The 114,346-nt window shown below is 59.7% G+C and carries 88 protein-coding genes and 44 pseudogenes (2 of these 132 only partly in view); 79 read left to right on the forward strand and 53 right to left on the reverse strand.

From position 1 onward, the window contains the following. Positions 1–1,127 (reverse strand): annotated as a pseudogene (locus OVA00_RS39970) (DUF2339 domain-containing protein) (it extends 1,382 nt beyond the left edge of the window). Between the two features lie 1,161 nt (positions 1,128–2,288). Beyond that, positions 2,289–3,560, reverse strand: a complete 1,272-nt coding sequence (locus tag OVA00_RS08270; protein WP_268088860.1) for an IS256 family transposase — start codon at positions 3,558–3,560, stop codon at positions 2,289–2,291. Positions 3,561–4,580: 1,020 nt separating this feature from the next. Between OVA00_RS08270 and OVA00_RS39975 the strand changes: the two are divergent. The 5 genes and pseudogenes from OVA00_RS39975 to OVA00_RS08295 all read left to right on the forward strand — a co-directional run bounded on the left by OVA00_RS39975 (position 4,581) and on the right by OVA00_RS08295 (position 8,934). Then, positions 4,581–5,011, forward strand: a pseudogene (locus tag OVA00_RS39975) (ParB N-terminal domain-containing protein). Next, a pseudogene (locus OVA00_RS08275) lies at positions 5,008–6,379 on the forward strand (Y4yA family PLP-dependent enzyme). The pseudogenes OVA00_RS39975 and OVA00_RS08275 overlap by 4 nt, the downstream one beginning before the upstream one ends. Next, positions 6,380–7,391: pseudogene (locus tag OVA00_RS08280) on the forward strand (PLP-dependent cysteine synthase family protein). After that, positions 7,388–8,512 (forward strand): annotated as a pseudogene (locus OVA00_RS08290) (NAD/NADP octopine/nopaline dehydrogenase family protein). Before OVA00_RS08280 ends, OVA00_RS08290 begins: the two co-directional pseudogenes overlap by 4 nt. 11 nt (positions 8,513–8,523) lie before the next feature. Beyond that, the gene (locus OVA00_RS08295; protein WP_268088589.1) at positions 8,524–8,934 is read left to right on the forward strand and encodes a hypothetical protein; all 411 of its coding nucleotides are present in this window, start codon (positions 8,524–8,526) and stop codon (positions 8,932–8,934) included. Positions 8,935–8,951: 17 nt separating this feature from the next. Here the strand turns inward: OVA00_RS08295 and OVA00_RS08300 are convergent. After that, positions 8,952–10,090 (reverse strand): IS3 family transposase gene (locus tag OVA00_RS08300; RefSeq protein ID WP_192445889.1). Its coding sequence is split into 2 segments (ribosomal slippage): positions 8,952–9,832 and positions 9,832–10,090, totalling 1,140 coding nucleotides; the frame shifts between segments, so codons are not numbered across the junction. 86 nt (positions 10,091–10,176) lie between these two features. On the opposite strand from OVA00_RS08300, the pseudogene OVA00_RS08305 reads away from it, so the two are divergent. Beyond that, positions 10,177–11,715 (forward strand): annotated as a pseudogene (locus OVA00_RS08305) (IucA/IucC family protein); the annotation flags it as partial. Here OVA00_RS08305 and OVA00_RS08310 read toward each other — a convergent pair. Then, a pseudogene (locus tag OVA00_RS08310) lies at positions 11,634–12,904 on the reverse strand (IS256 family transposase). The pseudogenes OVA00_RS08305 and OVA00_RS08310 overlap by 82 nt on opposite strands. Before the next feature lie 123 nt (positions 12,905–13,027). Here OVA00_RS08310 and OVA00_RS08315 point away from each other — a divergent pair. The 8 genes and pseudogenes from OVA00_RS08315 (at position 13,028) to OVA00_RS08350 (ending at position 20,791) form a co-directional block, all read left to right on the forward strand. Further along, positions 13,028–14,035, forward strand: a complete 1,008-nt coding sequence (locus OVA00_RS08315) for a hypothetical protein (protein ID WP_268088590.1) — start codon at positions 13,028–13,030, stop codon at positions 14,033–14,035. Between the two features lie 144 nt (positions 14,036–14,179). After that, on the forward strand, positions 14,180–15,907 hold the full coding sequence (locus OVA00_RS08320) for a hypothetical protein (RefSeq protein ID WP_268088591.1): 1,728 nt from the start codon (positions 14,180–14,182) through the stop codon (positions 15,905–15,907). 22 nt (positions 15,908–15,929) lie between these two features. Further along, complete coding sequence (locus OVA00_RS08325) at positions 15,930–16,160, forward strand: hypothetical protein (RefSeq protein WP_268088592.1); 231 nt, start codon at positions 15,930–15,932, stop codon at positions 16,158–16,160. Between the two features lie 62 nt (positions 16,161–16,222). Next, entirely contained in the window at positions 16,223–17,494 is a 1,272-nt protein-coding gene (locus OVA00_RS08330; protein WP_268088861.1) for an IS256 family transposase, read from the forward strand. A gap of 40 nt (positions 17,495–17,534) precedes the next feature. Further along, positions 17,535–17,774 (forward strand): annotated as a pseudogene (locus OVA00_RS08335) (integrase core domain-containing protein); the annotation flags it as partial. Positions 17,775–17,840: 66 nt separating this feature from the next. Then, positions 17,841–18,332, forward strand: a complete 492-nt coding sequence (locus tag OVA00_RS08340) for a hypothetical protein (RefSeq protein ID WP_268088593.1) — start codon at positions 17,841–17,843, stop codon at positions 18,330–18,332. Positions 18,333–18,553: 221 nt separating this feature from the next. Beyond that, entirely contained in the window at positions 18,554–19,675 is a 1,122-nt protein-coding gene (locus OVA00_RS08345; protein WP_268088862.1) for an IS3 family transposase, read from the forward strand. A gap of 360 nt (positions 19,676–20,035) precedes the next feature. Further along, on the forward strand, positions 20,036–20,791 hold the full coding sequence (locus OVA00_RS08350) for a hypothetical protein (protein WP_268088594.1): 756 nt from the start codon (positions 20,036–20,038) through the stop codon (positions 20,789–20,791). Between the two features lie 9 nt (positions 20,792–20,800). Here the strand turns inward: OVA00_RS08350 and OVA00_RS08355 are convergent, their stop codons facing one another. Continuing rightward, positions 20,801–22,072: an IS256 family transposase gene (locus tag OVA00_RS08355; protein WP_268088851.1), complete on the reverse strand. Its 1,272-nt coding sequence runs from the start codon at positions 22,070–22,072 to the stop codon at positions 20,801–20,803. 381 nt (positions 22,073–22,453) lie between these two features. Between OVA00_RS08355 and OVA00_RS08360 the strand changes: the two genes are divergently transcribed. From OVA00_RS08360 to mobC, 5 genes are all read left to right on the forward strand, one after another. Continuing rightward, positions 22,454–22,738 carry a type II toxin-antitoxin system prevent-host-death family antitoxin gene (locus OVA00_RS08360; RefSeq protein WP_268088595.1) on the forward strand — a complete coding sequence of 95 codons (285 nt, stop codon included), beginning with the start codon at positions 22,454–22,456 and terminating at the stop codon, positions 22,736–22,738. Further along, positions 22,731–23,150, forward strand: coding sequence for a hypothetical protein (locus OVA00_RS08365; RefSeq protein ID WP_268088596.1), 420 nt, complete (start codon positions 22,731–22,733; stop codon positions 23,148–23,150). Before OVA00_RS08360 ends, OVA00_RS08365 begins: the two co-directional genes overlap by 8 nt. Before the next feature lie 107 nt (positions 23,151–23,257). After that, positions 23,258–23,470 carry a hypothetical protein gene (locus tag OVA00_RS08370; RefSeq protein WP_268088597.1) on the forward strand — a complete coding sequence of 71 codons (213 nt, stop codon included), beginning with the start codon at positions 23,258–23,260 and terminating at the stop codon, positions 23,468–23,470. Positions 23,471–23,472: 2 nt separating this feature from the next. After that, on the forward strand, positions 23,473–24,066 hold the full coding sequence (locus OVA00_RS08375) for a Fic/DOC family protein (RefSeq protein ID WP_268088599.1): 594 nt from the start codon (positions 23,473–23,475) through the stop codon (positions 24,064–24,066). Between the two features lie 124 nt (positions 24,067–24,190). After that, positions 24,191–24,406, forward strand: a complete 216-nt coding sequence (gene mobC, locus OVA00_RS08380; RefSeq protein WP_268088600.1) for a plasmid mobilization relaxosome protein MobC — start codon at positions 24,191–24,193, stop codon at positions 24,404–24,406. A gap of 76 nt (positions 24,407–24,482) precedes the next feature. Here mobC and tnpC read toward each other — a convergent pair whose 3' ends face one another. From tnpC to OVA00_RS08395, 3 genes are all read right to left on the reverse strand, one after another. After that, entirely contained in the window at positions 24,483–26,090 is a 1,608-nt protein-coding gene (tnpC, locus tag OVA00_RS08385; protein WP_268088601.1) for an IS66 family transposase, read from the reverse strand. A gap of 75 nt (positions 26,091–26,165) precedes the next feature. Continuing rightward, on the reverse strand, positions 26,166–26,510 hold the full coding sequence (tnpB, locus tag OVA00_RS08390; protein WP_003537853.1) for an IS66 family insertion sequence element accessory protein TnpB: 345 nt from the start codon (positions 26,508–26,510) through the stop codon (positions 26,166–26,168). After that, entirely contained in the window at positions 26,507–26,893 is a 387-nt protein-coding gene (locus OVA00_RS08395) for a transposase (RefSeq protein WP_060610999.1), read from the reverse strand. Before OVA00_RS08395 ends, tnpB (OVA00_RS08390) begins: the two co-directional genes overlap by 4 nt. 12 nt (positions 26,894–26,905) lie before the next feature. Here OVA00_RS08395 and OVA00_RS08400 point away from each other — a divergent pair, with 12 nt between their 5' ends. The 8 genes and pseudogenes from OVA00_RS08400 (at position 26,906) to OVA00_RS08435 (ending at position 31,958) form a co-directional block, all read left to right on the forward strand. Then, positions 26,906–27,766 (forward strand): relaxase/mobilization nuclease domain-containing protein, encoded by an 861-nt coding sequence (locus OVA00_RS08400; RefSeq protein ID WP_268088602.1) that lies wholly within the window; start codon positions 26,906–26,908, stop codon positions 27,764–27,766. 20 nt (positions 27,767–27,786) lie between these two features. After that, on the forward strand, positions 27,787–28,086 hold the full coding sequence (locus OVA00_RS08405; protein WP_268088604.1) for a hypothetical protein: 300 nt from the start codon (positions 27,787–27,789) through the stop codon (positions 28,084–28,086). Positions 28,087–28,196: 110 nt separating this feature from the next. Continuing rightward, positions 28,197–28,490 carry a type II toxin-antitoxin system RelE/ParE family toxin gene (locus OVA00_RS08410; protein WP_268088606.1) on the forward strand — a complete coding sequence of 98 codons (294 nt, stop codon included), beginning with the start codon at positions 28,197–28,199 and terminating at the stop codon, positions 28,488–28,490. Continuing rightward, positions 28,487–28,777: an addiction module antidote protein gene (locus OVA00_RS08415; RefSeq protein ID WP_268088608.1), complete on the forward strand. Its 291-nt coding sequence runs from the start codon at positions 28,487–28,489 to the stop codon at positions 28,775–28,777. Before OVA00_RS08410 ends, OVA00_RS08415 begins: the two co-directional genes overlap by 4 nt. Positions 28,778–29,051: 274 nt before the next feature. Continuing rightward, the gene (locus tag OVA00_RS08420) at positions 29,052–30,209 is read left to right on the forward strand and encodes an IS4 family transposase (RefSeq protein WP_268088609.1); all 1,158 of its coding nucleotides are present in this window, start codon (positions 29,052–29,054) and stop codon (positions 30,207–30,209) included. Between the two features lie 170 nt (positions 30,210–30,379). After that, positions 30,380–30,695: pseudogene (locus OVA00_RS08425) on the forward strand (DUF1403 family protein); the annotation flags it as partial. A 2-nt stretch (positions 30,696–30,697) separates the two neighbouring features. Beyond that, positions 30,698–31,370 (forward strand): annotated as a pseudogene (gene scpB / locus OVA00_RS08430) (SMC-Scp complex subunit ScpB). Positions 31,371–31,754: 384 nt separating this feature from the next. Next, complete coding sequence (locus OVA00_RS08435) at positions 31,755–31,958, forward strand: cold-shock protein (RefSeq protein WP_268088610.1); 204 nt, start codon at positions 31,755–31,757, stop codon at positions 31,956–31,958. Here OVA00_RS08435 and OVA00_RS39765 read toward each other — a convergent pair. The 4 genes and pseudogenes from OVA00_RS39765 to OVA00_RS08455 all read right to left on the reverse strand — a co-directional run bounded on the left by OVA00_RS39765 (position 31,891) and on the right by OVA00_RS08455 (position 34,067). Beyond that, positions 31,891–32,322: an ATP-binding protein gene (locus tag OVA00_RS39765; RefSeq protein ID WP_326494121.1), complete on the reverse strand. Its 432-nt coding sequence runs from the start codon at positions 32,320–32,322 to the stop codon at positions 31,891–31,893. The two genes, OVA00_RS08435 and OVA00_RS39765, sit on opposite strands and share 68 nt — an antisense overlap. A gap of 73 nt (positions 32,323–32,395) precedes the next feature. Continuing rightward, positions 32,396–32,647: pseudogene (locus OVA00_RS08445) on the reverse strand (IS21 family transposase); the annotation flags it as partial. A gap of 47 nt (positions 32,648–32,694) precedes the next feature. Continuing rightward, positions 32,695–32,922: pseudogene (locus tag OVA00_RS08450) on the reverse strand (transposase domain-containing protein); the annotation flags it as partial. Between the two features lie 20 nt (positions 32,923–32,942). After that, a pseudogene (locus OVA00_RS08455) lies at positions 32,943–34,067 on the reverse strand (IS630 family transposase). Between the two features lie 45 nt (positions 34,068–34,112). Between OVA00_RS08455 and OVA00_RS39770 the strand changes: the two are divergent. Further along, positions 34,113–34,307: a hypothetical protein gene (locus tag OVA00_RS39770; RefSeq protein ID WP_326494122.1), complete on the forward strand. Its 195-nt coding sequence runs from the start codon at positions 34,113–34,115 to the stop codon at positions 34,305–34,307. A gap of 109 nt (positions 34,308–34,416) precedes the next feature. Here OVA00_RS39770 and OVA00_RS08465 read toward each other — a convergent pair. Further along, positions 34,417–34,606: pseudogene (locus OVA00_RS08465) on the reverse strand (IS66 family transposase); the annotation flags it as partial. A 47-nt stretch (positions 34,607–34,653) separates the two neighbouring features. Then, a pseudogene (locus tag OVA00_RS08470) lies at positions 34,654–35,619 on the reverse strand (IS256 family transposase). A 42-nt stretch (positions 35,620–35,661) separates the two neighbouring features. Here OVA00_RS08470 and OVA00_RS08475 point away from each other — a divergent pair. Further along, a pseudogene (locus tag OVA00_RS08475) lies at positions 35,662–36,078 on the forward strand (IS66 family transposase); the annotation flags it as partial. 83 nt (positions 36,079–36,161) lie between these two features. On the opposite strand, the gene OVA00_RS08480 reads toward OVA00_RS08475, so the two are convergent. From OVA00_RS08480 to OVA00_RS08490, 3 genes are all read right to left on the reverse strand, one after another. Further along, positions 36,162–37,088, reverse strand: a complete 927-nt coding sequence (locus OVA00_RS08480) for a tyrosine-type recombinase/integrase (protein ID WP_268088518.1) — start codon at positions 37,086–37,088, stop codon at positions 36,162–36,164. Continuing rightward, positions 37,081–37,635: a tyrosine-type recombinase/integrase gene (locus tag OVA00_RS08485; protein WP_268088519.1), complete on the reverse strand. Its 555-nt coding sequence runs from the start codon at positions 37,633–37,635 to the stop codon at positions 37,081–37,083. Before OVA00_RS08485 ends, OVA00_RS08480 begins: the two co-directional genes overlap by 8 nt. A 399-nt stretch (positions 37,636–38,034) precedes the next feature. After that, the gene (locus OVA00_RS08490; protein ID WP_268088611.1) at positions 38,035–38,415 is read right to left on the reverse strand and encodes a tyrosine-type recombinase/integrase; all 381 of its coding nucleotides are present in this window, start codon (positions 38,413–38,415) and stop codon (positions 38,035–38,037) included. Between OVA00_RS08490 and OVA00_RS08495 the strand changes: the two are divergent. The 6 genes and pseudogenes from OVA00_RS08495 to OVA00_RS08515 form a co-directional block, all read left to right on the forward strand. Next, positions 38,374–39,354 (forward strand): annotated as a pseudogene (locus OVA00_RS08495) (IS256 family transposase); the annotation flags it as partial. The gene OVA00_RS08490 and the pseudogene OVA00_RS08495 overlap by 42 nt on opposite strands. A gap of 60 nt (positions 39,355–39,414) precedes the next feature. After that, positions 39,415–39,849, forward strand: a pseudogene (locus tag OVA00_RS08500) (tyrosine-type recombinase/integrase); the annotation flags it as partial. A 4-nt stretch (positions 39,850–39,853) separates the two neighbouring features. Beyond that, positions 39,854–40,804, forward strand: a pseudogene (locus OVA00_RS08505) (IS91 family transposase); the annotation flags it as partial. 89 nt (positions 40,805–40,893) lie between these two features. Next, positions 40,894–42,165 carry an IS256 family transposase gene (locus OVA00_RS08510; RefSeq protein WP_268088859.1) on the forward strand — a complete coding sequence of 424 codons (1,272 nt, stop codon included), beginning with the start codon at positions 40,894–40,896 and terminating at the stop codon, positions 42,163–42,165. Positions 42,166–42,198: 33 nt separating this feature from the next. Further along, a pseudogene (locus OVA00_RS39980) lies at positions 42,199–42,435 on the forward strand (IS91 family transposase); the annotation flags it as partial. Then, entirely contained in the window at positions 42,432–42,764 is a 333-nt protein-coding gene (locus OVA00_RS08515; RefSeq protein WP_268088612.1) for a hypothetical protein, read from the forward strand. The pseudogene OVA00_RS39980 and the gene OVA00_RS08515, both read left to right, overlap by 4 nt. 158 nt (positions 42,765–42,922) lie before the next feature. Here the strand turns inward: OVA00_RS08515 and OVA00_RS08520 are convergent, their stop codons facing one another. Beyond that, positions 42,923–45,127, reverse strand: coding sequence for a cellulose synthase (locus tag OVA00_RS08520; protein ID WP_268088613.1), 2,205 nt, complete (start codon positions 45,125–45,127; stop codon positions 42,923–42,925). A gap of 392 nt (positions 45,128–45,519) precedes the next feature. Here OVA00_RS08520 and OVA00_RS08525 point away from each other — a divergent pair, with 392 nt between their 5' ends. From OVA00_RS08525 to OVA00_RS08555, 7 genes and pseudogenes are all read left to right on the forward strand, one after another. Continuing rightward, positions 45,520–45,651: a hypothetical protein gene (locus tag OVA00_RS08525; RefSeq protein ID WP_268088614.1), complete on the forward strand. Its 132-nt coding sequence runs from the start codon at positions 45,520–45,522 to the stop codon at positions 45,649–45,651. Positions 45,652–46,109: 458 nt separating this feature from the next. Then, positions 46,110–46,577, forward strand: a complete 468-nt coding sequence (locus tag OVA00_RS08530; protein WP_268088615.1) for an IS110 family transposase — start codon at positions 46,110–46,112, stop codon at positions 46,575–46,577. A gap of 48 nt (positions 46,578–46,625) precedes the next feature. Continuing rightward, a complete protein-coding gene (tnpA, locus tag OVA00_RS08535) occupies positions 46,626–47,078 on the forward strand; it encodes an IS66-like element accessory protein TnpA (protein WP_268088521.1) in 453 nt (150 codons plus the stop codon). A gap of 30 nt (positions 47,079–47,108) precedes the next feature. Further along, positions 47,109–47,429: an IS66 family insertion sequence element accessory protein TnpB gene (gene tnpB / locus OVA00_RS08540; protein WP_268088616.1), complete on the forward strand. Its 321-nt coding sequence runs from the start codon at positions 47,109–47,111 to the stop codon at positions 47,427–47,429. A 62-nt stretch (positions 47,430–47,491) separates the two neighbouring features. Then, positions 47,492–48,067, forward strand: a pseudogene (locus OVA00_RS08545) (IS66 family transposase zinc-finger binding domain-containing protein); the annotation flags it as partial. A gap of 58 nt (positions 48,068–48,125) precedes the next feature. Then, positions 48,126–49,328 (forward strand): IS256 family transposase, encoded by a 1,203-nt coding sequence (locus tag OVA00_RS08550; RefSeq protein WP_268088617.1) that lies wholly within the window; start codon positions 48,126–48,128, stop codon positions 49,326–49,328. Between the two features lie 147 nt (positions 49,329–49,475). Then, a complete protein-coding gene (locus OVA00_RS08555; RefSeq protein ID WP_089045403.1) occupies positions 49,476–50,174 on the forward strand; it encodes a helix-turn-helix transcriptional regulator in 699 nt (232 codons plus the stop codon). 327 nt (positions 50,175–50,501) lie between these two features. Here the strand turns inward: OVA00_RS08555 and OVA00_RS08560 are convergent, their stop codons facing one another. The 3 genes from OVA00_RS08560 to OVA00_RS08570 all read right to left on the reverse strand — a co-directional run bounded on the left by OVA00_RS08560 (position 50,502) and on the right by OVA00_RS08570 (position 53,436). Continuing rightward, positions 50,502–51,749 carry a type II toxin-antitoxin system HipA family toxin gene (locus OVA00_RS08560; RefSeq protein WP_268088618.1) on the reverse strand — a complete coding sequence of 416 codons (1,248 nt, stop codon included), beginning with the start codon at positions 51,747–51,749 and terminating at the stop codon, positions 50,502–50,504. Beyond that, on the reverse strand, positions 51,742–52,077 hold the full coding sequence (locus OVA00_RS08565) for a helix-turn-helix domain-containing protein (RefSeq protein WP_029742477.1): 336 nt from the start codon (positions 52,075–52,077) through the stop codon (positions 51,742–51,744). Before OVA00_RS08565 ends, OVA00_RS08560 begins: the two co-directional genes overlap by 8 nt. Positions 52,078–52,509: 432 nt before the next feature. Beyond that, the gene (locus OVA00_RS08570) at positions 52,510–53,436 is read right to left on the reverse strand and encodes a nucleotidyltransferase and HEPN domain-containing protein (RefSeq protein ID WP_244495328.1); all 927 of its coding nucleotides are present in this window, start codon (positions 53,434–53,436) and stop codon (positions 52,510–52,512) included. Positions 53,437–53,835: 399 nt separating this feature from the next. On the opposite strand from OVA00_RS08570, the pseudogene trbB reads away from it, so the two are divergent. The 13 genes and pseudogenes from trbB (at position 53,836) to OVA00_RS08635 (ending at position 66,302) form a co-directional block, all read left to right on the forward strand. After that, positions 53,836–54,805, forward strand: a pseudogene (gene trbB, locus OVA00_RS08575) (P-type conjugative transfer ATPase TrbB). Next, positions 54,795–55,175: a TrbC/VirB2 family protein gene (locus tag OVA00_RS08580; protein ID WP_113189234.1), complete on the forward strand. Its 381-nt coding sequence runs from the start codon at positions 54,795–54,797 to the stop codon at positions 55,173–55,175. The pseudogene trbB and the gene OVA00_RS08580 overlap by 11 nt, the downstream one beginning before the upstream one ends. Next, positions 55,147–55,461, forward strand: coding sequence for a conjugal transfer protein TrbD (locus OVA00_RS08585; RefSeq protein WP_060644942.1), 315 nt, complete (start codon positions 55,147–55,149; stop codon positions 55,459–55,461). The genes OVA00_RS08580 and OVA00_RS08585 overlap by 29 nt, the downstream gene beginning before the upstream one ends. A 10-nt stretch (positions 55,462–55,471) precedes the next feature. After that, complete coding sequence (locus OVA00_RS08590; protein ID WP_268088620.1) at positions 55,472–57,922, forward strand: conjugal transfer protein TrbE; 2,451 nt, start codon at positions 55,472–55,474, stop codon at positions 57,920–57,922. Continuing rightward, a complete protein-coding gene (trbJ, locus tag OVA00_RS08595; RefSeq protein WP_029742470.1) occupies positions 57,894–58,697 on the forward strand; it encodes a P-type conjugative transfer protein TrbJ in 804 nt (267 codons plus the stop codon). The genes OVA00_RS08590 and trbJ overlap by 29 nt, the downstream gene beginning before the upstream one ends. A gap of 38 nt (positions 58,698–58,735) precedes the next feature. Then, entirely contained in the window at positions 58,736–58,894 is a 159-nt protein-coding gene (gene trbK, locus OVA00_RS08600; protein ID WP_318267773.1) for an entry exclusion protein TrbK, read from the forward strand. Beyond that, complete coding sequence (trbL, locus tag OVA00_RS08605; protein WP_029742468.1) at positions 58,888–60,066, forward strand: P-type conjugative transfer protein TrbL; 1,179 nt, start codon at positions 58,888–58,890, stop codon at positions 60,064–60,066. Before trbK ends, trbL begins: the two co-directional genes overlap by 7 nt. 20 nt (positions 60,067–60,086) lie before the next feature. Next, positions 60,087–60,749, forward strand: coding sequence for a conjugal transfer protein TrbF (locus OVA00_RS08610; protein ID WP_060644937.1), 663 nt, complete (start codon positions 60,087–60,089; stop codon positions 60,747–60,749). 16 nt (positions 60,750–60,765) lie between these two features. Then, positions 60,766–61,578, forward strand: coding sequence for a P-type conjugative transfer protein TrbG (trbG, locus tag OVA00_RS08615; protein WP_112975494.1), 813 nt, complete (start codon positions 60,766–60,768; stop codon positions 61,576–61,578). Positions 61,579–61,581: 3 nt separating this feature from the next. After that, complete coding sequence (gene trbH / locus OVA00_RS08620; protein ID WP_268088621.1) at positions 61,582–62,019, forward strand: conjugal transfer protein TrbH; 438 nt, start codon at positions 61,582–61,584, stop codon at positions 62,017–62,019. Positions 62,020–62,196: 177 nt separating this feature from the next. Next, positions 62,197–63,470, forward strand: a pseudogene (locus tag OVA00_RS08625) (IS256 family transposase). A gap of 65 nt (positions 63,471–63,535) precedes the next feature. Beyond that, on the forward strand, positions 63,536–64,738 hold the full coding sequence (gene trbI, locus OVA00_RS08630) for an IncP-type conjugal transfer protein TrbI (RefSeq protein WP_442780472.1): 1,203 nt from the start codon (positions 63,536–63,538) through the stop codon (positions 64,736–64,738). 475 nt (positions 64,739–65,213) lie between these two features. Beyond that, on the forward strand, positions 65,214–66,302 hold the full coding sequence (locus OVA00_RS08635) for a nucleotidyltransferase family protein (RefSeq protein WP_029742463.1): 1,089 nt from the start codon (positions 65,214–65,216) through the stop codon (positions 66,300–66,302). 23 nt (positions 66,303–66,325) lie between these two features. On the opposite strand, the gene OVA00_RS08640 is transcribed toward OVA00_RS08635, so the two are convergent. From OVA00_RS08640 to traA, 4 genes are read right to left on the reverse strand one after another with little or no spacing between them, the layout of a single operon-like run. After that, positions 66,326–66,928: a TraH family protein gene (locus OVA00_RS08640; protein WP_029742461.1), complete on the reverse strand. Its 603-nt coding sequence runs from the start codon at positions 66,926–66,928 to the stop codon at positions 66,326–66,328. A gap of 13 nt (positions 66,929–66,941) precedes the next feature. Beyond that, positions 66,942–68,108, reverse strand: coding sequence for a conjugal transfer protein TraB (locus OVA00_RS08645; protein ID WP_192439386.1), 1,167 nt, complete (start codon positions 68,106–68,108; stop codon positions 66,942–66,944). Continuing rightward, on the reverse strand, positions 68,098–68,664 hold the full coding sequence (gene traF / locus OVA00_RS08650) for a conjugative transfer signal peptidase TraF (protein ID WP_082566384.1): 567 nt from the start codon (positions 68,662–68,664) through the stop codon (positions 68,098–68,100). The genes OVA00_RS08645 and traF overlap by 11 nt, the downstream gene beginning before the upstream one ends. Continuing rightward, on the reverse strand, positions 68,661–71,972 hold the full coding sequence (traA, locus tag OVA00_RS08655; protein WP_268088622.1) for a Ti-type conjugative transfer relaxase TraA: 3,312 nt from the start codon (positions 71,970–71,972) through the stop codon (positions 68,661–68,663). Before traA ends, traF begins: the two co-directional genes overlap by 4 nt. A gap of 253 nt (positions 71,973–72,225) precedes the next feature. Here traA and traC point away from each other — a divergent pair, with 253 nt between their 5' ends. The 3 genes and pseudogenes from traC to OVA00_RS08670 form a co-directional block, all read left to right on the forward strand. After that, positions 72,226–72,522 carry a conjugal transfer protein TraC gene (traC, locus tag OVA00_RS08660; protein ID WP_060520078.1) on the forward strand — a complete coding sequence of 99 codons (297 nt, stop codon included), beginning with the start codon at positions 72,226–72,228 and terminating at the stop codon, positions 72,520–72,522. Between the two features lie 4 nt (positions 72,523–72,526). Further along, entirely contained in the window at positions 72,527–72,742 is a 216-nt protein-coding gene (gene traD, locus OVA00_RS08665; protein WP_058328780.1) for a type IV conjugative transfer system coupling protein TraD, read from the forward strand. Next, positions 72,729–74,129: pseudogene (locus tag OVA00_RS08670) on the forward strand (type IV secretory system conjugative DNA transfer family protein); the annotation flags it as partial. The gene traD and the pseudogene OVA00_RS08670, both read left to right, overlap by 14 nt. On the opposite strand, the pseudogene OVA00_RS08675 reads toward OVA00_RS08670, so the two are convergent. From OVA00_RS08675 to tnpA (OVA00_RS08695), 5 genes and pseudogenes are all read right to left on the reverse strand, one after another. Then, positions 74,121–74,411: pseudogene (locus OVA00_RS08675) on the reverse strand (IS256 family transposase); the annotation flags it as partial. The pseudogenes OVA00_RS08670 and OVA00_RS08675 overlap by 9 nt on opposite strands. Positions 74,412–74,916: 505 nt before the next feature. Further along, a pseudogene (locus tag OVA00_RS08680) lies at positions 74,917–75,192 on the reverse strand (transposase); the annotation flags it as partial. Between the two features lie 57 nt (positions 75,193–75,249). Beyond that, positions 75,250–75,799 (reverse strand): annotated as a pseudogene (locus OVA00_RS08685) (IS66 family transposase zinc-finger binding domain-containing protein); the annotation flags it as partial. A 45-nt stretch (positions 75,800–75,844) separates the two neighbouring features. Further along, positions 75,845–76,198, reverse strand: a complete 354-nt coding sequence (gene tnpB / locus OVA00_RS08690) for an IS66 family insertion sequence element accessory protein TnpB (RefSeq protein WP_018237843.1) — start codon at positions 76,196–76,198, stop codon at positions 75,845–75,847. Beyond that, positions 76,195–76,566 (reverse strand): IS66-like element accessory protein TnpA, encoded by a 372-nt coding sequence (tnpA, locus tag OVA00_RS08695; protein ID WP_250806925.1) that lies wholly within the window; start codon positions 76,564–76,566, stop codon positions 76,195–76,197. Before tnpA (OVA00_RS08695) ends, tnpB (OVA00_RS08690) begins: the two co-directional genes overlap by 4 nt. An 83-nt stretch (positions 76,567–76,649) precedes the next feature. Here tnpA (OVA00_RS08695) and OVA00_RS08700 point away from each other — a divergent pair. Then, positions 76,650–76,871 (forward strand): annotated as a pseudogene (locus OVA00_RS08700) (IS21 family transposase); the annotation flags it as partial. A 51-nt stretch (positions 76,872–76,922) separates the two neighbouring features. On the opposite strand, the pseudogene OVA00_RS08705 reads toward OVA00_RS08700, so the two are convergent. The 3 genes and pseudogenes from OVA00_RS08705 to OVA00_RS08715 form a co-directional block, all read right to left on the reverse strand. Beyond that, positions 76,923–78,058: pseudogene (locus tag OVA00_RS08705) on the reverse strand (IS3 family transposase). Between the two features lie 12 nt (positions 78,059–78,070). After that, a complete protein-coding gene (locus OVA00_RS08710) occupies positions 78,071–79,204 on the reverse strand; it encodes an aminotransferase class I/II-fold pyridoxal phosphate-dependent enzyme (RefSeq protein ID WP_268088623.1) in 1,134 nt (377 codons plus the stop codon). 263 nt (positions 79,205–79,467) lie between these two features. Continuing rightward, positions 79,468–79,776: an acyl-homoserine-lactone synthase gene (locus OVA00_RS08715; RefSeq protein ID WP_268088624.1), complete on the reverse strand. Its 309-nt coding sequence runs from the start codon at positions 79,774–79,776 to the stop codon at positions 79,468–79,470. A gap of 334 nt (positions 79,777–80,110) precedes the next feature. Here OVA00_RS08715 and repA point away from each other — a divergent pair, with 334 nt between their 5' ends. From repA to OVA00_RS08755, 7 genes and pseudogenes are all read left to right on the forward strand, one after another. Next, positions 80,111–81,343 (forward strand): plasmid partitioning protein RepA, encoded by a 1,233-nt coding sequence (gene repA, locus OVA00_RS08720; protein WP_442780473.1) that lies wholly within the window; start codon positions 80,111–80,113, stop codon positions 81,341–81,343. Between the two features lie 43 nt (positions 81,344–81,386). Further along, positions 81,387–82,394, forward strand: coding sequence for a plasmid partitioning protein RepB (gene repB, locus OVA00_RS08725; RefSeq protein WP_268088626.1), 1,008 nt, complete (start codon positions 81,387–81,389; stop codon positions 82,392–82,394). Positions 82,395–82,577: 183 nt separating this feature from the next. Next, entirely contained in the window at positions 82,578–83,792 is a 1,215-nt protein-coding gene (repC, locus tag OVA00_RS08730) for a plasmid replication protein RepC (protein WP_268088627.1), read from the forward strand. A gap of 390 nt (positions 83,793–84,182) precedes the next feature. Then, the gene (locus tag OVA00_RS08740; RefSeq protein WP_268088628.1) at positions 84,183–84,497 is read left to right on the forward strand and encodes a DUF736 family protein; all 315 of its coding nucleotides are present in this window, start codon (positions 84,183–84,185) and stop codon (positions 84,495–84,497) included. Between the two features lie 432 nt (positions 84,498–84,929). Continuing rightward, positions 84,930–85,112 (forward strand): hypothetical protein, encoded by a 183-nt coding sequence (locus OVA00_RS08745; protein ID WP_268088629.1) that lies wholly within the window; start codon positions 84,930–84,932, stop codon positions 85,110–85,112. A gap of 81 nt (positions 85,113–85,193) precedes the next feature. Beyond that, positions 85,194–85,452 (forward strand): annotated as a pseudogene (locus OVA00_RS08750) (type II toxin-antitoxin system ParD family antitoxin). A gap of 7 nt (positions 85,453–85,459) precedes the next feature. Then, on the forward strand, positions 85,460–85,723 hold the full coding sequence (locus tag OVA00_RS08755) for a type II toxin-antitoxin system RelE/ParE family toxin (RefSeq protein WP_268088863.1): 264 nt from the start codon (positions 85,460–85,462) through the stop codon (positions 85,721–85,723). A gap of 116 nt (positions 85,724–85,839) precedes the next feature. Here the strand turns inward: OVA00_RS08755 and OVA00_RS08760 are convergent. Then, positions 85,840–86,133: pseudogene (locus tag OVA00_RS08760) on the reverse strand (transposase); the annotation flags it as partial. A 59-nt stretch (positions 86,134–86,192) separates the two neighbouring features. Next, a pseudogene (locus tag OVA00_RS08765) lies at positions 86,193–87,325 on the reverse strand (IS3 family transposase). 123 nt (positions 87,326–87,448) lie between these two features. Between OVA00_RS08765 and OVA00_RS08770 the strand changes: the two are divergent. From OVA00_RS08770 to OVA00_RS08780, 3 genes and pseudogenes are all read left to right on the forward strand, one after another. Further along, a protein-coding gene (locus OVA00_RS08770) for an IS3 family transposase (protein WP_268088864.1) occupies positions 87,449–88,668 on the forward strand; the annotation gives its coding sequence in 2 pieces (ribosomal slippage) (positions 87,449–87,782 and positions 87,782–88,668; 1,221 coding nt in all). A 452-nt stretch (positions 88,669–89,120) separates the two neighbouring features. Beyond that, on the forward strand, positions 89,121–89,819 hold the full coding sequence (locus OVA00_RS08775) for a Crp/Fnr family transcriptional regulator (protein WP_268088630.1): 699 nt from the start codon (positions 89,121–89,123) through the stop codon (positions 89,817–89,819). Between the two features lie 259 nt (positions 89,820–90,078). Next, positions 90,079–90,231, forward strand: a pseudogene (locus OVA00_RS08780) (transposase); the annotation flags it as partial. Between the two features lie 33 nt (positions 90,232–90,264). Here the strand turns inward: OVA00_RS08780 and OVA00_RS08785 are convergent. Continuing rightward, complete coding sequence (locus OVA00_RS08785; RefSeq protein WP_268088859.1) at positions 90,265–91,536, reverse strand: IS256 family transposase; 1,272 nt, start codon at positions 91,534–91,536, stop codon at positions 90,265–90,267. Positions 91,537–91,609: 73 nt separating this feature from the next. After that, on the reverse strand, positions 91,610–91,909 hold the full coding sequence (locus OVA00_RS08790; protein ID WP_268088631.1) for a BapA prefix-like domain-containing protein: 300 nt from the start codon (positions 91,907–91,909) through the stop codon (positions 91,610–91,612). 1,608 nt (positions 91,910–93,517) lie between these two features. On the opposite strand from OVA00_RS08790, the gene OVA00_RS08795 reads away from it, so the two are divergent. Further along, on the forward strand, positions 93,518–94,789 hold the full coding sequence (locus OVA00_RS08795; protein WP_268088865.1) for an IS256 family transposase: 1,272 nt from the start codon (positions 93,518–93,520) through the stop codon (positions 94,787–94,789). Positions 94,790–95,030: 241 nt separating this feature from the next. Here OVA00_RS08795 and OVA00_RS39985 read toward each other — a convergent pair. The 5 genes and pseudogenes from OVA00_RS39985 to OVA00_RS08820 all read right to left on the reverse strand — a co-directional run. Beyond that, positions 95,031–95,123 (reverse strand): annotated as a pseudogene (locus OVA00_RS39985) (integrase); the annotation flags it as partial. A 556-nt stretch (positions 95,124–95,679) separates the two neighbouring features. Then, entirely contained in the window at positions 95,680–96,882 is a 1,203-nt protein-coding gene (locus tag OVA00_RS08805) for an IS256 family transposase (RefSeq protein WP_268088633.1), read from the reverse strand. Between the two features lie 59 nt (positions 96,883–96,941). Further along, on the reverse strand, positions 96,942–97,223 hold the full coding sequence (locus tag OVA00_RS08810; protein WP_268088634.1) for a type II toxin-antitoxin system RelE/ParE family toxin: 282 nt from the start codon (positions 97,221–97,223) through the stop codon (positions 96,942–96,944). A 23-nt stretch (positions 97,224–97,246) separates the two neighbouring features. Beyond that, a protein-coding gene (locus tag OVA00_RS08815) for an IS630 family transposase (protein ID WP_268088866.1) occupies positions 97,247–98,201 on the reverse strand; the annotation gives its coding sequence in 2 pieces (ribosomal slippage) (positions 97,247–97,849 and positions 97,851–98,201; 954 coding nt in all). Positions 98,202–98,425: 224 nt separating this feature from the next. Further along, a complete protein-coding gene (locus OVA00_RS08820; protein WP_268088635.1) occupies positions 98,426–99,550 on the reverse strand; it encodes an IS630 family transposase in 1,125 nt (374 codons plus the stop codon). A 45-nt stretch (positions 99,551–99,595) separates the two neighbouring features. Between OVA00_RS08820 and OVA00_RS08825 the strand changes: the two are divergent. From OVA00_RS08825 to OVA00_RS08850, 6 genes and pseudogenes are all read left to right on the forward strand, one after another. Then, positions 99,596–99,805, forward strand: a pseudogene (locus tag OVA00_RS08825) (LexA family protein); the annotation flags it as partial. A 54-nt stretch (positions 99,806–99,859) separates the two neighbouring features. Next, positions 99,860–100,046, forward strand: a pseudogene (locus OVA00_RS08830) (integrase core domain-containing protein); the annotation flags it as partial. Between the two features lie 80 nt (positions 100,047–100,126). Further along, a complete protein-coding gene (locus OVA00_RS08835) occupies positions 100,127–100,390 on the forward strand; it encodes a DUF5372 family protein (protein ID WP_089046348.1) in 264 nt (87 codons plus the stop codon). A 180-nt stretch (positions 100,391–100,570) separates the two neighbouring features. Next, on the forward strand, positions 100,571–101,020 hold the full coding sequence (locus tag OVA00_RS08840) for a helix-turn-helix domain-containing protein (protein ID WP_268088636.1): 450 nt from the start codon (positions 100,571–100,573) through the stop codon (positions 101,018–101,020). Between the two features lie 22 nt (positions 101,021–101,042). Beyond that, positions 101,043–101,312 (forward strand): hypothetical protein, encoded by a 270-nt coding sequence (locus tag OVA00_RS08845; protein WP_013850832.1) that lies wholly within the window; start codon positions 101,043–101,045, stop codon positions 101,310–101,312. Beyond that, positions 101,302–103,380 carry a recombinase family protein gene (locus OVA00_RS08850; RefSeq protein ID WP_268088637.1) on the forward strand — a complete coding sequence of 693 codons (2,079 nt, stop codon included), beginning with the start codon at positions 101,302–101,304 and terminating at the stop codon, positions 103,378–103,380. Before OVA00_RS08845 ends, OVA00_RS08850 begins: the two co-directional genes overlap by 11 nt. Before the next feature lie 12 nt (positions 103,381–103,392). On the opposite strand, the pseudogene OVA00_RS08855 reads toward OVA00_RS08850, so the two are convergent. After that, positions 103,393–104,421, reverse strand: a pseudogene (locus OVA00_RS08855) (IS3 family transposase); the annotation flags it as partial. A gap of 123 nt (positions 104,422–104,544) precedes the next feature. Here OVA00_RS08855 and OVA00_RS08860 point away from each other — a divergent pair. Continuing rightward, positions 104,545–104,694, forward strand: a pseudogene (locus OVA00_RS08860) (transposase); the annotation flags it as partial. On the opposite strand, the pseudogene OVA00_RS08865 reads toward OVA00_RS08860, so the two are convergent. From OVA00_RS08865 to OVA00_RS08875, 3 pseudogenes are all read right to left on the reverse strand, one after another. Further along, a pseudogene (locus OVA00_RS08865) lies at positions 104,683–105,111 on the reverse strand (transposase); the annotation flags it as partial. The pseudogenes OVA00_RS08860 and OVA00_RS08865 sit on opposite strands and share 12 nt — an antisense overlap. 831 nt (positions 105,112–105,942) lie before the next feature. Next, positions 105,943–106,575: pseudogene (locus OVA00_RS08870) on the reverse strand (IS256 family transposase); the annotation flags it as partial. Between the two features lie 81 nt (positions 106,576–106,656). After that, positions 106,657–107,940: pseudogene (locus tag OVA00_RS08875) on the reverse strand (recombinase zinc beta ribbon domain-containing protein); the annotation flags it as partial. 96 nt (positions 107,941–108,036) lie between these two features. Here OVA00_RS08875 and OVA00_RS08880 point away from each other — a divergent pair. Then, complete coding sequence (locus OVA00_RS08880; RefSeq protein ID WP_268088859.1) at positions 108,037–109,308, forward strand: IS256 family transposase; 1,272 nt, start codon at positions 108,037–108,039, stop codon at positions 109,306–109,308. Between the two features lie 32 nt (positions 109,309–109,340). Here the strand turns inward: OVA00_RS08880 and OVA00_RS08885 are convergent. The 4 genes and pseudogenes from OVA00_RS08885 to OVA00_RS08900 all read right to left on the reverse strand — a co-directional run. Next, positions 109,341–110,144: pseudogene (locus OVA00_RS08885) on the reverse strand (recombinase family protein); the annotation flags it as partial. Then, complete coding sequence (locus OVA00_RS08890) at positions 110,134–110,403, reverse strand: hypothetical protein (protein WP_013850832.1); 270 nt, start codon at positions 110,401–110,403, stop codon at positions 110,134–110,136. The pseudogene OVA00_RS08885 and the gene OVA00_RS08890, both read right to left, overlap by 11 nt. A 22-nt stretch (positions 110,404–110,425) precedes the next feature. Then, complete coding sequence (locus OVA00_RS08895; RefSeq protein WP_018210163.1) at positions 110,426–110,875, reverse strand: helix-turn-helix domain-containing protein; 450 nt, start codon at positions 110,873–110,875, stop codon at positions 110,426–110,428. A 180-nt stretch (positions 110,876–111,055) separates the two neighbouring features. Then, a pseudogene (locus OVA00_RS08900) lies at positions 111,056–111,319 on the reverse strand (DUF5372 family protein). 44 nt (positions 111,320–111,363) lie between these two features. Between OVA00_RS08900 and OVA00_RS08905 the strand changes: the two are divergent. Further along, a pseudogene (locus OVA00_RS08905) lies at positions 111,364–111,999 on the forward strand (Mu transposase domain-containing protein); the annotation flags it as partial. On the opposite strand, the gene OVA00_RS08910 reads toward OVA00_RS08905, so the two are convergent. The 3 genes in view from OVA00_RS08910 to OVA00_RS39990 are tightly spaced (at most 43 nt apart) and all read right to left on the reverse strand, a layout consistent with a single transcriptional unit that may run on beyond the window. Continuing rightward, positions 111,963–112,970 carry a Tn3 family transposase gene (locus OVA00_RS08910; protein WP_326494124.1) on the reverse strand — a complete coding sequence of 336 codons (1,008 nt, stop codon included), beginning with the start codon at positions 112,968–112,970 and terminating at the stop codon, positions 111,963–111,965. The pseudogene OVA00_RS08905 and the gene OVA00_RS08910 sit on opposite strands and share 37 nt — an antisense overlap. Next, entirely contained in the window at positions 112,957–113,541 is a 585-nt protein-coding gene (locus OVA00_RS08915) for a hypothetical protein (protein ID WP_268088639.1), read from the reverse strand. The genes OVA00_RS08910 and OVA00_RS08915 overlap by 14 nt, the downstream gene beginning before the upstream one ends. 43 nt (positions 113,542–113,584) lie before the next feature. Continuing rightward, positions 113,585–114,346, reverse strand: partial view of a DUF4158 domain-containing protein gene (locus OVA00_RS39990; protein ID WP_442780474.1) — the 3' portion only. Its footprint extends 147 nt past the window's final position; the window shows 762 of its 909 coding nt (coding positions 148–909); its start codon lies beyond the right edge, outside the window — the gene reads right to left on this strand; its stop codon occupies positions 113,585–113,587.

Below are 114,346 nucleotides of genomic sequence, written 5' to 3' on the forward strand. Positions count from 1 at the left end.
AAGGACACCAAAGCCAGGACCGTCGCGACAATCGCGGCCGACAAGGAGATTGCCGCATGCGGCGGCTTGAACAGGTCCCTCCATGGTCCGCAGACCGCTCCGGCGGGCGACGTCGCTTCGGCTGCCCCAAGCACCTCGGGTGGCTCGAGCGCAGGTTGCCGCTCGGAGACGCCCGGCCAGATCAGTCCGATACCGACGATCATGACGAGCAACGCGCAAGTGACGGGCCTTGCCTCGAAAGGAGAGATGGCTGCGACATAGGCGAGGCCCCAAAGCCCGATGCCGACATTGGCAAGCGTCGGGACCACCGTCCATGTCCGCAACCGCGACGCAAGGAGGGTCGCTAGCCAGACAACCGACAGGAACCCGAAATGCAACCAGGGGCGCGCGTAGTTGCTTGAGACAAGCAGTGGCGTCGTCATCGACGCAAGCAAGCCGAGCCCGGCGAGCGCCTGTCCGTGCAAGAGCGACAACCCGACGGTCGCAAGCGAAATTGTGGCCAAAAGCAAGAAAGTTGGCGCGGTTGTGATATAGTCATAAACGGCGTGAGCGACATAGGCGACGCCAAACAGAGTGAGGGCGCCGGCGGCCGATAGAATGCCCGGGACCATTGCGCTCTGGAACTCATTGGCAATAGCCGGCACGGCCCGCCTGCGAATGATGTCGCCAGCGACCAACAGCAAGAGCCCGAACAGAGCGGCGAGCGTCAAGCGCACGGCCGGGCTTAGAAGGCCGGCGTCGATCGAATATTTGACCATGAAAGTACCGCCAAGCGCTAACGCGATACCGCCGACCCATACGGCCCAGCGTGCACCGAGGCGGCTTTCCAGGCTTTCGGCCTGACGTGGCTCGGTCGTGTGCGGCTCCGGCGTTTCGGCGCTGGGATCGATGGCCTCGTGGCCCGCGATGGCTTTCTCCGCTTTTCCGATGATCAGCGGCTCCACTGGTGATCCAGGTACAGGTGCGCCTGTCGTTTCTTCTTCCTGGACGCTCGACGAGGTCTTGAGGCGATCGATCTCGACCTTCAGCGCTGCAAGCTCTGTGTTAAGCCGCTTTGCCGTTTTACGGCTGCGGGATGACGCCGAAAGAGCCAGGATAAAGGCAACGAAGGCAAAGATCTCGAACATATGTTTTCCTGCCGACCACCCACGCGAAGCTTAACCGCGCGGATGTTTGCGCGGTTTCACTCCTTAGACCGAAAGGAAGCCTATAAGGATATAACTGGAATATAGCGCAGACAGGCCGGGCGTATTTGGGCGGGCCCAAGAAGGAGCGTCGCGCAAATGGTGTCCGAGTAGCCCGGATGAGAAAGTGCGCTCGATATCCTCCGTCACACCCGCTTCGGCCGGAGATGCAGGTACGTTCGAAGCGCGTCCAGGAAGGCTGCTGGTTCAGATAGTAACCGTTCCTGCACGCAAGGGTTCGACGTCTCGCTACGAGCGCCAACACCCTTTCACCTTTCCGCAAGCAGAAGCGATTGATCGGCAAGGCAAAGTCCGTCGGACTTTGCCACAAAGTAGCCGATGTGGGGACCTTATGGTCGTTGCTGCGAAGAAAATGGGGAGTGCCTACCGGCAATCTGGCCTACATGATGGGTCCGGCAGGGGCGGATGGTCGATCGTGGTCACGATCGGCGCGTCTGGCGCGTTCAGTTGATCGCCTAGCCTGGTGAAGGCCCGCCTTTTGCAGTGGGCGAGCTGGCGGAAACGTCTTGGGTGACGATATACGCTATCGAACCCTTCCAGATAGAACCATCTCATTGGTGCGCCTGTGTAAGGAGTGGCGAACGCCGATCGTCATGGGTTGCGGTGAAGAAGGCGCCGCCTCTGGCTTATTCAATTATTAGTCGCGATCCGTGTTCGTCGATTGCAGCCGCGCGTGACTTGCGCGCGTGCCCGGGCGCTATCGCCGATTGAACATGAGCGCATCTGGCAAAAGGTCACCTTCTAGGCCATCGCGTGTGATGCTGCTCACTTGCTCGGCGAAGGGTAAGCGTGGATATCGGGCGTTCAACAATCGTTGCGACAAACTCCGAGGATATTGTCTCTCATGAGGCCTTGGTTGTTCAGGCAGATGGGTGGGCAACCGGCGTAGCCCGCCATGAGTGCAGGGTCTCAAGTTTGTGTTTTTGCGTTGTCGTCTGATGTGCATGGCAAGCGGCCGGTTCCGCATCGGCCAGTCGCCATCGGATCAACCAATCGCCGCTCCGTGATGCGTGGATGCGATCTTGCTAACGCATTTCAGCTTGCGGCTGAAGAGCTATGGCGGGAAATGGGTGACGAGGCCGATCAGGCGGCGCGATGGTCAGGGGTCGTCGTTTCGGCGACACCGTCGGTGAATTTGACGCCGGCGATGACCTTTGGCAACTGATTTTCGCCCTTCAGCCGGCGCCAGGTTTTGGCGGCGCTCATGACGAGCTTGAAGACCATGAGCCGTGCTGTGTTGTGGGACAGGCCTCCCTTGGTTCGCACCGTGCGGTGCCTGACGGTGGCGAAGACGCTTTCGATCGGGTTCGAGGTGCGCAGATGGTCCCAGTGTTCGGCCGGGAAGTCGAAGACGGTCAGCAATGCCTCGTGGTCCTTCGTCAGGCAGTTGACGGCCTTGGGATATTTGGCCTTGTATTTGTCGACGAAGACGGCGATCGCGACCTCGGCGGTTGCCCGATCCGGGGCATCGCGGACCTCCCTGAGATCGGCCTTCATGTTCGGCTGCACCGACTTCGGCACCTTGTTGAGGATGTTGAGGAGCTTGTGTTGCCAGCACCGTTGATGGCGGGTCGAAGGGAATATCTCCTCCAGCGCCTTCCAGAAGCCGAGCGCGCCGTCGCCCACGGCAATTTCTGGCGCAATCGAAAGCCCGCGGGCCTTCAGCCCGACGAGCAGCTCGCGCCAGCTCTGGGTGCTTTCGCGCACGCCGACTTGAAAGCCGACAAGTTCCTTCTTGCCTTCCGGCGTCGCGCCGATGACGACCAGCATGCAAGCGGCATCGTCCTCCATGCGTGCCTGAAGATAGACCCCGTCGGCCCAGATGTAGACGTAGCGGCGGGCTGACAGGTCGCGGCGTTGCCAGCGATCATAGTCGGCCTGCCACTCCTCCTTCAGCCGGCCAATCACCGAGGGGGACAGGTTCGGTGCGTCCTTGCCGAGTAAGGCGGCAAGCGCCTCCTGGAAATCGCCGGTCGAGATGCCGCGCAGGTAAAGGACCGGCAGCAGAGCGTCGAGGCTCTTCGTGCGTCGTGCCCACTTCGGCAGGATCGCCGACGTGAAGGTGATGCGATCCTCGCCGCAAGTCTCCAAAGCCCGGTCGCGCAGCTTGACGCGGCGCACCGCAACCGGACCGATCCCCGTCTGGATCGTTCTTTCAGGCCCATGGCCGTGCCGCACCACCCGGTCCCGCCCATCGCTCAGGCGTTCGCTGGCCATGGCCGCAAGAAACGCCTCGGCTTCCGCCTCCACGGCCTGTGCCAGAAGCCGGCGCGCGCCTTCGCGTAGAACCGATGTCAGGGGATCATCGAGCGTCTCGGGATGCGGAAAGGAAACAACAGTGCTATCTGTCTTCATGGCGTATCGCTCTTTCATGAGGTTCTGGCAGGCTTGTCACCCGCCTCGATACGCCGCCCTCATCAAGCCGTCATCACCCAGTTTCCGTCATAGCTCGCGGCTGAAGAGGGAAGGGCGCAGGTCGGTTGTCCTCTGGGTGGAAGACGTCGAGGACTTTAGCGCTTCTTTGCCGATAAGCTATTGTATTCCTATGGTATCTATATGACCTCTCCCTCCTAGAGGTCGAAGTGCTTGGCCGGTGTCCTTGGACCCCGGCCTTTTTTATGGTCAATGGAGCTTACGGACTTTGAGTTGTCCTGGTTGGTCCAATGAACCGGGTTGCCGGCGGTGAGTTTCAATTACACGGGGAACCTCTCCGGCTTAAGACCCATCGCCGTCCAACATCGCCTAGGAAGGCGGCTGAGGCTTTCGGATGAGAGCGGCGAAGTCCCAAAGGGGCACCCACTTGGTCAAGTCGGTCTCCGGTGCGTGATTTTGTTCTCGTGTACCCGCCAGCCACCCAACGAAACGGCGCAGATGCAGATGAAGGGATGACGCTATCGACGAGCCGGGTGCGTCCTTCGTGGACGTCCCGCTGCTTTAGATCTTGGCGGAATGGATCGCCAGAGCCTTCGCAAATGCGCACGCACCACACAGCCGTGTTAGAAGGCGTTCGTCCTGGCGTGAACGCCGTTAATCAGGGGGCGAACCCATGGGATGGCTGCACGGCCAATCAGAGCTACAGGCGCCAGAAAAGTCGGAAGTTCGGGCCTATGGAAGGTAAGACGCGTCGATCTCCGATAAACATGTGCCTGACCGACGGAGCTTTTTGCAGCTGGTGATCTTGAAAGGCGCGCCGACGGTCTTGAACGGAAGCTCGGCTCAGCTGAACCAGGCGACGGTCACCGTCGGCCCTCCGATCCGTGGTTCTGCTCCTTATTGCGCCATTAGCCAAAACCTATGGTAACGGCCCTCCGTCGCTATCTTGAGCTTCATACTCAAGATACGAGCGCCAAGAAACCTAGCGTGAGGCCAGACCGCATGGAATATTGCCTTCTCTCACCAGCACACTGATACCAACAGAAGAGGTGGACCACGACAGCGTAGACGCGTTGCAGGCGAAGATCTTGAAAGCGCGCAGATGGACGACGCCGATAACGGTCGAAAGGGACGCGCTGTTCGTTATGGACGGCCATCACCGTCTAACAGTCGCTCACCGCCTCCGCCTTGCAGCAGTGCCGGTCGTCCTTCTCGACTACAGTTCCGTGCGGGTTGAGAGCTGGCGTCCCGGCGAAGCGATAACTCCCGCTGCAATCTTCGAGATGGCGCGCAGCGGCCGCAAATTTCCCTATAAGACGACGCGCCACATCTTTGACAGCGGACTGCCGCGATGCAATGTGCCGCTCGAGCGCCTGTTCGGATGCGCTCCTGTGCAGGCAACGTTGGCCCCTGCTGCGGAGGCTGGCAGATGACGTTGCATGGCCACAAAAACGCCGCCGGCTTGCCGCCCATTTTGCGCCCTGCGGTCAAAGAGTTGCTCGAAAAAAACGGCTCCGTCCTTTTTGATTGGGTCGCCCGCCACGGCTCGCCACTCAATCTCATCTGGAAGGACGCTTTGAAGGACAATCTTGCGGCGCTGCAAGAGGTGCTGACGGAACACCGCGTCAAGCACGCGATTTATTACGGGGTGAAAGTCAACAAATCACCCGGGCTCATGCGGGCAGCGCTTGACGCAGGGGCTGGGCTCGACGTCTCCAGCCTTTACGAACTGCGCGATGCGCTCAGACTTGGGGCTAACGGCGCGAGGCTGGTTGCAACGGGGCCGGCCAAGACGCGCGCGTTTCATCAAGAACTGCTCGACTGCAATGCGCTGATATCGATCGATTCTCCGGAAGAACTGCAGGACTTGATCGCCTTGTTGCCCGCAAATGTCGGGCCGCAGCCGGTCCTGCTGCGGCTTAAGCCGCAGGACCAGAAAAAGAGCCGCTTCGGAATGTCGGCCCAAGCCGTCATCCATTGCCTGGCTCTGCTTGCCGGCGAAAGCCGACTGCGCTTCGATGGACTGCATTTCCATCTCAGTGGCTATAGCTGGCAGACCCGTCTTGCCGCGCTGAACGAGGCCGCAGACCTTATTGCCGAAGCTCGGCGCTTGGGGCTTTCGCCGACGATGATCGACATTGGTGGGGGATTGCCCATTCAGTATGTCGACGGGGCTGCCTACCAGGCGTATCTGGCACGACAGATACGGCAGGACTACCGTACCGAAACGGTGCCCGGTTCGTTCTACCCTTATGGGTGCTCTTTCTGCTGCCGCTTGGATGAGCGAATTGGTGCAGGCCCGGATGGGCGACGGTCGCACCGTCCTATCGTATCTCGAGCAGGAGCGTTTGACCCTGGCAATGGAGCCTGGAAGGGCCCTTGCGGATCAGGCCGCCGTGAGCATCTTCCGGACATTGCGGGTGAAGGCGTTGGGGCCGGATACGCACGTCATTTTTGTTGAAGGCAGCAGCTTCAGCGCCTGCGAAACCTGGTTTTCCTCCGAGTTTCTGGTCGATCCCATTCTTGTGCCGGCTTCACAGACCACCACTCAGTCGCAGCCTATCCGCGCCTATCTGGCCGGCCACAGCTGCTTGGACGAAGACATTCTCAGCAACCGATGGCTGACCTATCCGTCTGCGCCGGTGGTCGGAGACCTTCTGGTCTTCGCCAATACCGGCGGCTACCAGATGGATCTTCTCGAAAACGAGTTCCATCGCCATCCCATGCCCTCCCGTCTCTGCGTCATTGAGGACGCGCATGGGCGGTCCACACTTGTTCCCGATATAATTGGAGAGGTTTAGATGCTACATACGACCGTAACGCAGCTGATCGGCCAGACGCCGGTCATGTCGATCGTCGTACCGGACCGCAACGCCACCCTGGTCCTCAAGATCGAGAAGAACAACCCTGGCGGTTCGATGAAGGATCGCATGGCGCGCAGCATGGTGGTGGCCGCGCTGAACGACGGGCGGCTCGCGCCCGGCGGGACAATCGTCGAATCCTCTTCCGGCAACACCGGCACCGGCCTGGCGCTTGCAGCGTTAGAGTTCGGACTGAGTTTTATCGCCGTGGTCGATCACCATGCAGCACCCGACAAGATCCGAATGATGCGAGCCCTTGGGGCCGAAATTCGCTATGTCGAGGGCGATTTTCGTGAGGATGAGGTCGCCGTCGTCGAACGGCAGCGTCTGGCCGCGCAACTTGGGGCGCAACTCCCCGGCGCCCTGTTCATGAACCAGTCCGACAACCCGGCCAATCCGGAAGGCTACGCAGCACTCGTCGACGAACTGCTTGTTCAACTTCCCGGTGGCATCGACGCGTTTGTCGGTTGCGTCGGCACTGGCGGATCGATGACCGGTATCGCACAGCGGTTGAAGCACCACAGTCCAGCGGTGCGCACGATCGCTGTCGAGCCGGCCGGGTCAATCGTTTTCGGGCAAGCCGGGCCACGCCTATTTCCAATCCGGCACGGGTACGCCTGCCGGCGACGAAGTCGGCAAGGTCCTCGACTACGGCTGCATTGACGAAGGCGTGCAGGTCACAGATCCACAAGCCTTCGAAACCGCGCGCTACATTGCCCGGCGAAAAGGCTTGCTCGTTGGCGGCTCGACTGGCGGCGCCATCTTCAAGTCCTTGGAATACATCGTCGCAGGCAAGCTCACGGGCACGGTTGTGACCACCGTTGCCGATGGCGGCGAAAAATACCTGGGCACGATCTTCGACGATGAATGGATGGCGGAGCGTCGCTTGCTCGATCCAGCAATTGCGGAACAGTTGGATGCATGGCTCGTTAAAACGGCGCGCGTCGCATGAAGGTGTGCATTTGTGGTGCGGGCCGCACCGGCCAACTGAATGCGGTGCTCTTCAAACAGGTCCCCGGTATCGAGGTTTCCGTTCTGACCGCCTCCCAACCGGTTGCGGAAAGGTGGAAGCGCGGCGACGCTCTTTGGCAGGCAGTAACCCGAGACGATCGGGTTTTGAACGCCAGGCCCGACTATGTCGGGACGGAACCGGTCCTGGCCCTTGCAAAGGCTGACATCGTGATCATAACGCAGCCGGCCCAGGTGCGTCCTGCGTTACTGCGTCATATCGCGTTGCATCTAGCGAAAGACCGAACCGTTTTTGTCGGCGCCATTCCCGGGTTCTGCGGTTTCGATTGGCTGGCGGAAAAGGCCTTCGTTGGGCAGGACAATGTGGTGATATGGGGTTTGAAGGACGTACCCCATATTGCATTCGATCTGGATGCCGGCAAGCGCGTGCGCATGGGGGGCGCCAAGGCCGAGCTTTTTGCTGCGCTTCATCGTCGTGAAAATGGTGAGAGCGGCGTCGCGCTCGCTTCGATGCTCAACCGTCTCTATGAGGCGCCGGTCACGTTGCTAAACGATTATCTTGAGATCACGTTGACGCCGGGCAACGCCCTTATGCACCCTGCCGTGCTCTATTCGCTCATCGGGCCCGGCGCTCCCTTCGAGACCGCGCCGTTTGATCGGCCGCTGTGCTGGTGGAGCGATTGCCCGCAGGCAGGCGCCGAACTCCTGGAGGCGTGCGATGCGAAAACCAGGCGATCCGGCGGGCATGTGAGACGCGCCTCGGCATCGATCTCTCCTCCGTTAAACCACTTCAGCAGGAACTGATCGAGGCCTATGGCGATTCGAACCATGTATACGCTGCTGCGCACAAATCGCGCCTACGCGGACATTCGTGCGCCGCTCGTTGTCAACCCACATGGGCCCGGGCTCGTTATCGACCGCGATAGCCGTGCGTTTCACGAGGATATCGCTTTCGGGCAGAAGCTGCTGATCTTGATGGCGGAACGGCTTGGTGTACCGGCTCCAGCGATCGCCAAGACCTATCGCTGGGCCTGCGACTATCACGGTGGGCTGGCCGGGGACGCACCTGAGTATGTGCCAAACAAATGGCCGGAGGCAGTCTGATGGACACGAGAATGACGCCCACAGTTGATCACGGCAGCGCCGATGATCCAGACTTCCGGGCAAACGCTTCTTGCAACGCGATCAACCGTCTTATCCGTTGCCTCTTTGCCGAGGGCCTCATCGATCCCGCCGGTTTGCAATGGGCAGCCGACGGCCACCATGCTCGCTTGCCGCTTTTGCCGTCCAACCGCGTACTCTATTTTAGCGACCTTTACCGCGCGCCTGCCGGGACCTTTCAAAACCGTGGACCGGTCGAGGTGTTGGACGACGACGGGACGCTAAAGCCTATCGAGGATCCGGCGCAATTGATGGGGGCGGTTGCCTCGTCCCTGACGATCGCCCCAACTTCCGAGGGATTGGAGCTCTTGCTCCGCGATGAGAGCTGGCTCGGTTTGTCTGAACAGTTTCGGGCGTTTTGCTAAGTGGATTTCCGCCTCGATTATGCTGCCGCCATCATCGGTGTCAGCGCGTTGAAGTAAGCCTGATCCGGCGTCTGCCGGTCAAGGGATGAATGTGGGCGTCGGGTGTTGTAAAAGGACAGATATCGAGCGATGCCAACGCGGGCCTCGGACACGGTTTTGTAGGCGTGGAGGTAGACCTCCTCGTATTTGATCGACCGCCAGAGCCGCTCGACGAAGACATTGTCCCGCCACGCGCCCTTGCCGTCCATCGAGATGGCGATCTCAGCCTTCTTCAGCACGGCAGTGAAGTCGACGGAGGTGAACTGCGAGCCCTGATCCGTATTGAAGATGTCGGGCTTTCCATACCGAGCAAGTGCTTCCTCGACCGCTTCGATGCAAAAGGCCGTCTCCATCGTGATCGACAGCCGCCACGACAGAACCCTCCGGCTGAACCAGTCCACGACAGCGCAGAGATAGACAAAGCCGCGCGCCATCGGAATATAGGTCAGGTCCATCGCCCAGACCTGATTGGGCCTGGTGACCGCCAGCTTTCGCAGGAGATAGGGATAGACCTTGTGACCTGGTGCCGGTTTCGAGGTGTTCGGGCGACGGTAGATCGCCTCGATGCCCATCTTCTTCATCAGCGTGGCGACGTGCAACCGTCCCGCTTGCAGTCCTTCCGCCTTCAAAAGCCCTTGCAACATCCGGCTCCCGGCAAACGGGTAGTCGAGATGTAGTTCGTCGATCCGGCGCATCAACGCCAGATCGCCGTCCGACACTGGACGCGGAGAATAATAGACGCTGCCACGACTGAAGCCGAGAAGCTTCGCCTGGCGCACGACCGACAGTCTGTGCGTGCGGTCGATCATTTCTTTCCGCCCAGCAATCCCGCCTTGCCGAGCGCACCGGACAAAAAATCGTTCTCCAGCGTCAGCTCGCCGATCTTGGCGTGTAGTGTTTTGACATCGACTGTGGGTGTCGTCGGTTCTGTCTTGGCTTCATCGCCGAAAACGCCCGTCGCCCCCTCAAGGAGCTGGTCTTTCCACTGCTTGATCTGATTGGCGTGCACGTCGAACTGCTGGGACAGTTCCACCAGCGTCTGTTCGCCTCTGATCGCGGCAAGCGCCACTTTCGCCTTGAAAGCCGGGCTGTGGTTCCGGCGCGGTCGTCTCGTCATGGTCTCTCCTGTTTCCGGCATCTATGCCAAAGTCAGGCAGAAATTCCACTTATCCCCGCTGTTCAAATTTCCCGAGCCAGCTCTATGTGCACAACAGTGTCGACAATGACATTTTTGCCCGCCGTCACCGCGATGTCTGGAGTGCGGAGTTCCGCCGAAAGATGGCCGAAACGGATGCACCAGGTTTCCTTGCCCATCTCGAACAGACCTTGCAGCCGCATTTGGCAGCGATGACCCTTGACCAGTGGGGCGCCCTTGAAGGCCATCCTTTCTACCCGACATGGAAAGCCAAGCCCGACCTGGTGGAAAAGGACGTGGAGGCGCTATCGCCGGAGTTCGGCGCACGCGTGCCTCTGCGCATCGCCGCACTTCGCAGCGACTGGGCCTATGTCGAGAAAATGCCCCATGTCGAAAGCTATTCAGACTGGTTCTCCAGGCATTTTCCAGAGCTTTGGCATCAGTGGGAAGAGGGTCTGAAACTGCGGGGGAAGTCGCCGGACGACTGGCTACCCTTGCCGATCCATCTCTGGCACCTCCAGAATTTCGTGCGGCGTGAATTCGCGCCAGAGATCCAAGCGGGTGTACTCGACCTGGAAGGCCCTGAAATCGTCACCTTGCCGGCCATGTCGTTCCGTACGATGCTACCTGAGTGCGACACACCGAGACCTTTCATCAAGCTGCCGGTGGCAATCTGGCTGACGAGCGAGCAGCGAACGCTGCAGGCAAAGTCCGTTCACATGGGACCGCGCCTGAGCGCACTCATTTCCGAAATCCTGTCCAAGGAGGACGATGTTAGAGGCCGATTGGAGATCTTCACCGAAGAGCTAGGCGCGATCCTGCATCATCCGCAGACGGGTGACGAACATGCCGGACGTTTTCTTTCAGTGGTCTATCGCAACTGCGATCCACTCGCGCGGGCCGACGGCCTTTTGCCTGTGACCGTTGCGGCGCTACTGACGGCAAGCCCTGCCGACGGCCGTGCGCTTGTTTGCGAGCTGATTGCAAGGAGTGGCGGTGAGCAAGAAACAGCGGTCGCTGCATTCTTCCGCTCCTATGTGCGCACCGTCATCCGTCCGACGCTGGCCATGTATCTCCTTTACGGAATCGCCTTTGAGGCGCACCAGCAAAACAGCACGATCCTTTTTGACCATAGCGGCCTTCCACAGAAACTTCTGATCCGCGACTTCGGCGACGGTCGCAGCTTCGCGCCGCTCTTTAAGGAGCGCGGCTACGCGCTGAAGCCGTTCAGCCGCAAGGGCATCCTGCCGACCACGTTCGACGACGACATCAGTCTCGTGCGCTCTTTTGTCATAGATGCGTGCTTCGTCTGCCACCTGCACGAGATCGCGCTCTGCCTCACTCAGGAGTATTCGCTCGCGGGCGACGGCCTGTGGCAGATTTTGCGAGAAGAGACGGAAATTGCGTTTGAGGCGCTGAGGCCGCGTATGCTGTCGGATGCGTTCTGGATCGAAGAGCGCGAAGCTTTCCTCGAACGGCCCTGGCCGACGCGCGAGCTATGGCGGGAAATGGGTGACGAGGCCGATCAGGCGGCGCGATGGTCAGGGGTCGTCGTTTCGGCGACACCGTCGGTGAATTTGACGCCGGCGATGACCTTTGGCAACTGATTTTCGCCCTTCAGCCGGCGCCAGGTTTTGGCGGCGCTCATGACGAGCTTGAAGACCATGAGCCGTGCTGTGTTGTGGGACAGGCCTCCCTTGGTTCGCACCGTGCGGTGCCTGACGGTGGCGAAGACGCTTTCGATCGGGTTCGAGGTGCGCAGATGGTCCCAGTGTTCGGCCGGGAAGTCGAAGAAGGTCAGCAATGCCTCGTGGTCCTTCGTCAGGCAGTTGACGGCCTTGGGATATTTGGCCTTGTATTTGTCGACGAAGACGGCGATCGCGACCTCGGCGGTTGCCCGATCCGGGGCATCGCGGACCTCCCTGAGATCGGCCTTCATGTTCGGCTGCACCGACTTCGGCACCTTGTTGAGGATGTTGAGGAGCTTGTGTTGCCAGCACCGTTGATGGCGGGTCGAAGGGAATATCTCCTCCAGCGCCTTCCAGAAGCCGAGCGCGCCGTCGCCCACGGCAATTTCTGGCGCAATCGAAGCCCGCGGGCCTTCAGCCCGACGAGGAGCTCGCGCCAGCTCTGGGTGCTTTCGCGCACGCCGACTTGAAAGCCGACAAGTTCCTTCTTGCCTTCCGGCGTCGCGCCGATGACGACCAGCATGCAAGCGGCATCGTCCTCCATGCGTGCCTGAAGATAGACCCCGTCGGCCCAGATGTAGACGTAGCGGCGGGCTGACAGGTCGCGGCGTTGCCAGCGATCATAGTCGGCCTGCCACTCCTCCTTCAGCCGGCCAATCACCGAGGGGGACAGGTTCGGTGCGTCCTTGCCGAGTAAGGCGGCAAGCGCCTCCTGGAAATCGCCGGTCGAGATGCCGCGCAGGTAAAGGACCGGCAGCAGAGCGTCGAGGCTCTTCGTGCGTCGTGCCCACTTCGGCAGGATCGCCGACGTGAAGGTGATGCGATCCTCGCCGCAAGTCTCCAAAGCCCGGTCGCGCAGCTTGACGCGGCGCACCGCAACCGGACCGATCCCCGTCTGGATCGTTCTTTCAGGCCCATGGCCGTGCCGCACCACCCGGTCCCGCCCATCGCTCAGGCGTTCGCTGGCCATGGCCGCAAGAAACGCCTCGGCTTCCGCCTCCACGGCCTGTGCCAGAAGCCGGCGCGCGCCTTCGCGTAGAACCGATGTCAGGGGATCATCGAGCGTCTCGGGATGCGGAAAGGAAACAACAGTGCTATCTGTCTTCATGGCGTATCGCTCTTTCATGAGGTTCTGGCAGGCTTGTCACCCGCCTCGATACGCCGCCCTCATCAAACCGTCATCACCCAGTTTCCGTCATAGCTCGCCGTTTCAGAACTCAAAGCGCAGCTGATGCGCTGGCAGGCCCATAAAGTTGCGATTAAAACGGCTATATATAATTTGTCGAGACCAGATCTTGTGACAAAGCCAAAAGGAAGCGGCTTTCAAACGTCTGCCTCCCAAAAAGAAAAGGTTCTTCGTGACGAATTGTTCAATCTTGAAAAAGCTGACTCTAAAGCAAGGAAGGCGTTGAAGGAAATTCTTCAAGATTCGGTAGATCTTGGCGCCTTCGCGAACGCGGCGAACCCCTCGAACGGGACAGCTGTGGATCGCAAGATCGAGCAGGCCTACCAGGCCTTCTTTGCCGGCGCCCGGGACTTGAGTGCGAACGATACGGTCGCCACCAAGAACTTTGGCGACGTCAACATCGTCGATGCCCTGCTTTATTTCGACGACAAAAGCGATCTGTTTAGCCTGACAGACAATTCCATGCCGCAAGACAAGCGTGCAGCCTATCAAGCCGCGCTGTCATCGGATGCGCTGAAGGAATTGCGCAGTACCGTGCACTATCTCGCCACCCGGCCAGGTGCCGAAGGCGGCCTGCTGGATCTGCACCAGCAACGGATGCAGGAGACCCCGGATCTCCGCCTCAAGAAATTCTCGACAAACAATTATATCCAGAAAGAACTCAACAAGATTGACCCGACGGTCAATGTCAGAACCAAATTCTCCGGCTATCAGATCAGCGAGCACTTCAACCATAAAAAATTGGATCTGGGTCCTTCCGCCCTTTTGCCAGCGGCCGCGAGCGCCAGCGACGATATCGAGAAGTTCCGCCGCAACCTGGCGGACCTATTGCCTGACGAACCAACGGAATTGTTGGCCGACGATGACCGGTTCGATCCCGTCTTTTCCTCAAAGACGGATTGGCACGACCATCCCTTCGGCGCCGATACGGCTGAGCTGCCAAGGACCTACTCCTATCGGGCCCGGGACGGCAAAGTCTATCTCTACAATTTGAACGCTCAGTCCAAGCATCCAAACGACGAGCCCAAGATATTGAGCCTCGACGCGCCGTGAGCAACGCAGGAGTACAAATGGAAAGAAGGGGAGAACGGCAGGGCCTGGGCGGACAGCGACAGCAAGAAGATATTCGACTATCTCGGTTCGGAGCTTGCCGGCACCAATAGGGACAATGTCATCATCCTGCCAGTGAGAAAACAGGTGGCGGCGGCCGAGATCGCCAAGAACCGTGAGCAGGTTGTTTTCCCTCAGAGCCTGGACGACGACACCTTCCGAAGCATCTTGCGCCTGGATCAGACCCCGCAGCATTCCAAGGATGTCGACGGCTTCTTCCAGCGACAGAACACCGGTTTGACGGGCCAGCTTTCTCAAACGCTGGACGAGCTACCCTACTTTACCATGATCAAGGCCGGCGCTGCCCTGACGGAAGGCGAAGAGATGGCCATTCGCCAGGACCTCTTTGAGTTTGTCGGCGGGAACAATGCCGGTATGCAAAGAGGCGGCATGCCTGGACTGCAGGTCACAAATCCCGACCTGCTCTATTTGCCGACAAGCAACAGCAATCACCATCGCGGCACGCTGATCAACCTGTCGAGCAAGGAGATCGTCGCGATCCCGAACGGCTCGGCAGACAGGGTACGGCTGTTTTCGACCGACGAGTTCCGGCAGTTCATAAACCCCTCGCCTAAAGATCGCGACAGCATCAAGGATGCGTTCGAGAAGAACGAGAACCTGAACGATTTGAGAAAATATTCTGAAGGGCTCAACAAGCGATATTATCTACTAAACAGCAATATATTTGCTGGAGAAGCGCTTCAGAAACTAAAAGATAAGAGTGCGGGCGAAATACAGAATAGTGTTGCCACCTATATGAACTCGGTGGCGGCCGGTATCGTCGACCCGAGCGATCAGGATGCCGAATACATCAGAAACATTATCAACGTACTTGATCAGAATGGCGGCTCCTACGATTCGTTTGCCGATGTCCCCAGCAAAAGTGTAAGCACACTCGATGATCTCAAACGCACAAAGGACAATCCGGTCCTTGGCGATTGGCAGGACCGTCTCAAAGACGACTGGGACTACGAGGTAAAATCAGATTCGGAGCAATGGTGGCTGGACGCTGCGCAGCAATGGGGCCCGTCGTTGCGCTGGGCAGGCTATGCCTTGTCCGCAGGTCTGTCCCTGGTGCCGGGCGTGGGCATCACAGGATCGGTTCTCATCGGTGTCGCCATGAATGCGGTGACAGATCTGAGTGTCGATGCCGCGACCTTGGTCAACACCGATGATGCCCGACAAAGAGAGCAACTGATGGACGAGATGTTCACCAAGTTCTCAGCGTCGCTGACAGCCGATGTGGCTCTGGGCGGCTTGGGCAAGGGGGCGAGTGCCGCCATGTCCCTGTTCCAGCCGACCATGGCCAAGGTGCTGAGCATAGCCGCGGCAAAGTCTGGCAAGTCCGTGGGCGATGCCGCCGCGTCGTTGACGTCGTTTGCGGCCAAGCATGCTGCCGCGCCAGCCTTGCCCGGGCTCAGTCAGAAGATCCGCCAGGCGATAACGCAGTTCGGTCAGAACTATGCCTGGATGGCGACGCAGGGCGAACTGGGGACCCTGTTGTCCACCTGTGCCGCCACCGAACTTGGTGAGAATGCCCAGTCGTTCTGGGGCCAGGTGGCGACACAGGTGCTGGCAGGAGCGCTCACCGGCGGTGTTCGAGGCGCCGCACAAGAGGCCGGGCAGGCGCGAAGAACCTATCAGCAGCTGAAAGCCCAGGCCAAACAGCGTCCAGCAGCTGGGCCTGTCGGCCGACATTGTTCAAAAGGCCGAGGCGGCGATCGATCAGCTTGCTGCAGGCCAGGTGATGCAAACGCTTCGCCGACAGGGCCTGGTCGTGTCCGGAGACGAGAACGGCTTCACGAGCGTAAGTGATGGCAGGGCTGCGCCAAAGGCCTTGCAATCGATCCGTGGCGAAGTTCGCCAGCTCCTGAGTGGCATGCGGCGTGAGGATCTGGGCGATGGCTTTACCCCGAAGCTGGTCAAGCAATGGCAAAAGGAGATGGCAAGAGCAAAAGGTGCTTCAGGGGATCTGGTGCGCGAGATCACGACCAAGCTCAATTCTCTTCAAAGAGGAGAGCCGGAATCCCCCAAGAGCTATGACGGAAACTGGGTGATGACGGTTTGATGAGGGCGGCGTATCGAGGCGGGTGACAAGCCTGCCAGAACCTCATGAAAGAGCGATACGCCATGAAGACAGATAGCACTGTTGTTTCCTTTCCGCATCCCGAGACGCTCGATGATCCCCTGACATCGGTTCTACGCGAAGGCGCGCGCCGGCTTCTGGCACAGGCCGTGGAGGCGGAAGCCGAGGCGTTTCTTGCGGCCATGGCCAGCGAACGCCTGAGCGATGGGCGGGACCGGGTGGTGCGGCACGGCCATGGGCCTGAAAGAACGATCCAGACGGGGATCGGTCCGGTTGCGGTGCGCCGCGTCAAGCTGCGCGACCGGGCTTTGGAGACTTGCCGCGAGGATCGCATCACCTTCACGTCGGCGATCCTGCCGAAGTGGGCACGACGCACGAAGAGCCTCGACGCTCTGCTGCCGGTCCTTTACCTGCGCGGCATCTCGACCGGCGATTTCCAGGAGGCGCTTGCCGCCTTACTCGGCAAGGACGCACCGAACCTGTCACCCTCGGTGATTGGCCGGCTGAAGGAGGAGTGGCAGGCCGACTATGATCGCTGGCAACGCCGCGACCTGTCAGCCCGCCGCTACGTCTACATCTGGGCCGACGGGGTCTATCTTCAGGCACGCATGGAGGACGATGCCGCTTGCATGCTGGTCGTCATCGGCGCGACGCCGGAAGGCAAGAAGGAACTTGTCGGCTTTCAAGTCGGCGTGCGCGAAAGCACCCAGAGCTGGCGCGAGCTGCTCGTCGGGCTGAAGGCCCGCGGGCTTTCGATTGCGCCAGAAATTGCCGTGGGCGACGGCGCGCTCGGCTTCTGGAAGGCGCTGGAGGAGATATTCCCTTCGACCCGCCATCAACGGTGCTGCCAACACAAGCTCCTCAACATCCTCAACAAGGTGCCGAAGTCGGTGCAGCCGAACATGAAGGCCGATCTCAGGGAGGTCCGCGATGCCCCGGATCGGGCAACCGCCGAGGTCGCGATCGCCGTCTTCGTCGACAAATACAAGGCCAAATATCCCAAGGCCGTCAACTGCCTGACGAAGGACCCCGAGGCATTGCTGACCTTCTTCGACTTCCCGGCCGAACACTGGGACCATCTGCGCACCTCGAACCCGATCGAAAGCGTCTTCGCCACCGTCAGGCACCGCACGGTGCGAACCAAGGGAGGCCTGTCCCACAACACAGCACGGCTCATGGTCTTCAAGCTCGTCATGAGCGCCACCAAAACCTGGCGCCGGCTGAAGGGCGAAAATCAGTTGCCAAAGGTCATCGCCGGCGTCAAATTCACCGACGGTGTCGCCGAAACGACGACCCCTGACCATCGCGCCGCCTGATCGGCCTCGTCACCCATTTCCCGCCATAGCTCGCCACAAGATCAAGATCAGCATGGACGGCAAGGGTGCCTGGCGGGACAATGTCTTCGTCGAGCGGCTGTGGCGGTCGGTGAAATACGAAGAGGTCTACCTCAAGGCCTACGACAGCGTCCGCCAGGCCCGTGCATCGATCGGAAAGTATCTCGACTTCTACAATCAGAGACGGCCACATTCGAGCCTTGACGGCAAGACACCGGATGAGGCCTACTTAACCCCGACACCGCTGCCCGAAGCGGCTTAACCACAGGCAGGATTCCACTTAAAAACCGGGAAACCTGTCCAAACAAACCGAGCCACCTCTGAGGAAGTGGACACCTATGTAGACAACAATCGGGAGACGCTGTTCCCCGTCCCACTCGATCCAGCCAGCGATCTCAATGATGTGCAGGTGCGCACGATACGCGAGCGGATCTTCAAAGAGAACCTCTTGCGCCAAAAATATTCCAGGGATCGTCTGGCGTCATCCGGTGGCGGCATTCAGCAACTTGCCAATCAAGGGGTGATCAATGGGCAGTGGGTAGGAGGACTGATGTGCGACAAGGCCGCAAGTGTATTGGGCCTTGCTAAAGAGTACAGAAATGAAAAAGGTGGGAACCACAATATCATTGAACTTGGTGGCGGGCGTTGGATAGATCCCACCTGGAAACAATTTTTCCGCCCCCCTGGAAACCCCGCAACCCGTGGAAAACCGCCTATCTTTGAAGGGAATGCCGACGCGTTTAGGGCCATGGGTTTGGATAAAGCTCGAACGGAAGCCTATTTGGCTCTTATCCACAAGGAAAAGCAGGCGCAGCCCTAGACCATCGATTCCAAGAAACGCGTCGTTTCTGTCGATCAGCGATGAGGAAATGGCACGGCTGACGGCGATCGCGAACGGAAGGGGCGAGCCGCATCGAGCGAGCGCGGGTGCTTCTTTCCTACCGGGAGGATCCCTCGTTGGAGTGGCCCCGGTAATCCCCCCGCCGAATAACGGACTTCAAAAGTAGAATTTTCTCGGGCTTTATGATCGAGGAGATTTTGATGAAGACGAGCAGATTCAGCGAACCGCAAATCCTTGCAATCCTGCGCCAGGCGGAGGGCGGCGTTGCCGTTCCTGATCTATGCCGGGAGCACGGGATGAGCACGGCGTCGTTTTACAAATGGCGAGCCAAATACGGCGGCATGGACGCGTCGATGATCAGCCAGATGAAGGCTCTTGAAGACGAGAACCGTCGGCTGAAGAAGATGTATGCGGAGATGAGCATGCAGGCGGAACTGCTCAAAGAGGCTCTTGGAAAAAGTGAAGCGGCCATCTCAACGCCGGGAGCCTTTCGGCAAATGCGAGCATTTGCCTGCCAAGGGATGGCCGGGAAAGCGGTGGCGTTGCACGGGGTGAGCATTGCACTCGCCTGCCGCACCTTTGGTGTCAGCGAGACCTGCTATCGTTACAGCGCCAAGCTGAACGACGAGAACGAGCAGATCGCCGATCTCCTGATCGGGTTGACGCGGGCGAAGAAGAGCTGGGGCTTCGGCCTTTGCTTTCTCTACCTGCGTAATGTCCGGGGGCATCGCTGGAACCATAAGCGGGTATACCGCATCTATCGCGAGCTGGAACTGAACCTCAAGATCAAGCCACGCAAGCGGTTGAAGCGCGAGAAGCCGGATGCTCTGGCCGTACCGGAGAAACCGAACCTGGTCTGGTCTATGGACTTCATGGCGGATCGTCTTGAGGATGGCAGGCAATTCCGCCTGTTGAACGTTCTGGACGACTTCAACCGCGAGGGGCTGGGCATCGAGGTGGATTTCTCGCTACCTGCCGAGCGTGTCATCCGCAGCCTGAACCAGATCATCGAATGGCGCGGCAAGCCGATGGCAATACGGGTCGACAACGGGCCTGAATACGTCAGCGGCAAGATGATGGAATGGGCGGAGAAACAGGGCATCGCCTTGAGCCACATCCAGCCGGGAAAGCCGCAGCAGAATGCTTATGTCGAACGCTATAACCGGACCGTCCGACATGAATGGCTCGACCAGCACATCATCGAAAGCATTGAGGAGGCACAGGAAATTGCAACGCAGTGGCTATGGACCTACAACAACGAACGTCCCAATATGGGCATCGGCCGCATCACGCCCGCACAGAAACTGAAAATGGCCGCGTGAATTCTACCGCGGAGCCCCGTTGAAAACGGGGGGATTACCCATTCAGTCATTGTGTTTCGCTCGATAATTCTGCTGGCTTCGTTTGTGTTGACGTTCCTGACGGTGATGCCCCGACCGGCTGTCTTTGACGACTATGCGGCGATCTACGGGATAATTCGGCTGTTCTTGGCGGCCCAACTGTTTCTGCTGTTCTGGAGCATCATAAAGCAGATGCGGAAGACCTCTCAAATGTGGTCAGCCGGTCGGCCGTCGCTTCTCTTCTTTGCGCTCGGAATAGCCCTTGGTTTTCCAGCGGCAAAACTCGCGGGCCTTATGGTCCGATAATCTTTCACGCAGTTTTAGTGAGGTAAGTGGTTTTCAATGCGTTTGCATACTGCGCTCGAATATATCCGGGCCGGGAAGTTTCATTCATTGGAGAAATGGGGAGAGGGCGAAGTCGAGAAGCTTGCACGGTTCATCGACCATCATGCGCCGCAGACCGCCGAATTTTCCTTCAGCTTCCTTGATCCAGACAAATCGGACGAGACCCTTCAGGTATTCATCGACTGTTCCAACATGCTTTGGGACGAGAATATCGCCCCGGTGCCACATGAATTCTTTTGGGTATCGTGGACCCAAAAGATTTTAGACGAAACCATCCAGTTCGCCGCCTTCTGTGAGAGGGTAAACAGCGAAACAGACGGCAATTTCAACGCTCTCGCCGTCAATGTGACGTTCGAAAACAAGCCCCGGACCGGCTTAGGCTTCGTCAACCAGACCGGCTACAAGATCTCTGGCGATCATAAGCGCGTCCTGATCAGCGGAGCGGATTCCGATTCCGCCGCCCTCATGACCGATAACGGCTTTGGCGTGGTCGCGGCGCTCCTGGGAGCGCTCGCAACACCGCATGCCGTGAGGCATGCAGAAGCCGAGCCGGTCAAGCTCAACAAGCACCGAGAGAGGAAGGGCAGGCCTCCCATTGCCTCGCGAATCGTCATCGATGTCCGCGAAAGCGCAATGATGCGATCCGGATCAGGCGGAGGCGGAGGCGGAGGGTGGAAGGTTAAGCCCCTCTGGCGCAGGCCGACTATCCGCACACTTGCCGATGGCCGGAGAGCTATGGCGGGAAATGGGTGACGAGGCCGATCAGGCGGCGCGATGGTCAGGGGTCGTCGTTTCGGCGACACCGTCGGTGAATTTGACGCCGGCGATGACCTTTGGCAACTGATTTTCGCCCTTCAGCCGGCGCCAGGTTTTGGCGGCGCTCATGACGAGCTTGAAGACCATGAGCCGTGCTGTGTTGTGGGACAGGCCTCCCTTGGTTCGCACCGTGCGGTGCCTGACGGTGGCGAAGACGCTTTCGATCGGGTTCGAGGTGCGCAGATGGTCCCAGTGTTCGGCCGGGAAGTCGAAGAAGGTCAGCAATGCCTCGTGGTCCTTCGTCAGGCAGTTGACGGCCTTGGGATATTTGGCCTTGTATTTGTCGACGAAGACGGCGATCGCGACCTCGGCGGTTGCCCGATCCGGGGCATCGCGGACCTCCCTGAGATCGGCCTTCATGTTCGGCTGCACCGACTTCGGCACCTTGTTGAGGATGTTGAGGAGCTTGTGTTGGCAGCACCGTTGATGGCGGGTCGAAGGGAATATCTCCTCCAGCGCCTTCCAGAAGCCGAGCGCGCCGTCGCCCACGGCAATTTCTGGCGCAATCGAAAGCCCGCGGGCCTTCAGCCCGACGAGCAGCTCGCGCCAGCTCTGGGTGCTTTCGCGCACGCCGACTTGAAAGCCGACAAGTTCCTTCTTGCCTTCCGGCGTCGCGCCGATGACGACCAGCATGCAAGCGGCATCGTCCTCCATGCGTGCCTGAAGATAGACCCCGTCGGCCCAGATGTAGACGTAGCGGCGGGCTGACAGGTCGCGGCGTTGCCAGCGATCATAGTCGGCCTGCCACTCCTCCTTCAGCCGGCCAATCACCGAGGGGGACAGGTTCGGTGCGTCCTTGCCGAGTAAGGCGGCAAGCGCCTCCTGGAAATCGCCGGTCGAGATGCCGCGCAGGTAAAGGACCGGCAGCAGAGCGTCGAGGCTCTTCGTGCGTCGTGCCCACTTCGGCAGGATCGCCGACGTGAAGGTGATGCGATCCTCGCCGCAAGTCTCCAAAGCCCGGTCGCGCAGCTTGACGCGGCGCACCGCAACCGGACCGATCCCCGTCTGGATCGTTCTTTCAGGCCCATGGCCGTGCCGCACCACCCGGTCCCGCCCATCGCTCAGGCGTTCGCTGGCCATGGCCGCAAGAAACGCCTCGGCTTCCGCCTCCACGGCCTGTGCCAGAAGCCGGCGCGCGCCTTCGCGTAGAACCGATGTCAGGGGATCATCGAGCGTCTCGGGATGCGGAAAGGAAACAACAGTGCTATCTGTCTTCATGGCGTATCGCTCTTTCATGAGGTTCTGGCAGGCTTGTCACCCGCCTCGATACGCCGCCCTCATCAAGCCGTCATCACCCAGTTTCCGTCATAGCTCATGGCCGGAGGATTCCCGTCTCACCTTGTTGGGTCAACGCGCAGGGGGATATCCCGCCACCACCCCGGCAATATGTCGTGAAGATGTGAGCAGCCGGAAGGTTGTAGCATCTATCAATAATCGCTTATATTGCGAATGGACGCGGTATCGGAGTCCTATGGATTCCTAGCCCCCGCTAACTCAGCCGCGTCCACCCCAATTCCTTCATTTAGCTTGCCAAATCGCGGAAAAGACTTGACTTTTCTGTAAAATCTGTCTATTACAGAATTTCCAGAAAACGAAAGAATGAAGACTAAAGCCATGAATGACAGAACAATTTCCTCTGTCGAGTTCGTTCGGCATTTCGGACGCTATCACGACGAGGCCATGCGTGAACCGATTGTTCTTACCAAGCATGGCCGCGCTTCCGTGGTCGTTATGCCGGTGGAACTTTACGAGCGTATGAGCAAGCGGGAAAGTGACCCACGCCGTTCTTATGGTCCGGGTGAAATGCCTCGCGACCTGGCCGATATGTTCTTGGCACAGCTTGATCAGGATTCAGCCGACTATCAGGCGTCCAAGGATGACTGAGCGGTTCAGCAAGGGCGACGTCGTTCGCTATCCGTATCTGTGGCGCTGGCAGGACGAACTTCAGCGCGAGCATGGAGAGAAAGACCGACCGGTATGTATCATTCTCGCTTTGAGGGACGAGAAAAGCCTGACTCACATGCTGTTGCTGGCGATTTCCTCAAAACCACCACGCGAGGGGCAGGCGGCACTTGAAATCCCGAAACTGGAACTGCGCCGGGCAAAGCTGACGGATCATGATTGCGGTTGGATCACGGTCAGCGAATGCAATTATGACATTCTGGAAAAGTCGTTTCATTTTGATGCTGGCCAGAGGCCTTTGGGAAAATTCAGCGATGTGTTTTTGGAGGAAATCCGCAAGGCTTTCGTCCCTTTTCTCGCCGCTGGAACCGCCAAGATCGATAGGACGAAATGATGAGCAAGGCTGGATCACGGATTTTGCAAGGAGCAAAGCAGGCGCTCGCCTTTTCGCAGGGTGCCGATGTGACCGGCTTTCGTATAATTTGCAACGAACAGGATACCATGGCTCTTGCCCTCAAGCAGAAGACCCCGGCCATCACCGCTGATGAAATGGAGCGCCGTCGCAAGATGGTTCGCAGCGCCTTCCGGTCGAACGCTATGGAAGGTCTTCGCCCGAACCCGGCATGCCAGCCGGTTTTTGACGCGTTCATTGCCGGCGAGATCGAGCTTGACGAGATGATGCCGCGCGTTAAGTCCATTCTCGGCATCCAGTAGGCATGTCGTTTACGCTCGCCGACGGCGAGACCCTTCGAAACAAGATGGGGGCCGAGACACACGAGGCGCTAGAAGCGGCGGAGCACCCGGTTCTTGCGATTCGGTTGCTCGAACTGCGAAGCGGTCTCGGCCCCGAACCCACTTTCGACACGGCCCATCTTCAGGCGCTTCACAAGCACCTGTTTCAGGACGTGTTCGAGTGGGCGGGGGAGCTGCACCATCATCCATTCACTTTCGCGGACGGTACGCAGGCTTCAATGCCTGCCATGCACAAGATTGGCGGTAAGGATTTCGCGATCGGAAACGAGATCGACAGAGGCTTGAATAGCCTCATGTCGGATCTCGACTCCCGCAACTTCTTGCGCGGCCTTGATCGCGAGACTTTCGCAACGGAAGCGGCCGACGCCTTCGCCCGGATGAATTCCATCCATCCTTGCCGAACGCTTTACGGCGTTGGCTCGTGCGCATGGCGGAAAGTTCGCCTTGCTGCGTCGTCTGGTGAATCTCGCTGTGGACGGTCAATCATCGGAGCAAGCGCCGAAGATGCCCGATCAAGCAGTGCGGGCGGTTCACCTTTCGGTGCGCCTGTCGGCTAACGAAGTTTCGGAGGTGAAGAAGGCCGCCAAGGCTCGCGGTATGAAGCCGTCGCAATGGCTGCGCTCAGTAGTCCGCGTTCGGCTTGGGGCGGGCACGCAGTAGAGTGTTTCGGAGCTTCATGAGTTGCGCGCTCTGACCAATCAGGTGCGCAAGATCGGCGTCAATCTCAATCAGCTCGTGCGCGCTGCAAACGAAGCTGGTTTGGAACATGCTCCTTTCGCAGTGGATGCCAAGGTACTCGAAGCCGCACGGGAGGAAGTGGCGCGGACACTGACAGCCCTTCACTTGATGGCCCGTGGAAACGTCCGTTCCTGGGAGGGGGAAGCCGATGGCGAATGATCCGAAAGTTCGCATCCTTTACGATGACTTTTATAAGGAGATCGGTGTTGCCGCGGCCTGGACGCAGCGTAAGCGGTTAGCTGACAGCGTCTGACCTGAAGTTCCAAGGCATGAGGGCTTCGATTTCGGATGCTGGCCAGCCTTGAGCAATGCGGGTCAAGGTCTGCGAGAGCCAGTCGAGCGGATCGACGTTGTTCATTTTGGCGGTCTGCAAGAGGGTGGCCACCGTCGCCCAGGTTCGTCCACCGCCCTCGCTTCCGGCGAATAGACTATTCTTCCTCGTAATTGTCTGGGGCCTGATCGCGCGTTCGACAATGTTGGAGTCGATCTCGATGCGACCGTCCGCTAAAAAGCGCTCCAGCGCCTCGCGCCGGGTGAGCGCGTAGCGGATCGCCTCAGCGGTCTTGGACTTCCCGGAGACCTTGCCGAGCTCTCTTTCCCAAAGATCGAAGAGACTGGCGACAATGGCTGCAGACTTTCCCTGGCGAAGCGTGGAGCGGCTGTCGGCATCCTTGCCACGAACCTCATCTTCGATGCGCCAGAGCTCGGTCATTGCCAGGACAGTGTCTGTGGCGGCCTTAGAGACACCGCTAATGTGCAGATCGTAAAACTTGCGCCGTAGATGTGCCCAACATCCTGCAAGCTGGATCGTTTCGTTGCTGCCGGTTTTCGCCCGCGTCTTGGCGAGATTGGTATAGGCCGAGTAGCCATCCACTTGCAGGATGCCGCTGAATCCGGCGAGATGACGCGTCACGCAATCCGCGCCTCTGCTGTCTTCAAAACGATAGGCCACCATCGGCGGACTGGTCCCACCATAGGGGCGATCGTCGCGCGCATAGGCCCAAAGCCAGGCCTTGGTGGTTTTGCCCGAACCGGGCGCAAGAGTGGGCAGGGTCGTCTCGTCGGCAAAGATCCTTTCGCCCTCCTTGACCCTCTCCAGGATATAATCGGCCAGCATCTGCAGTTCGAAGCCGAGATGCCCCATCCATTGGGCCATCAGCGATCGGCTGATCTCGACGCCGTCACGCAGATAGATCGCTTCCTGCCGATAAAGAGGAAGACCATCGGCGTATTTGGAAACGGCGATATAAGCGAGCAGCCGTTCCGTCGGCAGGCCGCCTTCGATGATGTGTGCCGGCGCCAGGGCCTGGACCACGCCATCGCTGCCCCGGAAAGCGTATTTGGGACGGCGCGTCACGATAATCCTGAACTTCGGCGGCACGACGTCCAGACGTTCGCAGCGGTCCTCACCGATCAGAACCTTTGCCAGCCCCTCGCACCCGGCCGGAATTTCCGGCTCGATGACCTCCTCGATGCGTTCGAGATGGGCGGCAAAACCCTTGCGCGGACGCGGTGCTCGCTTCGGCTTGTCTTTGGCCGCGCTGCGGATTGCCGATAGGCCGGTTTCGACCTCTTCGAAAGCAAAGGAGACCTGCTCGTCGTTGACCCCGAGGCGGAGCCGCTCAGAGCGCTTGCCATTTTGCGTGCGCTGCAAAACCTTCATGATCAAGGTCAGGTTGGCAATTCGCTCGTTGGCGCTCTTCTCAACCGCCTCCAACCGCGCGATCTCAGCCTCGGCCGCCTTCAGCCGGGCCTCCTTCGCAGCCTGTTCGCGCGCCAGCTCGAGGACCATCGCTTTCAGCGCATCAACGTCGTCCGGCAGGTCGCTAAGGGGCAAATCCATGAGGTCAAATAGAGCACAAGAACAGCCGCTTTCCCAATCGTTACAGCAGCATGATTCATCTTGCCGCAGTCCTGATCAGCCCGTCAGCAGCGGCCGCCTGACCTTGGTTGGCCGGATCTTCTTCCAATCCAGACCGGCCAGAAGCGCCATTAATTGCGAATGGTCCAGACGTATCCGGGCGGCCGATATGCCCGGCCAGCAAAAGCTCTGCTCCTCGAGCGTTTTCGAATAGAGGCAGACGCCGCTGCCATCCCACCAGACGATGCGAACACGGTCCGCCCGCTTCGACCGGAACACATAAAGCGCTCCGTTGAACGGGTCGAGACCGCCATCTCTGACCAGAGCCATCAAGGATGCCGCACCTTTGCGGAAGTCGACCGGCTGGCACGACACGTAAACGACGACGCCGGACGCGATCATGCCTTGCGGACCGCCCGCAGTATCTTCGCCAGGTGATCCGACTCGATATCGCCGGCGACGCGCACCACGACATCACCGATGACGATTTCCACCGTAGAGCTTGCCACCGGCTCAACGCGCGCGAACTTGACCTCCTCCTTCGCGGCTTCCGTCAGGGGCGCAACCAAGCCTGATGACAGTGCCTTGCGCCGCCATCCGTAAAGCTGCGAAGGATCCAATCCCTCAGCACGCGCGATCGCCGAGACATTGGCGCCAGGCAACAACGTCTCGGCGATCAGGCGCTCCTTCTCCTCGTCCGGCCAGTCGCGCGGCTTGCGTCGCGCCCGCACCGGCGCCGCCGTCAAAACCTCGAATGTTCGCGGCTGATTCACACTGTCGCTCATAGGATTCTCCGCATGATTCATGCAGAAAATCCCCGATCAGCGGACCAAATGATACGTGGGGGTCCCTACGCGCTTACGACGCAGCCGGCGAAAATTCGCGTCTACCGGGATGCACTGGCGAAGGGCAGGGCAAAGCTCACGCCTCGTAATTCTGCGGCAGACAAGGCCAAGCTCGCGCGGGTTGTCAGCAAAGCGCCGGAGGTGATGGTGAAGATCTCCGGTCGGACACGCGATAGCGGCCATTTGAAAGAGCATATGAACTACATCACCCGCAATGGAGAGGTTCCGGCTGAAACAGAGTATGGCCTTATGTCGGGTAAGGAAGCGGTTGGCGATGTGCATTCCGATTGGGCGGATGATGAAATCATCTACAAGGGGCAGCATCAAGTTCGCAAAGCTCCGCTATCGGTGAACATGGTTCTTTCAATGCCGCCTGGCGCAGATCGGGAGGCTTTTCGTAACGCTGTGCGCGATTTTGTTGACGCCGAATTGCGCCCGCGTGTCGATGTAATGTTGGCATTCCATGACGACACCAATCACCCCCACGCGCATGTGACGGTGAGGGGACGCCAGCACAACGGTAAGACTTTTAATCCCGGTAAGCCGGTTCTTGAGCTGTATCGGGAACAATTCGCTGGCGCGCTGCGCAATCGCGGCATCGAGGCAGCCTGGCGCTGGCTGGCCTCGAAGAACTTCGCGAGCGCTACGGCTACGAGGTGCCGGGCAATCCTGCCGATGTCTTCGCGTGGTGCCTTGAGCGCGACGAACACGAACCGCTCGCTCTTCTGGCCTATGCCGCCGCCCAGTCCATCGACGCCGTCAAGGACAAGCACGACTATCCCAAGAATGAACGCGCCGACGCAGAAGTGCTAGCCACGGCCCTCGATCTCGACATGACCAGCTATTTTGAAGCGACGGCCGAGAGCTATTTCAAGCATCTCACCCGCGACGGCATCGAGGCGGCGGTGGCAGAGGCCAAGGGCGAGGAGGTCGCGAAAGGCTTCTCTCGCATGAAAAAGGCGGAAGCCGCAGCCCATGCCGAAAACGCCGTCAAGGCCACCGGCTGGCTGCCGCAGCCGCTGCGCAGCGCGACCACCACGCCAGCCCCGAACGCTGATGAGTTCGACGCGGCGTTGATCGAACCCACCGAGGAAGAAATCGAAGCCTACGAGTTCCCTGCAGCGGCTGAGTGATCAGCTGCAAGCCGGTCGCGGTCGTCTCCGCCGCGACCGGCGCACGAGATTTCCGTTCGATCTCGCCGACTTCCTCTTTACAAGGCGTATCCAATTAGATACATAATGCTATGTATAAATTTCTGCGATCTGATCTGTTCGACCGGTGGTTCAAGGGCCTCAAGGATGAGCGGGCTCAAGCCCGCATCCGCTCCGCGGAACTTGGAAACTTCGGAGACTCTGAGCCCGTTGGCAACGGCGTTTCCGAGATGCGGATACACTACGGTTCGGGCTATCGCGTCTATTACACGCGCCGTGGAGAGATCGTGTATTTGCTCCTCCTCGGTGGCGACAAGGGATCACAGAAGCGGGATATCAAGGCGGCACTGCAGATGGCCGCCGAGATCGGAAAGGACAAGCGATGACCAGTTTCGAGAAATTCGACGCATCCGATTATCTGGACAGCGAGGTAATGATTGCCGAGTATCTGGCCGCAGCGCTGGAGGATGGCAATCCCGATCTTTTCATTGCCGCTCTGGGCGACATTGCAAAGGCACGGGGCATGACCGAAATCGCTTCGCAGAGCGGGTTAGGTCGAGAAAGCCTCTACAAGGCCCTCAGATCAGGCTCGAAGCTGCGTTTCGATACCGTGCAGAAAGTGCTGTCCGCTCTCGGTGTCAAACTCACAGTGACCACGTCGGCGGCGGCATAGGATGCTCGATTTGACAAGGAAACCGCGCGGCACAAGAATCTTGCAAGGAGCTCGCGAGGCCCTTGCTTTGGCCAAGGGTGAGGCGGGCGGGGAGCAGTTTCGCATCCACCTGCCTGCGGATCTGCGCAACGCCGCCGCCGACGGAAACGGGGAGGGCGCACCAGGTCCAGCCACGGCGGATCGACCGCCGCGGCCGGAATGAGAGGAGCCCATGCCCCATATGCGCTAACTTAAGGGCTAGACGGCCTGAATCTGTCTGTGATTCATAAGGTAGATGCGAACAACTGATTCCATCGATCCCGATTGGTCCAGGCTGCTGTCGAAGCTGGAGCGTGTCATTGATCTCGGCGCGACCGCGCGTACTTCGGGTGCGCTTGTGCGGCGACGTGGTGTTGGTGACGCCGCGACCTTGCTGCGGCTGGCATTGGCTTACGGGCCCGGCGGCATGAGCTTGCGTTCAGCCGCCGCCTGGGCTGGTCTGAATGATGTGGCGGCGATTTCCGACGTTGCTCTTTTGAAGCGACTGCGCGGATCGGTCGATTGGCTGGGGGACATCGCCGGAGCGCTGCTCCGCAATGCTTCAGACGCGGCACGCACCACAGCTGCGCGCCGCCTACGTATTGTTGATGGTAGTTCCATCTCGCAGCCCGGCAGCACTGGCACGGATTTCCGGCTTCATGCGACATATGAGCCCGCTCTCGCCCGCTTCACGCATCTGGAATTCACTGATGTTCACGGTGGCGAAAGCTTTTCACGCGTGCCGATCGATCCGGGCGACATCGTTCTTGGCGATCGCGCCTATGCTCGCGCTCCGGCGCTCCATAAAGTCGTGTCCGCCGGGGCGGACTTCATCGTGCGTATGGCCTGGTCCAATGTCAGGCTCACGTCGCTCGATGGCCGGTTGATTGACTGGAATACAATTTATAGCACGATGATGCCCGGTGACGTTTGCGAACAAGAGGTGCGGGTCGAATATTCCGGCCCCGGCTGCAAACACCGCGGCAAACCGCTGTTTCATGCCCGGCTCATTGTCCGGCGGAAAGACGAGGAAGCGACGGCTCGCGCAGAAAAGGCCGCCCGCCGCCGACATCAAAAACGCGCAGATGGCAAAGCAATGCATCCATTGACGGTTGCTACGTCAAGGTTTCTGCTTCTGCTGACGTCGATATCGGCCGGCGAGATGACCGCCAAGGATGTTCTCGATACCTATCGGCTGCGCTGGCAGGTAGAGATTGCCTTCAAACGCTTAAAGAGCGGCTTGGGCATCCACAAACTGCCAGCCAGGGACGAGCGTCTCGCACGAAGCTGGCTCATGGCGCATCTAATCGTAGCGCTGTTGATCGACGAGGCCGTCACCGACGCTGTCGACTCTCCCCCCTGTGAAGACGACATCTCAGGCGCTCAGGTCATTGTCGTTGTCGAGGTTGCATAGCCTCCTGAAGCATACGATCCTCTCTGCAATATTGACAGTGCGGACGGCAAAGAAAATCACCAAGCGATTTTCCACCGTCATGCGCCATATCTGCGATCCCCCGCGACGTCGCGAAAGCCAGGCAAACGCCGCCAGAAGGCATCAGAAGACCTTAAGTTAGCGCATATGGGGGGCGGGTGCGGCCAGGCGAGAGCGCCTTCCCTCGTGCCGTGTGCATCGCCCTGGTTGAAAGCGCTGGCGCTGCGCTGCGCGCAGCCGGCGAGATTGCCCGGCGCGCGGACTTGGCTGTCGCGACTGCGTCGAAGGTGCGCACCAAGGGCGCCCAACCGGTCATCCGTAAACTGCTGGATGAAGATGCCGTGCCGATCTCGGCGCCGGGAACGGACCTGTCGCGCTGGGAGCAAGCGCCTGTTTGAACGGCTGGAAGCGGCAGGTGCTGTGCGCGAACTGTCGGGGCGGCCGTCCTTCCGGATATATGGGTTGTGACGATGAGCGCAGCGGCGGTAAAGAGGGTCTCGAACGCGAAAGTGAACGCTGCAGCTGAACAGCTGTTTGACCGGGAATTGGAGGATCTGCCGGCGGAGCTTCGCTGGCGCGAGTGGATGCTGCGCGTCGAGGCGGTGATCTTCGCTTCAGTCGAACCCGTCACCCGTGAGACCTTGGCGCGTGTGGTTGGCAAGGACTGCGGCATCGACTTGCTGATCGATGATCTGCGTGAGGAACTGCGCGCACGCCCCCTATGGCATCGTTACTGTTGCCGGCGGCTGGCAACATCGAAGCCGTTCGGCGTACGCACCGGCGATCCGGGCGTCTCAAGCGCCGACCCGCTCAGGAGTAGCTCGCCTGTCTGAACAGGAGGCGGCGGCGCTGATGGTCATTGCCTATCTGCAGCCGGTGACGCGCGGCGAGCTGTCGAAAGTCTTCGGTAAGGAAGTCAGCCGCGACACGATTGCCAGCCTGCGCGACGCCGGGTTCCTCGGCTCCGGACCGCGCAGCCCTACGCCTGGGGCGCCCTATACCTACGTGACGACGAAGCACTTTCTTTCCGCCTTTGGCATGGAGACACTGCGCGACTTGCCCGACCTCGAGCGGTTGGAGGACGCGGGATTGCTTAGCCGGCAGGCGCTCGCAGCGCAAAGTCCAGATGGCGATGTCGACTGAAACCGCGAACCATCGCCGCGCCAAAAAAAGACCGGCGCCCTCAAAAGGATGCGCCGGCCAATAGTTCCGACATAGTTCCAAGAGAACAAAAAGAAACGTACGGTTCCAATAGCTTATCAGCAAAGAAGGATGTGTTGACGACGGGATTGCCTCGTTCCACAGGCCGCTGGCGCACACCGCATCATTGGCCCGGTGTCTTGTTGCGCGATCAATCGAAATGCGCGCTCGCAGGCGACCTAATTTAATTCAACTCTCAGATAAGGGTCGCTGCTGCAGCGCTTAAACGAAGCTTTTGCGATCGCAGCGCTGCTCTTGATGAGGGTGTTTTTGCGCGTTAAGGTTGCTCTCGCAACACTTATGAAGCCAACCAAGGAGTGGACCTTTATGGCGACGGGTACGATCAAGTTTTTCAATGACGAGAAGGGGTTCGGGTTCATTGCCCCCGAGAATGGTGGACACGACGTGTTTGTTCACGTAACAGCGCTGCAACGCGGAGGATCACTCAGTCAGGGCGACAAGGTCAGTTTCGAACTTGGCCAGGACCGCAAGACCGGAAAATCGAAGGCGGAAAACGTATTGCTGCTTTAACGGCCCCCCTTGTCGGCCCGCTGGTCCCGGGCTGGCTTCCACTGACGCCCACAGTTTGCGCCGGGTCGCCTGCCCCCTTTCCACGCTCACAGTTCTGCCAAGCGAAGTTTAGCAGCAGGCTTGATTCAACGGCAGCACGGTTTTCGGGCGTGATCTCGAAGTCGAAGCTGTCGAGGGTTTTTCCGGCTGGTAGCCGGGCCTCGGCGAGATGACGCTGGATGCGCCGTTGCACGCGCTCGGCCATCTCCAATTCGCAAAGCGTGGCCAACAGCCGTGCGGCCGGCCCGTTGAGTGAGTTCAGACCAAAGGCGTGCGAAGGTGGGAAGCCGCAAGTTCGCCAGCCTGAGCGGCAGTTTTGCGACATCGACGGATGAGGTGTTCATTGCATTGTTCCTGCTGTGAGAAGGCGGTCATAGTCGGCTGCTGTGGGCAGCACGACCTGCCAGCGCTTGCGGCTTACGGCGAAGGCTGTGAATGACATGGCGGTAATCGACGACGTGTGCGTGTTGGCCGCTCTTGCCACTGGACGGTGGACGTCCGCGCGGCAGGGTAAAGGCATGGCTGGATGCGAGATAACATTCCAGGCGATCGTCGTAGAGCCGGACCCGCAGGCGGTGGCCGATATAGGTGGAGGGGGCGGTATAGAAGACCCTGCGCAAGGTGAAGCCGCCAGACGACGTCACCACAACGTAAGCGCTCATTTCGGTGCGCGTTATTAGGCGGCTTGAGCCGGCGGTCAGGCAGGCTGCTTTTTGAAGTTGAATGGTAGCAGGTCGTCGATGTCGGCGTTGTCGGGACGCTGCGGCAGTTCGGTGAGGACGTGGCGCAGCCACGCGAATGGTTCGACGCCACAGGCGCGACAGGTCAACATCAGGCTATAGGTGACGGCGCTGGCCTTGGCTCCATCGACGGTGTCGCTGAACAACCACGATTTTCGGCCGGTGGCAAAAATTCTAATGTCGCGCTAGTAGCTCTGCACAGAGGTTATGATTCTTTGGCCGTTGGTTTTGGGTAGGCTTTGGCCAGCTTGACGCGGGCCTTCTCGGTAGAGAACATCCATTTGATGCGGGCACCACTGGCGTTGCGTCGGCGTTCCCAGGCTGCAACCTCGTCGACGAGGCGGTCGCGGCTTTCGATGCGGCGGTTGAGGCATTGGCCGCGCAGGACGCCGATTTCGATCTCGACCATGTTAAGCCAGCTGGCGTGCTTGGGCGTGTAGTGGAATTCCAGCCTTCTGAGGCTTCGGCGCGCCTCATCGGCCGGCAGGGCCTGGTAGAGCGCAGCGGGTGTGTGGGTCGACAGATTGTCGAGCACCACGCGGATGCAGGCGGCCTCGGGATAATGGACATCGACGAGATCGCGCATGCAGTGGGCGAAGTCCTCGGCCGTACGCCGTTCGGTGACTTTCACCTTGCGCCAGGATCGGTGCGCGTCGAGGAAGACGAACAGGTTGGCAGTGCCATTGCGTTTGTACTCGCAGTCGTAGCGTTGCGGCCTTCCGGGTTCGGCCGGGATCGGCTGGCGCACCTCGCCGATGAGCTGGGTCGGGCTTTCGTCGAAGCACACCACCTACCGCTGCGGGTCGGACGCTTCGGCATAGAGGTCGAGCACATCCTCCATGCGCGCGACATACTCGGCATCGATCTTGGGAATGCACCACATGTCCTTGCGCCATGGCTTGACATCATTCTCGGCCAGGCGCCGGCGCACCGTCTCGCGCGACAGCTGTTCGTGCTCGGTCAGCTTGACGAACGCGTCGGCCAGCAGCTCCAGCGTCCAGCGGGCGCAGCCCGGCGGCGGGCTGGAGCAGGCGGTGGCCACCAGCAGGGCTTCCTCCTTGCCGGTCAGCTTGCGTTGCGCGCCCGGGCGCGGCTCCTCGCCAAGCGCCGCCTCCAGGCCCATCTCCACGAAGCGACGCTTGGTGCGGTAGACTGTGGAACCGCCGACCGCCACCGTTGCGGCGATGGTCTCGTCGCTGAGCCCCGCCTCGGCGGCGAGCAGGATCTGCGCCCGCTTGAGCTTGCGCGCCGGGTGCTTGCCGCCGCGCAGCATGCTCAAGAGTTCGTCGCGTTCGGGTTGGTCGAGGTCGACACGATGGCGTACATTCATCCGGAAAGCCTCCTTCAATTGCGGAGGTTCCGGATGAATCGAAAAATGAATCAATTACTTGACGGGCAGCCGGCAGCGCCACCCCACTTCACCGAAAAGCAGGGCCAGTACCTCGCCTTCATCTGGGCCTATAGCCAAATCAACGAACGGCCGCCGGCCGAGCGTGACCTGCAACGCTATTTCGGCGCACCCCACCATCCGTCCACCAAATGGTGCTCTCCCTCGAGCGGGCCGGATTAATCCGAAGGAAACCCGGCGTCGCCCGCAGCATCGAACTGCTCGTCAGCCACAACTGCCTACCCACGCTGCAACCCAACCAACTCGTCAAATCCTCTGTGCAGAGGTACTAGAGTAAATTGTTATCAATCGGCATCCTACCGTCTTCGGTATAGCGGGTCAGGTAATCCCATTGATTGCGCGTATATGAGACGGCATCGCCAAGTTTGGTGTCGGGGTACGACCTTTGGAGCGGTCGCGTCGAGCCACGCCTTGAGTGCGTTCAGGACCGGGACGCTGTGTTTCTGGCGAAAGCGGCGCAAGTAGCGGGACTATCATGAATTTCGTGTATGGGCGACGGTTGAACATATCAGGCCATGGCCCTGATGAAGCGCTCACCGAAGATGACGGCCATCTGCGATTTTGCCATGGCCCATTCACGCGCGGGCATCTTCCACTCTTTTTCGGACCTGTTCAAGACCAGGAAAAGCAGCTTTGTCGCGGCCTCGTCATTGGGGAAATGGCCTCTGCTTCTGACGGCGCGTCTCAGTTTGGAATTGAGTGTCTCGATGGCGTTCGTCGTGTATAAAATCCGCCGCACGTCAGCGGGATAGGTAAAGAACGGGATGACCTGCTGACAGTTGCGGCGCCAGCTCTGGGCGATCGCCGGATATTTCTGGCCCCAGGGTCCATCTTCGAATTCGCCAAGCTTGCGCTCTGCGTCCCAGGCGTCGATGGCGCGGTAAATTTCCTTCATCGCTGCAGCCACCGCTTTGCGGTCCTTGTCGGAGACGAAGTCGAGGCTGTGGCGGATGAGATGAACAATGCAGGTCTGAACCGTCGCTTCGGGAAAGACCGCGGTGATCGCCTCGGGAAAGCCCTTCAGGCCGTCAACCACGGCAATCAGAATGTCCTCCAGGCGCGGTTCTTCAACTCGTTCATGACCCGCAGCCAGAATTTGGCGCCCTCGTTCTGTTCGATCCACAACCCCAGTATCTCCTTGACCCCGTTGGCGCGCACGCCAAGGGCTATATGGACGGCCTTGTTGCGGACATGGCCTCGGCTCGAAACTGCCGGCACGGTCGCGCGGAACCGAAAGGTCAATCTCGCCCGTATCCGTCGTCGCCGTCTTGCGGCCGTAGCTGTTGCGACTGTTGTCGACTTCGTCTTCGCCATCAAGATGATCGTCAAGTTCGGCGTTCACAACCCGTTCGGCAAATGCCTTCTTCAGGTGATCAAGCAAACCGTTTGGATCGAAAATCGTCTTCGTGTCCGAGCCGGCAAGCAGTTCGTCAATAATCGCATCGGGTATCACTGGGGCTTTGCGAGCGGGCATGGGAAACAATCTCCTTTCTTCCCAATATGCCGCCCATACACGAAATTCATGATAGTCCCCATTAGCGGTGTCTCTCAGGCCGCCACAGACACTGTCCTGGCAATGACCGAGCTCTGGCGCATCGAAGATGAGGTTCGTGGCAAGGATGAAGACAGCCGCTCCACCCTTCGCCAGGGAAAGTCTGCAGCCATTGTCGCCAGCCTCTTCGAGCTCTGGGAAAAGGAACTGGGCAAGGTCTCGGGAAAATCCAAAACCGCCGAGGCGATCCGCTATGCGCTCACCCGGCGCGAGGCGCTGGAGCGCTTTTTAGCGGACGGTCGCATCGAGATCGACTCCAACATTGTCGAACGCGCGATCAGGCCCCAGATAATTACGAGGAATTATGCGAAGCTTGGGATTATGCGCAGGTATCGTGGCGGAAGCAGCACGGCGGCCGTGTCCGCCACAACGATCTCAACATAATCAGAGCGACTGTAGAAAGGTCATCAGTTCGTCGGAAGCTCGGAAGCGTGCGGCAGAGGCGCCGGCGGGCTGCAGCTTCATCAGCGCTGCTCTTTCATCGTGAGGTCGGCTTCAACGTACATGTGCGTCGTTGCAGTGTCCTCGTGACCGAGCCAGAGGGCGATGACGGTGATATCCACGCCGGACTGCAGCAGATGCATCGCCGTCGTGTGGCGGATAACGTGCGGCGTTACTGCTCGACCGATGAGCGCCGGGTGCCTGCACCCAGCCACTTCGACCGCAAGCTGTAGCCTTTGCGTCACGTTCGAGCGTGTCATCCGGCCACCACTGCGGTTTGGAAGAAGCATCGCATCGGCAGGCGGCTCACCGAGCCGCCGACGCCAGCTACGAAGCAGCGAAGCCGTTGTTCGCCACAGCGGTACTGATCGATCCTTGCGACCTTTGCCATGTAAATGGACAGCCGGTTGTCCTTCGAGCACGACATCGCCCCAGCGCACGCCGATCATCTCGGAAACACGCGCGCCTGTATTGTAAAGGGTGCTGAACATGGCGCGGTCCCTCTGGCCAGCCCAAGTTCTAGCGTCCGGGGCCTCGATGATGGTGCGGATCTCATCTCTCGACAGAAAGCCGACCATGGGCCGGTCAAATCGCTTTTGCGGGATTGCGAGCGCCCGTTCGATGGTGGCCAGAGCATCGATGTCGTGGTGTCCAGCGTATTTTAGGAAAGTCCGTATTGCCGCGAGGCGCGCATTGCGACTTCGCACGCTGTTGCCACGTTCGTTCTCGAGATGATCAAGAAACGCCAGGAGCAACGGCGCGTCGAGGTCCAACAGCGCAATCGCGCTTGGTGTTCGGTGCAGTCGCTGTGCGGCAAATCCCAGGAGCAGCCTCAGCGTATCGCGATAGGCTGCAACCGTCTGACGACTGACGGCACGGTGTTGGCCAAGATGCTCGAGAAAGAAGCGCTGGACGAGGTTAGAGAGGGACGGCGCCTTGCGATCAGACATGGGCGTCCTCCCCGAGGGCGAAGCCTTCGAAACGCGATCCGGCGATAGCCATCAGATCGGGGATGCCAGTCATGTACCAATAGGTGTCTGACACTTTGGTATGACCGACATAGGTCGAGAGCGCCGCGATGGCGTTGTCGATGTCGCATCCGTCTGCTTGCCAGCGCTCCAGCCGGCGGCAGATGAAGGTGTGCCTCAGATCATGAATGCGAACGTGGGGATAGGAACCGCGCGGCACGATTCCGGCTGCGAGGCGAAGTCGTTGAAAGACGCCGTAAACGGTTCGCTTGTTGAGGCGTTGCCCACTTGCGATGGTGAAGAAAGCTTGCTCCTCCTCCAGCCTGACGAAACGCTCTCGAATATGCAGATATGAACCAAGCGCGTTGGCAACCGACAGATGAAACGGCACATGCCGAGACTTGCGGAACTTGGTCATGCGCACCGTTGCACAGCAGGCTTCGATATCGACATCGCAGCAGCGCAGGTTGATCGCCTCCGAAATGCGCAGGCCGGTTGCGGCGATCAATCCGATCAACGCCTCGAACACGACCGATCGCAGTTCACCTGCGATTGGAGCGCGCGGGCCGCGGCCATTAGGCCGAGGATCTCGTCGTCGGTATAGATATGGGGCGTCAGTCTCCGCCGCGACTTTCCGAATATCTGCGTTTCTGGAAACTCTGTCGCCGGATCCAGGCGCGTCATGTAGGCCGCAAAAGGCTTCACGACTGCCAGCCGTCCAGCCCAGGTGAAGGGGAGACTGATGCGCGACCGCTCCTTTGTCCAGCGGATGACAAGGTCGTTGGTCAGTGTGCCGCAGTCCTGCTCGTCGGCGAAACCTGCAAAGGACCTCAGCAGCCGAGCGTCGGGGCCGCTGCCCTGAAGCCGAGCATCGAGCGTTCCGCCAGATAGGCTGCGACATGCTCCGTCATTGTTGTCTTCATCGCCGTCACGCCCTCCCTGGCCAAGGAAGAGCGACAGCCGACAGCCGGTCGAAATCGATCTTGGTATAGATCTTTGACGTGTCGAGGCTGCGATGGCGTAGGATATCGGCAATGTGCTTCATCGGTGTGCCCTCACGTAGCAGTCGGCTCGCCACACTATGGCGCAGAACATGCGGGTCGCACCGATCCCAGCCGCACCGGCGAAACGCGGCGATGACTGCTCGCTTGGCTACTCCTGTCTGGACGGGGCGATCATAGGGTGCGACATGGCGAACGAAGATCGCCCGGCTTGCCGTCCCGGGCCGCTCGTGCTTGAGGTAGTCGGCAATTGCCTCACCGGTTGCCTTTCGGTTCCGCGCGACCGTGCCGGCAGATTCGAACTGCAACTGATCTCCAGATATCAGCGCCGCTTTGCCGGCTTCGACGACAAGATCGTGTCGATGTACGCACGTGGTATGTCTACCCGCGAGATCGCCGGCCACCTGCGCGAACTCTATGGTGTCGAGGTCTCGGCCGACATGATCTCGACGGTGACGGATGCGGTTCTGGAAGATGTCGCCGCATGGCAAAGCCGACCGCTGGATGCGATCTACCCGATCGTCTTTTTCGACGCGCTCAGGGTCAAGATCCGCGATGAAGGCCATGTCCGCAACAAGGCCGTCCATATAGCCCTTGGCGTGCGCGCCAACGGGGTCAAGGAGATACTGGGGTTGTGGATCGAACAGAACGAGGGCGCCAAATTCTGGCTGCGGGTCATGAACGAGTTGAAGAACCGCGCCTGGAGGACATTCTGATTGCCGTGGTTGACGGCCTGAAGGGCTTTCCCGAGGCGATCACCGCGGTCTTTCCCGAAGCGACGGTTCAGACCTGCATTGTTCATCTCATCCGCCACAGCCTCGACTTCGTCTCCGACAAGGACCGCAAAGCGGTGGCTGCAGCGATGAAGGAAATTTACCGCGCCATCGACGCCTGGGACGCAGAGCGCAAGCTTGGCGAATTCGAAGATGGACCCTGGGGCCAGAAATATCCGGCGATCGCCCAGAGCTGGCGCCGCAACTGTCAGCAGGTCATCCCGTTCTTTACCTATCCCGCTGAAGTGCGGCGGATTTTATACACGACGAACGCCATCGAGGCACTCAATTCCAAACTGAGACGCGCCGTCAGAAGCAGAGGCCATTTCCCCAATGACGAGGCCGCGACAAAGCTGCTTTTCCTGGTCTTGAACAGGTCCGAAAAAGAGTGGAAGATGCCCGCGTGAATGGGCCATGACAAAATCGCAGATGGCCGTCATCTTCGGTGAGCGCTTCATCAGGACCATGGCCTGATATGTTCAACCGTCGCACATACACGAAATTCATGATAGTCCCGAGGTCTGTGGTCTTCGCGCCAACGATATCGACAGCTCAAGGATGGTGATCCACATCACGCGTGGCAAAGGCGGCAAAGCCCGCTACGTCATGCTGTCGCCGGAACTGCTCGGGATCCTGCGCAGCTATTGGCGGTTGGCGCGGCCCAAGGACATCGTGTTTCCTGGGCGCGATCCAGACAAGCCGATCGCGCCGTCGGTGCTGCATTCCGCCTGCCGTTCGGCGATTGCGGCGGCGGGTCTTTCCAAGCACGTCACCGTCCATACGTTGCGGCATTCCTTTGCCACTCACCTGCTCGAGAACGGGACCGATATCCGCATCATCCAGGTCCTGCTCGGTCACGCCCACCTCTCCACGACAGCGCGCTATACGCAGGTCTCTACCGACACGATCCGGTCGACGGCCAGTCCGCTCGATCGGTTACGACTGGAGGTGACACCGCCGGAATCGTGATCGGTTGCGTCCCACCTTCGAAGTCGCCGACATCTTTCGGCGACATAGGAGCTCCTACAGACGTGAGAACGCCGGTCATCTTGGCCGCGGCAAACGACGCGTCATGGGCGCGATCGAAGCCTGGCGGACGCCGAGGCTCGGCGGTCACGTCGATGCCTGCGACGATTGCGGCAGGACCCGCATCTCCTATAATTCCTGCCGCAATCGCCATTGCCCGAAGTGCGAAGGCGCGGCCCGCAAGGAGTGGGTCGCTGCACGCGTCGCCGATCTGTTGCCGGTCCCGTACTTTCATGTGGTCTTCACGCTACCACCGGGCATCGCCGAGATCGCTTTCCACAACAAGGCGGTCGTCTATGCATTGCTGATGCGCATCGTGGCCCAGACGCTGCAGACCGTTGCCGCCGATCCCAAGCGGCTGGGCGCCGAGATCGGCATCGTCGCCGTGCTTCACACCTGGGGCCAGGCCATGACCCATCATCCCCATGTTCATTGCGTCGTGCCCGGCGGCGGTCTCTCGCCCGACAGAGCTAGGTGGATGGCATGCCGGCCGGGCTTCTTTCTGCCCGTGCGCGTACTGTCGCGGCTGTTTCGGCGGCTCTTTCTGACGGCCCTTGCTAGAGCCTTCGCTCACGGTGAACTCCGCTTCTCCAACGAACTCAGCCATCTCAACGATGACGAGGCGTTCACCCGCCATCTCGCGCGTGCGCGCGGCGTCGAATGGGTCGTCTATTCGAAGCCACCGTTCGGCGGCCCCGACCAGGTGCTCGCCTATCTCGGCCGCTACACCCATCGTGTTGCCAGCGCCAACAGCCGCATCGTCGAGGTCGATGATGACCACGTTGCCCTCCGATGGAAGGATTACCGTGGCAAGGGTCGCGACCGCGAGAAGATCATGCGCCTTGACCCGCACGAGTTCATCCGGCGTTTTCTTCTACATGTGCTCCCGGAGAGCTATGACGGAAACTGGGTGATGACGGCTTGATGAGGGCGGCGTATCGAGGCGGGTGACAAGCCTGCCAGAACCTCATGAAAGAGCGATACGCCATGAAGACAGATAGCACTGTTGTTTCCTTTCCGCATCCCGAGACGCTCGATGATCCCCTGACATCGGTTCTACGCGAAGGCGCGCGCCGGCTTCTGGCACAGGCCGTGGAGGCGGAAGCCGAGGCGTTTCTTGCGGCCATGGCCAGCGAACGCCTGAGCGATGGGCGGGACCGGGTGGTGCGGCACGGCCATGGGCCTGAAAGAACGATCCAGACGGGGATCGGTCCGGTTGCGGTGCGCCGCGTCAAGCTGCGCGACCGGGCTTTGGAGACTTGCGGCGAGGATCGCATCACCTTCACGTCGGCGATCCTGCCGAAGTGGGCACGACGCACGAAGAGCCTCGACGCTCTGCTGCCGGTCCTTTACCTGCGCGGCATCTCGACCGGCGATTTCCAGGAGGCGCTTGCCGCCTTACTCGGCAAGGACGCACCGAACCTGTCCCCCTCGGTGATTGGCCGGCTGAAGGAGGAGTGGCAGGCCGACTATGATCGCTGGCAACGCCGCGACCTGTCAGCCCGCCGCTACGTCTACATCTGGGCCGACGGGGTCTATCTTCAGGCACGCATGGAGGACGATGCCGCTTGCATGCTGGTCGTCATCGGCGCGACGCCGGAAGGCAAGAAGGAACTTGTCGGCTTTCAAGTCGGCGTGCGCGAAAGCACCCAGAGCTGGCGCGAGCTGCTCGTCGGGCTGAAGGCCCGCGGGCTTTCGATTGCGCCAGAAATTGCCGTGGGCGACGGCGCGCTCGGCTTCTGGAAGGCGCTGGAGGAGATATTCCCTTCGACCCGCCATCAACGGTGCTGGCAACACAAGCTCCTCAACATCCTCAACAAGGTGCCGAAGTCGGTGCAGCCGAACATGAAGGCCGATCTCAGGGAGGTCCGCGATGCCCCGGATCGGGCAACCGCCGAGGTCGCGATCGCCGTCTTCGTCGACAAATACAAGGCCAAATATCCCAAGGCCGTCAACTGCCTGACGAAGGACCACGAGGCATTGCTGACCTTCTTCGACTTCCCGGCCGAACACTGGGACCATCTGCGCACCTCGAACCCGATCGAAAGCGTCTTCGCCACCGTCAGGCACCGCACGGTGCGAACCAAGGGAGGCCTGTCCCACAACACAGCACGGCTCATGGTCTTCAAGCTCGTCATGAGCGCCGCCAAAACCTGGCGCCGGCTGAAGGGCGAAAATCAGTTGCCAAAGGTCATCGCCGGCGTCAAATTCACCGACGGTGTCGCCGAAACGACGACCCCTGACCATCGCGCCGCCTGATCGGCCTCGTCACCCATTTCCCGCCATAGCTCGCTCCCGGACGGCTTCCACCGCATGCGCCACTTCGGCTTTCTCGCCAATAGCCACCGACGGGATCGTATCGGCCTCTGCAGGCAGATCCTCGATCAACCATCATCAGCAGGGGAGCGGTCGCAGCCCGGACAATCCCACGAATGCCCTGACTGCCGGCGTCCCATGCGTAGGACAGGAATCACTGTTGCGCCTGTTTCGCCGCCCCGGCCATCATCTTTCTGGTGCGATCCGTCATGAACTCCGACAATCCGCACCCCCTCCCATATGCCCACAAAACCAAGCGCCGCGCCGGCGCGCGATACCGCGTGGCCCTAGCCACACCGAAAGACCGACAGTGTGCATTGAGGCCCAAAAATCGCTTCCTATCGTCCGGCAAGCTGCTCGCGAAGGTCGCCAGATCACGCCAAAAATCGGCGGTGCGATTGCCGTTCACGACGAATCCGCTATCGTCATCAAGCGGCGTGCTTTACTATTCCCATAACGGCGCCAAACAACCCGCGCCTTACTTCAATCCGGCTTATGTGAGGTTGCTCGAGCTCGCCGCGACGACGGATGCGACCTCATAACCCTCCAGATTCCGCACCACGCCGAATAGAGAAGACAACCCCATCGACAGGGCTGCAACGTTTAGGAGCATTTGGCTATGCAGCCGCTGCGCGAAGCTGCTTCAGCCAATCTGGCTCGCGGCAACTGTTGCGTCGCGATGGAATCGCTTGCGAAGCGTTTACTTGTTCGGCCAGATTTCCTGCGCCTTGCCGACATCGGCAAGGCCACGCTGCGCATCGCGATTGCCAGTGGCAGCAACCGCCTCAAAGATGCGCCGGGCGTCGGCGTAGCGCTTGAGGTTGAGATAGGCGTAGCCACGCAGCACCATCAGGTCCGACCGCTGCGTCGAGATCTGCCCCAACTGATCGAGGAAAATCAGCGCTTCTCGGTAGCGTTTGGCATCAAAAGCGGCAATCGCCCTATCGGCTAGGATCGCGCTCTGAAGCTCTTCCACGCGAACGCGGCTTTGGGTCGATTTCGTCGCGGCGACCGCCGCCTTGTTGGTCAGCCCAACGCGCAGATAGGCGAGGCTTTGGCCATAGGCGGCGTCTTCGCGCATCTGCGATGCCGGCGCCTGCAAGGCGACCTCAAAGGCTTCGGCCGCCTCCAGCGGGCGATTAAGGTCCATCAGGCACCAGCCGCGCATAAGCGCCGCCTGCGGCGACAGCAGCGCCGGATTGATGGTCGTCTGGCATCCAGCAGCGCTCCTGCCGGCCTTTTGCGTTTGTCTCCCAACGGCGACCGGCCCCTCGACAACGTAGCGTGTGGTCGTTTGCGGTCCAGTCCGTGTCACAACGGCAGGCGACTTTCGCTCCGCACCAGCGACCGGGGCCTGCTCTCGTGCGAGTTGTTGTTGCCGGGTGAGCGCGTCGCGCTGCTCCTCGGTCTCGCCCAGGCGCGCAATGCGCTCGGAGCGCCCGGCCCAGAGGCGCTGGATTTCGGCGGCGCCCGCTGCGCCCAGCTGGTTGCGGCTAAGCGCCAGGCCGTAGGCGGACGGCTCGTCATCTGGCTTCCAGCGAAGCGCTGTTGCAAACCACTGTGCGGCGGTCGCCGGTTGTTCCATGGCACGGGCATACCAGCCGAATTGCTGCGCCGTGGCCGGGTCCCGTCCTTTGGTCGTTTCCTGCGCAATGCGGGTCAGCACCTCCTCGCCAAGCGTCACCGGTGGATCGATCGCCAGCAGGTTTGCCGTCGCGGCAAAATAGGTCGCCCTGGCATCGGCCGAGACGTCGCGCCAGGGATACAGCACCTTCTCCGCATCCTCATGCGCCTTGCGTGCAATAAAGGTCAGCGCCAGGCCCTGCGACGCGGAAGCGGAATCCTCCTTGTCGTGGGCACGACGGAACCAGTGTTCGGCCGCGCTCATATTGTTACGGCGCAACTGGTACCAGCCCAGCAGAAGAGCGTCGCTCGCCATGCCGCCGGTTTCAACCAGACGTTCGAGGCGTTGGAAGTATTTCGGATCGACGGCCAGCTTGCCATCCGCACCGCCTTCGGCAACGAAGCGCCGCGCCAGATCATCGCGAATGGTTTCGAACTCGGCAACGCCGCCCGGTGCAGTCCGCTCGTAGGCGAGCAGTTCCTGCGCCATGTCATAGGGCAGTCCGGACACGGCCTTCTGCGCGGTCGCAAGTCGTTCGGCGGCGTTTTCGCAGTTCTTCAGCACGTAGAGATAGGCATCTCTGGCGCGATCGCGCCGGTTGGTTTCGGCGAAGGCATCGGCCACGCGCCAGAGCACGTCCACTTCCGAGCACGTCAGCAGGCTCGGCGTGCTCGCTGCGACCTCGATGACCGTCTCATACTGATTGAGATCGGAGGCATTGACCAGCCTCGCTCGCGCTTCGGCGACGTTCAGCCGCTCGAGCAGATCCGCCGGCGGTTTCCAGGCCGCCTCTGTCGCCTGCCTCTCGGCGATCATCTTTCGAACCTCGGCGTAGCGCCCCTCCGAATAGAGCTGCCACATCGTTTCGAGCTGGACATCCTTGTTGCGCGGAACCGCAAGTGGGTCCTTGGGCGGCGTCCAATCGGGATAGAGCGCCCTCAGCCGCGATATCTCGGCCTGCAGTCTGGCGGTATCGCCCTTGCTGGCGAAATAGCGCAGGGCCGATTCGTCGACCACCGGCGCCATTGTCTGCGGCTGTACCGATCCGGCAGCAGGTTGCGTGTTCTGCGCCACCTGCCGAAACTGGGCTTCGGCACTTCTGGCACGCCTGTCGACGAGGCCGAACGACTCTTCTTCAGGAAGAGCGCTTTCTTCCTGGCCGGTCGTGGGCGCACCGGCGATGCCGCCGAAATTTTTACACAGAAGTCTATCGTCGGTTAATGCGGCAATCCCGACCGCCGTGACCATGACGCCGGCAATGACAACGATTGAGGACTTCATAGACACTCCGGACGCTTCACCTTCGCATAAGGCAACCCAAGAAGGTGCAGTGTCGAAGGATAATATTGCGTCTTAACCGTCGCTGTACCTTTTTGATTGCGGTTCATTTTGAAGAGTGCTGCGGGAATGCGCGTAGTGAAGCGTAGCGGAACGAAGCGTATTCCCGCGGGCGACGGCCCAGATTGTCGTATCTTTCTGAACCGAGCCGATTCGCCGGGAGCGACCAATTGCCCCCTATGGCTTGACCACCTGGGGGGAAACGTGTCCAGGCTAATTGGCCGTGATCGAGGTTCCGTGGGGAGTTTGCGCCGACCCCAACATTGACGATCGAGCGCCAGTACAGGGATCGGCGAAGGTCGCGGTGGCTCGCAGACACGAACAACGGAGAAGCCATGCAAAATCCAAAGCAATGGTATGTCGGCGTCGACTGGGCGTCGGCGGACAGGTTGCTCAATGTTGCATGTGCAATGCTCAAATCCGGCACCTGTTTCGAGGCTTCAGCCAATGTCCAAATTCCTGCTTGAGAGTCCCCCCCCCCCCGCATATCAAAGGGGGCAGCTAACATTGAATCTCTGTCGATTTCAAGTAATGCGCAAAGAAGGCATTTACGCCTGCCTGCTCCCGCGAGCACAGCCCTGAACCCGAACCACCTGATCAAGGTCTTCCAGCCGCAGCGCCGTCGGGCGGCACGACCGCGGCCGCAGTGAGCCCATGTGGCGAACGAAGCAGGCGAAGGCAACCCATGCTCTTTAAGTAGACCCAATGAAGATCACTTGCCCCGAGCCCGGAGCTCTCTGAAGGTGTGCTCTTTGAAACCGAGCCACAGAAAGGAAGCTCAGATGTCGCCGTCGATCGGGAAGAAGTACGTTGGCCTTGATGTGCACCAGGACACGATCGCCATTGCGGTGGCCGATGAAGGCCATGACAAGGAGGTCCGGTTTTCGGCACGATCGCCAACCGGCCGGAGCTGTTGCATTCGGCATTGAAGAGAATCGCCCAGGGCGGGTTCGAGCTTTGCGTCTGCTACGAATCCGGTCCGTGTGGTTTTGTGATCTATCGCTATCTTCGCAAAGTCGGGATCGATTGCGTGGTGATATCGCCTTCCGCGACACCCCGCCGTGCGAACGATCGCATCAAGACCGATCGTCGGGACGCCCAGATGCTGGCGCGTCTGTTGCGTACCGGCGAGCTGGTTGTCTTCTGGGTTCCCGATGAAGCCCATGAAGCAATCCGGGATGTGGTGCGGGCCCGCCGGCAGGCCAAGGATGACCTTTCCGCCGCGAAAACATCGTTGAAGAGTTTCCTGTTGCGTCATGATCGGCGGTTTAGCGGCAAGTCGATATGGAGCCGTTCTCACTGGAACTGGTTGTCGAAACTGACCTTCGCCTTTCCGCACCAGCAGTTCGTCTGTAAGCGCCGTCTCCGCCCCATTGGTTTGGCTGTATTTTGAGGCTTGCTGCGTGTGCGAGAAGGTTTCCAGGACTATCTGGAGATTTGCATGGCAGATGATGGATTTGTTGGTCGCTATGAGGTTGTTGAGCCGCGGCGCGGTAACCGGCGTTGGCCGGATGATGTGAAGGCTCGGATCGTGGCGGAAAGCCTTGAGCCTGGTGTGCGAGTAGTGGATGTCGCGCGCCGTCACGGCGTTGTAGCAAACCAGCTTTCCGATTGGCGACGTCAAGTGCGTGACGGCATTCTGGTGCTGCCGTTTGCAGCGACAACGACGCTGTCGGAGCACGATGGTATCGAGCCGGCATTCGTGCCTCTGGCAATCGCTGCGGAGCCACCTGAGCCTGTCAATCGTTTGTCGCTTCCGAAGCTGGCCTCCGACGGGCCGCAGGCGCAGGTTTTGACGTTGGAGATTGGCTCAGACGTTGTGATGCGGGTTCCTAACGATGTGCCGGTTGAACGTGTGGCGGCTCTGGTGCGAGCCATGCGAGGGACGGCATGATCGTCGCGGGCCAACGACTGCCGATCCTGATTGCAACGCGAGTCGGTGGACTTCCGCTGTGGGCATCAGGCGCTGGCTCTGATGGTGCAGACCGAGTTGAAGCTCGACCCGCATTCCGGGGTGACGGTGATCTTCCGGTCGAAGCGCGGGGATCGTCTGAAGATCCTGGTGTGGGATGGCACAGGAATGGTGCTGACCTACAAAATTCTTGAACATGGAAGCTTTGCCTGGCCCAAGGTGCAGGATGGGACGATGCGCCTTTCCAGGGGGCAATACGAGGCTTTGTTCGAGGGGCTCGACTGGCGGCGAGTGATAGTGCAACGGGTGATCGCGCCGTCGGCGGCAGGGTGAATATCCGGCCGTCTTTGCATTGTTTTGTTTGGCTTTTTCGTGCTGCCTTGCTATAAGGGCGCATGTCATCACCCCTTGATCTCAGCTTGTTTCCGGACCTTCCGCCAGAGGTGGTAAAGGCGTTTGCGGCGATGCAGTTCGAGCTGTCGGTCGAGCGTTCTGCACGTCAGCATGAGCAGGCTGTGGTGGCCGAAAAGGACGCCTTCATCGCCGAGTTGAAGGAACTGATCGAGAAGCTTGAGGGGCAGGTTCACGACTACAGGCGCACGAAGTTCGGGCCGAAATCGGAAAAGCTCGATCCGGCGCAGATGGAACTGGCGCTGGAAGACCTTGAAACGGCGATCGCCGAAACACAGGCGCGGATCGCCGCCGTCGAGAAAAAGATCGAAGCCAGCGCATCCGATCCGGACAAGGCGGCTCCTCGCAAGGAGCGTAGGGCTCGTGCACTGCCCGAACACCTGCCGCGGGTCGAGCGCGTGATCGAGCCCGAGAGCATCGTTTGCCCTTGCGGTTGCGGCACCATGGTTCGGATCGGCGAGGATCGGACGGAACGGCTCGACCGGGTCCCGGCACGCTATGAGGTGATCGTCACGATCCGCCCGAAATACGCATGCCCCAAGGGTCGAACGGGCGTCGTCGGGAGTGTCAGGAATTCTGTGCGGTGGGCCATGATGATGAAAAGGAGCGAATCATCACATGGCTATCGAAAAAGAACTTCTGGACCAACTTCTTGCTGGTCGTGATCCATCCGATGTTTTCGGCAAGGACGGCTTGCTGGATGACCTGAAGAAGGCACTGTCGGAGCGTATTCTCAACGCCGAGCTTGATGAACATCTCGCCGTCGATCGCAGCGAAGGACCGTCGGGCAATCGGCGGAATGGATCTTCGAAAAAGACGGTGCTGACCGGTACCTCGAAGATGACGTTGACCATCCCGCGCGACCGGGCCGGTACGTTCGACCCGCAGCTGATCGCCAAATATCAGCGCCGCTTTCCCGATTTCGATGATAAGATCATTTCCATGTACGCGCGCGGCATGACGGTGCGGGAAATCCAGGGCCACCTCGAAGAAATCTACGGTATCGACGTGTCGCCGGACCTGATCTCGGCGGTGACCGACCAGGTTCTGGAGGCCGTTGGCGAGTGGCAAAACCGCCCGCTCGAGCTGTGCTATCCCCTCGTGTTCTTCGATGCCATCCGGGTCAAGATCCGGGACGAAGGCTTCGTTCGCAACAAGGCCGTTTATGTCGCGCTCGCAGTTCTGGCGGACGGCACAAAGGAAATCCTCGGGCTCTGGATCGAGCAGACCGAAGGGGCAAAGTTCTGGTTGCGCGTGATGAATGAGCTGAAAAGCCGTGGCTGCCAGGACATCCTGATCGCCGTGGTCGATGGCCTGAAGGGCTTTCCCGAAGCCATTACTGCCGTCTTCCCTCAGACGATCGTCCAGACCTGCATCGTCCACCTGATCCGGCATTCTCTGGAGTTCGTGTCCTACAAGGATCGCAAACCCGTCGTACCGGCGTTGAGAGCCATCTATCGTGCTCGAGATGCCGAGGCTGGAATGAAGGCGCTGGAGGCTTTCGAGGAAGGGTATTGGGGCCAGAAATACCCTGCCATCTCTCAAAGCTGGCGGCGCAATTGGGAACACGTTGTTCCCTTCTTCGCCTTCCCAGAGGGCGTCCGCCGCATCATCTACACGACGAACGCCATCGAGGCGTTGAACTCGAAACTTCGTCGGGCAGTGCGCTCGCGCGGCCATTTCCCGGGTGACGAAGCCGCGATGAAGCTGTTATATCTGGTCCTCAACAATGCGGCCGAGCAGTGGAAGCGCGCGCCGAGGGAGTGGATCAAGGCAAAGACACAGTTCGCCGTCATCTTCGGCGAGCGGTTCTTCAACTGATGAAACCGGCCCACCGCACAGAATTCCTGACACTCCCATAGCGTTTACAAACCTTCACAAAACCATTGTGAATTCTTCACCCAGGCTTCGTTGCACCCTTTTTGCGAGCATTGCACGCTTGGCAATCGCAACCGGAGATGATGCCAGATGAATTCAGCACTGGACCAACTGATTGACGCAAGCAATGTTGCAATGAATGAAGAAGACATTCGCGAGGCACTTTGCGCGTTCACGAAGCGATGCGCATTCGACTGGTTTGCCTATGTCGATATGACCTTCCCTTTCGGTGCAGCGTTCACGAACTTCCCCGAGGCGTGGCAGGACGAGTATTCCGCCTGCGGCTACTTGCAGATCGACCCCGTCATGGCCCAGGCCCAGCGCTTGATGCGCCCGTTCGCCTGGCTAAACGCACCCACGCCGGGTGCCGATCGCAACGTCAGACAATTCTGGGATGGCGCCCGCCGCCACGGTATCGGGGGAGGGGTATCCATCCCTATCCGTTGCCCCTTCGGCAACTTCGCGGCACTGACTTTCGCCGCAAGAGACTGGCCACATATCAAGTCACCGCTCGACGAATTCAAGGCGATCGCCGCGGTCGCCTTCGTCCATGCACGCATCGTTGCGTGCCGGCCCACCACGCTGAAGGCGCCCGATGTCAATCTTTCGGCGCGCGAAGTCGAATGCCTCGCCTGGGCATCGCTCGGGAAATCGATGGCAATGACAGCGGAACTGGTGGGCATGCGGCCAGGCACCGTGAAGTTCCACCTCGATCGGGCGCGAATGAAGCTTGGAGCGTACAACCTCACCAACGCCGTTTATCAGGCAACCCGTCAACGATTGATTTAGTGCCAGGTGAACGTTCGCAGTCGGCGACGCCGATCCTCCTCGAACGATACCGCCAACCTCGGAGCTAAGGGCGGTCCATGATGGGATGCGAGACAATAGCGAACTTGTGGCTCTTTTCGAACAGCTCGAACTCGCCGCTCGATAACAGGACTGTCCCTATGACCTTGCAAGTGAGGTCTCTCCGTTGGCGGTCTCAGCTCGCCGCCGACGCGGGCAATCTAGCGCTCGTGCAGCGTGGCGAGGAGGTTGCTCCAAGAGGCGATGCGTCGCGCCCAGATAGCCCCATGGAGCAGGAGGACGGATCGAAGCTGTGGAGGAAGGTCCTCGTCACAGGGCTAGCGCCCGCTGCAGATCGTCGTGCTCAAACGCGCTGGCCATGCGGTTGATCTCGGCCGACCGCGCACCGACCACCTTTGCGGTCTCCCGCCAAGTCGCGGTGGCGGTCGCCACTTCTTTGAGGATAGTGCGAGCTTGGGCGAGCGTGAGGGCGAAGAACCCGGCGGCTTCTTCCAGCAGATCGAGCGAGCAGGTACCCTCATCGAGATCGATATTGGTCGTCAGCACCCGTGCCTTGACGTCGGTCGGCACCGGATTAAGGTCATAGGCAGGGGACAACGACCACCCGACCTTACCGAGCCAGAGAAAGCCGTGATTTCGCAGGTGATCGTCGACGTTGGAAATCAGCACATTGAAGGCCACGCGGCGATAAAGGGCGTGGGCATCGGTTCTTCCTTGCGCTCCGTGTTCAGCCAACGCGTCCACGATCTCTGGGTAGCTACCGCGCTCTCCGTCCCTGGCGCCCATCATCGCCATTGCCGACAGGAAGGGAATTCGGACGGTACCATCGCGGTCGAAGCGACGGGACAACAAGACCTTCTTACCGGCCACGTCTATGAGTTCGTGGAGGGGCGTCGCAATGCCGGCCTGATCAGCCAGTCGCAGAGCAATCTCCTCCCATGTCTCCATGCTATATTCGTCGGTCTCCTTGGGAAACTTGGCAATCGAGAGGTGGCCATGTTGATCGATGACGGAGGCCTTCGGCCTGGCCCCACCAAGCGACGAGCCAGGTGCAAAGATAAGTTGGAGGTCTTCGTCGGTCTCCTCATCGCGTAGGATCCGCTCGGTGATCTGCAGCAGGCGACCGAGCTCGATAAAGGCGGGGACACCGGCGCGGACCGGAGCTTGGAACGGCTCTTCGCCGGCCCAGCGAAAGCGTAGTGCACCCAACCGGGTCTCGTCGGCGACGCCAAGCAGATAGTCACTTTCAGCTAGCGTGCGCACAGCACGGCCGTCCCGCTCCGCAATGCGTCGTTCGGAGCGTTGCATGAGGCGGCGGCCCCAGGTGTCAGGTGCCGAATCGCCGATGGAGCCGAAGGTCGTGAGGCCGGCGGGCGGCGCGAAAGCTCCTCGAGTGAGGGCCAGAGCCGGCTCCAGCGAGAAGCGGTCGGGGTCCTCCAGCCACGCGCGGTCATACTCGAACATGATAGTCTCAGCGCCACGGACGCGATTGCTCCGCGCCAGCCCGATCGGGCGCGTGCGGCCGTGAAGGTCGATGTGAACTTCGAAATCAGCCATCTCGCGATGATCCCGGCAATCGCCTCGGGTGAGCGTGCTTAGGTAGTTGGGCGCTGGCCAGCGACTGACCGACACTGTCGTTACTGATGTCGGCGATCTGGCTCAGCCCATCCAAGAGGCCAAGCGCGTGCAGGACGCCGGCATAAATGCCGATACTGACGTTGGTGTCGCCTGCCTCGATCTTCTGAAGTGTCGAGCGCGACGTGAAGGCACGTTCGGCCACCACAGCCATCGGCAGCCGCCGGCGCCGTCGTGCGTCATGTATGTCTGCGCCCAGTTTGCGCAGCGCGCGCCGCACCGCGGCCGGAGGATTATGAGGTGTCGGCATTTGCTACCTTCGCACTACAATTTGGCCGAATATGTAGCACGAAGCTTACAATTTTTCCAGAGGCGATAGTCAGACAAGAAGTCCAACGGGTTCAACTCGGGAAATGGTACGATGAGAAGTCTGACGCGCCGGTCCGCCACTCTATATAGGCTCTCAGCGCTCCTGCGCTCGACTTAAGGCCGACAATGGTGATGTCACCAAACATGATCGTGCCAAGCGCCATCGACTTCGCCCCACGGGGCCATCGGATACTCACGCTCGGCTCTGGATAGACGCGCCGGATCGTTTTTGCTTCTTCGACTCCTTGAGACATGAGGCGAATACAGCAACGCGTATGGTTCTATCCGATCTTCTGCCGGACCGAATTTGCAACGGATACGTTTTGCCTGACGGTCTTGCCGGGAAACGGCTCACCCAACATATCCTCCCCACCTAGCCTTCGAGTTTCGTAGCCAGAGCTTCGAGCGCATTGAGATGGTCTTCGCAGACTTTCTTGACCAACGCGTGGAGGACTTGCGTGCGCTCGACAAGGAAAGCGAGCGCCTCGTCGGTTATCTGGTAGTGCTTCGAGTACCGCGCCTTCACATAGGCTTCGTTTATCGTGTTGAACCAGGCAACATAGCGCTGGCGGTCCTGGGGCCAGGCATCCGCCAGACTACGGTCAAGTTCTTCCGCAAAGCCGCGCAGGGAACGCAGATTGTGCGTCGGCGGACCATAGTTCTTCAGGACAAGCAGCACGGTCGAATAGGCGTGTTCTATGGATTGATGGAGCTGAAACGCTGCAAGTGCGGCATCACCCTCAGATATGCAAAACCGTGCAACCTTGAGGAATCCAAGGGCGTGCGGCAACCGGCCCTGATAATGCTCGCGCGCGACATCAAGTTGCTGCTGCGGGCTTAGCGGTCGCGGCTCAGCGAGCGGCTCACTGTCAAGTTCATAGAGCACAATCCCTTGTTGACGGATATCGCAGAAGAAGTCGTTTCCCTTTTTGAGCTCTTCATTCACCTCCCGCCGCGAATGCACGATAAACGGCACTTGGTCGCCTTTCAGCATTTTGTCGGTCAGCAAGCGATCAGCGGCGCTGTTCCAGTAGGTGACAAAATCCGTCAGCTTGCGATTGTTGACGATGACCAACAGGTCGTAGTCGGAACGATATCCTTTGCCAGTGTGCGCCTCGTCCACCCAATCGCCGCGGGCATAGGAGCCGAACAGGATGACCTTGAGTATGCGCCCCTTCTTCTTGAACTCCGCAGCGCCTTCGGCCAGCGCATCGTCGAACTCCTCGCGCAGGATCTCCAATGCCCGAGCGAGCTGGCGCCGCTTGGCTTCGGGAAGGTGATCCAGGTTGGATTTCATCATGGTCGGAGGGGGCTCTAGCTTCGCGGTTCAATAGGCAGTCGATCGAAACAATATTAAACACTCTCCGACTCGCCGCAACCCAAGCGTTAGATGCTGCTGCTGCCGAGGCTTTGCCCGAAGGGCCAATCCTCCCGGCGAGGGGCGACTAACACTTCTGCGAGTAGATTGATCCGCGCGACGCTGCAAATCTCCCCGACGAAACGAATAGGAGATTTACTTGATGCCTGTCATCCCGATGACTCGTTGCGAAACCAGTCCGATTGCGTGCCGTGACACCCCCAGACCGAGAGCAACTACCGGGACGTGCAGCTTCGACACCGAACTTCCCGATGTTCCCTTTTCATTCGCTTCCGGTCGTCCGATCGTCTTGTTTCCTCTTCAGCAGAAAGCTGCATCGTGATGACACCCCTCAATCGCTCACTTCCTCGCCTCATCAGCAAACTTCAGAACGCTCTCGGCGATCATCTTTGCGTCGCTCTCGATGATCCAAGCGTAGTCGAAATCATGCTGAATCCCGACGGAAAACTGTTCATCGAACGCCTGGGGCACGGCATCAAAACGGCCGGCGAGCTGTCTCGATCTGCGGCCGAAACCGTAATCGGCACCGTCGCTCATGTACTGAACTGCGAGGTGGACGACGAACGCCCGATCGTTACGGGCGAGCTTCCAATTGGCGGCCACCGCTTCGAGGGTCTTCTTCCGCCGGTTGTGTCGGGACCATCCTTCACGATCCGGCGCCGTGCCGCACGCCTCATCCCCCTGGACGAGTTTGTCGCCAGCAAAGTCATGACGACCACACAGGGCGAAGTCATTCGGAGTGCGGTGGCCGCCAAGCTAAATATCGTCATCTCCGGCGGCACGGGATCAGGCAAGACGACGCTTGCCAACGCGATCGTTGCCGAAATCGTCGCCCAGGCACCAGAGGATCGCCTGATCATTCTTGAAGATACGGCCGAAATCCAATGCGCAGCGGAAAATGCCGTTTGCCTCCACACGAGCGATGCCGTTGACATGTCCCGTCTCCTCAAAAGCACGATGCGACTTCGTCCCGACCGCATCATTGTCGGTGAAGTCCGCGACGGAGCAGCTCTGACGCTGCTGAAGGCCTGGAACACTGGCCATCCGGGTGGCGTTGCGACGATACACTCGAACACGGCGCGCTCTGCGCTTCAGCGTTTCGAGCAGCTTACTTACCGAGGTCAGCCAGCAACCGATGCAGGCGGTGATCGGGGACGCTGTCGATCTGATCATCTCGATCGAGCGGACACCGAAGGGGCGTCGCGTCCCGGAAATCCTTCACGTCGAGCGATTTGCCGGCGGCCAGTACCAGATCGAGCCCTACGCCGAGGAAGCACGCAATGCAGCCTAACCGCAGATTTCTTCCATTCAGCATTGTTGCACTATCTGCAATCGCTGTTGCTGGCCCCGCGGTCGCCGGCTCGGGCGGAGGACTTCCATGGGAAGGGCCGCTTGAGCAGATTCAGGAGTCAATCACTGGTCCAGTCGCCGGCTATATCGCGCTCGCGGCAGTCGCCATCGCCGGCGGCATGCTGATCTTTGGTGGCGAGCTAAACGACTTCGCACGACGGCTGGTGTATGTGGTCCTGGTCGCCGGGGTCCTGCTCGGTGCCACACAGATCGTCGCCCTTTTCGGCGCCACCGGAGCCACCATCGCACTGTCGGAGTCGCAGGCAGAATCGGTGCGTTCGGATGGAAGTTGGGAGGCGGCGCGTGGCTGAAACCGGTCTTCAACGCAACCGTATACATCGGGCCCTCTCCCGACCAAACCTTCTGCTTGGTGCAGATCGCGAACTGGTGCTGATTACAGGCCTTGCCGCCGTCATCCTTATCTTCGTGGTGTTAACGATCTATTCGGCGCTCTTCGGGATCGCTGTATGGATCATGGTCGTTGGCGCGCTACGCATCATGGCCAAGTCGGATCCGCTGATGCGGAAGGTCTACCTCCGCCACATTTCCTATAGACCCTCTTACAGACCAACCGCCTCGCCGTGGCGTAAGTATTGAGGAGGCGAGCATGGTCGCGCTCAAGCAATTCAGGGCCAAAGGCCCTTCGTTTTCTGACCTCGTACCCTATGCCGGTATGGTGGATAACGGCGTCCTTCTCTTGAAAGACGGAAGCCTCATGTCCGCCTGGTACTTTGCCGGGCCAGACCTGGAAAGCGCGACAGATCAGGAGAGGAACGAGCTCTCTCGCCAGATCAACGCCGTCCTGTCGCGGCTGGGCAGCGGTTGGATGATCCAGGTCGAAGCAATCCGGATTCCAACCGTCGACTACCCGTCGCAAGAACGTTGCCATTTTCCGGACCCGGTTACGCGGGCAATCGATGCGGAACGCCGCATGCATTTCGCGCGCGACAACGGGCATTTCGAGAGCAAGCACGCCCTGGTGCTCACGTATCGGCCGCCGGAGTCCAGGAAAGCGGTGCTGAGCAAATATATATACTCCGACGAAAAGAGCCGCAAGAAGTCCTACGCCGACACGGTTCTCATCGCGTTCAAGAACGCTGTTCGCGAGGTCGAGCAATACTTCGCAAACACCCTATCCCTGCACAGAATGCGAACCCGCGCCATCGCCGATCGAGGCGGCGCACGAACAGCCCACTATGACGAACTCCTTCAGTTCGCCCGGTTTTGCATTACCGGCGAAAACCATCCAATCCGCCTCCCAGACGTCCCCATGTATTTGGACTGGATCGCGACGGCCGAGCTTCAGCACGGGCTGACACCGATGGTTGAAAACCGCTTCCTCGGCGTCGTCGCGATTGATGGCTTTCCTGCTGAGAGCTGGCCGGGAATCCTGAACAGTCTTGACCTGATGCCGCTGGCCTATCGTTGGTCGTCGCGTTTCGTGTTCCTCGATGCGGAGGAAGCTCGACAGAAACTCGAGCGGACGAGGAAGAAATGGCAGCAGAAGGTGCGGTCGTTCTTCGATCAGCTCTTCCAGACGCAGAGCCGATCAGTCGATCAGGATGCTCTCACCATGGTGGCGGAGACTGAGGACGCCATCGCCCAGGCATCGTCGCAACTGGTCGCCTACGGTTACTACACGACTGTCGTCGTGTTGTTCGATGGCAACAAAGAAGCCTTACAAGAAAAGGCGGAGGCGGTCCGCCGGCTGGTTCAGGCCGAGGGTTTCGGCGCCAGGATCGAAACACTAAACGCGACGGACGCCTACCTCGGAAGCCTGCCGGGCAACTGGTACTGTAACATCCGTGAGCCTCTGATCAACACGAACAATCTCGCTGACCTCATCCCGTTGAACTCGGTCTGGTCGGGTGATCCGGTAGCCCCGAGCCCGTTTTATCCGCAGAACTCGCCGCCTCTCATGCAGGTCGCCAGCGGTTCGACACCCTTTCGGTTGAACCTGCATGTCGATGACGTCGGTCATACTTTGATTTTCGGCCCCACTGGCTCCGGCAAGTCGACCTTGCTGGCGCTGATCGCTGCGCAATTCCGACGCTATGAACATGCCCAGATCTTTGCCTTCGACAAAGGAAACTCACTTCTGCCGCTGACACTTGCCGCAGGCGGCGACCATTATGAGATCGGCAGCGACGGGAAGGGGAGGGCACTGGCGTTCTGCCCGCTTTCGGAGCTCTCCACCGACGAAGATCGCGCTTGGGCGACCGAGTGGATCGAGATGCTTGTGGCGCTTCAAGGCGTCACGATCACCCCGGACCTTCGCAACGCGATCGCCAGGCAAATCAGGCTCATGGCCAGTGCGCCCGGACGTTCGCTGTCTGACTTTGTCTCAGGCGTTCAGCTTCGTGAGATCAAGGATGCTCTGCATCATTACACGGTTGACGGTCCGATGGGCCACCTGCTCGACGCGGAGCATGACGGGCTCAGTTTAAGATCGCTCCAATGCTTCGAGATCGAACAGCTCATGAACATGGGAGAGCGCAACCTCGTTCCAGTGCTCACCTACCTGTTTCGAAGGATCGAAAAGCGTCTCGACGGATCCCCAAGCTTGATACTGCTCGACGAAGCTTGGCTGATGCTTGGCCACCCGGTTTTCCGCGACAAGATCCGTGAGTGGCTCAAGGTTTTGCGGAAGGCAAACTGCGCCGTTGTGCTCGCGACCCAGTCGATCTCGGATGCTGAGCGCTCTGGCATCATCGACGTGTTGAAAGAATCCTGCCTAACCAAGATCTGCCTTCCAAACGGTGCTGCGCGGGAACCCGGCACTCGAGCGTTCTACGAGCGGATTGGCTTCAACGAGCGGCAGATCGAGATTGTTTCGATGGCCACTCCAAAGCGCGAATACTACGTGGTTACGCCCGAGGGCCGCCGGCTTTTCGATATGGCGCTGGGTCCTTTTGCGCTCAGCTTCGTTGGCGCGTCCGGCAAGGAGGACCTCAAACGCATTCGCGCGCTCAGATCGGAACATGGCCGGGACTGGCCGACCCAATGGCTGAAAACGAGAGGAGTTCAGGATGCTGCGTCACTGCTCAATATCGAATAGGGTGGTTCCGGTATTAGCCGCCATTGCCATGGCATCCTTGTCCCCGCTGCCGGCACGCTCCGGCTCGGCAACGGGCGTTGCCACCGAATGGACGCAGCTTGCCAACAACGCTCAGCTCGTCGATCTCCTCAAGAGCAGTGGCCTGCAGGTCGACAACCAACTGACCCAGATCAGCCAGCTGGCGGAGCAAATCCAGAACCAGCTGAAGATTTACGACAACATGCTCCAGAACACGGCGCGATTACCTGATCATATCTGGGGCGAGGTCGAGCGCGACCTGAGCCAGTTGCGCGGCATCGTGGAGAATGGGCAAAGCATCGCCTTCTCGATGGGTAACGCGGACGACGTTCTTCAGCAGCGCTTCAAGAGCTACGCAGACTTGAAGAAGAACCTGCCTAGCGGTGAGAGTTTCTCGTCGACCTACCGGGCCTGGTCAGAGACAAACCGCGACACAATCGCCGGCACTCTGAGGGCAGCAAGCCTCACCGCCGACCAGTTCGATACGGAGGAGGGCACCATGGACGAGATCCGGTCGATGTCACAGTCCGCGGACGGACAGATGAAGGCGCTGCAAGTCGGTCATCAGATCGCTGCACAACAGGTAAGCCAGATGCAGAAACTGCGCGGTCTCGTCTCGCAGCAGATGACGATGATGGGCACGTGGCTTCAGTCGGAACAGACCGACAAGGATCTGGCACAGGCGCGACGGGAAAGGTTCTTCGACGCACCTGTGAAGGAGATTCCTGAAGGTCAAGAGATGGAGCCCCGCTGGTGAACCGCACAATTGCAATTGTGGGGCTAGTCGTCGCCGCTGTGGTCCTATCAGCCGTTACAGCCGTCGTCTTCAACACGTTCGCCTCTGGTCAGCGCGTCATGTCCGAGGAACAGAGAGAGGCGCGCGAGAGTTTTTTCGGCTCCAGCACAGAGTTGCCTCCGATCAAAAAGGGGCAGGAGATGAAACCGAGATGGTGACACGCTCATCGGACCGGACACTCATCCTAGGGTGCGTGATTGCCCTTGTGGCCGCGGCGCCTGTCTATGCCCAAGCGGGCCAGGTGCTGACGGAGCTTGAAAACCAGGTCGTCGTCGCCGCCAAAGGGTGGGAGACCACCATCATAGACGCGGCGCGATCCCTGTTCTGGATCCTCGCGGCTATCGAGATCGGGATATGCGCCGTTTGGCTGGCCCTTCAGGCGGCATCGCTCGACGGTTGGTTCGCCGAACTCGCGCGGCGGATTATGTTCGTCGGCTTTTTCGCCTTCGTTCTTGATCAGGGACCGACCTTCGCCAGAGCAGTGGTCGATAGTCTTTTTCAGATTGGGGCAGGCGGGGGATCGGCGTCGCCGGCCGAAGTCTTCGATGCAGGCATTCGCGTTGCTTCTCAGATGTCGCAGCAGGCCAAATTCGGCGTTTTCGAGGATAACGCACTGGCGGTCGCCGCGGTTCTCGCCATGGGGGTCGTGGTTATTTGCTTCTCGCTCGTTGCCGCGATCTTCGTCGCAGTGATGGTCGAGATGTATGTCGGTCTGCTCGCCGGCATGATCATGCTCGGTCTTGGTGGCTCGTCCTTCACCAAGGATTTCGCGGTACGCTACCTCGTTTATGCCTTCGGCGTCGGCATGAAACTAATGTCCCTCGTGATGATCGCAAATATCGGATCAAACGTGCTGCTCGGACTGGCGCGAGCGCCAACCGCAACGTCCGACCAATTCATCACGACACTTGCCATAGCCGGCATCTCCGTCGTCGTCTTCATCATCGCCATGTATGTGCCCAACATCTTACAAGGGCTGGTCCAGGGGGCCTCTGTGACTGGTGGAATGGAGACAATTCGTCATGGTGGCCAAGCTGCCTCTTTCGCCGCCGGTGCGGCGTCACTGGCAGCCGGTGCGGTCGGCGCCGGCACCGCAGCGGCCCAGTCCGCTCGCGCCGGCGGCTCAACGACCGCCGCCTCAGCGCTTCGCGGGATGGGAGCCGCTCTCGGCTCCGGTGGAAAGGCAATGGGGTCTGCCGCCAAAGAGAAAGCGATCGGATCGCCTGGTGCCTATGCCGGGTCACTGCTCGGACTTGCCAACGCGAAACTCGACAAGGCACGCGGGCGCGCCGGCCGGAGCAAGGCGATGCCTGAGCGAAACGATGAATAGTGTCACAAAGGAATTTATCTATGGCAGCAAACCGCGCCCCCGAAAACCCGTACCTTGCTGCGCGTCAGGAATGGTCCGAGCGATACGGCTCCTATGTCAAGGCGGCCGCCGCGTGGCGCATCGTTGGCATTCTCGGGCTTGCCATGGCTGTTATCGGATTCAGCTACGCAATGTATTTGAGCACCCAGGTCCGGCTGGTGCCCTACATCGTCGAGGTCGACAAACTAGGCACACCGATCGCCGCGGGTTTCCCGGAGCAGATAGAGTATGCAGATGCGCGCGTGGTGCGTGCGACGCTTGCAAATTTTGTGGCGAGCTTCCGGAGCATCTCCCCGGATGCAGTGGTCCAGAAGCAGTACATAGACCGCACTTACGCCCTCCTTCGCACATCGGATCCATCTACCCAAAAGATCAACTCATGGTTTCGCGGCAACTCGCCGTTTGAGAAGGCCAAGTCGTCGACCGTGGCCATCGAGGTCAACAACGTTGTCGCGCTTTCGAACCAGACCTACCAAATCGACTGGACGGAATACGAGCGCGACCGCAAGGGCAAGGAATCCGGCACGCGCCGGTTCCGCGGGATCGCAACTGTCACGCTGACGACGCCGCAGGACGAGGCGATCATCCGCATCAATCCCATTGGCCTCTACGTCCAGGACTTCGACTGGACCGCGCAGCTTTAAGGGCAGGGACATTCAAATGCACAAATCAGTATTGATGGCGGCGGCAGGCTGCATGGCCGGGCTCGCGTTTGTCGGCGGCACGTTCGCGCAAGATATGACGACGAGCGAGGCAAAGGGCACGAGTTTATCCGCCAAATGGCGTGGCGCGCCGGGGCTCGTTACAAAGGGGCCCGACGGCAAGGTCATCTTCCTCTTTGGGCAAATCCAGCCCTCGGTGGTTTGCTCGCCGCTCCAAGTCTGCGATATCGAACTGCAAGGCGGCGAGATCGTTCGCGACGTACTCGTTGGCGATACGGTCCGATGGAAGGTCGAGCCGGCGACATCAGGTGCTGCCGGCGGGCAGGCAATCCATCTCATCGTCAAGCCATCCGAACCTGGCCTCGTGACCTCAATGGTCGTCACGACGTCGCGGCGAACCTATCACATCCAGCTGAAGTCTCATCCGAACCAATATATGGCCAGGGTGGGGTTTGAGTATCCGGAGGATGTCGCGCACAAGCTCGCCGATATCAACTCACGACTGGAGGCCGGAAGCTTCGGGTCGGCGGCGCCCGAGGTGCTGACTTTTTCATATACGGTAAGCGGACGCGCGCCTTGGAAGCCGAAGCGCGTCTATTCCGATGGCCGCAAGACCTACATCCACTTTCCACGTTCCATCGCCGGGCAGGATGCACCGGTTCTCTTTGTCGTCAGCGGCGGCCAGAACCGCGTGGTCAATTACCGCATGAAGAACGACATGATGATCGTCGACTACACCATCGATCGGGCAATCCTTGTCTCTGGTGTTGGCTGGCGTCAGCAGAAAATCACGATCAGGCGAGGAGGTTGAACCGTGCCAAGATTTTTCGCCGCTCTCGTTGCGGCACCCCTTCTTGCAAGCTGCCAGACCGCCGATCCACAGCACTCGGTGATAGGTGCGCCGATCGCCATCACCGGGCCGGCTGCAAGCGCGATAGCAGGCGACATGGCGAGCAGGTTTGCCGAGCAAATCAGGTCCGCCGGCGCGGCCACCATCAATTTGCAGGGAGAGCCGTCCGCATATGCGGCCGCGCTCGAGGCCGCCTTGAAGGGGTGGGGGCACACGATCGTTGCCGATGGAAAAGCTGCCAAGGATCAGAACCCGATAGAACTCGCCTATTCAATCGATAGCATCGACGGCCAGGTTTTCGCGCGGCTGACCACGTCCTCGATCTCGCTTGGCCGCGCCTACACGCCCACTGCGACAGGCGCGACGCCGACGAGCCCGCTTTCGATCATGCAGCGCGGATGACAGGAGGCGACTTTGGTTCAATCGCTACAGCTCGGTGCATCCCCTAATGGCGACGATCAGCATGGGATGCGCCGCCTCAACGAGCTATGACGGAAACTGGGTGATGACGGTTTGATGAGGGCGGCGTATCGAGGCGGGTGACAAGCCTGCCAGAACCTCATGAAAGAGCGATACGCCATGAAGACAGATAGCACTGTTGTTTCCTTTCCGCATCCCGAGACGCTCGATGATCCCCTGACATCGGTTCTACGCGAAGGCGCGCGCCGGCTTCTGGCACAGGCCGTGGAGGCGGAAGCCGAGGCGTTTCTTGCGGCCATGGCCAGCGAACGCCTAAGCGATGGGCGGGACCGGGTGGTGCGGCACGGCCATGGGCCTGAAAGAACGATCCAGACGGGGATCGGTCCGGTTGCGGTGCGCCGCGTCAAGCTGCGCGACCGGGCTTTGGAGACTTGCGGCGAGGATCGCATCACCTTCACGTCGGCGATCCTGCCGAAGTGGGCACGACGCACGAAGAGCCTCGACGCCCTGCTGCCGGTCCTTTACCTGCGCGGCATCTCGACCGGCGATTTCCAGGAGGCGCTTGCCGCGCTGCTCGGCAAGGACGCGCCGAACCTGTCACCCTCGGTGATTGGCCGGCTGAAGGAGGAGTGGCAGGCCGACTATGATCGCTGGCAACGCCGCGACCTGTCAGCCCGCCGCTACGTCTACATCTGGGCCGATGGGGTCTATCTTCAGGCACGCATGGAGGACGATGCCGCTTGCATGCTGGTCGTCATCGGCGCGACGCCGGAAGGCAAGAAGGAACTTGTCGGTTTTCAGGTCGGCGTGCGCGAAAGCACCCAGAGCTGGCGCGAGCTGCTCGTCGGGCTGAAGGCCCGCGGGCTTTCGATTGCGCCAGAAATTGCCGTGGGCGACGGCGCGCTCGGCTTCTGGAAGGCGCTGGAGGAGATATTCCCTTCGACCCGCCATCAACGGTGCTGGCAACACAAGCTCCTCAACATCCTCAACAAGGTGCCGAAGTCGGTGCAGCCGAACATGAAGGCCGATCTCAGGGAGGTCCGCGATGCCCCGGATCGGGCAACCGCCGAGGTCGCGATCGCCGTCTTCGTCGACAAATACAAGGCCAAATATCCCAAGGCCGTCAACTGCCTGACGAAGGACCACGAGGCATTGCTGACCTTCTTCGACTTCCCAGTACCGAACACTGGGACCATCTGCGCACCTCGAACCCGATCGAAAGCGTCTTCGCCACCGTCAGGCACCGCACGGTGCGAACCAAGGGAGGCCTGTCCCACAACACAGCACGGCTCATGGTCTTCAAGCTCGTCATGAGCGCCGCCAAAACCTGGCGCCGGCTGAAGGGCGAAAATCAGTTGCCAAAGGTCATCGCCGGCGTCAAATTCACCGACGGTGTCGCCGAAACGACGACCCCTGACCATCGCGCCGCCTGATCGGCCTCGTCACCCATTTCCGACCATAGCTCCGCCTCAACCGGCTGCCAGTCATCGTCACAGTCATGATCGTTGCGCTGTTCCTCGGCGTTGTCGTGATTGGACTTTCATGGCGCGGACTATCGTTCAATCGAGCCAATGAGCTTGAAAGCGCGGCAAACGGCAGCGCTACGAATTTCGGAGACCAGTTGAAGCGCGGTGTGCCGGACGGGATTATCGGGGAGCCTGAAGGCAAAGAAAGCGTCCAGCCGACGCCAGCCGTTGTCGAGAAAGAGCAGGCGAGGGAGCCGGACATCGAGCGGCAAGCAGAGGTCCGCGATAGCAAGCGGCAACGGCTGGAGTCCGAGGAAGACTGGAAAGCTCGACTGAAGCGCGAGCAGGACGAACAATATATCCGGGAAGCCCAGCGCCAACGAATGGCCCGCCTGCAGGCGCGTGCTACCGCAATGGATTCACCTCTGACTGTTGACGTCTCCAACGCTCGGACGTCTGCGGCTGATCGTGTCAGCGGCAGCCAGAGCTCAAGTCGCGCCCCCAATAGCGCTTCTGACCTCTATGCAGCTGCGATGAAGTCCAGTGCGATGGGCCAGAATGCCGATCCAAATGGACAAACATCGAAGGAAGACTTTTTCAATCAGGACATCAAGGATCTCGGGTACCTGCCCAACCAGGTCGTGCCGGCGCTTTCTCCCTATGAGCTGAAACGCGGCTCAGTCATTCCTGCTATCTTGCTTACGGGCTTGAACTCCGACCTACCTGGAAGGATCACAGCGCAGGTCAGCCAAAACGTCTATGACAGCGCAACCGGGCACCGCCTGTTGATCCCGCAAGGTGCAAGACTGTTCGGGCGCTACGATTCAAAGGTGTCGTTCGGCCAGCAGCGCGTGCTCGTTGTGTGGACCGATCTCATTCTTCCGAATGGCTCAACACTACAGATCGGCGGCATGGCCGGCACAGATGCCGAGGGCTATGGCGGCTTTAGAGACCGGGTCGACCGGCACCTCTGGCGAACATTCGGATCGGCGGCGCTTATTGCGCTCATCGGCACCGGGATCGATGCTTCAATGCCGGAAAGCTCGACCCTTGCGACACAGGATAGCGCCTCGGACGCAGCGCGCAGGAATTTCGCAGAAACCTTCGGACGCGTCGCCGAGCAGACGATCTCCAAGAATCTCAACGTGCAGCCGACAATCCGGATCAGGCCGGGCTACAGGTTCAACGTTCTCGTTGACCAGGACATTATCTTCCCATCTCATTACAAGGGCTAGCTGAGCACGGCCATTAGACGAACCTCGTCGGTTGTTGATCGATTTCCGCAGGTTGAGCGACGGCGCACGGTCAGCGGCTTGCTATTTCCGTGCATTGTTCCGCTTTTATTTGGCGCCTTCGACAAACACTAATATCAAGTATCTGGATCGCACTAATTTTATGCTTTGGACTCAAACGCCACAACGGTCTTGGGTGTTTGGACGAAGGGTTATGCCTTTTTTGTGGAAAGGTATAACGTTGATTTTTTCGACAAACATCAGTCCTATCCTTGACCCTCGATTCCGATCCAGTTATACCTTTTTTGATAAACGGTATAACGTCGAGGAATGCGACACGGGCAGCGGAGTCCGGTGAAAAATAAGCCGAGATCCTCCCGAAGAGAGAGCCAGTGGCGGTCTATCCGCTCGGCGACAAGCGGCTTGCCTATCCTGCTACGCAATCGAGAGACAGAAATCCGAGGAAAAAAGCCCGCCAATGAAGCAAATCGACCTCATGTACCAGACCATGCTGGCCGAACTCGGCCAACGCTCGCTCGACGCCGCATGGACGGCCGACTTCCCCCCTGAGGGCAGGTTCACGCCGGTCACAGTGAAAGATCGCCGCTACTGGTACTTCGATATCCCTGATGGAACTGGGGGCAGGACACGCCGCTACGTTGGTCCTGCGGACGATCCGGACATCGCAAAGCGCGTCGAAACCCACAAGCGAGAGAAAGACGACCTTCGCGCCCGCAGGCGCATGGTGGCGTCGCTGACCCGCGAAGGAGGCATGATCGCTCCGGATTCAATGACGGGCGATATCGTCGAGGCGCTGTCGGCTGCAGGCCTATTTCGGCTGCGGGGCGTTCTCATCGGCACGGTAGCTTTTCAGACTTACGCCGGAATCCTCGGTGTTCGCCTGCCGATGGCCGCGCTCCTCACAGGCGATGCGGACATCGCACAGGACTACGCCATCTCTCGTGAGGTTGAAGACACCCTGCCGCCGATGCTCGAACTGCTGCAGTCAGTGGATCCCACCTTCATCCCGGTGCCCCATCGATCGGGCGCCGCGTCCTCGTCCGCTTTCCGAACCGCCAACGGCTACAGAGTCGAGTTTCTGACATCGAACCGCGGCTCAGACGATTACCTCGACCAGCCCGCTAAGATGCCAGCTCTGGGTGGAGCTCGTGCCGATCCGCTGCGTTTTCTCGATTTCCTGATCCGCGATCCGGTGCGGACAATGCTGCTTCACAAGTCCGGTGTCCCTGTGACTGTCCCAGCCCCCGAGCGGTATGCCGTTCATAAGCTCATCGTCGCCAGCCGCCGACACAACGACGTGCAGGGGGCTGCGAAGCGGGACAAGGATATCCGACAGGCCGAACTTCTGTTCGAGGCCCTGCAGCAGACGAGGAGGGCATCGGACCTAGCCCTCGTATACAACGAGGCGTGGGAACGCGGTCCGCAATGGCAGGAAGCCATTCGCGCCGGAGCTGGCATGATGAGGAAAGAGGGATTGGACCGCCTTAGGGACTGTCTCACGTACGGCGCCATCCAGATCGGCGAAGATATCACAATGCCATTCTGACGACACAGGGAACGGGATGAATGTCAATTTCCGCCGATGCGGGACAGGTCAATGCGAATTCCAGCGCGTCCAAGATCCTCATTCGTCCCGTTCGCGGGTATAGTCATTGCTGCTTCCTCATCATCGATAGAATGCACTTTGCTTTGCTTCGGCATTTCGATTGAACCTCCCGGGTCCTCCGCCTCGAACACGCTTACGCCTTCGAACTCTCCCGTCTTCCAGGCATAGACCGCATCCTCGAAAATCTGCGGAAAGACGTCATCGCTCCTCGGATTGCCGTACCATTTGGCAACGATCCGCAGGATCTTCGCAAACATCAGCGTGCCCATTCGCAGGTTCGCACATGGTTCGACGAGGTCGGATTTCAGTTCGTACGCCTCTTTCAAGACTACTCCTGCCGGAAACTGCGTTAGGCCCACGCGAACGACTGCGCGCCCTACATTCTGCCGAATGATCTCCATTGCGCTGTCCGCTGTTGTCGCCTTCGGCACGAGGATCAATCGCCCGCCCGAATTCACGGTAATGGTAAGCGGATCGGGCGAGCCGGCTGCCTCAACGAACTTCTCTACGATCGCCGGCCTGAGTGAGGGGTCGGCACATTCTTTGATCAACGCAATGTCCATCATGCGATCTCCCGGTTCAGGTATTGAAGGAAATGACGAGAGGTTTGTCGAAGAGCCGTGCCCAGGCCTGAGCGCTGGCGCGTTGAATGTCGACGATTGAGGTTCCAGCCGTCCACCACCCATTGCCGACGGCGACGATGGCGTCGGGATCACGGAGCATCGATTGCAGGACCGGCCAGGCGACAAGCAATTCGTAGCAAATCAGGGGAGCGATGCGGGTATTGCCAACGAAGGCGGCGGAATCGCCAAAGAAATGTGCTTTGGCGCCACCGTCTCCCCCTGTCCAGGCCCGCCACGGCTGCCACATGGAACCGGGAACCGGCATTCGCTCACGATAAGCGACTTCACCACCCTTTTCGGAAATCGACACCAAGACGTTGTCGTATCCATCGTCATTCAAGACCGCTGCGCCAGCGAGCACGATGAGACCGGTTCCATTCAGCTCATGGTTCCAGAGGCGTTCGACCGTCGGCGTCCAGAAACCGAGCGCGCTCTCGGGAAGAACGACAACCGAACCTTGGCCTTGGTTTGCTGCCCGGACCGTTGCTGCAAGAGCACGGTGGCGGTCAAGATTGCTCACGCGACCGAGGGAGGCGCCGAAATCAAGATCGACACCATGCCAACCCGAAAGTAAACTCTGCGTCGTCCACTCAGCGGCGGACCAGAGCCAGAAGCTCATCAAGGCTATGGCTGCAGCCGGCCGAAGCCAAGTCGTCATGACGGCGAGGCCGGCTGCCATCAGCGCCAGTCCCGACCAACCCCATCCCGGGAACACGACGCCTGCGGCGGTGATCGGGTGCGCCCAGCCAAGAATTCCAAATGGTGGGACCGCCATGAGGACGGATGCGCCGAGATAGAAAATCCCGCGCCGCCAACCACTTCTTCCGGTCCAACAGGACGTATGGACGACGACGAAGGCGCTCGAGGCGATCAACCACAGTATCAATCCGGGCCAGAGGTCGGACGCGTAAAACGTTGCGACGCCTTGCGGCAAGCCACGCGACGCCGACAGAAAGTAAGCGGTGGAAACCAGCGCGGCCTGCGCTCTGTTTTCCGCCGTGGACCAGAGTGCGGGAAATAATGCCGAGACCGGCAGCAGCAGCACTTCACCGCTCCAGCCAACCCATCCGACGGCCGCAGCACTGATGACCTGCAGGAGAGGTCGGAACCAATTATGGGGCATAAGTGATAACCTCCTCTGCCAAACCGAGGATGCCCGACGCCGGCACCGGGCCGAAGTAGCGAGAATCGAAGGAGCCCCGGAAACCAGAGTGCAGGAACACGGTGCCCGACGGCACGCTGCCGCCACTGAAAGCTGTCAATCGTCGGCCTCCCCCGTCCTTCGATGAAAGCGTGGAGCTCAACACGGGAATACCGTCGATGGTGACGTTGTGACCGATCTGAACGTATTGGCCTGGCAAGGCCACGATCGTCTTGATAAGCGGAGCGTAACCGCCTGGGCAAAGTCCCGCCCTCAGATAACCGCGCTGGCGCGCGATCTCCATAGACCTCGCCTGCGGAGGGCAGATGAAGACGAGATCGCCGCGGGCTGCCGGCCGCTCGAGCGGCCTGATACGCCAGACGCCCAACGGCTCGCTTGGTGTCAGGTTCACACGATAACCGAGGAGCCCGCCCAAGCCGACAATGATCGGAATTGCCAGGGTGACGACCAGAAAACTCCTCGACCGGACGCTTGCGCGTGATGGCCGACCCGAATGTCCAAATAGAGCAAGGATCATTTCAGTGAGAGCCCCTGGCTCTTCGTTTGACGAGATGTCTCTGACTGTTTCAAGGCAGTCATGGTGTGCTCATGCGCGGCGAGCTGCTGAGCGGTCCGCATGGCGTTCCAAGCAGATTGGACCTCGCCCTTCTGCGATGGGTTCATATCCGACGTCAGCCTCTGGAACGTCTCGCCGTTCGGCTCTTTCGCAGCCAGTGTGAGGAAGGTCCGTTCGCCAAACCGCTCGGACACCGCCTTGGTAAAACCATCGAGTTCCGCCTTCACTTGTCCTTCGGCAAGCGCAAACTCCAGACCCGCCGGAAGATCATTCCGATCGATCGCATCTCGAACCCGTTCGAGTGTCTGCTTGGCGGACGGCGAGAGGGCGGGAATGTCGATCGAGAACTTTGCGCGGATCGACCGTTCCTCCGTCTCGTGCTTGCGCTCGGCCACCGCGCGGTGGCGCAGGTAGCGTTCCAGATTGCGCGCGAGAGCGGGGGCATTCAGAGTCGCCTTTTCTCGATCTTGCTTGTGGGCGCTGCTCACGAACATGCCTGTCTTGCCCTTGAGCGCACCAAAACTTTCCGGTTCCGTGTTGATCTTCGCGATCGCGGACTTCGCGGCAGCTTCGTCCGCAAGGATGGCGTCGACATTGATCGCCTTGAATGCGGCTTCCGGCTCCGCGTAGACAACGTGGAAGCGAGATGAGACTTCCTTCCACTGCTTCTTCAGACCGGGATCGGCTGCAAGCCTATCCTCTACCGTCTGCTCAAGCGATTTTGGAAATACCTTAATTCCTGACACCATGGGCTTTGCCTCGTTGATGGCGCTCGCTGTTTCGGATGATTTCTTGATTGGGGACAGGCCCAAAGCTTTGCCGAGGGCAGACAGTTGAGCGCCGAGCTCAACGAGCCGCTGCTTCTGCCGGACAACCCAAACGAGCCGGTCTCGCGCTAAAGTCCGCGCGACATTGACGAGATGGAATCCCCGAGCTTCCGCAAAAAGGAGGGCCTGGCGGTAGAAGCTGCCGTTCACATAGTCGAGCGTGGTTTCCTTCGAATTCTTGCGAGACAGGATCGCGATCAGGCCGCCGGCCTTCGCAAAAGAACGACGGCCGTAATAGACGCCGAGATCCTCGCGATGGCGCGTCATCGCCACATAGGTCAGATGACGATCCAGCGAGAGGGAAGCGAGTACTTTCACCCGGTCGACCGTGGCACCCTGGCTCTTGTGAATGGTGGTCGCGTAGCCGTGATCGACATTGCTGTAGAAGCGCTGATCCACCGAGATCTGGCGGCGATGCTTGCCGTCGCCAATCTCCGCAACGATGCGACCGGGAACCGCATCGGCGACTTTGGCCAGCATGCCATTCTTGACGCCCAGCGATCCCTCGTTCTTCAGGAAGACGATCTGGTCGCCCGCTGCGAAACTGCGATCGCCGTCTGCTGTCTTGAATGTGGCACCCGACTCAATGATGCCGCGCTGTATGAGCTTGGCCCGCGCCAATTCGTTCAACATCCGGACGTCGCGCCGTAGATGAGCGAGGATCAGGGAAGACTTCGCAGGATCGAAGTCGCGGTTCCAGTCGGCAATGAGAGCTGCGACTGCCCCCGACTTCAGTTCTGCGCCGATCATCCTGCCGTTGGCGCGATAGGCTTCGACCGCCTTGCCGACATTGCTACGCGCCAGATCGAGCGATGCATCGCGCATCCACTGCTCGCGCTGGCGGTAGATGATTTCGAGCTCGGCATAACCGATCCGATCCGCGATGGCCCGGAAGGCGGCGCCCGCTTCGATTGGCTGCAATTGCTCCGGATCGCCGACAAGAACGAGCTTGGCACCGGAACTGGTGACGGCTTCGACAAACAGCGCCATCTGCCGCGATGAGACCATGCCCGCCTCGTCGAGAACGAAAACGCAACGGTCGTCGAGTTGCTCGCGACCCTTGCCCCAGCACATTTCCCAGGACGCAAGCGTGCGCGAGGCAATGCCCGCTTCCTTCTCCAGACCTTCGGTCGCCTTACCGGCAAGTGCGCCGCCGACGACACGATAACCGGCGGCTTCCCACGCCTCCCGCGCCGCCTTCATCATAGTCGTCTTGCCCGCACCGGCGCGGCCGATGACAAGAGCGATGCGTGCCTTACCCACGACATGCTCGATCGCCGTTTTCTGTTCGTCTGATAACCGGTCATGACGTGCAAATGTCGCGTCGAGCACTGGCCGGCGAACTTCATGCGAGGACCGCTGCGACAGCCAGATCGCGCGATTGGCCATTCCGGCTTCCAGCCGGATCAGCTCGCGGGTGGTGTATTTCGCCGGGGCGCGCAAACCCGTCGCAAAGTCGATCCTCTCGAGATTCAGCCGCAGCGTCTCCGGGCTCTCCAGAATGCGCGCCATCAGGTTCTGGAAGTGGCCGGCGTCGTCGATATAGCGATGCAAGATCTTCGCGATGTCTTGGCTGTCGAAAACGCTCTTCTCACGGGTGAGCAGGTCGAGCACGATACCAGGATTTCTCTGGATCCGACGCGCATTCTCGGCGCGACGTTCCGCCTGGAGCTCCAACCGTTCGAGCGCTGCCACCTCTCCGCAACCAGTCGCTTTGCGCTCCATGGCCTTGGCACCGACGCCGAGATGGATTGAGGGCATGAGCGCAATACTCTGCTTCTCGAAGGAGCGGCCATCGACGCGCAAGTCGAGGCCGGCGAGCGCAAGATGCCTGTTCTGGCAGGCGAACCAGCCATCTCGAAACACAATGAAGTCGTTGAGGCTTCCGGCCCAAAGCTGGTAGACGATCTTGCCAGCATCATTACGAAGCGGTTTGCCGTCCGGACCTGTGACAGCAACCTTCTTCGAACCGAACCCATCTTCGGTCAGGGGCCGCAATGTCGTCATAAGATGGATATGCGGATTGCCGGGCGCGTCGTGGAAGACCCAGTCCGCCACCATGCCCTGACCCGTAATATGTCTTTCAACAAAATCCCGCACGAGCTCGATGTTCTGCGCGGCCGAAAGTTCGATCGGCAGGGCGATGGTCACGTCCTTGGCAAGCTGGGCGTCCGAGCGTTTCTCGAAATCCTCGACCTTGTTCCAGAAGGCTTCCGAGGTGCCGGACACCGAATGATAGGCAATCATCGATTGCAGCCATTCGGGCGCATCAGCGGGGATGACGAACTCCTCATGCAGAAGTCCCTGCTTGCGGGTGTAGTCGATCGTACGGGCCTCACGCTTGTAGTCCATCTTCGCGCAGTGCCGGTAGGCCGCCGACAGCACCGCACTTCGGCCGGAGCCGCGTGCGACGATACTGACGGAAAAATGCGGAGCGGCCATCGCTACGAAAGTTCCTGTGATCGAGCGAATTCAATACATTCGTCGTGAGCGGCGGCCCCGCTGGGCCAAAAAGCAAAGCGTCGCGTCAACGACGTATAATTGCGCCCTTCGGATCCGCTCCTTCGGAACGGCCGGGATCATGATCAAAGGCGTTGGCTGCGCCAACTCGCACTTCTGTTAGTGGATCGGCACGCCGATCTGAAGGAACCTGATGCTGTTCAATCCAAACAACATCAGACAGGGACAACCGTAAATGAAGAAGCCCTCCTCCAGGATCCGCGAAGAAATCGCCAAGCTTCAGGAACAGCTGAAGCACGCCGAGACGCGTGAAGCCGAACGGATCGGTCGCATCGCACTCAAGGCCGGACTCGGTGAAATCGAGATCGAGGAGGCGGATCTTCAGAAGGCCTTCGAGGATATGGCCAAACACTTTCGCGGAGGCAAAGTCGGATCGAACGGAAAGGGGCGGGCAGGGGTTGGCGTCGCGGCCACGACGGAAAGTGCGACGGTCTCGGCTGGCGCGACTTCGGGGAGCGGTCACGAGGCTTGAGCGCATGCGCCGCACTACGACTTCAAAGGCGCGCAAAAAGGACACGCGCGACAAGATCGAACTTGGCGACCTGATCGTCAAAGCAGGTCTGCGATACGAGAAGCGCGCGCTTATCCTGGGCGCGCTCATCGAACTCGCTCGCCGCCTCAAATACGATGAAGGCGAGCGAACCAGGCTGATCGCTATCGGTGCGGAGGCCTTCAGCAATGACGGCGACTAGGACCCTGTTGGTCGTCGCACCGGTCGCACTCATGGTGACCGCCATCTTTGTCACGACCGGAATGGAGACTTGGCTTCAAGGCTTCGGAAACACGGAAGCGACAAAGGTCGCTCTTGGTCGCGTTGGAATTTCTGCGCCGTATATTGCAGCGTCGGCGGTGGGTGTCGTCTTCCTATTCGCGTCTGCTGGGTCGGCAAGTGTCCGCTTTTCCGGCTGGGGTGTCGTTGCCGGGAGCGGTGCAACAATCCTGATCGCTGCGTTGCGTGAAGCGGTACGTCTTGCCGCGTTTGCGGGGAAGATGCCGGCAGGCAAGAACCTGGCGGCCTCTCTTGACCCCGCAACAGTGCTCGGCGCTGCGATCGCGCTGATGGCGGCGTCTTTCGCTTTGAGGGTCGTGTTGATCGGCAACGCCGCTTTTGCGCGTCCAGAACCGAAGCGTGTCAACGGAAGACGGGCACTTCATGGAGAAGCGGACTGGATGAAGCTCGCATCGGCCGCAAGGCTTTTTCCCGTATCCGGAGGAATCGTTGTCGGAGAGCTTTACCGGGTCGATAAGGATAGCACTGCAGCACAGCCGTTTCGCGCGGATAGTCCCGACACCTGGGGTGCCGGTGGCAAATCGCCGCTCCTTTGCTTCGACGGGTCATTCGGCTCCTCACACGGGATCGTATTCGCCGGATCCGGCGGCTTCAAGACGACGTCAGTGACGATCCCGACGGCACTCAAATGGGGTGGCTCGGTAGTCATCCTTGATCCGTCGAAAGAAGTAGCGCCAATAGTCTCGAAGCATAGGCGAGACGCCGACCGGGACGTCTTCGTCCTCGATCCAATGGCCCCGGAGACAGGATTCAACGCGTTGGATTGGGTCGGTCGGTTTGGTGGAACGAAGGAAGAGGATATTGCGTCGGTCGCTTCCTGGATCATGAGCGAAAGCGGTGGTGTACGTGGCGTGCGCGATGACTTCTTTCGCGCGTCAGCGCTACAGTTGTTGACGGCTCTGATCGCCGATGTGTGCCTGTCGGGACGCACTGACAAAGCGGACCAAACTTTGCGTCAGGTACGCAAGAACCTCTCCGAACCGGAGCCGAAGCTTCGCGAGCGGTTGCAAACAATCTATGACAATTCGGATTCCGACTTCGTGAAGGAGAACGTTGCGGCCTTCGTGAACATGACGCCGGAGACTTTTTCGGGCGTCTATGCAAACGCGGTTAGGGAAACGCATTGGCTGTCCTACTCAAACTACGCCGCACTTGTATCCGGCTCGACGTTCTCAACCGGAGAGATTGCCACCGGACACGCGGACGTTTTCATCAACGTGGATCTGAAAACATTGGAAGACCACCCCGGTCTTGCCCGTGTCATCATCGGCGCGTTGCTCAACGCGATCCTCGCCGCAAGTCTCCAAAGCCCGGTCGCGCAGCTTGACGCGGCGCACCGCAACCGGACCGATCCCCGTCTGGATCGTTCTTTCAGGCCCATGGCCGTGCCGCACCACCCGGTCCCGCCCATCGCTCAGGCGTTCGCTGGCCATGGCCGCAAGAAACGCCTCGGCTTCCGCCTCCACGGCCTGTGCCAGAAGCCGGCGCGCGCCTTCGCGTAGAACCGATGTCAGGGGATCATCGAGCGTCTCGGGATGCGGAAAGGAAACAACAGTGCTATCTGTCTTCATGGCGTATCGCTCTTTCATGAGGTTCTGGCAGGCTTGTCACCCGCCTCGATACGCCGCCCTCATCAAACCGTCATCACCCAGTTTCCGTCATAGCTCGGGGGACATCGCCGGAGCGCTGCTCCGCAATGCTTCAGACGCGGCACGCACCACAGCTGCGCGCCGCCTACGTATTGTTGATGGTAGTTCCATCTCGCAGCCCGGCAGCACTGGCACGGATTTCCGGCTTCATGCGACATATGAGCCCGCTCTCGCCCGCTTCACGCATCTGGAATTCACTGATGTTCACGGTGGCGAAAGCTTTTCACGCGTGCCGATCGATCCGGGCGACATCGTTCTTGGCGATCGCGCCTATGCTCGCGCTCCGGCGCTCCATAAAGTCGTGTCCGCCGGGGCGGACTTCATCGTGCGTATGGCCTGGTCCAATGTCAGGCTCACGTCGCTTGATGGCCGGCTGATTGACTGGAATACAATTTACAGCACGATGATGCCCGGTGACGTTTGCGAACAAGAGGTGCGGGTCGAACGTACCGGCCCGGTCGCGCGGGATGGTCAACGTCATCTTCGAGGTACCGGTCAGCACCGTCTTTTTCGAAGATCCATTCCGCCGATTGCCCGACGGTCCTTCGCTGCGATCGACGGCGAGATGTTCATCAAGCGCGGCGTTGAGAATACGCTCCGACAGTGCCTTCTTCAGGTCATCCAGCAAGCCGTCCTTGCCGAAAACATCGGATGGATCACGACCAGCAAGAAGTTGGTCCAGAAGTTCTTTTTCGATAGCCATGTGATGATTCGCTCCTTTTCATCATCATGGCCCACCGCACAGAATTCCTGACACTCCCGTTTCGATCACCTTGAACCGGCGCGGAACCTCCTCGAGCGTCTCGGTGACGTCCTCGCCCAGTTTCGACAGGCGCGAGCCACCGCAGCAGGCACAGGTGGTCGGGGGATCGATCACCACGCGCTCGCGTTCGATATCCTCCGGCCACGGCTTTCTCAGCGGCCGTTTGCGCGTGAACGAACGCACGCTCGCGGTCTTGGCGGCAGCCGCTTGCGCTGCGGCTTCATCCTCCGACGCCGCCATTACCAGCTCTTCGAGCTGCAATTCCATCTGGTCGATCAGGCGCGCCGTGCGCTCGGAACGCCGTACCGCGCAGCTCGCGCTTCAGCTTCTCGATCGCCAGTTCCAGACTGGCGATCAAAGCCTCGCTGTCCGACAACATGGCCTGCGCATTGGCGGCTTGCGCCACCGCAATGTCCCGTTCAGCGACGACGGTGTCGCGCTCGGCGACAACGACATCACGTTCAGCCTGTAACATCTCACGCTCGGAAAGCAGCGCCAGATAGGCGCTCGCAAAGTCCGCAGGAAGATCCACAGGCTTCGAAGTCATGAAGCCATTCGATCAGATTCATTCAATATTTTCAATGCAATAATGCTATCCGATCCGTGTCGGACGCCAGGTTTCCTGCGGATTGCGCCAGTCGATCCCGGACAACAAATAGGACAGTTGCGCCGGTGAGATCGCGACCGCCCCGCCCTCCATATTCGGCCAGATAAACCGGCCCTTCTCCAGCCGCCGGGTAAAAAGGCAGGCGCCCAGACCATCATGCCAGATGATCTTCAAAATATCCGATCTGCGGCCCCTGAAGACGAAGAGATGCCCTGACAACGGATCATGCTGCAGAACCTCCTGCACCCGAAGCGCCAGAGAGGGAAAGCCACAGCGCATGTCCGTATAGCCCGTCGAAAGCCAGACCTTGACCCCTGTTCCCATCGGAAACGGATTCACCGCAGCGCCTCCAGTCCGCGCATGATCCGAAGCAGCGCTTCAACGTCGACATCGCGGTCCACGATCACACGACGACCGTTGGCGCTGACAACCTCCATCCGGCCGGCGTTCGGCAACGACCCTGCTACCGGCTCTACCTCTGGGACAAGCAGCGCCGGCACAAAGCCGCCCACAGGCGACGCAACATCCAGTTGCCACGCTCGTGCGAGCCGGCGCCATTCATATAACTGCGAACGCGATATTCCATGTCGCCGCGCCGTCGTCGCACACAAGCCAGGTTCCGAATAGCTCTCCGCGACAATCTGCAGCTTCATCTCTTTGCTGAAGCGTCGCCGCCGGCCGCCATCGATAATCTCAAGTCGTTCCATTCCGCACTGTCCGTATTGACGTCAATAAGGACAGTCAGTGCCAAATCCGACAATTCCTACAAGGCGACCCACCTCGGACGCGTACGCTGACACTGCTATGGCAGGAATATCGGGAGCGGCACCCGAATGGCTATGGATACACATGGTTCTGCGAGCGGTTTGCCGTTTTCGAACAGCGAACCAATGCGACTTTCCGCAATCGCCACACCGCCGGCGCGGCGATACAGACCGATTATGCCGGACAGACCGTACCCATCATCGATCCTCTAAGCGGCGAGATCCGGCCGGCGCAGATAGAGGTGGCTCGGTTTGTTTGGACAGGTCTTCCCGGTTTTTAAGTGGAATCCTGCCTGTGGTTAAGCCGCTTCGGGCAGCGGTGTCGGGGTTAAGTAGGCCTCATCCGGAGTCTTGCCGTCAAGGCTCGAATGTGGCCGTCTCTGATTGTAGAAGTCGAGATACTTTCCGATCGATGCACGGGCCTGGCGGACGCTGTCGTAGGCCTTGAGGTAGACCTCTTCGTATTTCACCGACCGCCACAGCCGCTCGACGAAGACATTGTCCCGCCAGGCACCCTTGCCGTCCATGCTGATCTTGATCTTGTGATCGAGCAGCACCTTGGTTAAGTCGTGGCTGGTGAACTGGCTGCCCTGATCCGAGTTGAAGATCTCGGGCTTGCCGTAGCAGGCCAGCGCTTCCTCGAGAGCCTCGACGCATGGCGCAGCGTCCATGGTGATCGACAACCGCCACGACAGAACCTTGCGCGTGAACCAATCGATGATGGCGATCAAATAGCAGAACCCGCGCGCCATCGGGATGTAGGTCAGATCCGTTGCCCAGACCTGGTTGGGCCGATCGACCTTCAGAGCGCGCAGCAAATAGGGATAGATCTTGTGCCCATCGCCGGGTGCTGACGTGCGCGGCTTGCGGTAAAGCGCCGCGATCCCCATGCGTTTCATCAGGGTCCGCACATGCAGTCGGTACCGACGTCAAACGCCTTCGCGCGTCAGAAGCTTCTGCAGCATCCGGCTGCCCGCGAACGGGTAGTCCAGATGCAGCTCGTCGATCCGACGCATCAGCGCAAGATCCGCCGGCGACGCCGGTTGTGGCATGTAGTAGACGATGCTGCGACTGATCCCCAAAGCTCGGGCCTGGCGGGTGATGGACAGTTCGTGATCGCGGTCGATCATTTCTTTACGCTCCCCAACAGTCCCGCCTTGGTGAGCGCGCCGGATAAAAAATCGTTCTCCAGCGAAAGCTCCCCGATCTTGGCGTGCAGCGTCTTTACATCCACCGCAGGCTCCGACGGCTTTGATCCCGTGTCGAAGATCGCCGTCATGCCCGCAAGCGCCTGATCTCGCCACGTCGTGATCTGGTTGGCGTGAACGTCGTATTGTTGCGCAAGCTCCGATAACGTCTTCTCCCCCTGGATCGCAGCAAGGGCTACACGCGCCTTGAAGGCTGCGCTGTGGTTTCGGCGGGGTCGTCTGCTCAAGTGATTCTCCTGTTACGGCACTCTCGCCGCTCTCAGCCAGAAATTCCACTTAACGACCTGTCCAATTTTCCCGAGCCACCTCTGGATGCATTGCTTTGCCATCTGCGCGTTTTTGATGTCGGCGGCGGGCGGCGCGAGCATAGGCGCGATCGCCAAGAACGATGTCGCCCGGATCGATCGGCGTTGCCTGATCCCCAGTTCCGAGCTCTCGTGAATCGCTACGGAGGCCATGGCCGCTCCAAGAGCGGCGACGTTGGGAGACGCGGAGAATGCGTGAGCGATCGCGTATCTGCGAAAAAGTTCTTCCTGTCGCTCCGTGCCGAGCATCAGCAATCCGCCGGACGCACCGAAGCCCTTGCCCAGCGAAGCTGCGATAATTGTGCTGTCCCCAAGAGGACCGTCAACCTGGGAGCGGGCAAATCCTTCGCCTCGGTCGCCAAAGATCGAAATACCATGCGCATCATCGATATAGAGGAACATGCCATACCTGCTCTGCAGATCCTGGAGCTTCCGGATTGGCGCTGAGCCGCCCATGGAATAGACGCCGTCGCAGACATAGGCCACTTTTTTGCCCGTTCGACACACGCGCTCGAGTGCTTCGATATCGTTATGCGCTATCGTCAGGACTTCTGTCTCAAGAGCGACGGTCGCCTTGTGAAACGCAAGAGTTGCATGCGCCAGCTTGTCGAAAACGACAATTGGCTTCTCTCTGTTGGTCAGATGGCCGGAGGCAAGAAGCGGCAAGGCACCCATGTTTGCTGCAAGGACAGTCGAGTACACGATGACCCGAGCGTCAAATAGTTTTGACAGAGCATCTTCAAGATCAAAGGCGATCTTGAGATTGAGACGTGTTCTTGCGCACGACCAGTGCAGGTTTCCATATCTCTCGAGCGCTTCGACTGCCCCGGCGACTATCCGGGGATGATTGTCCAATCCGAGATATGAGCATCGGACGAAATCCACGATATTGCGCCCAGCGTCGTTCGCTGAATGTAGTTCAACTCCCCGGCCCTGGTTTGGATAGGCAGAAATCCCGACGAGACCAGCCGCCTGCGCTGCCCTGAAACACTCATCAGACGACTGTATGAGTGCGGCAGTGTTCCTTCGGAGAGTCTGATCAGTTCCGGCCACGAAATCCGTGTGCATCCTTGCCTCCATCAATAGCGGTTACTGCACTCAATGGTGGCACACGTTGCTGTTTACTCAACGAACAGGGGCAAAAGAAAGGATTAAGTTTCTGCAAAATTTTCTGATCCGGTGAGTGTCGTCGTGCAATGTTCTTACGAACAGGCCGGTCCGCTCGAAACTGTTAATTTGGTCAACTTGATTTGCGAGACATTCGACGATATCTGCGAATATAGTGGGGGTCGCTTCATGTACCCGCTCCCCGCCCCTCCTCAATGGAGGTGTCAACGCAAGAGCGGTAACTCTCGATCATCCTGGCACTCCTTCCAAGGCGCCCCTGGAAGGAGTGATGGAAAAGCCTCGGACAACATCGTTGTGCCAAGTGCTGGAAGGAGGCGTGTGCAGCCCACCACTTGTTCAGTGTTGGAGATGGCCTGGATGTAAGTTGGCTGAAGTGGGGTCGAAGCGATCCGATTTGTCCCGTAACATCCACGTCCCAGCCGAGCCGATGATGACTGCGTAGAAGTCTTCTCTCCTCGTCGTTGCCAGGCCTCGAAATTGCGAGAATCTGCATGAAGCTCTCCGTCCTTCATTGGTCGACTCTGCACAGACAGGCATTGGAGGGCAGTTGTCGAATTCTACAAGGTCGTTCAAGACTGAGTCGCACCTTAGACCCTCACCGCTCCGTGGAAATTCGTTTACCGAAGCCATTTCAAAAGGGAGGAATATGCAGGATTCACAGTAAAACACATGGTGAACACCGTGCAGTGCTTGGGGTTCTAACATTCAGAAATCAAACGAGAAATATTGGAATCTGGTCTCGCTCGTTCTCGTCGTATTAACCTCCTGTTAACCATTAAGCCCTTGCCAATAAATGGCATTTGCGTATCGTCACGGTAAAAGAGCATTTCTGGCGAAAAATCCGTGATGAGAGATATGAGCGTGAGCGTGGCAACAAAACCAAACCGGCAGGCTTTGCCAAGCGTCGATGAAACCATCGGTGAGCAGGCAGATCTTCTGAGCTTACAGCTGCAATCGATGAGCGAAGCGCTTTTCCCGCCGACTTCGCAGAAGGTTCTGCGGAAATTCACATCCGGCGAGGCCGCTCGGCTCATCGGGGTATCTGATTCGACACTTCGCAAGATGACTCTCGCTGGCGAAGGGCCGCAGCCTGAGACGACCAGCAATGGCCGCCGTCTTTACACGCTTGCTGATATAAACCAAATCCGTCGCGTGCTCGCACGGTCCACTCGTGGGCGCGAGAGCATTGATTTCGTGCCGCATCGTCGTCCAGGCGAAGATCTTCAGGTACTGGCCATAACGAATTTTAAGGGAGGGTCTGGCAAGACGACCACGTCGGCACACCTGGCCCAGCACCTTGCCTTGCAAGGCTACCGTGTCCTAGCGGTCGACCTTGATCCGCAAGCAAGTTTGTCGGCGCTTCTCGGGGTCCTTCCTGAGTTGGATGTTGCCTCTAACCAGACCCTCTACGCTGCAATTCGGTACGATGAAGAGCGTCGGAACCTTTCGGATGTAATCCGCTCGACCTACTTCGACGGTTTGGATATCGTGCCTGGCAATCTCGAGCTCATGGAATTCGAGCACACCACACCCAAGGCGCTGAGTTCTGGCACACCAGGCGAAACCTTGTTTTTTGCGCGTGTGGCCGCTGCTCTCGATGGAGTCGCTGACAACTACGATGTCGTTGTCATTGATTGCCCGCCGCAACTCGGTTTCCTCACGTTGAGCGGACTATGCGCAGCAACCTCCATGATCGTCACCGTGCATCCGCAGATGCTCGACATATCCTCGATGAGCCAGTTTCTGCTTATGACACGAGATCTCCTGGGTGTCGTACGCGACGCCGGTGGGGACCTGAAGTACGACTTCATACGCTATCTGCTTACTCGGTTCGAGCCGCAGGATGCGCCGCAGACGAAGGTTGCAGCTCTCCTTCGCAACTTGTTCGACGATCATGTCCTTACGAATCCGATGCTAAAGTCCGCTGCCGTTTCGGATGCCGGACTGACTAAGCAAACGTTGTACGAGATTGGCCGAGAAAACTTGACGAGGTCCACGTACGACCGCGCGATGGAGGCGCTCGATGCAGTGAACTCTGAGGTCGAAGCGCTGATAAAGCAGGCGTGGGGTCGGGCGTAGTGGGAGCAGTGCAATTACATGAAAGATATGACAGCGAGGCATCATGAGCAGGCGAGACTCGATCGACTCTCTCTTTCTGAAGAAGCCGGTTGCTACGGCTAGTTCAGCATCAAAATCTGCCGACCGCGTGCGCACGGGGGCAATTTCGGCGATGGGTTCTTCATTGCAGGAGATGGCAGAGAACGCGAAACAGGCGTCCAGGCTTCAGCAGCAACTGGCCGAAGGCGAAGTTGTCATTTCGATTGACACCGCTTCTGTTGATACGTCGAAGATCGTCGATCGTATTCCAGCCGACGTCGACCCCGACTTTGATGCTCTCGTCCAAAGTGTAGCCGAGCACGGTCAGCAGGTTCCCATTCTGGTGCGACCAAGCCCACAGGCGACCGGTCGGTTCGAAATCGCTTATGGACGCCGGCGATTGAAAGCGGCCCAGACGCTCGGTCTCCCCGTTCGGGCGATCGTGAGAAACCTCTCTGATAGCCAGCTCGTCATCGCGCAAGGGCGCGAAAACCTCGACCGTAAGGACCTGTCCTTTATCGAAAAGGCTTTCTTTGCGAAACACCTTGAAGATGCCGGGTGCGATCGATCGACGATCATAGCCGCCCTTGCATCTGACAAGGCTGACGTAAGTCGTTATGTGGCGGCGGCTCGCCAATTGCCAGAAGATGTAGTTCGATTGATTGGTCCGGCGCCGAAAGCTGGGCGGGCGCGTTGGCTGGCTCTCGTCGACCGCCTCGCCTCGCCCTCCAAACTGGCTAACGCCCGAGAGTTGCTTCGCGGATATGCTGACAACAAGCTTGAAAGCGACGTGCGGCTAGATGCTCTACTTCGCGCGCTTGACGAGCCTGAAAAGATCGACCCGGCGGGCAAGGCAGGAGATTGGAAGACGCCACTCGGCAAACGCGGTGCGCGCATCGAGGAGCGGAGGGGGAAAACGATGATTGTCTTCGACGAGAAGGTCGTTCCAGCGTTCGCCCAGTTCATTTCAGCGAAGCTGGACGAACTATATAGGGAATTCCAGGAACGCAAAGGCGAGGGAGAAAGCGAATAGTAGCAATCCTGTGATCATTCGTAGGTACACACACGGCAAAGAAAAAGGCCCCCGAAACGGATCCGGAAGCCCTTCTCAATTAGTTCGCACCTAAGAGAATCGCATTTCCTGGAATCTACGTCAAGAGTCTTTGGCACCGTTTTGGTGAGCGTTTTTCTGTTGCCTTCAAGAAGGTGAAAGAAAATGCAGAGTGGACATGTGACGACGCCCTTTGGGCGGCGGGCAATGACGCTTGCGCTTGTAAAGAATCAGTTCGCGGCAGCGGACATCGAGCAAGGCAAGTCTGTCGACAAGTGGAAGGTTTACCAACATGCGTGCGCGGCGCGCACCTTGCTTGGGTTACGAGATCGCGCATTGGCCGTTTTGAGCGCCTTGTTGTCTTTTTACCCGAACTCGGAACTGAGTGAGGCGTCGAATCTCATCGTGTTTCCCTCCAATGCGCAACTTACAGCGCGCGCGAACGGTATCGCGGGGACCACTCTTCGTGAGAATTTGGCGCATCTGGTTCAAGCTGGGCTGATTTATCGGAACGACAGTCCCAACGGTAAGCGTTACGCCCGCAAGGGTCGAGATGGCGTCATCGACACGGCTTACGGCTTCAGCCTAGCGCCCTTGCTTGCCCGCGCCGACGAGATAGCGCGCCTGGCCCAGCAGGTGAACGACGAACATCACCGCCTGAAAGTGATAAGGGAGAAGGTAACCATAGCCCGGCGGGATGTCCGCAAGCTGATTTCTGCTGCGATTGAGGAGGGCGCTAGAGGCAATTGGGAGGCTATTGAGGCACAATACGTCGCAGTTTTGGCCAAGCTGAAGATGGCCAAAACGAGCGGCGATCACGCAGACGGCCTCGACGAATTGACGTTGCTACAGGAAGGCATAACTAACCTATTGGAAATCCAGCTCATTCCTCAAAAATCCGACACCAATGATAACGTAATCCGTCAGCACATACACAATTCAAATACCGAATCCACACCTGAATCTGAACCAAGCTCTGAAAACGAGCTGGAGGCAAAGCCGTGGCTGGAATCGCAACGTCGAAGGAAGTCGCTGAAGGCTTTTCCCTTGTCGATGGTGCTTCGAGCGTGCCCGCAAATTGCGGACTACGGGAACGGTGGGCAAATAGAAAATTGGCGTGAACTGATGAGCGCCGCAGTCGTGGTTCGTTCAATGCTCGGCGTCTCGCCTTCCGCCTATCAGCAGGCTTGTGAGGTCATGGGACCGGAGAATGCAGCTGTTGCGACCGCCTGCATCCTGGAGCGAGCCGGGCATATTAACTCGCCGGGGGGATATCTTCGGGATCTGACTTCTAGAGCGGAGCGGGGCGAGTTTAGTCTTGGACCAATGTTGATGGCCCTTATGAGGAGTACAGGCGCCGGCCTCCAATCAGCATCGTGAGGGAGACGATGGTGTTACAACCCCGGTTATTGCCGAAGAAAGGCGGAAACTCACCTTTGGGCGACGGGCGTAGGCTGTCCCGCAAAAGGTCGCCGGCGACAGGCTGGATAGCAAATGATCAGGCACATGCTGGCCGCCGGCATACAAGGCATCGATCACACGGCCGGTATAGATCGTGTTCCAGTGAACAATGGCGGTCTCGTTGGAACCTGCCGACATCAATCAGCTGCGACTGGACGGGCCAGATGCCGCCTGAAGACGACCAAGCCGCAATGTGCCGGCGCAGCCGGCGCTTAAAGCGTCCCATCATCCGGTGGCCGCCAGAGAACGCAGCCCCCGAATACCAGTTTGATTCCAGCAAGGGTGACGAGCTCAAAGTCTGCTAACGACATGACAAACTATGTTCGATTTTTCAACGGTGGGAAGACCCTTGAAGGGAACGTCGCCTCGATCTGCTACGACATTGACATCGCGGGAGAGGCCTATACCAGCGGAAATCCGAAGGCGCCGGTCTATCGCATCTTTGCCAAAAGTCCGCGCGGTAAACGGATCGAGATCGGCGTTGTCTGGCGAAAGAAAAACCAGTACGGCGGCGACTACTACCAGATGACCGTGGCAACCGGATACGGGAAATTCCACGCAAAACTGGGGCGCCACACGGGCCAAGACGACGACAGTCTGCTGGCGGTGATCCCGTGGGATTAGCGGCTTTGGCGAGGCTTCTGAACGAGGTTCCTTTGAGCTGCCCATGTCAACGCATCCAGCTCCCGTTTTCGTCCGTGCATTCATTACCGTACGCTCCCGAAACCCGCGCGCTCCAGGCTTCGCAACCCCGACCAGCTGCGCCCGCCGCGCGCTACCTTCGAACCTGACGGGCACCGGCACAGGTTGGGCCTTTACCTCCAACCCTCCAAGAAACCGTCACTGTTTCTGACGCGGCTTCAGGGCCTGTTTCTGCGCCTCGACCTTTCGGTTCGTTTCCTTCTCCAAAACGAGCCTGCTGCTCGTGGCGCTCGCGTTCGATCTGGGGCGACTGGTTGACGTCGGCCGGAGATCGGCCGAAACGGGTTGTCTTCGGCGGCGCGTCCGGCGCGGGAAGCAGCATTGGCCTCAGCACCCGTTCGATATTCGATAGGCATGATCGTCGCCACCGCCTTCAAACGGACGTTCATCGGTGGCGACACTTCGCGCCGCTTGGGCGCGCTCGCGCCGGGCTTCAATCTGAGTGTTCTTGCGAACCGCGTGAAGGGGCAAAAGGACGGTGGGCCGCAATCGACCGTGCCCTTGTCTGGACAACACGTTCAGTCTGAAGCCGATTGATGGCAAAGGCCTTGCCCGTCAGGTTCTATTTGCCCAGTTTAGCAAAAATTGATAACATCTAGCACAACGAAAGGACTGATCATGCCAGCCAGTTATAGCATCGGCGCTCACTATGAAGGCCTTGTCCGCAAACTTGTTGATAGCGGCCGCTATACCAGCGCAAGCGAGGTTGTGCGCGACAGCCTGCGGAATGCTCGAGCAGCGCGAGGAAATACGCGTGATCGAGCTGGAAAACCTCAAGCGTGCCTATGCAGAAGGCAACGCGAGTGGCCAACCGGAGAACGTTGACCGGGTTTCATTCCTGAACGACCTGAAAGCAGATCGCTCTGTCCGCGGCTGAGTACCGCCTGACGCCCCGCGCCCAGCGGGACATCTGGCATAAAATTGCCATGGACAACGAAAGGGCGGCCGACAAGGTCGTCAACAAACTCTTTGACAAGTTCGAGCTGGCGGCTATGCACCCGGAAATGTGCCCAGCTCGACCAGATGTTGCAGCCGCGGCCCGGCTTCTTATTGAGGGCCGATACATCGCCATTTATGAGCCAACTCCTTACGGGGTGGTGATTGTGGCGGTTGTGCATGGAATGCGTGACCCAGCTATTTGGCTCTAAGTCGGCGCGCTTTACCCGGACAGGGTTCCACTTGACTTTCCAGGGACGGGGCGCGCGCCGCCGGTATGTCGGAAAGATCTTTGAAGGCCCGTAGCCCTAGTAGCTCTGCACAGAGGTTATGATTCTTTGGCCGTTGGTTTTGGGTAGGCTTTGGCCAGCTTGACGCGGGCCTTCTCGGTAGAGAACATCCATTTGATGCGGGCACCACTGGCGTTGCGTCGGCGTTCCCAGGCTGCAACCTCGTCGACGAGGCGGTCGCGGCTTTCGATGCGGCGGTTGAGGCATTGGCCGCGCAGGACGCCGATTTCGATCTCGACCATGTTAAGCCAGCTGGCGTGCTTGGGCGTGTAGTGGAATTCCAGCCTTCTGAGGCTTCGGCGCGCCTCATCGGCCGGCAGGGCCTGGTAGAGAGGTGGCTCGGTTTGTTTGGACAGGTCTTCCCGGTTTTTAAGTGGAATCCTGCCTGTGGTTAAGCCGCTTCGGGCAGCGGTGTCGGGGTTAAGTAGGCCTCATCCGGAGTCTTGCCGTCAAGGCTCGAATGTGGCCGTCTCTGATTGTAGAAGTCGAGATACTTTCCGATCGATGCACGGGCCTGGCGGACGCTGTCGTAGGCCTTGAGGTAGACCTCTTCGTATTTCACCGACCGCCACAGCCGCTCGACGAAGACATTGTCCCGCCAGGCACCCTTGCCGTCCATGCTGATCTTGATCTTGTGATCGAGCAGCACCTTGGTTAAGTCGTGGCTGGTGAACTGGCTGCCCTGATCCGAGTTGAAGATCTCGGGCTTGCCGTAGCAGGCCAGCGCTTCCTCGAGAGCCTCGACGCATGGCGCAGCGTCCATGGTGATCGACAACCGCCACGACAGAACCTTGCGCGTGAACCAATCGATGATGGCGATCAAATAGCAGAACCCGCGCGCCATCGGGATGTAGGTCAGATCCGTTGCCCAGACCTGGTTGGGCCGATCGACCTTCAGAGCGCGCAGCAAATAGGGATAGATCTTGTGCCCATCGCCGGGTGCTGACGTGCGCGGCTTGCGGTAAAGCGCCGCGATCCCCATGCGTTTCATCAGGGTCCGCACATGCAGTCAGTACGACGTCAAACGCCTTCGCGCGTCAGAAGCTTCTGCAGCATCCGGCTGCCCGCGAACGGGTAGTCCAGATGCAGCTCGTCGATCCGACGCATCAGCGCAAGATCCGCCGGCGACGCCGGTTGTGGCATGTAGTAGACGATGCTGCGACTGATCCCCAAAGCTCGGGCCTGGCGGGTGATGGACAGTTCGTGATCGCGGTCGATCATTTCTTTACGCTCCCCAACAGTCCCGCCTTGGTGAGCGCGCCGGATAAAAAATCGTTCTCCAGCGAAAGCTCCCCGATCTTGGCGTGCAGCGTCTTTACATCCACCGCAGGCTCCGACGGCTTTGATCCCGTGTCGGAGATCGCCGTCATGCCCGCAAGCGCCTGATCTCGCCACGTCGTGATCTGGTTGGCGTGAACGTCGTATTGTTGCGCAAGCTCCGATAACGTCTTCCCCCTGGATCGCAGCAAGGGCTACACGCGCCTTGAAGGCTGCGCTGTGGTTTCGGCGGGGTCGTCTGCTCAAGTGATTCTCCTGTTACGGCACTCTCGCCGCTCTCAGCCAGAAATTCCACTTAACGACCTGTCCAATTTTCCCGAGCCACCTCTGATCTCCCACTTGTTAAGTGTGAGGAGTAATGTCCCCATTATGAGTAGTCACAACCCGAAGATAGAAGTGCTGTCCGGCCCTGAGCGCCGCCGTCGCTGGTCGACGGCCGAGAAGCTCGCCATCGTTCAGGAGACGTATGAAGGGGATGCGACGGTCAGCATCGTCGCGCGGCGTCACGGCATCCAGCCGAACCAGTTGTTCAATTGGCGCAAGCTTGCAGCGCAGGGAGCCTTCACCGCAACCGCATCCCAGGAAGACGTCGTTCCGGCATCCGAATATCGAGCCCTTCAGAACCAGGTCAAGGAACTGCAGCGCCTGTTGGGCAAGAAGACGATGGAAGGCGAAATCCTCAAGGAAGCGCTTGAGATCGCCACCGGCCCAAAAAAACACCTGTTGCGCTCGCTGTCATTGCCGAAGGGCAGTTCGCGATGACGGCGGTGTGCGAGACTTTGGGTGTCGCCCGATCAAACATTGCAGAGCGCGTGAAGCAAATCCCTTCCAAAGCCCGTGGGCGACCGCCGCTTGCTGATCAGGGCCTGGTGGATGAGATCAAAACGATCATCGCCGATATGCCGACCTACGGCTATCGCCGGGTTCACGCCATTCTGCGCCGAAACGCCAGCAACGATGGCCGTTCCCGGCCAAACGTCAAACGCGTCTATCGGGTGATGAAGGTGCACGGCCTGCTCCTTCAGCGCCATACCGGTGCGAGTGATACCCGTCGCCACGACGGCCGCGTCGCTGTGGAGCAGTCGAACCTACGTTGGTGTTCGGACGGATTCGAAATTGGCTGCGACAACAGAGAGAAGGTGCGCGTTGCCTTTGCCCTCGACTGCTGTGACCGCGAGGCCATTGCCCACGTCGCCACCACTGAAGGCATCAAGAGCGCGGACGTTCAGGACCTTGTCATCACCGCCGTCGAGAACCGCTTCGGTCGCATCAACGCCCTTCCAAAGCCCATCGAATGGCTGACTGACAATGGCTCGTGCTTCATTGCGAAGGACACGAAATCGCTGCTGCTGGATATCGGGATGGAGCCTTGCTCGACACCCATTCGCAGCCCGCAGTCAAACGGAATGGCGGAAGCCTTCGTCAAAACCTTCAAGCGCGACTACGTCTCGGTTAATCCCATTCCGGACGCCGAAACCGTCATCGCCCAACTGCCCCTATGGTTCGAGCATTACAACACGCTTAACCCGCACAAGGCATTGGGATATCGATCACCGCGCGAGTTCTTAAACCGTCAAACAGAAACCTGATCCTGTCCGGTTTTTATGGGGCAACTCCAGGCACACCCTATCGTCAAACGCGCACATCTGATTTGCTCATAACGATTTCTTATGAAGGGATTACTCTTTGAGAGTTTTGATCTTCTACGTTGTGTCCCACATTTGACGGCTGAGTAGCGCATGGACAAAGCTGGCATGGTCTTCATTATGCTCATCTGCGGACTCGCTACGCTGGTTCTGAGCATTCTGATCATCACTCCGAGATTGGAGACCGCGCCCCGGGTGGCAACTGCGATAGTTCCTGGCTACTAGTGCGCGGCGGCAGAATAACGGCTGCATTCTATCTCGCGGCTTGTCACGAAATGGAAGGAGCCTCCACATAAGACGGATCGCGATTAACATGGCGGGCTGCTCTCAAGTTAACTGAACCTTGGCTAGCCTTTGCGCGTAGCAAGGTGTTCAAAATATCGAACTAGGGGAAAATGCTCAATCTGAAGGGAGCGGGAGAGATTGCCGTTAAAGGCGGATGGTTAAGTCTGACGCCCGCCGCCTTCCAGTGCGCCGTGCTCGACAGGGCCAAGCTACGCCGTATCAAGGCAAGGGAAACGTTGCACTATGAGGGCGACGACTCCATCGGGATGTACGGGCTTGTCGGCGGAAGCCTCAAGGTTATGGCATCGGCGGGTGAGCATGGCCCATATCTCGTACACATGCTGTGGCCGGGCACATGGATCGGAGAAGGTCCCACCATCACAGGCCGACCGCGGTTGGTCACCCCCATCGCCACGGAATGCTGCGATCTCCTGTTCCTGTCGCGAGCGGCGATTCACGAAATCGTACGGATCGAACCCAGGTTCTGGTCGCTTTTCCTTATCCCGCAGCAGAACCTTTTCGAGTTGGCGGTGCTGGCTGTGGCCGATACCATGCTTCCGAGCCACCTCAAGCGCCTTATCGCGACGCTCCTGCGCCTTGGCGGCGCGCGTAGTGGCCCTGCCAAGGACGCCCCCGGCCGCATCGATCTCGCTTTCAGCCAAGAAGAGATTGCCGTCATGACCAACGTCACTCGGCCGACCGCGGGGAGGGCGTTGCGCAGGCTCGCAGCCAATGGCCTCATCGAGGTGGGCTATGGTCGGCTCACCCTCACGAACATTGTAGGACTGCAGGCTCTACTCGAAGAATGAGGGGAACCTTCGACTCCGGCGGCGGTAGCCGTTCTGAGTACCCATTTAACGACGCATCACTCCGAGAGTGGGCCGGCCGAAGCTGCCTCCCCTCCCCTTCATTTCAATTCCGCGGGCCGGTAAACGACGACCAGTGATAACGGCGTGCGTGCATGTGTCCTGTATGCGCCGCCTACATCCCATTGATTTTGCGTGTTTGTGACCATTGAGGTTTCTGCCTTTCTGCCAAAAAGTGTTCGGCGACAGCTGGAGGTTTGGCATGACGGATGGCGGTGATGGATTTTTCGGGCGATGCGATGTTGTTGAGCCTCGTCGTGGAAACCGACGATGGCCTGACGCCGTGAAGGCGCGGATTATGGCGGAGAGCCTTCAGCCTGGAGTTCGGGTCGCTGACGTTGCGCGTCTTTATGAACGAGCTATGGTCGGAAATGGGTGACGAGGCCGATCAGGCGGCGCGATGGTCAGGGGTCGTCGTTTCGGCGACACCGTCGGTGAATTTGACGCCGGCGATGACCTTTGGCAACTGATTTTCGCCCTTCAGCCGGCGCCAGGTTTTGGCGGCGCTCATGACGAGCTTGAAGACCATGAGCCGTGCTGTGTTGTGGGACAGGCCTCCCTTGGTTCGCACCGTGCGGTGCCTGACGGTGGCGAAGACGCTTTCGATCGGGTTCGAGGTGCGCAGATGGTCCCAGTGTTCGGCCGGGAAGTCGAAGAAGGTCAGCAATGCCTCGTGGTCCTTCGTCAGGCAGTTGACGGCCTTGGGGTATTTGGCCTTGTATTTGTCGACGAAGACGGCGATCGCGACCTCGGCGGTTGCCCGATCCGGGGCATCGCGGACCTCCCTGAGATCGGCCTTCATGTTCGGCTGCACCGACTTCGGCACCTTGTTGAGGATGTTGAGGAGCTTGTGTTGCCAGCACCGTTGATGGCGGGTCGAAGGGAATATCTCCTCCAGCGCCTTCCAGAAGCCGAGCGCGCCGTCGCCCACGGCAATTTCTGGCGCAATCGAAAGCCCGCGGGCCTTCAGCCCGACGAGGAGCTCGCGCCAGCTCTGGGTGCTTTCGCGCACGCCGACTTGAAAGCCGACAAGTTCCTTCTTGCCTTCCGGCGTCGCGCCGATGACGACCAGCATGCAAGCGGCATCGTCCTCCATGCGTGCCTGAAGATAGACCCCGTCGGCCCAGATGTAGACGTAGCGGCGGGCTGACAGGTCGCGGCGTTGCCAGCGATCATAGTCGGCCTGCCACTCCTCCTTCAGCCGGCCAATCACCGAGGGGGACAGGTTCGGTGCGTCCTTGCCGAGTAAGGCGGCAAGCGCCTCCTGGAAATCGCCGGTCGAGATGCCGCGCAGGTAAAGGACCGGCAGCAGAGCGTCGAGGCTCTTCGTGCGTCGTGCCCACTTCGGCAGGATCGCCGACGTGAAGGTGATGCGATCCTCGCCGCAAGTCTCCAAAGCCCGGTCGCGCAGCTTGACGCGGCGCACCGCAACCGGACCGATCCCCGTCTGGATCGTTCTTTCAGGCCCATGGCCGTGCCGCACCACCCGGTCCCGCCCATCGCTCAGGCGTTCGCTGGCCATGGCCGCAAGAAACGCCTCGGCTTCCGCCTCCACGGCCTGTGCCAGAAGCCGGCGCGCGCCTTCGCGTAGAACCGATGTCAGGGGATCATCGAGCGTCTCGGGATGCGGAAAGGAAACAACAGTGCTATCTGTCTTCATGGCGTATCGCTCTTTCATGAGGTTCTGGCAGGCTTGTCACCCGCCTCGATACGCCGCCCTCATCAAACCGTCATCACCCAGTTTCCGTCATAGCTCCTTCCGCGTCATCGCTTTCCTTCTTTTCCGTCAGGAACAGTTTCGGGCGACCGTCTTCGTCCTCGCGGAAGAAATTCACCAGGCGGATGGTTTCACCGTTTGCCAGACGCAAGATCAGGTCTTCACCCCGGCGCTCAAAAGCAGCCACTGCATCCTTCGACAAACAAAACGCTACGTCGGACATATGCCCGACATCGATCTTCGCAGAAGACCCTTGCAACACGACTTTCTTTGCCTTATCAGAGCCGGCAGGCATCACTTCAGCATTGATGTACATATAGCTTTCTCTTTCTTTTCATGGGGATACGCAATTAAGTTCACCCCTAACGCTAGAAGCCTATCAGTTTACTAAACTAATAGCTGAATAAGCTTTTGCTTAACGGCGGGCCTGCCGCTACACTCACCAACAAGAGGTCGCGCAGCGTGCAACTGCGATAAGGCCGCCACGGTCGAACTCGCGTTTACAACCAGCATCCATGGATACGGGCGTCGGTGGTGATGCTCTGCGCTTGCAGGCGCTGCCTGCCTCGCGCCAGCTGTGCCTGCCTTCAGGCTCTGGCCTGACCGGCCGGCCGCCGCAACAACGGCTGCCGCATCCGTTGCGCAGCGTCGCGCCATGCCAGCCCCGACCGGGCCCCCGTCTCCGCCGCGACCGGATTGCATCCTCGTTTGTGCTGCGAGGGATGGGGGTGAGAAGGCAGGCCCCAGCCCATGCCAACGATGCCCTGCTTTGCCACGACGGCCATCAAGCTGGCCGCTGGCTTTCGCAAATGCCATACCAAACGGTGCTGTGTCGCCGATGGCGCAGGGATCAGCGTATCCACCCCTATCCACCCAGCGCCCGACCTGCTTTCAGCGCGGGGCGGAATATTCTTAGCTAAACGTGCTGTTGTGTGTGCACGGTAAGCGCACGGGACAGGACATCGGCACCAAGCAGATCGCCGCTTGGTGGAATGTGGCAGTGCTGTCAGATGGTCGCGTTCGCAAATGCTTTGAATGGACACTGCATCAAAGAAAAGACCGCAGCGGGCGTCGTCCATACGATCCGGCGCCAGAGGCCTGGCCACCGGCTGCGTTGAGCCGCGTTCATACACATAGGATGTGTTCGCTCTGCCGTGCGGGGTCATTCGGCCGGCCCAGCCCTAGGGGGTCATAGCCGGGCTGCCTGAATGACCCCTGACCGCCTCCACGCAGCAGAGACTGCCACGCTTCTGCTGCCACGATTTCAGTTGATAGGCAAATAAGGCCCGCGCTGCATAGGTGGCGTTGACGTCAACGCTGGCAACAAGAGCTTGATCGTTTGATCAAGGATTTCCAGCAATCAACAACCGGACGACGAGGGGAATCGTCCATCAATGGACATTTGAGTTGACGAACAGAACGAACGCGGCGTGAACTGCGCCATGGTGACAGCTCTCACGTTCTACGATTGCTTCGACTTGACCGCTACCGAACGCTTGCCTCGTTGGTGTCTGCATGAATGAAACGGGGTCATTCGGTTGATCGGCAAGGCGAATGACCCCTCGCCGACCCAGGGGCAACAGGGTGGCGTATATCTTCGTGGCATGAATCGCTCTAATATCACAATAAGCATCATTCGACGGGTTGGGAACGTCGCCTGGCAATGACCTGGTTGGTGACCTTCAGGATAGGGTAGCGGGCTTTTTTTGGGGGGGGAGCGTGCGCTCGCGCCCTTGAGTAAGTTGCACATCCGACACGGTGCGTCGCCACCCGCGCGTGTTCATCGGTCAGCGCCAGCATGAGGAATTTGTCAGGGCGACAGGGCAATGAGCTATGACGGAAACTGGGTGATGACGGCTTGATGAGGGCGGCGTATCGAGGCGGGTGACAAGCCTGCCAGAACCTCATGAAAGAGCGATACGCCATGAAGACAGATAGCACTGTTGTTTCCTTTCCGCATCCCGAGACGCTCGATGATCCCCTGACATCGGTTCTACGCGAAGGCGCGCGCCGGCTTCTGGCACAGGCCGTGGAGGCGGAAGCCGAGGCGTTTCTTGCGGCCATGGCCAGCGAACGCCTGAGCGATGGGCGGGACCGGGTGGTGCGGCACGGCCATGGGCCTGAAAGAACGATCCAGACGGGGATCGGTCCGGTTGCGGTGCGCCGCGTCAAGCTGCGCGACCGGGCTTTGGAGACTTGCGGCGAGGATCGCATCACCTTCACGTCGGCGATCCTGCCGAAGTGGGCACGACGCACGAAGAGCCTCGACGCTCTGCTGCCGGTCCTTTACCTGCGCGGCATCTCGACCGGCGATTTCCAGGAGGCGCTTGCCGCCTTACTCGGCAAGGACGCACCGAACCTGTCCCCCTCGGTGATTGGCCGGCTGAAGGAGGAGTGGCAGGCCGACTATGATCGCTGGCAACGCCGCGACCTGTCAGCCCGCCGCTACGTCTACATCTGGGCCGACGGGGTCTATCTTCAGGCACGCATGGAGGACGATGCCGCTTGCATGCTGGTCGTCATCGGCGCGACGCCGGAAGGCAAGAAGGAACTTGTCGGCTTTCAAGTCGGCGTGCGCGAAAGCACCCAGAGCTGGCGCGAGCTGCTCGTCGGGCTGAAGGCCCGCGGGCTTTCGATTGCGCCAGAAATTGCCGTGGGCGACGGCGCGCTCGGCTTCTGGAAGGCGCTGGAGGAGATATTCCCTTCGACCCGCCATCAACGGTGCTGGCAACACAAGCTCCTCAACATCCTCAACAAGGTGCCGAAGTCGGTGCAGCCGAACATGAAGGCCGATCTCAGGGAGGTCCGCGATGCCCCGGATCGGGCAACCGCCGAGGTCGCGATCGCCGTCTTCGTCGACAAATACAAGGCCAAATATCCCAAGGCCGTCAACTGCCTGACGAAGGACCACGAGGCATTGCTGACCTTCTTCGACTTCCTGGCCGAACACTGGGACCATCTGCGCACCTCGAACCCGATCGAAAGCGTCTTCGCCACCGTCAGGCACCGCACGGTGCGAACCAAGGGAGGCCTGTCCCACAACACAGCACGGCTCATGGTCTTCAAGCTCGTCATGAGCGCCGCCAAAACCTGGCGCCGGCTGAAGGGCGAAAATCAGTTGCCAAAGGTCATCGCCGGCGTCAAATTCACCGACGGTGTCGCCGAAACGACGACCCCTGACCATCGCGCCGCCTGATCGGCCTCGTCACCCATTTCCCGCCATAGCTCCAGGGCAATTATGGGCGCGGGCAGCTTCGTCATTGCCATGTTTGTCGTTGCCCAAGCCTACATAGCACTGCTGGAAGGTTGAGCGCAGGGACGCGCCGCTTCGGCGCTATCTATTCCATCCAACCTCTCGAACGAACCAAGGGACGCTTTCCCCTATTCCAAAGTTCGCTAAGCAGTAGCAATCGACCAGTCGGTGTCGGCGGTGCAGATCAAATAATCAGTCGCGCCGCCCGCCCATTTTTTCGTTCGGCGTTGTTGTAATAGCTCGCCGCCTGGATGACGAACTTATGCAGCGCCTTCTCGGCGATGGCGCGCACGCGATTGATGGCGAAGTGGTTGGCCTTGACCGCCAGCAGTAGTCGGCCCCTGATCGGCAATGGCGGTGGCGATGGGGGGAGGGTGGTGGCGATCGCATCCATCGACACGATGACGCCGGCGCGTCCGCCGTTTGCGCGAAGTCTTTCCAGAATGCCCCTTGCCGTCGCCTCGTTTGCTCTTGGCCCACCGCGATGATCGAGCAACAGCTTCAATCGCGACTTTTCAAACCCTTCTGGCGCTTGACGGAAATGTGAGGAAATGTAATTATGCTATAGCATTGATGTAAGATTGGCTCCCACGATGTAAGACGTCTGGGAGCCTTTTTCTTGCACAAACGCCCGTAGCCGTTGCGGCGGTTAGCAGTTTCGTCCTCGTCCTCGTCATCGTCCTCTAGACTAGCTAGGAGAGGCGTTTGAGAAGGCGGTAGATCTCCTCGCTAAAAACAGCAACAAGTTTTGAGGCGAAGCGCTATTCGCATTCCAACGAGCGCCTGCGGTTAAGTCGGGAGTGTCAGGAATTCTGTGCGGTGGGCCGGTTTCATCAGTTGAAGAACCGCTCGCCGAAGATGACGGCGAACTGTGTCTTTGCCTCGATCCACTCCCTCGGCGCGCGCTTCCACTGCTCGGCCGCATTGTTGAGGACCAGATATAACAGCTTCATCGCGGCTTCGTCACCCGGGAAATGGCCGCGCGAGCGCACTGCCCGACGAAGTTTCGAGTTCAACGCCTCGATGGCGTTCGTCGTGTAGATGATGCGGCGGACGCCCTCTGGGAAGGCGAAGAAGGGAACAACGTGTTCCCAATTGCGCCGCCAGCTTTGAGAGATGGCAGGGTATTTCTGGCCCCAATACCCTTCCTCGAAAGCCTCCAGCGCCTTCATTCCAGCCTCGGCATCTCGAGCACGATAGATGGCTCTCAACGCCGGTACGACGGGTTTGCGATCCTTGTAGGACACGAACTCCAGAGAATGCCGGATCAGGTGGACGATGCAGGTCTGGACGATCGTCTGAGGGAAGACGGCCGTAATGGCTTCGGGAAAGCCCTTCAGGCCATCGACCACGGCGATCAGGATGTCCTGGCAGCCACGGCTTTTCAGCTCATTCATCACGCGCAACCAGAACTTTGCCCCTTCGGTCTGCTCGATCCAGAGCCCGAGGATTTCCTTTGTGCCGTCCGCCAGAACTGCGAGCGCGACATAAACGGCCTTGTTGCGAACGAAGCCTTCGTCCCGGATCTTGACCCGGATGGCATCGAAGAACACGAGGGGATAGCACAGCTCGAGCGGGCGGTTTTGCCACTCGCCAACGGCCTCCAGAACCTGGTCGGTCACCGCCGAGATCAGGTCCGGCGACACGTCGATACCGTAGATTTCTTCGAGGTGGCCCTGGATTTCCCGCACCGTCATGCCGCGCGCGTACATGGAAATGATCTTATCATCGAAATCGGGAAAGCGGCGCTGATATTTGGCGATCAGCTGCGGGTCGAACGTACCGGCCCGGTCGCGCGGGATGGTCAACGTCATCTTCGAGGTACCGGTCAGCACCGTCTTTTTCGAAGATCCATTCCGCCGATTGCCCGACGGTCCTTCGCTGCGATCGACGGCGAGATGTTCATCAAGCTCGGCGTTGAGAATACGCTCCGACAGTGCCTTCTTCAGGTCATCCAGCAAGCCGTCCTTGCCGAAAACATCGGATGGATCACGACCAGCAAGAAGTTGGTCCAGAAGTTCTTTTTCGATAGCCATGTGATGATTCGCTCCTTTTCATCATCATGGCCCACCGCACAGAATTCCTGACACTCCCGTTAAGTCTCCGGCGGCCATTGTTGCGCGCCATGCAGTACGCGCACAAGCTCCACATCATCGCCGACTATGTAGACGATGATATATGCCGTACCAGTGACGACCAGTTCTCTGGTTCCCGGCATTCGTCCAGTTCTGCCAGAGCGCGGAAAATCGCAAAGCCGCTCAACCTGGCTTTCGATGTCATCCCACATGTCCAGCGCCGCTGCAGGATTGTTTTCGGCGATACGCTCTACAATACGATCAAGATCAGCAGCATAGGAGTCACGCCTGACAAGGCGCATGCGTTTAGAGCGTCGGGCGGAGATTATGCAACGCACCCTGCGGCCTTGAAATAGTTCCAACATTCCTGATGGGTGAAGAGACCGCAGACCTTTCCGAGAGCTTTCCAAAGATCGTCATAGGTTCGTGCCTTTGCCTTGCGCATCAGGGCCTTGAGCTTGGAGAATGCCTTTTCGATCGGATTGAGGTCGGGCGAATAGCGCGGCAGGAACAACACCCACGCTGCGCGCGCCTTGATGGCCTCGAGGGCCTTTTGGTTCTTATGGACGTTGAGGTTATCCCAAACGACGACATCGCCCCGCTCGAGCGTCGGCGCCAACTGCGTACGCACATAGGTTTCGAAGGCATCGCCATTCATGGCGCCCTGGATGACAAAGGGGGCGACAAGTTCATGGCAGCGCAGACCGGCGATGAAGGTCTGGGTATTCCAGAGCCCGGCCGGCGCATCGGCGGCAAGCCGTGTTCCCTTCATGCTGCGTCCCCTGATTGGCGTCATGTTGGTCTTGATCGAGGTCTCGTCGACGAAGATAAGCCGAGATGGCTGGGCGCGCATGGCCGGTTGACGCTGGCGCTGCCAGTCATCGCGCTCCCGCTTGATATCGGCGCGTGCGCGTTCCGTTGCCATCAGGGCTTTTTTTATATGTGAACCCGGCTTTGCACAGCAGTTTCGACAGGTTCGACGGGTCCACTGAAACACCCTCACGCGCAAGCAGCCAGGCTGCAAGATCGGGCATGGTGATATCGGGCTGTTCCTCCACCTTCGCGATGATGACCGCTCGAAGAGGTCCAAGCTTGCCGCCGCCCGGCGCAGGGCCACGTCGGGATGGTTCCAACGAACCAGTCTGTTCCAGGCGCTGCTGATAGCGCACTGCTGTTGCCGCAGACACCTCAAACTGCGCCGCAGCCTCACGGCGCGATTTACCTTGCGATATCGCACCCGTCACACGTTCGCGAAGATCAAGAGAATAAGCTCGTGTCATCAAATCGGTGCTCCCGACCATATCGAATCACGAAAACCTGCCCAAGGGAACACTCGATTCCAACATCGCGCCCGACGCTCTAGAGGCCCGAACAGCGGCGACCGCTTATCTTTCTCTATAGATGGGTCGTGCGGCAGAACGGAACAGAAAAGTGTCACAAGGAGCCGTTCGGCTCTAGACTAATCTTACTGCGTAACAGTAAGACTAGTAGCTCTGCACAGAGGTTATGATTCTTTGGCCGTTGGTTTTGGGTAGGCTTTGGCCAGCTTGACGCGGGCCTTCTCGGTAGAGAACATCCATTTGATGCGGGCACCACTGGCGTTGCGTCGGCGTTCCCAGGCTGCAACCTCGTCGACGAGGCGGTCGCGGCTTTCGATGCGGCGGTTGAGGCATTGGCCGCGCAGGACGCCGATTTCGATCTCGACCATGTTAAGCCAGCTGGCGTGCTTGGGCGTGTAGTGGAATTCCAGCCTTCTGAGGCTTCGGCGCGCCTCATCCGGCGGCAGGGCCTGGTAGAGCGCAGCGGGTGTGTGGGTCGACAGATTGTCGAGCACCACGCGGATGCAGGCGGCCTCGGGATAATGGACATCGACGAGATCGCGCATGCAGTGGGCGAAGTCCTCGGCCGTACGCCGTTCGGTGACTTTCACCTTGCGCCAGGATCGGTGCGCGTCGAGGAAGACGAACAGGTTGGCAGTGCCATTGCGTTTGTACTCGCAGTCGTAGCGTTGCGGCCTTCCGGGTTCGGCCGGGATCGGCTGGCGCACCTCGCCGATGAGCTGGGTCGGGCTTTCGTCGAAGCACACCACCGGCCGCTGCGGGTCGGACGCTTCGGCATAGAGGTCGAGCACATCCTCCATGCGCGCGACATACTCGGCATCGATCTTGGGAATGCACCACATGTCCTTGCGCCATGGCTTGACATCATTCTCGGCCAGGCGCCGGCGCACCGTCTCGCGCGACAGCTGTTCGTGCTCGGTCAGCTTGACGAACGCGTCGGCCAGCAGCTCCAGCGTCCAGCGGGCGCAGCCCGGCGGCGGGCTGGAGCAGGCGGTGGCCACCAGCAGGGCTTCCTCCTTGCCGGTCAGCTTGCGTTGCGCGCCCGGGCGCGGCTCCTCGCCAAGCGCCGCCTCCAGGCCCATCTCCACGAAGCGACGCTTGGTGCGGTAGACTGTGGAACCGCCGACCGCCACCGTTGCGGCGATGGTCTCGTCGCTGAGCCCCGCCTCGGCGGCGAGCAGGATCTGCGCCCGCTTGAGCTTGCGCGCCGGGTGCTTGCCGCCGCGCAGCATGCTCAAGAGTTCGTCGCGTTCGGGTTGGTCGAGGTCGACACGATGGCGTACATTCATCCGGAAAGCCTCCTTCAATTGCGGAGGTTCCGGATGAATCGAAAAATGAATCAATTACTTGACGGGCAGCCGGCAGCGCCACCCCACTTCACCGAAAAGCAGGGCCAGTACCTCGCCTTCATCTGGGCCTATAGCCAAATCAACGAACGGCCGCCGGCCGAGCGTGACCTGCAACGCTATTTCGGCGTCACCCCACCATCCGTCCACCAAATGGTGCTCTCCCTCGAGCGGGCCGGATTAATCCGAAGGAAACCCGGCGTCGCCCGCAGCATCGAACTGCTCGTCAGCCACAACTGCCTACCCACGCTCGGAATGGCGGAAGCCTTCGTCAAAACCTTCAAGCGCGACTACGTCTCGGTTAATCCCATTCCGGACGCCGAAACCGTCATCGCCCAACTGCCCCTATGGTTCGAGCATTACAACACGCTTAACCCGCACAAGGCATTGGGATATCGATCAACCGCGCGAGTTCTTAAACCGTCAAACAGAAACCTGATCCTGTCCGGTTTTTATGGGGCAACTCCACTGCGGTCTCTTAAGTCCAGGACTGCAGTTCGTACTGACACTCAAGCCCGCATAGAGTTCGAGGTTACGCACCCGTTCCATCCGTGGCGCGGACAGCGCTTCGTGCTGTCGACACGCAAACAGAACTGGGGCGAAGACCGCGTCATGTTCTACGACGCCCAAGGACGGTTGCGTTCGCTTCCGGCCTCGTGGACCGATGTCAATGAGGCCGACTTGTTCAGTCAGGTTGCTGCAGGTCGGTCCTTCTCCCGCCCAGACGATCTGTCGGCGCTGGCGTCGTTGATTGATCACATTAAGCGCCGCCAGGAAGAATGACGAAGCGTCAAGTAAATTACGCCGCATATGTAAGCCTAATTATGCCGAGACGCGATGTCATTGATCGTCCTAGCAATAGGTAAGGCTCGATGTTACATGGGTTTCGGCGGTATTTGAGATATAATTTGATTGACGTGTGAGCAAAGTGCGGCATAATGTGCATTACACAGGGAGGCTCCCATGACCAAAGAAAGCAAGCCCGATCGCCTGCGCCAGATGGGCGCTCTGAACCCCAAGCCCGAGGGCGTCCGCGCCCCCTGGTTCCGGGAAGCAGGTTTCTTTGATCCACTCGATCTCGTGCAAGTGAAGTATGAGATGCTTCGGCACGCCCGCGAAGACGGCACCAACAAAGCGGATGCGGTCGCGCTTTTCGGGCTGTCTCGGCAGACCTACTATCAAGCGGAGGCCGCGTTCGAGCGCGATGGCATGTCCGGCCTCTTGCCGCGCACCCGCGGGCCGAAGTCAGCCCACAAGCTTACTGGCGAGGTGATGCGTCTCGTCGAGGAGCATCTCGATGCGAACGGCCAACTGCAGGCCCGTTCTCTGGCGGACCTAGTGCATGCGAGACTGGGCATCAGCGTCCATCCTCGCAGCATCGAACGCGCGGTGGCGCGTAAAAAAAAACGATGAAGAGCCGACGCACGCAATCGCCATGTCGGAGAACGGCAAGGATGTTTACGAAGCGCTCCGCGCCGATGTTATTTGCGGTACGGCTTGCGCGAGGCGCATGGGCGCCATCGTCTTCCACGGACTGTGGCGCGGCCTGGCAGTACTGATCGCACCACATCAATCCGCGATAGCGCGACAGCAGTCGACGCCTCGGCTCAAGACAACTTCACTGGTCGCGCACGATCGCCAGCTCGTGCACATGCTCGCCAATATGGTGCTGGCAGCAGAGACAGGAGGAAGCCATGTCTACTGATAATGCCATGAAGATTAGCGCCGATCACCTGCGGCGCGATGCGTTTCTCTACGTCCGCCAGTCCTCCCTTCGTCAGGTGTTTGAGAACACCGAGAGCACGAAGCGGCAATATGCACTGCGGGACCGCGCGGTGGCGCTGGGTTGGCCGATTGAGCGTGTCCACGTCATCGACAACGACCTCGGCCTTTCCGGTGCACAGTCGCAGGACCGCGACGGATTTCAGCGCTTGGTGAGCGAGGTCGCGATGGGGCACGCAGGGATCGTGCTGGGGCTGGAAGTGTCTCGCCTGGCTCGCAACAATGCGGACTGGCATCGCCTTCTGGAACTGGCCGCCATGTCGCGCACGCTCATCATGGACGAAGATGGCGTTTACGACGCGGCGTCGTTCAACGATCGTATGCTGCTCGGCCTGAAGGGCACGATGAGCGAGGCCGAACTGCACATCCTGAAGTCTCGACTGCAAGGCGGCATTCTCAACAAGGCGCGTCGTGGCGAGCTCGAGTTGCCGTTGCCGATCGGACTGGTCTACACGCCTGATATGCGCGTGGTGCTCGATCCGGATCGCCAGATCCAGGACACGGTGCGCATGCTGTTCGATACCTTCCGGGAGGTGGGCACAGCCTGTGCGGTCGTGCGCCGCCTGCGCAGCGAGAAGATCCTGTTTCCCCGGCGTGTCCGTCGCGGCATCGGCAAGGGCGACGTGCTGTGGAGCGCGATCGACCATTCTCGCGTGATCCAGATTTTGCACAATCCACGATACGCTGGTGCTTTCGCATACGGACGCACCCGCACGGTCTATAATGCCAAGCTTAAGTCCGTACAGCAGAAGATGCCGAGGTCCGACTGGCAGGTGCTCATCCCTCAGGCCCATGAAGGCTACATCTCGTGGGACGAGTTCGAGCGCAATCAAACAAGTCTCGAACAAAATGCAGTCGGGTTTTCTCCGGGCCTGCGGGGTCGTATGCCTCGCCAGGGCAACGGCTTATTGCAAGGAAGAGTTCTGTGCGGTCGTTGCGGCGCTCGCATGCGGGTCCATTACGAACAGTTCGAGGGCAAGCTTCGTCCCTATTACATCTGCAACGAGGCCGTCGTGCGCCACGCGGGCAAGGCTTGCCAATGGGCAAGAGGACCAGCGATCGATGAAGCGGTCAGCGCGTTGCTGCTCGAAGCAATGGCACCCACGGCGATAGAGGTCGCACTTGCGGTGCAGGAGGAGATCTCACAACGTGTCGAACAAGCTGCCTCGCTGCGCGACAAGCAGTTACAGCGCGCCCGGTATGAGGCTGAACTCGCACGCCGCCGCTATCTGAAGGTCGATCCCGACAACCGCTTGGTTGCCGACGCACTCGAAGCGGACTGGAATGGCAAGCTTCGCGACCTCGATACGCTTCAGCGCGAACATGAGCGTCAGAACGAGACAGACCAGTCATTGCTGGACGGCGCTATGCAGGAACGGATCCGAGCGCTGGCCGCAGATTTTCCGCGCATCTGGAACAACGAGCGCACGAGCCCGGTCGAGCGTAAACGCATGCTTGGTCTCCTCATCGAAGACGTGACACTGCTGGTCGACGAGAAGATCAACATGCACATACGCTGGCGCGGAGGTCGCACGCAAAGCCTGGCAGTAGCTCGTCCCCGGCCCATGGCCGTGATCCGCAAGACCCCGGAAGCGGTTGTGGCACTGATCAACGAACTGCTGGAGACCGACAACGACCAGCAGATTGCCAGTCGTCTCAACGCACTCGGGCATCGTAACTGGCGCGGTGAGGCTTTTACCTTGAAGAAAGTGATGCTCGTGCGTCGTGCCTATGGGCTGAAGACCCGGTTCGAACGGTTGCGCGAGAGCGGCATGCTAGAGGAAGTGGCTCGTCGATTTGGCGTAAGCGCCACAACCATACATCAACTCGGACGTGATGGTGTTCTCAAGCGCCATCGCTACGCTACCAACCACCGCTACCTGTATGAGCCACCGGGCAACGTCCGACTCGCAAAAGGCGTCGGCGGCCGCTATGGTAGCCGCCAACCCCGGTTAATGGACGCTCAACAAATCCAACAAGGTGCATCGTGATGTCTGCTCCTTTGACTGCGGGCTGCGAATGGGTGTCGAGCAAGGCTCCATCCCGATATCCAGCAGCAGCGATTTCGTGTCCTTCGCAATGAAGCACGAGCCATTGTCAGTCAGCCATTCGATGGGCTTTGGAAGGGCGTTGATGCGACCGAAGCGGTTCTCGACGGCGGTGATGACAAGGTCCTGAACGTCCGCGCTCTTGATGCCTTCAGTGGTGGCGACGTGGGCAATGGCCTCGCGGTCACAGCAGTCGAGGGCAAAGGCAACGCGCACCTTCTCTCTGTTGTCGCAGCCAATTTCGAATCCGTCCGAACACCAACGTAGGTTCGACTGCTCCACAGCGACGCGGCCGTCGTGGCGACGGGTATCACTCGCACCGGTATGGCGCTGAAGGAGCAGGCCGTGCACCTTCATCACCCGATAGACGCGTTTGACGTTTGGCCGGGAACGGCCATCGTTGCTGGCGTTTCGGCGCAGAATGGCGTGAACCCGGCGATAGCCGTAGGTCGGCATATCGGCGATGATCGTTTTGATCTCATCCACCAGGCCCTGATCAGCAAGCGGCGGTCGCCCACGGGCTTTGGAAGGGATTTGCTTCACGCGCTCTGCAATGTTTGATCGGGCGACACCCAAAGTCTCGCACACCGCCGTCATCGCGAACTGCCCTTCGGCAATGACAGCGAGCGCAACAGGTGTTTTTTTGGGCCGGTGGCGATCTCAAGCGCTTCCTTGAGGATTTCGCCTTCCATCGTCTTCTTGCCCAACAGGCGCTGCAGTTCCTTGACCTGGTTCTGAAGGGCTCGATATTCGGATGCCGGAACGACGTCTTCCTGGGATGCGGTTGCGGTGAAGGCTCCCTGCGCTGCAAGCTTGCGCCAATTGAACAACTGGTTCGGCTGGATGCCGTGACGCCGCGCGACGATGCTGACCGTCGCATCCCCTTCATACGTCTCCTGAACGATGGCGAGCTTCTACCGTCGACCAGCGACGGCGGCGCTCAGGGCCGGACAGCACTTCTATCTTCGGGTTGTGACTACTCATAATGGGGACATTACTCCTCACACTTAACAAGTGGGAGATCAGAGGTGGCTCGGGAAAATTGGACAGGTCGTTAAGTGGAATTTCTGGCTGAGAGCGGCGAGAGTGCCGTAACAGGAGAATCACTTGAGCAGACGACCCCGCCGAAACCACAGCGCAGCCTTCAAGGCGCGTGTAGCCCTTGCTGCGATCCAGGGGGAGAAGACGTTATCGGAGCTTGCGCAACAATACGACGTTCACGCCAACCAGATCACGACGTGGCGAGATCAGGCGCTTACGTTTCGGCCGTCTGGCCCGGAGCTGGTCGGCAACATGCCGCCAGGTCTGCACGGCATTGTCATGGTCGGGCTGGATGAAGGCCTGCCGGATCGCGGCAGCGACCATGGTGTGCTGGCCCTTGGGCACATAGGCGAGCGCATTGCGCATCGCATGAACGCGGCACCTCTGCTATGTCGCGCTGAGGATGCGGGTGATGGCAGCCTTCAGTCCCTCATGAGCATCGGAGATGACGAGCTTGACACCGGTGAGGCCCCGGCGCACCAGATCGCGCAGGAAGCTCGTCGAGAACGGCTCGGCTTCGGAAGGACCGATGTGCAGTCCGACGATTTCCCTTTTCCCGTCCGTATTGACCGCCACCGCGATTATTGCCGCCACCGACACGATACGCCCGCCCTCGCGCACCTTCAGATAGGTCGGATGTGAAAACCAAAATGCAACTGTAATGCTAGACGTGTTTCGCGCGCGTGGCGTATTGATCGCTATTTATCAATCTGGCTAAAAATGCCGGTCTAAAGGGGCGGGCAGATTGCTGTTGGGCGCAGCGCTGTTCGACAAGCTCATCTGAAAACGACGCCGCTGATGGCCGCGAGGTGAGCAGCTTGCAACCTCAACTGCGTGACCCGGATTATGGTTGGCGTTAAGCACCAAACGATGGAGCGGAAAGTCATTACTATCTATGTTGGCAATTCACGCCGTGAGATGCAACCCTCTCTTCAATCACCCGAAGCAGAAGCCCTGCGCAGAGGGCGGGCTAGTCTTAGTCTAAGGCTCACGCCTGCAATCAATAGCGGTACCGCTGCGGTGCATGTCAGAAAAATGCATAGGGGAGGATCATGGCTCACTCGAAAGATTTGACCAAGGCGCAGACAGATACGCCGTTCCCGCAAAGTAGCTCTGCCTTGCAAACCGCGCAGAGCGCTGATTTTCGCATCCAAAGGACGGCGGAGCGCCTGTGGGAGATCTTTGCCTTGTCCGAGCGGGCAAGCTCGTGGCTACGGGCAAATTACCAAATTAGTTCCCTCACGGGAGATAGCGTCGTCAGAACAGATCTCGTCGGGGCGAACGGGTTCATGAGAACAGCGCTGGGAGAAGGGTACTCCATAGCGTATGTCGGGCCACATAGTGTGAATCTTTTCTAGGGCCCGTTAACACTAAAGAAAGGTTAAGTTGGCCATGAAGTTTGGATGGAACTGACTGATTCGCAATACGCGCTGAGCTATGGTCGGAAATGGGTGACGAGGGCGATCAGGCGGCGCGATGGTCTGGGGTCGTCGAGTCGGCGACACCGTCGGTAAATTTGACGCGGGCGATGACCTTTGGCAACTGATTTTCGCCCTTCAGCCGGCGCCAGGTTTTGGCGGCGCTGATGACGAGCTTGAAGACCATGAGCCGCGCCGTATTGTGCGACAGGCCTCCCTTGGTTCGCACCGTGCGGTGCCTGACGGTGGCGAAGACGCTTTCGATCGGGTTCGAGGTGCGCAGATGGTCCCAGTGTTCGGCTGGGAAGTCGAAGAAGGTCAGCAATGCCTGGCGGTCCTTCGTCAGGCAGTCGACGGCCTTGGGATATTTGGCCTTGTATTTGTCGATGAAGACGGCGATCGCCGCCTCGGCGGTTGCCCGATCGGGCGCGTCGCGGATCTCCCTGAGATCGGCCTTCATGTTCGGCTGCACTGACTTCGGCACCTTGTTGAGGATGTTGAGGAGCTTGTGCTGCCAGCACCGTTGATGGCGGGTCGAAGGCAAGAGCTCCTCGAGCGCCTTCCAGAAGCCGAGCGCGCCGTCGCCCACGGCAATTTCTGGCGCAATCGAAAGCCCGCGAGCCTTCAGCCCGACGAGCAGCTCGCGCCAGCTCTGGGTGCTTTCGCGCACGCCGACGCGACGTTTGCGGCCTTCGCCGAGCATTACGACACAACGGTCCTGCCTGCTCGTCCAAAACGGCCAAAGGACAAGGAGCAGACATCACGATGCACCTTGTTGGATTTGTTGAGCGTCCATTAACCGGGGTTGGCGGCTACCATAGCGGCCGCCGACGCCTTTTGCGAGTCTGACGTTGCCCGGTGGCTCATACAGGTAGCGGTGGTTGGTAGCGTAGCGATGGCGCTTGAGAACACCATCACGTCCGAGTTGATGTATGGTTGTGGCGCTTACGCCAAATCGACGAGCCACTTCCTCTAGCATGCCGCTCTCGCGCAACCGTTCGAACCGGGTCTTCAGCCCATAGGCACGACGCACGAGCATCACTTTCTTCAAGGTAAAAGCCTCACCGCGCCAGTTACGATGCCCGAGTGCGTTGAGACGACTGGCAATCTGCTGGTCGTTGTCGGTCTCCAGCAGTTCGTTGATCAGTGCCACAACCGCTTCCGGGGTCTTGCGGATCACGGCCATGGGCCGGGGACGAGCTACTGCCAGGCTTTGCGTGCGACCTCCGCGCCAGCGTATGTGCATGTTGATCTTCTCGTCGACCAGCAGTGTCACGTCTTCGATGAGGAGACCAAGCATGCGTTTACGCTCGACCGGGCTCGTGCGCTCGTTGTTCCAGATGCGCGGAAAATCTGCGGCCAGCGCTCGGATCCGTTCCTGCATAGCGCCGTCCAGCAATGACTGGTCTGTCTCGTTCTGACGCTCATGTTCGCGCTGAAGCGTATCGAGGTCGCGAAGCTTGCCATTCCAGTCCGCTTCGAGTGCGTCGGCAACCAAGCGGTTGTCGGGATCGACCTTCAGATAGCGTCGGCGTGCGAGTTCAGCCTCATACCGGGCGCGCTGTAACTGCTTGTCGCGCAGCGAGGCGGCTTGTTCGACACGTTGCGAGATCTCCTCCTGCACCGCAAGTGCGACCTCTATCGCCGTGGGTGCCATTGCTTCGAGCAGCAACGCGCTGATCGCTTCATCGATCGCTGGTCCTCTTGCCCATTGGCAAGCCTTGCCCGCGTGGCGCACGACGGCCTCGTTGCAGATGTAATAGGGACGAAGCTTGCCCTCGAACTGTTCATAATGGACCCGCATGCGGGCGCCGCAACGACCGCACAAAACTCTTCCTTGCAATAAGCCGTTGCCCTGGCGAGGCATACGACCCCGCAGGCCCGGAGAAAAACCGACTGCATTTTGTTCGAGACTTGTTTGATTGCGCTCGAACTCGTCCCACGAGATGTAGCCTTCATGGGCCTGAGGGATGAGCACCTGCCAGTCGGACCTCGGCATCTTCTGCTGTACGGACTTAAGCTTGGCATTATAGACCGTGCGGGTGAGCTATGACGGAAACTGGGTGATGACGGTTTGATGAGGGCGGCGTATCGAGGCGGGTGACAAGCCTGCCAGAACCTCATGAAAGAGCGATACGCCATGAAGACAGATAGCACTGTTGTTTCCTTTCCGCATCCCGAGACGCTCGATGATCCCCTGACATCGGTTCTACGCGAAGGCGCGCGCCGGCTTCTGGCACAGGCCGTGGAGGCGGAAGCCGAGGCGTTTCTTGCGGCCATGGCCAGCGAACGCCTAAGCGATGGGCGGGACCGGGTGGTGCGGCACGGCCATGGGCCTGAAAGAACGATCCAGACGGGGATCGGTCCGGTTGCGGTGCGCCGCGTCAAGCTGCGCGACCGGGCTTTGGAGACTTGCGGCGAGGATCGCATCACCTTCACGTCGGCGATCCTGCCGAAGTGGGCACGACGCACGAAGAGCCTCGACGCCCTGCTGCCGGTCCTTTACCTGCGCGGCATCTCGACCGGCGATTTCCAGGAGGCGCTTGCCGCGCTGCTCGGCAAGGACGCGCCGAACCTGTCACCCTCGGTGATTGGCCGGCTGAAGGAGGAGTGGCAGGCCGACTATGATCGCTGGCAACGCCGCGACCTGTCAGCCCGCCGCTACGTCTACATCTGGGCCGATGGGGTCTATCTTCAGGCACGCATGGAGGACGATGCCGCTTGCATGCTGGTCGTCATCGGCGCGACGCCGGAAGGCAAGAAGGAACTTGTCGGTTTTCAGGTCGGCGTGCGCGAAAGCACCCAGAGCTGGCGCGAGCTGCTCGTCGGGCTGAAGGCCCGCGGGCTTTCGATTGCGCCAGAAATTGCCGTGGGCGACGGCGCGCTCGGCTTCTGGAAGGCGCTGGAGGAGATATTCCCTTCGACCCGCCATCAACGGTGCTGGCAACACAAGCTCCTCAACATCCTCAACAAGGTGCCGAAGTCGGTGCAGCCGAACATGAAGGCCGATCTCAGGGAGGTCCGCGATGCCCCGGATCGGGCAACCGCCGAGGTCGCGATCGCCGTCTTCGTCGACAAATACAAGGCCAAATATCCCAAGGCCGTCAACTGCCTGACGAAGGACCACGAGGCATTGCTGACCTTCTTCGACTTCCCGGCCGAACACTGGGACCATCTGCGCACCTCGAACCCGATCGAAAGCGTCTTCGCCACCGTCAGGCACCGCACGGTGCGAACCAAGGGAGGCCTGTCCCACAACACAGCACGGCTCATGGTCTTCAAGCTCGTCATGAGCGCCGCCAAAACCTGGCGCCGGCTGAAGGGCGAAAATCAGTTGCCAAAGGTCATCGCCGGCGTCAAATTCACCGACGGTGTCGCCGAAACGACGACCCCTGACCATCGCGCCGCCTGATCGGCCTCGTCACCCATTTCCGACCATAGCTCCGTGCGGGTGCGTCCGTATGCGAAAGCACCAGCGTATCGTGGATTGTGCAAAATCTGGATCACGCGAGAATGGTCGATCGCGCTCCACAGCACGTCGCCCTTGCCGATGCCGCGACGGACACGCCGGGGAAACAGGATCTTCTCGCTGCGCAGGCGGCGCACGACCGCACAGGCTGTGCCCACCTCCCGGAAGGTATCGAACAGCATGCGCACCGTGTCCTGGATCTGGCGATCCGGATCGAGCACCACGCGCATATCAGGCGTGTAGACCAGTCCGATCGGCAACGGCAACTCGAGCTCGCCACGACGCGCCTTGTTGAGAATGCCGCCTTGCAGTCGAGACTTCAGGATGTGCAGTTCGGCCTCGCTCATCGTGCCCTTCAGGCCGAGCAGCATACGATCGTTGAACGACGCCGCGTCGTAAACGCCATCTTCGTCCATGATGAGCGTGCGCGACATGGCGGCCAGTTCCAGAAGGCGATGCCAGTCCGCATTGTTGCGAGCCAGGCGAGACACTTCCAGCCCCAGCACGATCCCTGCGTGCCCCATCGCGACCTCGCTCACCAAGCGCTGAAATCCGTCGCGGTCCTGCGACTGTGCACCGGAAAGGCCGAGGTCGTTGTCGATGACGTGGACACGCTCAATCGGCCAACCCAGCGCCACCGCGCGGTCCCGCAGTGCATATTGCCGCTTCGTGCTCTCGGTGTTCTCAAACACCTGACGAAGGGAGGACTGGCGGACGTAGAGAAACGCATCGCGCCGCAGGTGATCGGCGCTAATCTTCATGGCATTATCAGTAGACATGGCTTCCTCCTGTCTCTGCTGCCAGCACCATATTGGCGAGCATGTGCACGAGCTGGCGATCGTGCGCGACCAGTGAAGTTGTCTTGAGCCGAGGCGTCGACTGCTGTCGCGCTATCGCGGATTGATGTGGTGCGATCAGTACTGCCAGGCCGCGCCACAGTCCGTGGAAGACGATGGCGCCCATGCGCCTCGCGCAAGCCGTACCGCAAATAACATCGGCGCGGAGCGCTTCGTAAACATCCTTGCCGTTCTCCGACATGGCGATTGCGTGCGTCGGCTCTTCATCGTTTTTTTTTACGCGCCACCGCGCGTTCGATGCTGCGAGGATGGACGCTGATGCCCAGTCTCGCATGCACTAGGTCCGCCAGAGAACGGGCCTGCAGTTGGCCGTTCGCATCGAGATGCTCCTCGACGAGACGCATCACCTCGCCAGTAAGCTTGTGGGCTGACTTCGGCCCGCGGGTGCGCGGCAAGAGGCCGGACATGCCATCGCGCTCGAACGCGGCCTCCGCTTGATAGTAGGTCTGCCGAGACAGCCCGAAAAGCGCTGCCGCATCCGCTTTGTTGGTGCCGTCTTCGCGGGCGTGCCGAAGCATCTCATACTTCACTTGCACGAGATCGAGTGGATCAAAGAAACCTGCTTCCCGGAACCAGGGGGCGCGGACGCCCTCGGGCTTGGGGTTCAGAGCGCCCATCTGGCGCAGGCGATCGGGCTTGCTTTCTTTGGTCATGGGAGCCTCCCTGTGTAATGCACATTATGCCGCACTTTGCTCACACGTCAATCAAATTATATCTCAAATACCGCCGAAACCCATGTAACATCGAGCCTTACCTATTGCTTGGACGATCAATGACATCGCGTCTCGGCATAATTAGGCTTACATATGCGGCGTAATTTACTTGACGCTTCGTCATTCTTCCTGGCGGCGCTTAATGTGATCAATCAACGACGCCAGCGCCGACAGATCGTCTGGGCGGGAGAAGGACCGACCTGCAGCAACCTGACTGAACAAGTCGGCCTCATTGACATCGGTCCACGAGGCCGGAAGCGAACGCAACCGTCCTTAGGCGTCGTAGAACATGACGCGGTCTTCGCCCCAGTTCTGTTTGCGTGTCGACAGCACGAAGCGCTGTCCGCGCCACGGATGGAACGGGTGCGTAACCTCGAACTCTATGCGGGCTTGAGTGTCAGTACGAACTGCAGTCCTGGACTTGAAAGAAGGCAAAGGTGGAAGGCAGCGTTCTCATCGTCGAGCGCTGGATCCTGGCGCGGCTGCGCAACGAGCACTTCTTCAGCCTTGCCGACCTCAACATCCGGATCAGCCAGCTTCTCGACGATCTCAACAATCGGCCGATGCGCCGCATCGGCAAGTCCCGGCGTCAGCTCTTCGAGGAAATCGAACGTGCGGCACTTGCGCCGCTTCCGGCAACCGCCTTCGAATATGCCGAATGGAAATCGGCGAAGGTCCATCCCGACTACCATGTCGAGGTCGATAAGGCCTTCTACTCTGTGCCGCATCGCCTGATCGGCCGGCAGGTCGAGGTTCGCTTGACCTCCCGGATCGTCGAAGTCTTCCACGATCACAAGCGTGTCGCCAGCCACCGCCGCACCTCGCAGCGCGCCGGGCACGTCACCGTCAGCGAGCACATGCCGAAGACGCATCAGCACTATGCCAACACCACGCCGGCGAGCCTGATCAAGCAGGCCGCGAAGGTCGGCGGCAATACGGCGATTCTGGTCGAGCGGCTGATGCGCGACAGGCCGCATCCGCAACAGGGATACCGCGCCGCGCAGGGCGTTCTGTCACTCTCGCGTCGCTACGGCCCCGAGCGTCTCGAGGCGGCATCAGCTCGATTTTGATTCTGCCCCCAGGCGAGGGCGTCGAACGGTCCGTAGCTGGACTTGCGGTTGATACGCCAGAGCTTGACGGCGCCGATATCAGCCAGGCGGGGGCTGAACTGGTAGCCGAGAAGCCAGAACAAGCCAAAAATGGCATCGGAGTAAGCGGCGGTATCGGTCATGATCTCCAGCGGCTCCAGTTCTGTTTCCTGCTCGAGCAGGAGAGCCAGGACGACCAGGCTGTCGCGCAGGGTCCCGGGGATGACAGCCCCGCCCAGGCCGCTGAACTGGTTGGAGATCATGTTGTACCAGGGGACGCCGCGTTCCTGGCCGTAGTATTTGGGGTTGGGTCCGGCGTGTATGGCGCTCGCGGGAGCGACAAACCTCATGCCGTCCGCGCTAGCCACCTCGCCAGCGCCCCAGTGACGAACGATGTCGAGCCGGCTGTGCGCGGCAACGATTGCAGCATTGGCTGCGGCTATGGTCTCGGGTCTAATGAAGTTCTGGTCGATCCAGGAAAGCCGGTCGCGTCGAAGAGCGGGCAACTCCGCGCGGACAACCGGCTCGAGGCCGATGTTGCAGGCGCTGGCAACCAGGACGGCGCACAGGCTCGTTTCGAAATGCTCGACGGTGGACTGGCGTTCGCTCAAATGGGTGAACGACTTGGCAAACCCGGTTCGGGCCATGACTTCAAGAAAGATATCGGGCATCCCGGCCTTCGGCATCCGCGTCTGGGCGGCGGTGCGAAGTACGCGCAGGCTCTCGGGTTCCTCAAGCCTGTCGAGAGGCGTGACGACAATCTCGGTCTTGCCAGCGGTTGTTTCGAAGCGCAGGTCGGAGTTGTCGGCGCTGCGAGCAGCAACTTGCCGATAGGCTTCGTCGAGAAGGCGGGCGAGACCATCGATTTCGGTGTCGGCCTCCAGAGAGCGGCCGAGCGCGCGGGCGACCATCAGCCTGGAGTTTTGCCAGGCCTCACCCTCGAGCATTCCTCTGCGCGGGTCCCCGTATCATGCCGGGCATAACGAAAACATCGCGCCGCTTGATAGCGAGACGCCATGCCTCGATGATCGCGAAAACATAGGCTTTCGGGTCCTTCACCCTGCCATCCTGGTCCAGGGCATGCTGCCTCCATGCCTTCGGGATCGCGGCCGTCGGCGCCCCGCGCATCTTGGCAACAGACGACCAGTCGTCCACAGCCCGCAGGTAGCCGATTGCAGCCTTGACGCCCTTGCCGCCAGGGGAGGCTCCGGTCTCAATGCGGATGGCGATCTCGGAAAACAATCGCCGGGCACGGCGCCAACGGGACCGCAATTCGTCGTAGGGCTTGGTCTCGGCAGGCTTGGCGATCGCGTTCACCTTGAACATGGCCTCCTCGATGTTGGAAAGGGGCAGCCGCTCGAAGAGCGCCTCTCGCCATTGATTGAGAGGCAAGGCGTCGTTGGTCAGAACCAACAGGCCCAGCTCGCGAAGCAGGAGTGCCGCGTCATCGAGGTCGCGCAGGCTGCGCAGTCGAGCCTGTTTGTTGGCAGCTTCGGCATCTTTGACCATGTCGGCCAACAGAGCCTCGGCCAGCTCGGCGGCATCGTCTTGGGCGGCCGCTTCAAGCGTATGGAAGAGTTCGACGAGGCTCCTGCAGGGCGGCAATGGCAGAGGGCTTTCCGACGCGCGCTACCCGCGCGAGCCGCTCAAGGGTTGCGGCGGGAACGCCTCGTGGTGGCACCGGCCGCAGATCGAACGCCCGGACTGCGTCGAGCCGATCGAGGTGGCGGTAGAGTTCGGTCGGCATCCGCTTCGTAGGAACGGTCCGCAGAGCATCCAGGGCGGCGAACGTGGAGGTATCGCTCGCGTTGAACAGCCCAGCGATGCGCGCGCGCTGATCATCACTCAAGCCGGCGACCAGATGGCGCCAGAGCCCCGCTCTCGCCCGGTCGCGGATTCTCCCGACCAATCGTTCGACAACCGTGACGCCTGGCAGAAGCACCTTGTTGGCAATGAGCCATGCCGCGGCTCGCTCGATCAAGGGGCCGGGCCGATCATCTCCGCTCCAGCACAGAGCGTAGAGCCATCGGGTCAGCCGGAAGCGGGCCGCGGGGTTGTCGCCGAAGTCGGTGAAGCCACAATGCGCCCGGATCAGCGCCAAGTGCCGGACGCGTCGACTTCCCTCGAAATAGGCATCAATCCTTGTCGTGGGTTCAAGGCCAAGCTGCTCGACCACTGTCGACAAAACCGACGCCGGGATATCGGCCGACGAGACCGGAAACGCCCCCAGAAATCGAACACTCGTCAGCATCACGGCAAAGCCGAGCCGATTATGATCGCCTCGCAGAGACCCGATGAGGTCGTGGTCGGTTCGGTCCAAATG

It is taken from the genome of Ensifer sp. SL37, from assembly GCF_026672675.1.
Taxonomy (GTDB): Bacteria; Pseudomonadota; Alphaproteobacteria; order Rhizobiales; family Rhizobiaceae; genus Ensifer; species Ensifer adhaerens.

Coding starts and splice junctions, on each gene's coding strand:
- OVA00_RS39765 (WP_326494121.1), bottom strand. CDS start 32,322: ATGTCGCAAAACTGCCGCTCAGGCTGGCGAACTTGCGGCTTCCCACCT.
- OVA00_RS08795 (WP_268088865.1), top strand. CDS start 93,518: ATGAAGACAGATAGCACTGTTGTTTCCTTTCCGCATCCCGAGACGCTC.
- OVA00_RS08295 (WP_268088589.1), top strand. CDS start 8,524: ATGACGCCCACAGTTGATCACGGCAGCGCCGATGATCCAGACTTCCGG.
- OVA00_RS08395 (WP_060610999.1), bottom strand. CDS start 26,893: ATGAGCGACAGTGTGAATCAGCCGCGAACATTCGAGGTTTTGACGGCG.
- OVA00_RS08845 (WP_013850832.1), top strand. CDS start 101,043: ATGTCGGAGAACGGCAAGGATGTTTACGAAGCGCTCCGCGCCGATGTT.
- repB (WP_268088626.1), top strand. CDS start 81,387: ATGAGCAGGCGAGACTCGATCGACTCTCTCTTTCTGAAGAAGCCGGTT.
- OVA00_RS08890 (WP_013850832.1), bottom strand. CDS start 110,403: ATGTCGGAGAACGGCAAGGATGTTTACGAAGCGCTCCGCGCCGATGTT.
- OVA00_RS08790 (WP_268088631.1), bottom strand. CDS start 91,909: ATGTACATCAATGCTGAAGTGATGCCTGCCGGCTCTGATAAGGCAAAG.
- OVA00_RS08270 (WP_268088860.1), bottom strand. CDS start 3,560: ATGAAGACAGATAGCACTGTTGTTTCCTTTCCGCATCCCGAGACGCTC.
- OVA00_RS08435 (WP_268088610.1), top strand. CDS start 31,755: ATGGCGACGGGTACGATCAAGTTTTTCAATGACGAGAAGGGGTTCGGG.
- OVA00_RS08610 (WP_060644937.1), top strand. CDS start 60,087: ATGGCAGCAAACCGCGCCCCCGAAAACCCGTACCTTGCTGCGCGTCAG.
- OVA00_RS08820 (WP_268088635.1), bottom strand. CDS start 99,550: ATGAATGTACGCCATCGTGTCGACCTCGACCAACCCGAACGCGACGAA.
- OVA00_RS08345 (WP_268088862.1), top strand. CDS start 18,554: ATGAAGACGAGCAGATTCAGCGAACCGCAAATCCTTGCAATCCTGCGC.
- OVA00_RS08510 (WP_268088859.1), top strand. CDS start 40,894: ATGAAGACAGATAGCACTGTTGTTTCCTTTCCGCATCCCGAGACGCTC.
- OVA00_RS08515 (WP_268088612.1), top strand. CDS start 42,432: ATGAACTCCGACAATCCGCACCCCCTCCCATATGCCCACAAAACCAAG.
- OVA00_RS08330 (WP_268088861.1), top strand. CDS start 16,223: ATGAAGACAGATAGCACTGTTGTTTCCTTTCCGCATCCCGAGACGCTC.
- OVA00_RS08550 (WP_268088617.1), top strand. CDS start 48,126: ATGGCTATCGAAAAAGAACTTCTGGACCAACTTCTTGCTGGTCGTGAT.
- OVA00_RS08410 (WP_268088606.1), top strand. CDS start 28,197: ATGTATAAATTTCTGCGATCTGATCTGTTCGACCGGTGGTTCAAGGGC.
- OVA00_RS08415 (WP_268088608.1), top strand. CDS start 28,487: ATGACCAGTTTCGAGAAATTCGACGCATCCGATTATCTGGACAGCGAG.
- OVA00_RS08555 (WP_089045403.1), top strand. CDS start 49,476: ATGAATTCAGCACTGGACCAACTGATTGACGCAAGCAATGTTGCAATG.
- tnpA (WP_250806925.1), bottom strand. CDS start 76,566: ATGGAACGACTTGAGATTATCGATGGCGGCCGGCGGCGACGCTTCAGC.
- traD (WP_058328780.1), top strand. CDS start 72,527: ATGCGCCGCACTACGACTTCAAAGGCGCGCAAAAAGGACACGCGCGAC.
- OVA00_RS08850 (WP_268088637.1), top strand. CDS start 101,302: ATGTCTACTGATAATGCCATGAAGATTAGCGCCGATCACCTGCGGCGC.
- OVA00_RS08745 (WP_268088629.1), top strand. CDS start 84,930: ATGATCGTCGCCACCGCCTTCAAACGGACGTTCATCGGTGGCGACACT.
- OVA00_RS08810 (WP_268088634.1), bottom strand. CDS start 97,223: ATGCGCCTTGTCAGGCGTGACTCCTATGCTGCTGATCTTGATCGTATT.
- trbI (WP_442780472.1), top strand. CDS start 63,536: ATGATCGTTGCGCTGTTCCTCGGCGTTGTCGTGATTGGACTTTCATGG.
- OVA00_RS08480 (WP_268088518.1), bottom strand. CDS start 37,088: ATGTCTGATCGCAAGGCGCCGTCCCTCTCTAACCTCGTCCAGCGCTTC.
- OVA00_RS08370 (WP_268088597.1), top strand. CDS start 23,258: ATGGCTCTTGCCCTCAAGCAGAAGACCCCGGCCATCACCGCTGATGAA.
- traF (WP_082566384.1), bottom strand. CDS start 68,664: ATGATCCTTGCTCTATTTGGACATTCGGGTCGGCCATCACGCGCAAGC.
- OVA00_RS08785 (WP_268088859.1), bottom strand. CDS start 91,536: ATGAAGACAGATAGCACTGTTGTTTCCTTTCCGCATCCCGAGACGCTC.
- OVA00_RS08715 (WP_268088624.1), bottom strand. CDS start 79,776: ATGAAGGACGGAGAGCTTCATGCAGATTCTCGCAATTTCGAGGCCTGG.
- OVA00_RS08565 (WP_029742477.1), bottom strand. CDS start 52,077: ATGCCGACACCTCATAATCCTCCGGCCGCGGTGCGGCGCGCGCTGCGC.
- OVA00_RS08360 (WP_268088595.1), top strand. CDS start 22,454: ATGAAGACTAAAGCCATGAATGACAGAACAATTTCCTCTGTCGAGTTC.
- OVA00_RS08420 (WP_268088609.1), top strand. CDS start 29,052: ATGCGAACAACTGATTCCATCGATCCCGATTGGTCCAGGCTGCTGTCG.
- OVA00_RS08580 (WP_113189234.1), top strand. CDS start 54,795: ATGCAGCCTAACCGCAGATTTCTTCCATTCAGCATTGTTGCACTATCT.
- trbL (WP_029742468.1), top strand. CDS start 58,888: ATGGTGACACGCTCATCGGACCGGACACTCATCCTAGGGTGCGTGATT.
- OVA00_RS08710 (WP_268088623.1), bottom strand. CDS start 79,204: ATGCACACGGATTTCGTGGCCGGAACTGATCAGACTCTCCGAAGGAAC.
- tnpC (WP_268088601.1), bottom strand. CDS start 26,090: ATGGATTTGCCCCTTAGCGACCTGCCGGACGACGTTGATGCGCTGAAA.
- traC (WP_060520078.1), top strand. CDS start 72,226: ATGAAGAAGCCCTCCTCCAGGATCCGCGAAGAAATCGCCAAGCTTCAG.
- OVA00_RS08635 (WP_029742463.1), top strand. CDS start 65,214: ATGAAGCAAATCGACCTCATGTACCAGACCATGCTGGCCGAACTCGGC.
- OVA00_RS08740 (WP_268088628.1), top strand. CDS start 84,183: ATGACAAACTATGTTCGATTTTTCAACGGTGGGAAGACCCTTGAAGGG.
- OVA00_RS08645 (WP_192439386.1), bottom strand. CDS start 68,108: ATGCCCCATAATTGGTTCCGACCTCTCCTGCAGGTCATCAGTGCTGCG.
- OVA00_RS08805 (WP_268088633.1), bottom strand. CDS start 96,882: ATGGCTATCGAAAAAGAACTTCTGGACCAACTTCTTGCTGGTCGTGAT.
- OVA00_RS08315 (WP_268088590.1), top strand. CDS start 13,028: ATGCGCTGGCAGGCCCATAAAGTTGCGATTAAAACGGCTATATATAAT.
- OVA00_RS08910 (WP_326494124.1), bottom strand. CDS start 112,970: ATGCTCGAGGGTGAGGCCTGGCAAAACTCCAGGCTGATGGTCGCCCGC.
- OVA00_RS08365 (WP_268088596.1), top strand. CDS start 22,731: ATGACTGAGCGGTTCAGCAAGGGCGACGTCGTTCGCTATCCGTATCTG.
- OVA00_RS08895 (WP_018210163.1), bottom strand. CDS start 110,875: ATGACCAAAGAAAGCAAGCCCGATCGCCTGCGCCAGATGGGCGCTCTG.
- tnpA (WP_268088521.1), top strand. CDS start 46,626: ATGGCAGATGATGGATTTGTTGGTCGCTATGAGGTTGTTGAGCCGCGG.
- OVA00_RS08525 (WP_268088614.1), top strand. CDS start 45,520: ATGCAAAATCCAAAGCAATGGTATGTCGGCGTCGACTGGGCGTCGGCG.
- repA (WP_442780473.1), top strand. CDS start 80,111: ATGAGAGATATGAGCGTGAGCGTGGCAACAAAACCAAACCGGCAGGCT.
- OVA00_RS08640 (WP_029742461.1), bottom strand. CDS start 66,928: ATGATGGACATTGCGTTGATCAAAGAATGTGCCGACCCCTCACTCAGG.
- OVA00_RS08775 (WP_268088630.1), top strand. CDS start 89,121: ATGCTCAATCTGAAGGGAGCGGGAGAGATTGCCGTTAAAGGCGGATGG.
- trbG (WP_112975494.1), top strand. CDS start 60,766: ATGCACAAATCAGTATTGATGGCGGCGGCAGGCTGCATGGCCGGGCTC.
- OVA00_RS08570 (WP_244495328.1), bottom strand. CDS start 53,436: ATGATGAAATCCAACCTGGATCACCTTCCCGAAGCCAAGCGGCGCCAG.
- OVA00_RS08405 (WP_268088604.1), top strand. CDS start 27,787: ATGACCAGCTATTTTGAAGCGACGGCCGAGAGCTATTTCAAGCATCTC.
- OVA00_RS08350 (WP_268088594.1), top strand. CDS start 20,036: ATGCGTTTGCATACTGCGCTCGAATATATCCGGGCCGGGAAGTTTCAT.
- OVA00_RS08590 (WP_268088620.1), top strand. CDS start 55,472: ATGGTCGCGCTCAAGCAATTCAGGGCCAAAGGCCCTTCGTTTTCTGAC.
- traA (WP_268088622.1), bottom strand. CDS start 71,972: ATGGCCGCTCCGCATTTTTCCGTCAGTATCGTCGCACGCGGCTCCGGC.
- OVA00_RS08880 (WP_268088859.1), top strand. CDS start 108,037: ATGAAGACAGATAGCACTGTTGTTTCCTTTCCGCATCCCGAGACGCTC.
- OVA00_RS39770 (WP_326494122.1), top strand. CDS start 34,113: ATGAATCAATTACTTGACGGGCAGCCGGCAGCGCCACCCCACTTCACC.
- OVA00_RS08520 (WP_268088613.1), bottom strand. CDS start 45,127: ATGAAGTCCTCAATCGTTGTCATTGCCGGCGTCATGGTCACGGCGGTC.
- OVA00_RS08355 (WP_268088851.1), bottom strand. CDS start 22,072: ATGAAGACAGATAGCACTGTTGTTTCCTTTCCGCATCCCGAGACGCTC.
- OVA00_RS08400 (WP_268088602.1), top strand. CDS start 26,906: ATGATTCATGCAGAAAATCCCCGATCAGCGGACCAAATGATACGTGGG.
- tnpB (WP_003537853.1), bottom strand. CDS start 26,510: ATGATCGCGTCCGGCGTCGTCGTTTACGTGTCGTGCCAGCCGGTCGAC.
- repC (WP_268088627.1), top strand. CDS start 82,578: ATGCAGAGTGGACATGTGACGACGCCCTTTGGGCGGCGGGCAATGACG.
- OVA00_RS08560 (WP_268088618.1), bottom strand. CDS start 51,749: ATGGCTGATTTCGAAGTTCACATCGACCTTCACGGCCGCACGCGCCCG.
- trbJ (WP_029742470.1), top strand. CDS start 57,894: ATGCTGCGTCACTGCTCAATATCGAATAGGGTGGTTCCGGTATTAGCC.
- OVA00_RS08375 (WP_268088599.1), top strand. CDS start 23,473: ATGTCGTTTACGCTCGCCGACGGCGAGACCCTTCGAAACAAGATGGGG.
- OVA00_RS08840 (WP_268088636.1), top strand. CDS start 100,571: ATGACCAAAGAAAGCAAGCCCGATCGCCTGCGCCAGATGGGCGCTCTG.
- OVA00_RS08585 (WP_060644942.1), top strand. CDS start 55,147: ATGGAAGTTGGGAGGCGGCGCGTGGCTGAAACCGGTCTTCAACGCAAC.